Origin of the sequence: Sorangium sp. So ce375 (assembly GCF_051473855.1) — a bacterium.
Taxonomy (GTDB): Bacteria; Myxococcota_A; Polyangia; order Polyangiales; family Polyangiaceae; genus Sorangium.
This window is the reverse complement of record NZ_CP150335.1, coordinates 8,081,636-8,196,978: the sequence shown is the minus strand read 5'-3', so window position 1 is coordinate 8,196,978 and position 115,343 is coordinate 8,081,636. Positions and strand designations below refer to the sequence as shown.

The 115,343-nt window shown below is 70.4% G+C and carries 93 protein-coding genes (2 of these 93 running past the window's edge); 52 read left to right on the top strand and 41 right to left on the bottom strand.

Features of this window, described 5'->3' with window-relative positions:
* Positions 1 to 1,315 carry the 3' portion of a M20/M25/M40 family metallo-hydrolase gene (locus tag WME90_RS30315; protein WP_437275502.1) on the top strand. The gene continues 977 nt to the left of window position 1, outside the view, so the window shows 1,315 of its 2,292 coding nt (coding positions 978-2,292); its start codon lies off the left edge, out of view; its stop codon occupies positions 1,313 to 1,315.
* Positions 1,316 to 1,414: 99 nt separating this feature from the next.
* Here WME90_RS30315 and WME90_RS30310 read toward each other — a convergent pair whose 3' ends face one another.
* From WME90_RS30310 to WME90_RS30295, 4 genes are all read right to left on the bottom strand, one after another.
* Complete coding sequence (locus WME90_RS30310) at positions 1,415 to 2,272, bottom strand: fibro-slime domain-containing protein (RefSeq protein WP_437275501.1); 858 nt, start codon at positions 2,270 to 2,272, stop codon at positions 1,415 to 1,417.
* 297 nt (positions 2,273 to 2,569) lie between these two features.
* On the bottom strand, positions 2,570 to 3,610 hold the full coding sequence (locus WME90_RS30305; RefSeq protein ID WP_437275500.1) for a 1-aminocyclopropane-1-carboxylate deaminase/D-cysteine desulfhydrase: 1,041 nt from the start codon (positions 3,608 to 3,610) through the stop codon (positions 2,570 to 2,572).
* Between the two features lie 139 nt (positions 3,611 to 3,749).
* Positions 3,750 to 4,211 carry a PaaI family thioesterase gene (locus WME90_RS30300; protein WP_437275499.1) on the bottom strand — a complete coding sequence of 154 codons (462 nt, stop codon included), beginning with the start codon at positions 4,209 to 4,211 and terminating at the stop codon, positions 3,750 to 3,752.
* Between the two features lie 64 nt (positions 4,212 to 4,275).
* The gene (locus WME90_RS30295; protein ID WP_437275498.1) at positions 4,276 to 5,922 is read right to left on the bottom strand and encodes a long-chain fatty acid--CoA ligase; all 1,647 of its coding nucleotides are present in this window, start codon (positions 5,920 to 5,922) and stop codon (positions 4,276 to 4,278) included.
* Between the two features lie 330 nt (positions 5,923 to 6,252).
* Between WME90_RS30295 and WME90_RS30290 the strand changes: the two genes are divergently transcribed.
* The gene (locus WME90_RS30290; RefSeq protein WP_437275497.1) at positions 6,253 to 7,164 is read left to right on the top strand and encodes a glutathione S-transferase family protein; all 912 of its coding nucleotides are present in this window, start codon (positions 6,253 to 6,255) and stop codon (positions 7,162 to 7,164) included.
* Between the two features lie 66 nt (positions 7,165 to 7,230).
* Here the strand turns inward: WME90_RS30290 and WME90_RS30285 are convergent, their stop codons facing one another.
* Positions 7,231 to 7,920 (bottom strand): hypothetical protein, encoded by a 690-nt coding sequence (locus WME90_RS30285; protein ID WP_437275496.1) that lies wholly within the window; start codon positions 7,918 to 7,920, stop codon positions 7,231 to 7,233.
* A 342-nt stretch (positions 7,921 to 8,262) separates the two neighbouring features.
* Here WME90_RS30285 and WME90_RS30280 point away from each other — a divergent pair, with 342 nt between their 5' ends.
* From WME90_RS30280 to WME90_RS30245, 8 genes are all read left to right on the top strand, one after another.
* Positions 8,263 to 9,057, top strand: coding sequence for a hypothetical protein (locus WME90_RS30280; protein WP_437275495.1), 795 nt, complete (start codon positions 8,263 to 8,265; stop codon positions 9,055 to 9,057).
* A 1,162-nt stretch (positions 9,058 to 10,219) separates the two neighbouring features.
* The gene (locus WME90_RS30275; RefSeq protein ID WP_437275494.1) at positions 10,220 to 11,062 is read left to right on the top strand and encodes a hypothetical protein; all 843 of its coding nucleotides are present in this window, start codon (positions 10,220 to 10,222) and stop codon (positions 11,060 to 11,062) included.
* Positions 11,059 to 13,278: a hypothetical protein gene (locus WME90_RS30270; protein WP_437275493.1), complete on the top strand. Its 2,220-nt coding sequence runs from the start codon at positions 11,059 to 11,061 to the stop codon at positions 13,276 to 13,278. Before WME90_RS30275 ends, WME90_RS30270 begins: the two co-directional genes overlap by 4 nt.
* Positions 13,279 to 13,418: 140 nt before the next feature.
* Positions 13,419 to 14,327, top strand: a complete 909-nt coding sequence (locus tag WME90_RS30265) for a hypothetical protein (RefSeq protein WP_437275492.1) — start codon at positions 13,419 to 13,421, stop codon at positions 14,325 to 14,327.
* A 688-nt stretch (positions 14,328 to 15,015) separates the two neighbouring features.
* Positions 15,016 to 15,705, top strand: coding sequence for a RibD family protein (locus tag WME90_RS30260; RefSeq protein ID WP_437275491.1), 690 nt, complete (start codon positions 15,016 to 15,018; stop codon positions 15,703 to 15,705).
* Positions 15,706 to 15,904: 199 nt separating this feature from the next.
* The gene (locus WME90_RS30255) at positions 15,905 to 16,864 is read left to right on the top strand and encodes a zinc-dependent alcohol dehydrogenase (protein ID WP_437275490.1); all 960 of its coding nucleotides are present in this window, start codon (positions 15,905 to 15,907) and stop codon (positions 16,862 to 16,864) included.
* 15 nt (positions 16,865 to 16,879) lie between these two features.
* The gene (locus tag WME90_RS30250; protein WP_437275489.1) at positions 16,880 to 17,278 is read left to right on the top strand and encodes a 6-pyruvoyl trahydropterin synthase family protein; all 399 of its coding nucleotides are present in this window, start codon (positions 16,880 to 16,882) and stop codon (positions 17,276 to 17,278) included.
* A gap of 154 nt (positions 17,279 to 17,432) precedes the next feature.
* Positions 17,433 to 18,488, top strand: coding sequence for a glycosyltransferase family 4 protein (locus tag WME90_RS30245; protein WP_437275488.1), 1,056 nt, complete (start codon positions 17,433 to 17,435; stop codon positions 18,486 to 18,488).
* Positions 18,489 to 18,557: 69 nt separating this feature from the next.
* Here WME90_RS30245 and WME90_RS30240 read toward each other — a convergent pair whose 3' ends face one another.
* Complete coding sequence (locus tag WME90_RS30240) at positions 18,558 to 19,439, bottom strand: 1-acyl-sn-glycerol-3-phosphate acyltransferase (protein WP_437275487.1); 882 nt, start codon at positions 19,437 to 19,439, stop codon at positions 18,558 to 18,560.
* A gap of 237 nt (positions 19,440 to 19,676) precedes the next feature.
* Between WME90_RS30240 and WME90_RS30235 the strand changes: the two genes are divergently transcribed.
* A complete protein-coding gene (locus WME90_RS30235; protein ID WP_437275486.1) occupies positions 19,677 to 21,146 on the top strand; it encodes a cytochrome P450 in 1,470 nt (489 codons plus the stop codon).
* Positions 21,147 to 21,213: 67 nt separating this feature from the next.
* Here WME90_RS30235 and tpx read toward each other — a convergent pair whose 3' ends face one another.
* From tpx to WME90_RS30205, 6 genes are all read right to left on the bottom strand, one after another.
* A complete protein-coding gene (gene tpx / locus WME90_RS30230) occupies positions 21,214 to 21,708 on the bottom strand; it encodes a thiol peroxidase (RefSeq protein WP_437275485.1) in 495 nt (164 codons plus the stop codon).
* 220 nt (positions 21,709 to 21,928) lie between these two features.
* Entirely contained in the window at positions 21,929 to 22,300 is a 372-nt protein-coding gene (locus WME90_RS30225) for a hypothetical protein (RefSeq protein WP_437275484.1), read from the bottom strand.
* A gap of 245 nt (positions 22,301 to 22,545) precedes the next feature.
* The gene (locus WME90_RS30220; protein WP_437275483.1) at positions 22,546 to 23,841 is read right to left on the bottom strand and encodes an SGNH/GDSL hydrolase family protein; all 1,296 of its coding nucleotides are present in this window, start codon (positions 23,839 to 23,841) and stop codon (positions 22,546 to 22,548) included.
* A 106-nt stretch (positions 23,842 to 23,947) separates the two neighbouring features.
* Positions 23,948 to 25,171 carry a hypothetical protein gene (locus WME90_RS30215; protein WP_437275482.1) on the bottom strand — a complete coding sequence of 408 codons (1,224 nt, stop codon included), beginning with the start codon at positions 25,169 to 25,171 and terminating at the stop codon, positions 23,948 to 23,950.
* A 352-nt stretch (positions 25,172 to 25,523) separates the two neighbouring features.
* A complete protein-coding gene (locus WME90_RS30210) occupies positions 25,524 to 26,888 on the bottom strand; it encodes an endo-1,4-beta-glucanase (protein WP_437275481.1) in 1,365 nt (454 codons plus the stop codon).
* A 156-nt stretch (positions 26,889 to 27,044) separates the two neighbouring features.
* Positions 27,045 to 27,584, bottom strand: a complete 540-nt coding sequence (locus WME90_RS30205) for a tetratricopeptide repeat protein (RefSeq protein ID WP_437275480.1) — start codon at positions 27,582 to 27,584, stop codon at positions 27,045 to 27,047.
* A 160-nt stretch (positions 27,585 to 27,744) separates the two neighbouring features.
* Here WME90_RS30205 and WME90_RS30200 point away from each other — a divergent pair, with 160 nt between their 5' ends.
* Together WME90_RS30200 and WME90_RS30195 are read left to right on the top strand one after the other, a co-directional pair.
* Entirely contained in the window at positions 27,745 to 28,143 is a 399-nt protein-coding gene (locus tag WME90_RS30200) for a hypothetical protein (RefSeq protein ID WP_437275479.1), read from the top strand.
* Positions 28,144 to 28,162: 19 nt separating this feature from the next.
* Complete coding sequence (locus tag WME90_RS30195; RefSeq protein ID WP_437275478.1) at positions 28,163 to 28,558, top strand: hypothetical protein; 396 nt, start codon at positions 28,163 to 28,165, stop codon at positions 28,556 to 28,558.
* A gap of 218 nt (positions 28,559 to 28,776) precedes the next feature.
* On the opposite strand, the gene WME90_RS30190 is transcribed toward WME90_RS30195, so the two are convergent.
* Entirely contained in the window at positions 28,777 to 29,550 is a 774-nt protein-coding gene (locus tag WME90_RS30190) for an SRPBCC domain-containing protein (RefSeq protein ID WP_437275477.1), read from the bottom strand.
* Positions 29,547 to 29,867, bottom strand: a complete 321-nt coding sequence (locus WME90_RS30185) for an ArsR/SmtB family transcription factor (RefSeq protein ID WP_437275476.1) — start codon at positions 29,865 to 29,867, stop codon at positions 29,547 to 29,549. The genes WME90_RS30190 and WME90_RS30185 overlap by 4 nt, the downstream gene beginning before the upstream one ends.
* A gap of 348 nt (positions 29,868 to 30,215) precedes the next feature.
* Between WME90_RS30185 and WME90_RS30180 the strand changes: the two genes are divergently transcribed.
* From WME90_RS30180 to WME90_RS30145, 8 genes are all read left to right on the top strand, one after another.
* On the top strand, positions 30,216 to 30,752 hold the full coding sequence (locus WME90_RS30180) for a hypothetical protein (protein WP_437275475.1): 537 nt from the start codon (positions 30,216 to 30,218) through the stop codon (positions 30,750 to 30,752).
* Between the two features lie 78 nt (positions 30,753 to 30,830).
* Positions 30,831 to 31,415 carry a hypothetical protein gene (locus tag WME90_RS30175; RefSeq protein ID WP_437275474.1) on the top strand — a complete coding sequence of 195 codons (585 nt, stop codon included), beginning with the start codon at positions 30,831 to 30,833 and terminating at the stop codon, positions 31,413 to 31,415.
* A gap of 155 nt (positions 31,416 to 31,570) precedes the next feature.
* Positions 31,571 to 31,963: a hypothetical protein gene (locus tag WME90_RS30170; protein ID WP_437275473.1), complete on the top strand. Its 393-nt coding sequence runs from the start codon at positions 31,571 to 31,573 to the stop codon at positions 31,961 to 31,963.
* 231 nt (positions 31,964 to 32,194) lie between these two features.
* Positions 32,195 to 32,965, top strand: a complete 771-nt coding sequence (locus WME90_RS30165; protein ID WP_437275472.1) for a hypothetical protein — start codon at positions 32,195 to 32,197, stop codon at positions 32,963 to 32,965.
* Between the two features lie 113 nt (positions 32,966 to 33,078).
* Positions 33,079 to 33,603, top strand: coding sequence for an alpha-ketoglutarate-dependent dioxygenase AlkB (locus WME90_RS30160; RefSeq protein ID WP_437275471.1), 525 nt, complete (start codon positions 33,079 to 33,081; stop codon positions 33,601 to 33,603).
* A 282-nt stretch (positions 33,604 to 33,885) separates the two neighbouring features.
* Positions 33,886 to 34,497, top strand: a complete 612-nt coding sequence (locus WME90_RS30155) for a hypothetical protein (RefSeq protein WP_437275470.1) — start codon at positions 33,886 to 33,888, stop codon at positions 34,495 to 34,497.
* 195 nt (positions 34,498 to 34,692) lie between these two features.
* A complete protein-coding gene (locus WME90_RS30150; RefSeq protein WP_437275469.1) occupies positions 34,693 to 35,550 on the top strand; it encodes a class I SAM-dependent methyltransferase in 858 nt (285 codons plus the stop codon).
* A 541-nt stretch (positions 35,551 to 36,091) separates the two neighbouring features.
* Positions 36,092 to 37,834 (top strand): CotH kinase family protein, encoded by a 1,743-nt coding sequence (locus WME90_RS30145; protein ID WP_437275468.1) that lies wholly within the window; start codon positions 36,092 to 36,094, stop codon positions 37,832 to 37,834.
* 46 nt (positions 37,835 to 37,880) lie between these two features.
* Here the strand turns inward: WME90_RS30145 and WME90_RS30140 are convergent, their stop codons facing one another.
* Together WME90_RS30140 and WME90_RS30135 are read right to left on the bottom strand one after the other, a co-directional pair.
* Positions 37,881 to 39,176 carry a proteinase inhibitor gene (locus tag WME90_RS30140; RefSeq protein ID WP_437275467.1) on the bottom strand — a complete coding sequence of 432 codons (1,296 nt, stop codon included), beginning with the start codon at positions 39,174 to 39,176 and terminating at the stop codon, positions 37,881 to 37,883.
* Between the two features lie 479 nt (positions 39,177 to 39,655).
* Complete coding sequence (locus WME90_RS30135) at positions 39,656 to 40,744, bottom strand: hypothetical protein (protein WP_437275466.1); 1,089 nt, start codon at positions 40,742 to 40,744, stop codon at positions 39,656 to 39,658.
* 529 nt (positions 40,745 to 41,273) lie between these two features.
* Between WME90_RS30135 and WME90_RS30130 the strand changes: the two genes are divergently transcribed.
* Positions 41,274 to 42,698, top strand: coding sequence for a peptide MFS transporter (locus WME90_RS30130; RefSeq protein WP_437275465.1), 1,425 nt, complete (start codon positions 41,274 to 41,276; stop codon positions 42,696 to 42,698).
* A 55-nt stretch (positions 42,699 to 42,753) separates the two neighbouring features.
* On the opposite strand, the gene WME90_RS30125 is transcribed toward WME90_RS30130, so the two are convergent.
* The 4 genes from WME90_RS30125 to WME90_RS30110 all read right to left on the bottom strand — a co-directional run bounded on the left by WME90_RS30125 (position 42,754) and on the right by WME90_RS30110 (position 47,944).
* The gene (locus WME90_RS30125) at positions 42,754 to 43,113 is read right to left on the bottom strand and encodes an S-adenosylmethionine decarboxylase family protein (RefSeq protein ID WP_437275464.1); all 360 of its coding nucleotides are present in this window, start codon (positions 43,111 to 43,113) and stop codon (positions 42,754 to 42,756) included.
* A gap of 502 nt (positions 43,114 to 43,615) precedes the next feature.
* A complete protein-coding gene (locus tag WME90_RS30120) occupies positions 43,616 to 44,338 on the bottom strand; it encodes a hypothetical protein (RefSeq protein ID WP_437275463.1) in 723 nt (240 codons plus the stop codon).
* Positions 44,339 to 44,549: 211 nt separating this feature from the next.
* Entirely contained in the window at positions 44,550 to 45,020 is a 471-nt protein-coding gene (locus tag WME90_RS30115; RefSeq protein WP_437275462.1) for a PaaI family thioesterase, read from the bottom strand.
* The gene (locus WME90_RS30110) at positions 45,017 to 47,944 is read right to left on the bottom strand and encodes a 2-oxoglutarate dehydrogenase E1 component (protein ID WP_437275461.1); all 2,928 of its coding nucleotides are present in this window, start codon (positions 47,942 to 47,944) and stop codon (positions 45,017 to 45,019) included. Before WME90_RS30110 ends, WME90_RS30115 begins: the two co-directional genes overlap by 4 nt.
* Before the next feature lie 144 nt (positions 47,945 to 48,088).
* On the opposite strand from WME90_RS30110, the gene WME90_RS30105 reads away from it, so the two are divergent.
* Positions 48,089 to 49,726: a glucose-6-phosphate isomerase gene (locus tag WME90_RS30105; protein ID WP_437275460.1), complete on the top strand. Its 1,638-nt coding sequence runs from the start codon at positions 48,089 to 48,091 to the stop codon at positions 49,724 to 49,726.
* A gap of 709 nt (positions 49,727 to 50,435) precedes the next feature.
* Positions 50,436 to 50,993 carry a sigma-70 family RNA polymerase sigma factor gene (locus tag WME90_RS30100; protein WP_437275459.1) on the top strand — a complete coding sequence of 186 codons (558 nt, stop codon included), beginning with the start codon at positions 50,436 to 50,438 and terminating at the stop codon, positions 50,991 to 50,993.
* Positions 50,994 to 51,024: 31 nt separating this feature from the next.
* Here the strand turns inward: WME90_RS30100 and WME90_RS30095 are convergent, their stop codons facing one another.
* Both WME90_RS30095 and WME90_RS30090 read right to left on the bottom strand, forming a co-directional pair.
* Positions 51,025 to 51,552, bottom strand: coding sequence for a hypothetical protein (locus WME90_RS30095; protein WP_437275458.1), 528 nt, complete (start codon positions 51,550 to 51,552; stop codon positions 51,025 to 51,027).
* On the bottom strand, positions 51,542 to 52,384 hold the full coding sequence (locus WME90_RS30090) for a tetratricopeptide repeat protein (RefSeq protein WP_437275457.1): 843 nt from the start codon (positions 52,382 to 52,384) through the stop codon (positions 51,542 to 51,544). Before WME90_RS30090 ends, WME90_RS30095 begins: the two co-directional genes overlap by 11 nt.
* A 506-nt stretch (positions 52,385 to 52,890) precedes the next feature.
* Between WME90_RS30090 and WME90_RS30085 the strand changes: the two genes are divergently transcribed.
* The 4 genes from WME90_RS30085 (at position 52,891) to WME90_RS30070 (ending at position 56,782) form a co-directional block, all read left to right on the top strand.
* On the top strand, positions 52,891 to 53,976 hold the full coding sequence (locus tag WME90_RS30085; protein WP_437275456.1) for a transposase: 1,086 nt from the start codon (positions 52,891 to 52,893) through the stop codon (positions 53,974 to 53,976).
* A gap of 343 nt (positions 53,977 to 54,319) precedes the next feature.
* Complete coding sequence (locus WME90_RS30080) at positions 54,320 to 54,943, top strand: hypothetical protein (protein WP_437275455.1); 624 nt, start codon at positions 54,320 to 54,322, stop codon at positions 54,941 to 54,943.
* A 184-nt stretch (positions 54,944 to 55,127) separates the two neighbouring features.
* Entirely contained in the window at positions 55,128 to 56,357 is a 1,230-nt protein-coding gene (locus WME90_RS30075) for a hypothetical protein (protein WP_437275454.1), read from the top strand.
* Positions 56,354 to 56,782, top strand: a complete 429-nt coding sequence (locus WME90_RS30070) for a hypothetical protein (protein WP_437275453.1) — start codon at positions 56,354 to 56,356, stop codon at positions 56,780 to 56,782. The genes WME90_RS30075 and WME90_RS30070 overlap by 4 nt, the downstream gene beginning before the upstream one ends.
* Before the next feature lie 51 nt (positions 56,783 to 56,833).
* Here the strand turns inward: WME90_RS30070 and WME90_RS30065 are convergent, their stop codons facing one another.
* Entirely contained in the window at positions 56,834 to 57,763 is a 930-nt protein-coding gene (locus WME90_RS30065; RefSeq protein ID WP_437275452.1) for an IS1 family transposase, read from the bottom strand.
* A 91-nt stretch (positions 57,764 to 57,854) separates the two neighbouring features.
* Here WME90_RS30065 and tnpA point away from each other — a divergent pair, with 91 nt between their 5' ends.
* Genes tnpA through tnpC form a run of 3 tightly spaced genes read left to right on the top strand, consistent with a single transcriptional unit; the run spans position 57,855 to position 60,270 of the window.
* Positions 57,855 to 58,193: an IS66 family insertion sequence element accessory protein TnpA gene (gene tnpA, locus WME90_RS30060; RefSeq protein ID WP_437275451.1), complete on the top strand. Its 339-nt coding sequence runs from the start codon at positions 57,855 to 57,857 to the stop codon at positions 58,191 to 58,193.
* Entirely contained in the window at positions 58,187 to 58,609 is a 423-nt protein-coding gene (tnpB, locus tag WME90_RS30055; RefSeq protein ID WP_437275450.1) for an IS66 family insertion sequence element accessory protein TnpB, read from the top strand. The genes tnpA and tnpB overlap by 7 nt, the downstream gene beginning before the upstream one ends.
* Positions 58,606 to 60,270, top strand: coding sequence for an IS66 family transposase (tnpC, locus tag WME90_RS30050; RefSeq protein ID WP_437275449.1), 1,665 nt, complete (start codon positions 58,606 to 58,608; stop codon positions 60,268 to 60,270). The genes tnpB and tnpC overlap by 4 nt, the downstream gene beginning before the upstream one ends.
* Before the next feature lie 738 nt (positions 60,271 to 61,008).
* Here tnpC and WME90_RS30045 read toward each other — a convergent pair.
* Entirely contained in the window at positions 61,009 to 62,271 is a 1,263-nt protein-coding gene (locus WME90_RS30045; RefSeq protein ID WP_437275448.1) for a formylglycine-generating enzyme family protein, read from the bottom strand.
* 1,086 nt (positions 62,272 to 63,357) lie between these two features.
* On the opposite strand from WME90_RS30045, the gene WME90_RS30040 reads away from it, so the two are divergent.
* A complete protein-coding gene (locus tag WME90_RS30040) occupies positions 63,358 to 63,741 on the top strand; it encodes a DUF6968 family protein (protein WP_437275447.1) in 384 nt (127 codons plus the stop codon).
* Positions 63,742 to 64,224: 483 nt separating this feature from the next.
* Here the strand turns inward: WME90_RS30040 and WME90_RS30035 are convergent, their stop codons facing one another.
* Both WME90_RS30035 and WME90_RS30030 read right to left on the bottom strand, forming a co-directional pair.
* Entirely contained in the window at positions 64,225 to 64,995 is a 771-nt protein-coding gene (locus WME90_RS30035) for a hypothetical protein (RefSeq protein WP_437275446.1), read from the bottom strand.
* Between the two features lie 46 nt (positions 64,996 to 65,041).
* On the bottom strand, positions 65,042 to 65,932 hold the full coding sequence (locus WME90_RS30030; protein WP_437275445.1) for a hypothetical protein: 891 nt from the start codon (positions 65,930 to 65,932) through the stop codon (positions 65,042 to 65,044).
* Between the two features lie 570 nt (positions 65,933 to 66,502).
* On the opposite strand from WME90_RS30030, the gene WME90_RS30025 reads away from it, so the two are divergent.
* Complete coding sequence (locus WME90_RS30025; protein WP_437275444.1) at positions 66,503 to 68,050, top strand: DUF5050 domain-containing protein; 1,548 nt, start codon at positions 66,503 to 66,505, stop codon at positions 68,048 to 68,050.
* Between the two features lie 118 nt (positions 68,051 to 68,168).
* On the opposite strand, the gene WME90_RS30020 is transcribed toward WME90_RS30025, so the two are convergent.
* The gene (locus WME90_RS30020) at positions 68,169 to 68,816 is read right to left on the bottom strand and encodes a hypothetical protein (protein WP_437275443.1); all 648 of its coding nucleotides are present in this window, start codon (positions 68,814 to 68,816) and stop codon (positions 68,169 to 68,171) included.
* A gap of 352 nt (positions 68,817 to 69,168) precedes the next feature.
* Here WME90_RS30020 and WME90_RS30015 point away from each other — a divergent pair, with 352 nt between their 5' ends.
* A complete protein-coding gene (locus WME90_RS30015; RefSeq protein ID WP_437275442.1) occupies positions 69,169 to 69,819 on the top strand; it encodes a hypothetical protein in 651 nt (216 codons plus the stop codon).
* Positions 69,820 to 69,829: 10 nt separating this feature from the next.
* On the opposite strand, the gene WME90_RS30010 is transcribed toward WME90_RS30015, so the two are convergent.
* The 6 genes from WME90_RS30010 to WME90_RS29985 form a co-directional block, all read right to left on the bottom strand.
* Positions 69,830 to 71,500 carry a hypothetical protein gene (locus tag WME90_RS30010; RefSeq protein ID WP_437275441.1) on the bottom strand — a complete coding sequence of 557 codons (1,671 nt, stop codon included), beginning with the start codon at positions 71,498 to 71,500 and terminating at the stop codon, positions 69,830 to 69,832.
* 55 nt (positions 71,501 to 71,555) lie between these two features.
* Positions 71,556 to 72,308: a hypothetical protein gene (locus tag WME90_RS30005; protein ID WP_437275440.1), complete on the bottom strand. Its 753-nt coding sequence runs from the start codon at positions 72,306 to 72,308 to the stop codon at positions 71,556 to 71,558.
* 140 nt (positions 72,309 to 72,448) lie between these two features.
* Positions 72,449 to 74,053, bottom strand: a complete 1,605-nt coding sequence (locus WME90_RS30000) for a hypothetical protein (protein WP_437275439.1) — start codon at positions 74,051 to 74,053, stop codon at positions 72,449 to 72,451.
* A gap of 280 nt (positions 74,054 to 74,333) precedes the next feature.
* Entirely contained in the window at positions 74,334 to 75,971 is a 1,638-nt protein-coding gene (locus tag WME90_RS29995) for a hypothetical protein (protein WP_437275438.1), read from the bottom strand.
* Positions 75,972 to 76,009: 38 nt separating this feature from the next.
* Complete coding sequence (locus WME90_RS29990; protein ID WP_437275437.1) at positions 76,010 to 77,008, bottom strand: tetratricopeptide repeat protein; 999 nt, start codon at positions 77,006 to 77,008, stop codon at positions 76,010 to 76,012.
* A 10-nt stretch (positions 77,009 to 77,018) separates the two neighbouring features.
* Positions 77,019 to 78,590 carry a protein kinase domain-containing protein gene (locus WME90_RS29985; protein WP_437275436.1) on the bottom strand — a complete coding sequence of 524 codons (1,572 nt, stop codon included), beginning with the start codon at positions 78,588 to 78,590 and terminating at the stop codon, positions 77,019 to 77,021.
* 312 nt (positions 78,591 to 78,902) lie between these two features.
* On the opposite strand from WME90_RS29985, the gene WME90_RS29980 reads away from it, so the two are divergent.
* Positions 78,903 to 79,631 (top strand): FmdE family protein, encoded by a 729-nt coding sequence (locus WME90_RS29980; RefSeq protein WP_437275435.1) that lies wholly within the window; start codon positions 78,903 to 78,905, stop codon positions 79,629 to 79,631.
* Between the two features lie 81 nt (positions 79,632 to 79,712).
* Entirely contained in the window at positions 79,713 to 81,332 is a 1,620-nt protein-coding gene (locus WME90_RS29975) for an ABC-F family ATP-binding cassette domain-containing protein (protein ID WP_437275434.1), read from the top strand.
* A 190-nt stretch (positions 81,333 to 81,522) separates the two neighbouring features.
* On the opposite strand, the gene WME90_RS29970 is transcribed toward WME90_RS29975, so the two are convergent.
* The 3 genes from WME90_RS29970 to WME90_RS29960 form a co-directional block, all read right to left on the bottom strand.
* Positions 81,523 to 82,515 (bottom strand): N-acetyltransferase family protein, encoded by a 993-nt coding sequence (locus WME90_RS29970; protein ID WP_437275433.1) that lies wholly within the window; start codon positions 82,513 to 82,515, stop codon positions 81,523 to 81,525.
* Positions 82,512 to 83,042 carry an Lrp/AsnC family transcriptional regulator gene (locus WME90_RS29965; RefSeq protein ID WP_437275432.1) on the bottom strand — a complete coding sequence of 177 codons (531 nt, stop codon included), beginning with the start codon at positions 83,040 to 83,042 and terminating at the stop codon, positions 82,512 to 82,514. The genes WME90_RS29970 and WME90_RS29965 overlap by 4 nt, the downstream gene beginning before the upstream one ends.
* Before the next feature lie 258 nt (positions 83,043 to 83,300).
* Entirely contained in the window at positions 83,301 to 84,500 is a 1,200-nt protein-coding gene (locus WME90_RS29960; protein ID WP_437275431.1) for a hypothetical protein, read from the bottom strand.
* 430 nt (positions 84,501 to 84,930) lie between these two features.
* On the opposite strand from WME90_RS29960, the gene WME90_RS29955 reads away from it, so the two are divergent.
* The 16 genes from WME90_RS29955 to WME90_RS29880 all read left to right on the top strand — a co-directional run bounded on the left by WME90_RS29955 (position 84,931) and on the right by WME90_RS29880 (position 108,182).
* Positions 84,931 to 88,671 carry an RHS repeat-associated core domain-containing protein gene (locus WME90_RS29955; protein WP_437275430.1) on the top strand — a complete coding sequence of 1,247 codons (3,741 nt, stop codon included), beginning with the start codon at positions 84,931 to 84,933 and terminating at the stop codon, positions 88,669 to 88,671.
* Complete coding sequence (locus tag WME90_RS29950) at positions 88,637 to 89,299, top strand: hypothetical protein (RefSeq protein WP_437275429.1); 663 nt, start codon at positions 88,637 to 88,639, stop codon at positions 89,297 to 89,299. Before WME90_RS29955 ends, WME90_RS29950 begins: the two co-directional genes overlap by 35 nt.
* Entirely contained in the window at positions 89,286 to 89,579 is a 294-nt protein-coding gene (locus tag WME90_RS29945; protein WP_437275428.1) for a hypothetical protein, read from the top strand. Before WME90_RS29950 ends, WME90_RS29945 begins: the two co-directional genes overlap by 14 nt.
* Positions 89,576 to 90,184, top strand: coding sequence for a hypothetical protein (locus WME90_RS29940; protein ID WP_437275427.1), 609 nt, complete (start codon positions 89,576 to 89,578; stop codon positions 90,182 to 90,184). Before WME90_RS29945 ends, WME90_RS29940 begins: the two co-directional genes overlap by 4 nt.
* Positions 90,185 to 90,261: 77 nt before the next feature.
* Positions 90,262 to 90,717, top strand: a complete 456-nt coding sequence (locus tag WME90_RS29935) for a hypothetical protein (RefSeq protein ID WP_437275426.1) — start codon at positions 90,262 to 90,264, stop codon at positions 90,715 to 90,717.
* A gap of 3 nt (positions 90,718 to 90,720) precedes the next feature.
* Positions 90,721 to 94,608, top strand: coding sequence for an RHS repeat-associated core domain-containing protein (locus tag WME90_RS29930; protein ID WP_437275425.1), 3,888 nt, complete (start codon positions 90,721 to 90,723; stop codon positions 94,606 to 94,608).
* Between the two features lie 17 nt (positions 94,609 to 94,625).
* Complete coding sequence (locus tag WME90_RS29925; protein WP_437275424.1) at positions 94,626 to 95,090, top strand: hypothetical protein; 465 nt, start codon at positions 94,626 to 94,628, stop codon at positions 95,088 to 95,090.
* A gap of 56 nt (positions 95,091 to 95,146) precedes the next feature.
* Positions 95,147 to 95,602, top strand: a complete 456-nt coding sequence (locus tag WME90_RS29920; RefSeq protein WP_437275423.1) for a hypothetical protein — start codon at positions 95,147 to 95,149, stop codon at positions 95,600 to 95,602.
* Positions 95,603 to 95,779: 177 nt separating this feature from the next.
* On the top strand, positions 95,780 to 96,346 hold the full coding sequence (locus tag WME90_RS29915; protein ID WP_437275422.1) for a hypothetical protein: 567 nt from the start codon (positions 95,780 to 95,782) through the stop codon (positions 96,344 to 96,346).
* Positions 96,347 to 96,464: 118 nt separating this feature from the next.
* Positions 96,465 to 98,669, top strand: coding sequence for a type VI secretion system Vgr family protein (locus WME90_RS29910; RefSeq protein ID WP_437275421.1), 2,205 nt, complete (start codon positions 96,465 to 96,467; stop codon positions 98,667 to 98,669).
* Positions 98,670 to 98,681: 12 nt separating this feature from the next.
* A complete protein-coding gene (locus WME90_RS29905; RefSeq protein WP_437275420.1) occupies positions 98,682 to 100,922 on the top strand; it encodes a type VI secretion system Vgr family protein in 2,241 nt (746 codons plus the stop codon).
* A 3-nt stretch (positions 100,923 to 100,925) separates the two neighbouring features.
* Positions 100,926 to 103,607: a type VI secretion system Vgr family protein gene (locus WME90_RS29900; protein ID WP_437275419.1), complete on the top strand. Its 2,682-nt coding sequence runs from the start codon at positions 100,926 to 100,928 to the stop codon at positions 103,605 to 103,607.
* 22 nt (positions 103,608 to 103,629) lie between these two features.
* Positions 103,630 to 104,643 (top strand): DUF2169 family type VI secretion system accessory protein, encoded by a 1,014-nt coding sequence (locus WME90_RS29895; RefSeq protein ID WP_437275418.1) that lies wholly within the window; start codon positions 103,630 to 103,632, stop codon positions 104,641 to 104,643.
* Positions 104,640 to 105,674: a beta-ketoacyl synthase N-terminal-like domain-containing protein gene (locus WME90_RS29890; protein ID WP_437275417.1), complete on the top strand. Its 1,035-nt coding sequence runs from the start codon at positions 104,640 to 104,642 to the stop codon at positions 105,672 to 105,674. Before WME90_RS29895 ends, WME90_RS29890 begins: the two co-directional genes overlap by 4 nt.
* A 2-nt stretch (positions 105,675 to 105,676) precedes the next feature.
* A complete protein-coding gene (locus WME90_RS29885) occupies positions 105,677 to 106,051 on the top strand; it encodes a PAAR-like domain-containing protein (RefSeq protein WP_437275416.1) in 375 nt (124 codons plus the stop codon).
* Between the two features lie 76 nt (positions 106,052 to 106,127).
* Positions 106,128 to 108,182 (top strand): hypothetical protein, encoded by a 2,055-nt coding sequence (locus WME90_RS29880; RefSeq protein WP_437275415.1) that lies wholly within the window; start codon positions 106,128 to 106,130, stop codon positions 108,180 to 108,182.
* 163 nt (positions 108,183 to 108,345) lie between these two features.
* Here the strand turns inward: WME90_RS29880 and WME90_RS29875 are convergent, their stop codons facing one another.
* From WME90_RS29875 to WME90_RS29855, 5 genes are all read right to left on the bottom strand, one after another.
* Positions 108,346 to 108,888 carry a DUF6691 family protein gene (locus WME90_RS29875; RefSeq protein ID WP_437275414.1) on the bottom strand — a complete coding sequence of 181 codons (543 nt, stop codon included), beginning with the start codon at positions 108,886 to 108,888 and terminating at the stop codon, positions 108,346 to 108,348.
* Positions 108,888 to 109,409, bottom strand: a complete 522-nt coding sequence (locus WME90_RS29870; RefSeq protein ID WP_437275413.1) for a YeeE/YedE thiosulfate transporter family protein — start codon at positions 109,407 to 109,409, stop codon at positions 108,888 to 108,890. Before WME90_RS29870 ends, WME90_RS29875 begins: the two co-directional genes overlap by 1 nt.
* Positions 109,406 to 110,815 carry an MBL fold metallo-hydrolase gene (locus tag WME90_RS29865; RefSeq protein WP_437275412.1) on the bottom strand — a complete coding sequence of 470 codons (1,410 nt, stop codon included), beginning with the start codon at positions 110,813 to 110,815 and terminating at the stop codon, positions 109,406 to 109,408. The genes WME90_RS29870 and WME90_RS29865 overlap by 4 nt, the downstream gene beginning before the upstream one ends.
* Positions 110,816 to 111,031: 216 nt before the next feature.
* The gene (locus WME90_RS29860; protein ID WP_437275411.1) at positions 111,032 to 113,098 is read right to left on the bottom strand and encodes a toxin-antitoxin system YwqK family antitoxin; all 2,067 of its coding nucleotides are present in this window, start codon (positions 113,096 to 113,098) and stop codon (positions 111,032 to 111,034) included.
* Between the two features lie 171 nt (positions 113,099 to 113,269).
* On the bottom strand, positions 113,270 to 115,343 hold the 3' portion of the coding sequence (locus tag WME90_RS29855; protein WP_437275410.1) for a hypothetical protein. The gene runs 272 nt beyond the window's last position; the window shows 2,074 of its 2,346 coding nt (coding positions 273-2,346); its start codon lies beyond the right edge, outside the window; its stop codon occupies positions 113,270 to 113,272.

Below are 115,343 nucleotides of genomic sequence, written 5' to 3'. Positions count from 1 at the left end.
GGCGCTCCCGATCGCCGCGCTCGTCACCTGCCTGTTCGCCGGCGTGGTCGTCCACGCGGGGCGGCGGCGGGCCGCTTCCCCGGGCCGGATCGCCGCGGGGCTCCTCGCCTTCGTGGCGCTGCTCCTCGGCGCCGCCGCGGCCGTGGGCGGGCTCGCGTGGATCCTCCGCGCCCTGCACCCGGTCCTGCGGGTGATGCCGTTCGAGCCGTACAACGCGCCCGTGTACCGGCTCGCGCTCGCGCTCGCCGCGCTCGCGGCCTCGTCGGCGGGCTACCGGTACTTCCGGCGGCGCCTCGGCGCCTGCGAGCTCGCGCTCGGCGCGCTGCTCCTGTGGCTGCTGCTCCTCCTCGCGGCGAGCCTCCTCATGCCGGGCGCGAGCTTCTATTTCGCCTGGCCGCTCGCGTTCGCCCTGCTCGGGCTCGCGGCGGTGACGATCCGGCGCGGCGACGCCCCGCCCACGCTCGCGGACGCCGCGCTCCTCGTCGCGACCGCGGTGCCGGCGGTCGCGCTGGCGGTGCCCGGCCCGTACCTGTTCTTCGTCGCGCTGGGCCTGCCGAAGGCGGCGGTGCCTGCCCTCGCCGTCGCGCTCGTCTTCGGTCTCTTCCTGCCGCACGCCGAGCTGCTCGGCGGCGGCCGCTCGCGGCGGCTCGCGCTCGCGTTCGCCGTCCCGGGCCTGGCGTCGCTCCTCGTGGCCTGCGCCGCCGCGGGCTTCACCGAGGCGCGGCCCCGGCCGGCGAGCCTCGCCTACGCGCTCGACGCCGCCGCCGGGGAGGCCCACTGGCTCTCGGCCGACCGCGACCTCGACCCCTGGACCGCCGCGTACTTCCCGGACGATCGCGGGCAGGCGCCGTCGTTCGCCGTGCCGTTCGTGCGCGTGACGCGCCAGGGCGAGGCGCCGGCCCTCGCGCTCCCGACGCCGTCGCTCACGGTGCTCGGCGATGTCCGGCGCGACGGCGTGCGGGCGCTCCGGCTCCGCGTCGCCTCGCCCCGGGGAGCCCCCTGGCTGTTCGCCGAGCTGACGTCGCCGAACCGGGTGGTCCGCGCCGAGGTGGACGGCAAGGGCGTGGAGGAGCCGGTCCGCGGCGCGGACGCGAAGGCGGGTGTCCGCTGGGGGTTCACTTACATGGGTTTGCCGCCGGGAGGTATCGAGTGGTCGCTGGAGGTCGAGGACTCCGGGCCGATCGAGATCCGGTTGATGGACCAGACCTACGAGCTCCCGCGCGAGCTCCTGCGCGGCCCGAAGCCCAGGGAGATCATGGGCGTGCCGTACCGCCTCGCCGATTCGACGTTCGTCAGCGGATCGTTCAGGCCCTAGAGCGCCGGACAAGACCTGACCGAGCCAGGCGGCCGGGCCGGGAGCGGGCCCGCCGCCTTCGCGGCGCGGGATCAGTCGAGCGGGATCAGTCGAGCGGGATCAGTCGACGAAGATGGGCTCGCAGTTCGTGAACGCGAGCGTCGACTGGATGGTGAAGTTCGACTCCGACGTGTGCCGCTCGGCGTGGAAGAAGTCGAGCGGGTACTCCTGGCCGGGCGTGATCCCGAGCTCGTTTGCCATCGCGTCGAGAACGAGCCTGTCGTCCTGCGGGCCGTGGAGGCCGCCCAGATCGATGGCGAGCCGGTTGTTGATGAACACCCAGAGATCGTCGTCGCCGGAGAACCTGAACTCCTCGCCGCCTTTGTACACGAACTTCATGTGGAGCTCGAACGTGAAGTGGAAGTTGTGATTCCTCCCCTCGTTCCCGAAGCCCTGTTTGTCGATGGGGAAGAAGGCCCGGTTCTCGTACGTGGCAATGCCGTTCGCGCCGACCTCGGGCGTGATCGTGAACTGGATCGGCATGTTCACGCCGTCGACGTCGCGGTACCACTGATTGAACTCGTCCGGACCGGTCGTGTGCTCGGTGCCCCCCTCGTGCGCGTAGACGGGCTTCTGATCCGGGCCCAGCTCGCGCTCGACGATGCCTTTCAGGCCCTGGCCCGTGAACGTCTCGAAGTCGGGGTGCCCCTCGCCGCCCTCGTAGGCGCGGAAGTCGCGCACGATGCCCGTGAGGTTCGCGTCGCACCCGCTGCCGCTGCCGCTGCTGCCGCTCCCGTTGCCCGCGCCCGCCGATACGCCGGACCCGAAGTCGTCGCCGCCCGTGCTCGAGCCGTACCCGGCGCCGGCGCTGTCGCTGGAGCCGTCTGCTCCGTCGGTGCCACCCCCGCACGCGACCCCGGCCAACACCAGCATCGTCGCGAGCGGAGCACACCAGTTCGAATGTAGCGGTCTAAGCATGTGAAGACTCCTTCTGTAGGGGGATATCGTGCGCGGTCTGCGCGTCGGTTCTACGTGGTTCGCGCGTGGTCTGCGCGTCGTTTGCGCATAGTTTGCGCGCGGGTCGCGGCGTGACGGGCGCCAGGATGGGCGGTCGCCGAGGGCGCGAGCAATCCCGCAATTCTATCTCGCCTCAATGGCTGTGCGATCCAGAAAATTGGCGCCGTGCCCTGGCAGCGCAGCTCGAGGCCGAAGCGCAGAAAAGTGCAGCAGCGCGCCGGCCGCGGAGCGCCGGAGAGGCGCCGGGATGTAGGTCGTTTATCGAGATCCGCCGCCGCAGTGGGCGCCGAGGCGCCGCGACAGCGCGGCCGGGAGCCGCTCGCAGAAACCGTCGCTCCGGGGCAGGGGCTCGCGCCGCGCGGTCTGCCAGAACAGCACCGGGCCGAGCGGGCGCTCCCGCGCGTGCGCCATGAGCGCGGCCATGGCCTTGCCGGTGTAGACCGGCTCCAGCGAGATGCCCTCGGCGGCGAGGGCGTCGCAGGCGGCGAGCGACGCGGGCGTGGGCGATCCGTACCCGCGGCCCAGGTAGCCGTGGACGACGTCGATCGGCGCCGCGGGGGGCACGGGCGCGACGCCCTTCTGCGCGAGCGCGGCGCGGAGCTCGGCGGTGAGGGCGCGGAGCCGGAAGCGCGAGGCGAGGAGGCGCTCGACCACGGCGACGGCCACGACCCGCGATCGCAGGCCGCCGAGCGCGAGCCCGACGGCGAGCCCGGCGGCGGTGCCGCCGGAGCCGAACGGCACGTAGACGCGCGCGGGCTCGGGGAGCTCGCCGGCCCGGATCTGCGCGCAGAGCTCGAGCGCCGCGCGCGCGGCGCCCACCATGCCGAGCGCCGACGTGGCGCCGAGCGGCACGATCGCCGCGCCGTCGTCGTCCCGCGCGCGGAGCGGCAGGAAGAGCGACGGGCGCGCGAGGGCGAGCGCGATCCGCGACGGATAGAAGCGGATCGACGTCGGCCCCGAGGCGGTGAACGCGAGGTTGTCGATCACGCCCTTGGAGAGGTCGGTCCAGAAGAGGTGCGCGTGGACCCGCCGGCCGAGCCGCTGCGCCGCGGCGACGAGCGCCGCCACGTTGCCCGAGCCGATGCCGCCCCCCGCGGACCACGCCGCCGCGGTCGAGAAGGGGGGCGCGGCGAGCACGTAGTCGAGCTTCCGCATCTTCATCCCGCCGTGGAGGGGCTCGCAGAGGTCGTCGCGCTTGACGCCGAGGAACTCGAGGCCCAGCGCGGAGGCGAGCCGCGGCAGCGCCGTGACCGGCGAGGGCGCGCCGATCCAGCCGAGCCTGGGAATGCGGTCGATCATCCGAAGGGCGGCTTCGTCGCGCAACGGGGGCACCTCGCGGAGGGTGTAAGGCGGTCAGGCGATCGGGCAATCGGGCGATCGATCCATCAAAGCGTCAGGCGGCCAGGCGGTTCGCCGGTCAGGCGCGCGCGGTCGGCGGTCACCCTGGCGCGCCGGCGCGCTGCCCTGCGAGCGTCGCGTCCGGCTCCAGGACGAGCAGGCGCACGCGCCCGGAGGCGCAGAGCCGGCCTTCCTCGTCGTAGACCGAGCCCTCCCAGACCTGGGTGCGCCGCCCGCGGTCGAGCGGACGCGCGGTGGCGCGGAGCCGCCCCGACCGGACCGCGCGCAGGAAGCTCGTGTGGTTCTCGAGCCCGACGACCGAGCGGCCGTCCGGCAGGGCGTGGAGCGCGGCGCCGATCGACGCCAGCGTCTCGACGATGCCCGCGTGGACGCCGCCGTGGACGATGCCGTAGGCCTGCCGGTGCTGCGGCCCGATGTCGAGCTCGGCCTCCACCTCGTCGCCCGTCGCGCGGATCAGCCGGAGCCCCATGGCGCTCATCCAGCCGTCGATGGCCGCGGCGTTCAGCGCGGCGGCGAAGTCGTCGGATTCCCCCTTAGGCATGGCGGCAGCGTAGTACACGCGCCCCTGGGGCCTCGGGCGATTTCTCTCCGGGCGCGCGGGCGCGTCAGCCCGAGGCCTTCTTTTCCAGGAGATCGGCGAACTCCTCGCGCAGCTTCGACTTGAGGAACTTGCCGGTCGATGTGCGCGGGATCCGCTCGACGAAGAGGTACTCGTCAGGGAGCCAGAACCTCGCGAAGCGCGGCTCGAGGAGGGCGTGGAGCTGTTCCTTCGAGGCGCTCTGGCCCTGCCGCAGGACGATCGCGGCGAGCGGGCGCTCGCCCCAGTGCGGGTGGCGCGCCGCGAACACCGCGGCCTCCAGGACGGCCGGGTGGCTCATGAGCGCGTTCTCGAGCGCGACCGAGCTGATCCACTCGCCGCCCGATTTGATCACGTCCTTGGAGCGATCCGTGATGCGCATGTACCCGTCGCCGTCGATCGTCACGACGTCGCCGGTCTTGAACCAGCCGTCCTTCGTGAAGCGGTCCTCGCCCTCGCCGCCGAAGTACGACGAGGCGACCCAGGGGCCCCGCACCTCGAGCTCGCCCATCGTCCTGCCGTCCCAGGGCAGCGGCCGGTCATCGGGCCCGACGTGGCGCTGATCGACGAACGGGACCGCGTAGCCCTGCGACGCGCGCGTCTCGAGCGAGGCGGCCGGGTCCTCGGCGAGGCCGCCAAGGCTGCTCCGGACGTGGGCCACGGTGCCGAGCGGGTTGGTCTCGGTCATCCCCCAGGCGTGGAGGACCACGAGCCCGTGGCGCGCGCGGAAGCCGTCGATGAGCGCGGGGGGCGCCGCCGAGCCGCCGATCACCATGGAGCGCATCGACGAGAGATCCCAGCGCTTCGGGTGCTCGTCGAGGAGCGCGAGGATGCCGAGCCAGATCGTGGGGACGCCCGCGGCGAACGTGACGCGCTCCCTGGCCATGAGGTCGAGCAGCGACGCGGGGTCGAGGTGCGGGCCGGGGAGGACGATCCTCGCGCCGGCCGCGACCGCCGCGTACGGCAGCCCCCAGGCCATCGCGTGGAACATCGGCACCACCGGCAGGACGACGTCGCGATCGCGGAAGCCGAGCGTGTCGTGCATGCAGGCGACAAGCGTGTGGAGCACGATCGAGCGGTGGCTGTAGGCGACGCCCTTCGGGTTGCCGGTCGTCCCCGACGTGTAACAGAGCATGGCGGCGGTGCGCTCATCCAGCGCCGGGAACTCGAAGTGATCCGGCTCGGGCGCGAGCAGCGCCTCGTAATCGAGCCCGTCGCCGCTCGCGGGCTCCACGGGCCCGTCGTCGTCGAGGATCAGGACACGCTGGATGCTGCGGACCTCCGGCGCGAACTTGCGGAAGAGGGGGAGGAGCGAGCGGTCGACGACGACGACCTTGTCCTCGGCGTGCGCCGCGATGTACCCGAGCTCGGTCGGGTGGAGGCGCAGGTTCAGGGTGTGGAGGACCGCGCCCATGGCCGGGACGCCGAGGTAGAGCTCGAGGTGCCGGGCGTGGTTCCAGCAGAGCGTCGCGACGCGGTCACCCGCGCGGACGCCGAGCCGCGTGAGCGCGTGCGCGAGCTTGGACGCGCGGCGGTGGAGATCGGCGTAGGTCGAGCGGGAGACCGTCCTGTCCGGGCTCTGGGTCACGATCTCGCAGCGCGCGTGGTACGTCCGCGCCCGGTCGAGGAAGTGGGTCAGCGTGAGCGGGTAATCCATCATGCGGCCGGCGAGCATGGTCGGTACCTCCTCGTCCCGCGCGAGGCGCGGGGATCCATCGCGTCAGGAGGGCGCTTCGAGGGCGCCGTGAGACGGCGGCGCCGCCCCCCGAGCGCAGGCTAGCGGCTCGCGGGCGGCGCGGCGCAGCGAATGATGCGTGTGCGGAGATGCGGGGGAGCGCGGCGCCCTGGGCTGCTCGCCCGGGCGCCGCGCCGGCGGCCTGATCCGGCGACTCGAGGCGCGCGAGGGTGGGCGGATCGCAAGATCTCCCAAGAACGGCGCGCGGCACCCTCATTAGATTCGCGAAGAATCGCCGACCCGAGAGGTCGCCAGCGTACGAGGTAGTCTATGTCTGAGCTCATCCTGCACCATTATCCGTTATCGCTCTTCGCGGAGAAGATCCGCCGGATCCTCGCGTACAAGAAGATCGCGTGGAGATCGGTCGAGCAGCCGATGATGGCGCCGAAGCCGGAGCTGACGCCGCTCACGGGGGGGTATCGGCGGATCCCGGTCTTGCAGATCGGCGCGGACATCTACTGTGACACGGCGTGCATCGCGCGGCGCCTGGAGCGGATACGGCCTGAGCCTCGCTGCATCCCGCCGGGCCAGGCCGGGCTGGCCGAGCTGATCGAGGACTGGGCGGATCGTCGATTGAGGACGCAAGCCGTACCTCCGGTGATCGTGGAGATGTTCTCGGTCCTGCCGCCCGGCATCCTTGTCGATCGCGCGGCGATGTCGCCGGGATTCAGCAAGGACGCGATCTTCCAGGCGGCACCGCACGCGCTGAGCCAAGCGCTGCTCTCGCTCGATCGGCTGGAGGGCCAGCTCCGCGGCCGGCCTTTCCTGCTGGGCGACGCGTTCTCCATCGCGGACGCGGCGTGCTTCCACCCGATCTGGTTCCTGAAGCAGAGCGCCAGGCTGTCCGCCGCGGTCGACGCGCGGCCGGCGCTCGCGGCGTGGTTCGCGCGCATCGAGGCGTTCGGCCCGGGCGACGTCCGACCGATGAAAGCCGCCGAGGCGCTCGCGGTGGCCCGCGCGTCCGAGCCGGCCGACGTCGCCGGCGGGGAGAGCGCGACCGGAGAGGGGCTGTCGCCGGGAGACACGGTGTCGATCGTGGCCGACGATTACGGTCCAGAGGAGAGCCGGGGCGTGGTCGTGCGGCTCTCGGCCGCCGAGATCACGATCCGGCGCCGCGATCCGGAGGTGGGGGAGATCGCGGTGCACTTCCCGCGCGCGGGATATCGCATCAAGAAACAGTGAGCCGGGCGGGGGACAGCGCGCCCTGCCTTGCGCCGCGGCGCGCCCCGCCGGCCGCCGTGGTCCTCGCTATCTCCCCGAGCCCGGCGTCGCGCGCCGGAACGCGAGCATGTGGAACTGGCGCTGTTCGTCGGGATAGATGTGCTCCTGCCCGATTGGGCAGGCGCGGCGCGACAGGCACCCTCCGGTCATGCACGTTGCGCCGGGCCCGGCGTCGAGGTGGCCGACGCACGCGGCGACATCGTAGCTGCCGGGGGAGAACGCAGATACGGGACAAGCGCTCAGGCAGGGCTGGTCGGCGCACGAGGCGCAGGGGCTCTGCAAGTCCTCGCGCGGCGGGAGCGACAGCCGCTCCGCGAAGACGAGCGCCGCGCGGTAGCCGTGCCAGAGGCCGAAACGCGGGTGGATGAGGATGGCGAGGGGCGACGGGGACAGCGCCTCGGCCCGCTGCGCCCAGCGCTGGAACGGCCAGTAGGGAGGGCCGGTGAAGGGGAACAAGGCGGTCGCGCCGAGCTCGGCCGCGAGCGGGGACACCACCGCGACGGTCCAGTCGTCGAGCGCGAGATCGGGGGCGTCCTTGCGGGCGCGCGAGAAGGCGCGCCACATCGACGGACCGGCGTTGCCGAGCAGGACGAGCGTCCCCGCGGGGAGAGCGCCTGCCGCCGGGACGCCGTCGCCCTCGCAGGGGTGGAACCCGCCGCGCAGCGTGAGGCCAGCGCGCTCGCAACGCGAGGAGAGATCCGGCCAGCGGGTGGGCATCGCGGCGCGCTTAGGGCGCCTGGACCGGCGCGGCAAGCGAGGCGGCGCCTGGACCGGCGCGAAGGGCCTGAATCGCCGGACGGAAGGCGTCGGGCGCCGGTAGGAAGGCCTCTGTCGCCGGAAGGAGGGCTCCCTGCTCGCCGAGCGGAGGGCTGCGCGCGCTGCGCCCGCACGGCGGGGGTGCGCGCGCCAGCGTCGAGCGCGAGCGCGGCGCCGACGGCCCACGGCGAACGGGCCGCCTCTTGGCGGACGGGCTGGCTCTTGCGGTGCGCTCGCGGATCGACGAGCCTGTCGGGTCATGTCGCGGCCGTTCCGGCCGCGTTCCCCGAGAAGGAGGGATACATGGCGTCGAAATTGGTGACCGACAGGGACAAGTCCAGCCGCGCCGTGACCGCGTCGGCAGAGACGCACGCCGACGAGATCGCGAAGGGGATTGCGGCCGAGCTCGCGCCCTGCCTGAGGTCCGGCGAGAAGATGCCCGACGTGGCGTTGCTCGTGCGCCTCGTCGCGCGCCGGCTCGCCGCGGATACGGCCGCGCTCGTGGCGGCCGACGACGCGCACGAGCGCGAGCTCGCCGACGACGCCGCGCCCCGCGAGGCGCGCGACGAGGCGGCCGCCCGGTTGCGCTCGGTGCTCGTCGATGGCCGCGCCGCCGTCGACGCGGCGTTCGGGCCGGCGGGCCTGCGCAAGCTGCTGCTGGACGGGGCCGTCGCCGAGGACCCTTCCGTGCTCGTCACAGCCGGCGAGCGCGTCGCGAGCGCCCTGCGGGACGCGGAGATCAAGCTCCCGAAGCCGAGGCGCGCGTCGATGAAGCTCGATCGCGCCGCGCTCGCCGACGAGATCGCGGCCGAGCTGCCGGCGCTCAAGAAGGCGCTCGCGAAGGTCGCGACCGAGGAGCGCGAGAAGGAGGCGACGCTGCGCGCGAAGCAGAACGCCATGCGCAAGAGCGACAAGAGCTTCGGCCAGGGCGCCGCGCTGCTCGCCGCGAGCTTCACGTTCGCCGGCCTCGAGGATCTCGCCGCCAAGGTGCGCCCGTCCGGCCGCAGGCCCGGCCGGACCGCGGCCGAGGAGGACGACGCGCTGCCTGCTGAGGAGCCCGCCTCGCCCGAATCGGCTCTTCCCGTCGAAGGCGACTGACCGCCGGCCGCGCCTGAAAGCGGCCCCCACGCTCCCCAAATCGCGCTGCCACGGCCGGGAAACGCGATGATCCCGCGGCAAAGCGCGTTCTGAGCCGTTCCCCTCCGGCGTCGCCGCGGGCGCAGCCCTTCCGAAGCGATCGGCAGCTCCGGCGCCGCCGGACATCGCCTTTCTGACGACTCCAGGGCCGTCTCGCCCTGGGCTCGCCGCCCGCGGAGCGGCTCCAGGGTCGTCTTTCCCCTGGCTCGCCGCCTCCAGAGCGGGTGCTGCGTCGAGCGCCCCACTTCCCTGTCTCCCCTGCGCTCCGGTGGACGACGACCCCCGGGCGTCATCGAGGACTCCCGTCGGACGCGCCAGAGGACTCGTCCCCTCTCCAGGCAACGACCTCCCAGTCCGGCGACGGTCCATGCGTTGAGGACGGATGAATGGCGCGCAAGGGGTGCTGCGCGGTTGAGCAATGTCCCACCGCTTTCGTGGGGACGCTTGCGTCTGGAGAACGTGCGGGCGAGCGTGCGCGGGCGAGAAAATTCGCGGGGTGGAGGCAATGAGATGAGAACCGTGCGATTGGCGACGATCGTTGCGGCGGCCCTTGCCGCCCTGGCGCTCGGCGCGACGGCGTCCGGGTGCTTGTGGGAGGATCGCGAGGAACCGCTGAGCGGGAGGATCTGCGCGATACCGAATACCGGTGTTGTCGAGCATTGCGTCGATGCGAGCGAGGGCCCGGCCAGCGCGTGGAGCAAGGCCGAGGCGGACGGCGAGCTGCCGATATTCATGTGGGCGTGGTGGTCGGGTCGCGTGACGCCACAGGAGCTCATCGCGAGCGAGGCGGAGCTCAGGGCGTGGTTCGACACCATCGATCGGGTCGTGTCCTACGTGCGCGACGAGCAGAAGCACGCCGAGTCGCTCCGGGCGACGCTGAGCGGCGAGCTCCGTCATTTGCTCGGGCTGATCAGGGATCGCCAGGAGGAGGCCCTCCACGCAGAGCCGATCCGCGCGGCCGACAACTTCAACGAGGCGATGACCGGCAAAGCGAGCGCCGAGCGGGAGCCGCTCATCGCGACGATCGCGGCGGACAAGCAGGCAATGGCCGCCGTGCAGGCCATCTTCGATCGAGCCAGGGACGAGGCCGCGCCGCTGCAATCCAGGTACGCCGGGCGCGGCGGTGCGCTTCGCTGCCTACCGAGCGACCGAGGCGGCGGAGACGGCGGCGTACGCGGCGCTCTCGGCACAGGCGTCGCGATCGGCGATCGACGCGCTCGACGGCGTGGAGCAGGCGGTGCTCGCGGCGGCGCGGGAGGCGAGCCGCGCGCCGACCGAGCTCGCCGCGGAGGTGATGACGCTGTCGGCAGAGCTCCAGGCGTTCGCGGTCTCGTCGGAGGAGGTGCTCGCGCCGCACAGGGAGTTCCTTGCGACGCACGGCGCGGCGCCGCCGGACATGACGTCGGGGGCGCTGCGATCGCTGGCTGTGATGCTCGGGTATGTGCAGCGGCGGGTCGGCCGGAGCGACGCGACAGCGACGGCACTTCTCGGCGGGATCGCGCTGCGCCGGCAGGCGCTCGTCGCGCTAGAGGCAGACGAGGTGACGCGCGAGGCGAGCGCGCGGTCGCGGATCCGCCGGGCCTCGGAGGCGTTCAGCGAGGGAGCGAGCGCGCGGGCGGCGGCGCTGTCGGCGGCGCCGCCGATGAGCGAGAAGCTCAGGCTGCCGCTCTTGGCCGAGCGGTGCGGGGAGCTTTTGGCGCTGGTGCAGATGCGGCCGCTCTGCGAGGCGGCGTCGTCCTCGTGGCGAGAGGCGGGGTGTGCGGCGCTCCGAGGGCGGTTCGACTCCGCGGAGGACGAGCTCAGGACGGGCTTGCCGCAGAAGATCGCGGCGGGCCTGGTGGCGCTGCGGGAGAAGGGGATGGCCGCGGCGGAGCTCGACACAGCGCAGGCGAGGCTCGACGCGGGCGACGTGAAGGGCGCCGCGATCGCGTATGACGCCGCTGTGCGCGGCGCGGAGGGGACATGAACCGCTCGAAGGATCCCCTCACGCTGCGCGGGCGGATGGCCGCGGGCTTCCAGAAGGTCGTCGCGCTGGTGACGGTGCTGGCGGCGCTGGCGCCGTCGCCGGCGTGGGCGCGCACCCGCACGCCGTACACGGTGCTCTGGCAGAGCCACCATGACGCCAACTCGTGCGGGATCCCCGAGCTGGAGACCGAGGGCGACGCCATCTTCGAGGTGAACCAGACGCCGCTGCCCACCTATGGGGTCCCGGGCGCGCTGCAGACCTACGGCGACGGCTCCCAGAGCAACACGCGCGAGGCGGAGTTCGACTCGGTGCTGCTCCGCACGGCCACCAACGCGTTCCACTTCGGGGTCCACACCGTGAACGGCCTAGACTGGTGTACCCACGCGCATGACGTGGTGCACCTCGTCTCGGAGCCGCTCGGGCTCAACAAGCCGCTCTTCAACGTTCGCCGCGATGGGACCGGATTCGAGGGCGACACCGACGTGGACCTGAGCCTCGCGGAGGTCAACCCGGCGCTGGCGCGCGACATCGCGGAGCTGGAGGTCGCGCTCGGCAAGCTGATGGACGCGATCCTCCGGAACGCCGCCAGGGTCGCCGACCTCCGGGCGAGGATGGACGTCTTGCGGCAGCTCGATCTGGAGCTGCACGACCTGGTGAACCGGCCGCTGGACGAGATCTCGCGGACCGACCTCGACGCGATCCTCGACCGATACAAGGACGTGGTCGACCCGGCGACGCGGGCGGCGATGGATCAGCTCGTCGACGACCTGAAGAAGAGCGTCAGCGACCTGGAGGACGAGCTCGGGCGGCTCATTGACGAGTTCGGCGCACAGGCGGACGAGGTGGCGGACCTCGCGACGCAGGACGCGCGCGCCGAGGGGTGGAACCCGGACGATCCGTGGGCGTACGCGCTCGGCGAGAGCGAGGTGCCGTGGGTCGAGGTGCCGGACATCGCGGAGGTGGACGGGGCGTTCGACGAGGGGAGGGACCCGTACGCGGCGTATGCGGACGGCGTGATCGTGGCGCTGGAGAAGGACGTGAGCGGCGACGTGGTGGTCGCGCGGGCGGACTTCGTGGCGAGCGTGCGAGCGTGGCGGGCGAACAGCGCGGCGCTGGAGATCGCGCTGCGCGACCGGATGGGCGTGTCGGTGGCGGAGACGAACGCGTTCCTCAAGGCGCAGAACCGGATCACCGGGTACGTGCGGCAGTTCATGGATGCGTCGGACTGGTTCGAGGACTCGCCGGTGCCGCCGGATCTGCGGGCGCAGGTCGACACGGTGCTCAAACCGCGGTTCGACGCGCTCGCGGACCAGATGAAGGACAGCCTGAACCAGTGGACGGGCGACGGGCTCGACCTCGAGCAGACGCAGCTCTACCAGACGATCAGCGCGTTCGCTGGGGCGATGTCGACCGTCGGCGAGGGCTTCGAGGCGTACGCGGAGATGATGCAGACGCTCGTCCACGCGACGACGCGCATCGGGGTGGGGTTCGTGCCGGTGGTGGGGCCGGCGCTCGATCTGTGCGAGGCGGTGACCGGCAAGGCGTGGTGCCTGCCGTCGGGACAGGAGCTGAGCGACGAGGAGCGGATGTTCTCGGGGCTGGGCTTCGGGCTCGCGGCGGTCGGACCTGGTTGGCGCGCGGTCAAGGGCGTCGGCGGGATGACACCGGATGCGATCCGGATCGCTGGGGAGATCGCGGAGGTCGATGAGGTCGTTGTCAAGGGGTTTCAGATACGCAAGCTCCGCGGGTACAAGAACCTGACGGGGCACGTCACGAAAAACGGATTCAACCCCTTCGAGAAAACGGCGATCAAGTTCATGACCGGTGACGGGCGGGCGCTCCTCGGCGTCGGCGACGACGCCGTACGAGATATGCTTAAGATTCCAGACAACTCACTCCCCGGTATGTCGGGCGGGAGAGCTCCTGACTTCGTGACGGTATCCCGCGGGCAGAAACTGATCGTCAGCGAGGTAAAAGGAGGCGATACCGTCAGGGCCAAGGACGTAATCGAGCAGCTGTCGAACGGGATGGAGGGGCTACGGAAGAAGGGAGTCGCCGGAGATGTTGAGCAGGTTGAGCTCATCATGTCGCGTGGCGGGAAATTCAAGCCTGAAAAGACCTATATCGTCAAAGACGGGTACCTCTTCGACCTGAAAACGGGCAAGAACGTCGCCCTGCAGGGTTTCAATAAATTCATCCGGGTGATCCAGCTATGAGCGACTCAGGACCATTCTTCTTCGCTTGGTGTGATGGGGAACAGAGGCTCGACACGTTTCTCGCGGCGCTGTCGGCTCTCGTATGCCCAGGGACTCGTATCGGCGTGTCGCACGACGCTACCCTCATCCATACGACATCCATGGACGAGGCGGTCGCGATGATCCGAACCGAGTTTGCCGAAGGTCCTTCCGGTGGAGCAATCTTCGACGTCATGCTGGGCGGCTCCAAACGTCTCTTCCGTTGCAGCTGCGACTGCTACACGGAAGAGGCTGGCCGCGGCATCTCAGCCGGCCCCATCGACATGTCCACGTGCGACCAGGAAGACTTCCTTTGCTCTTACCTCGAGCTCGCCTGGGGCAGGGGCCCGCGCTCGATCGAGGTCGAGGCCGCGGTCGCGTGGCACCTGCTCCGGGACGATCTCGAGGACCTCCTGCTCCGCCTCTGCGCGCCGGACGCGAGCGGGCGCATCCGGACCGGCGCATGCGCGAACGCAGGGGACTGGATCGCGCCGGTGCGCATGTGCGCGACGTACAACGCGGACGCCCGAGACATCGCGCGCGACCTCTCCCTCTCGTGGCTGCAGCGCTACGGCAAGGAGATGGTATCGCGCAACGCGGGCCTGTCGCTGGAAGCGCTCCACGCGCGCGTCGACGCCGCGCCGGCCGGGGCGCGCGTCCCGCTCAAGGGAGGCAGCGAGCGCGCGCACTCGCTCTCCCGCGAGACCGTCCTCAAGGCGCTGGCAACGCCGCCCTCCGCCCTGCTGGAGGCGCTCGAGGCCGCGGCGGCGCCCAACGACGCGTGGCGCGCCGCCGAGCCTCGCGCGCGAGAGATCTTGGAGCAGACGAGCCATATCGCGGAAACCGGCGAAGGCCCGCCTACATGGGAGGTACATACGGCCACGCGTGCTCACGTCCGCTTCCTGCGAAAGCACGCGCCATTCCACGTGCGCCGCCTCCCCAGCGGAGGCGTGATCCTGGCGACGCACCCGCTCCGCTCGCTCTGGCCGCTCTGGGTTGACGCGCTCTTCATGCTCGGTCTGATGTCGTGACGCATCTCGTGCACTCTCTCTCCTCCGAACCTCGCACCCCGGTCGCAGGTACCAGATGGCGTCCCCCTCCCTGAGCGCGCGGAGCGCGCGATTGGGGAGGGGCGGACCGCGCGCAGGCACGGAGCGCCGAGCACGGGCCGGGGGTGGGCATCCGCTTTCTTGAAGCTGTCCGCCGCCGTTTCAGAGCGGTCCGCATCGACGACCAACACCGAGGGGTGGAACCCGGACGATCCGTGGGCACATGCGCTCGGCGAGAGCGAGGTGCCGTGGGTCGGGGTGCCGGACATCTTCGCGGCGGACGCGGCGTTCGACGAGGGAGGGACCCCGCGCGGCGCACGCGGACGCGGACGCGGACGCGGTGAGCATGGCGCCTTCGGCGGGGTGAGCGGCGGACGGTGCTCGCGAGGGGCTTTTGCGGCGAGCGCACCGCGCGGCAGCTGAAGAGGTCGCTCGAGATCGCGCTGCGCGATCAGGACGGGGTGACGATCGCGGAGATGAACGCGTTCCCTGAGAGCGTGGAGCTGCGTGACCAGGGACGTGCGCTCCTCCCCGGTTCCCGCGTTCTGGTCTAGAGTGGCGCCGTGCTCCGGAGGCCCCACTGCCGGCTCGGGACAGAGGCAAAGTCCCCCCTCGCCCGCGCCGCGCGCGCGTTCGCCTGCGCCGCGCGCGCGGCGCAGGCGAACGCGCCATGAGCCTGCCGCGTCCGCGGGTCACGCTCCACTTCGCCCAGACGCTCGACGGCCGCATCGCAGCCCCGGACCGGCGCGTCGAGCTCAGCACGCCCGCAGGGATCGTGCACGCCCACCGGGCGCGCGCGGAGCACGACGCGGTGCTCGTCGGGATCCGCACCGTCGTGATCGACGACCCGCTGCTCACCCTGCGCGCGTGCGAGGGCCGCCAGCCGATGCGCGTGGTGCTGGCGAGCGCCCTCGGCGTACCGGAAGGGGCGCGCCTGCTGCAGTCGCACGGCAGCGGGCAGCCGGCCGGCGGGCGCGTGCTCGTCTTCGGCGCTGCCGGGCGCGCGTCGCGCGAGGCGCGGGCGCGGCTCGAGGAGCGCGGCGCGGAGGTGGTCGTCGTGCCCGCGGACGACCACGGCCGCGTCTCGCTGCGGCACGCGCTGGCCGAGCTCCACGCGCGCGGCGTGCGGCGGCTGCTCGTCGAGGGGGGCGGCGCCGTGCTCACCTCGTTCCTGCGCGCGCGCCTCGCCGACCGCGCAGAGGTCGAGATCGCGCCGCGCATCCTCGGCGACACGGCGATCCCCGCGGTCGGCGCGCTGGGAGAGGCGCCGCTCGCGTCGGCGATCGATCTGCGCGAGCCGGCGGTCGAGCTCCTCGGAGGCAACGTGCTCGTGCGAGGGGAGGTGAGTTATCCCGACTGACACACCCGCGCCGCCGGAAGCCCCTGCGCCGGGCGATGCAGCCGCGCCTGGCGATGCGGCCGCGCCGGGCGATGCGGCCGCGCCGGGCGATGCCACCGCGCCGGGCGATGCGGCCGCGCCGCCGGAGGCCCCTGCGCCGGGCGATGCGGCCGCGCCGCTCGCCCGGGAGCTCTGGTTCGTCCGGCCAGGGCTCGTCGAGGTGCGTCCGGGCGCCCCGCCGCGCGCGCCCGGAGCCGGCGAGGTCGTGGCGCGCGCGCTCGCCTCGGGCGTGAGCCAGGGGACGGAGCTCCTCCTCTTCCGCGGCGAGGGGCCGACGCCGTTCGACCCGTCGCTCGACGCGGAAGGCGCGCCGACCTACCCGCGCCGCTACGGCTATGCGTGGGTCGGCGAGGTCGTCGCCCGCGGCGAGGGCGCGGCGCTCGCGCTGGGCGACCGCGTCTTCGCGCTCGCGCCCCACGGCGATCTGCACCTGCTCGGGCCAGGCGCGGCGCGCGGCCTGCCACGCTCGATCCCGGCCGAGCGCGCGGTGCTGGCCGCGAACCTCGAGACGGCGATCACGTGCGTGTGGGACGCGGGGGTGGGGCTCGGCGACGCCGTGGTGGTGCTCGGCGGCGGGGTCGTCGGCCTGCTCATCGCGGCGCTCGCGCGGCGCGCCGGGGCCGTGGTCCGGCTCGTCGAGCCGAGCGAGCGGCGCCGCCGCGCCGGCCTCGCGCTCGGCGCCGCGGCGGCGATCCGGCCCGAGGAGGACCGGCCGCGCGGCGACGCGGACATCGTGATCGCCGCGACCGGCCACCCGGAGGAGCTCGACCGCGCGATCGCCCACGCCGGGCGCGAGGCGACGGTGACGATCGCGTCGTTCTACGGGGCGCGCGCGAGCCCGGTCGCGCTCGGCGCGGAGTTCCACCGCCGGCGCCTGCGCCTGCGCGCGAGCCAGGTCTCGACCATCCCGCCGGAGCGCGCGCCCCGCTGGGACCACGCCCGGCGCTTCGCGCTGGTCCGCGCCGTCCTCGACGACCCGGCGCTCGACGCGCTGCTGGACCCGCCCGTCCCGCTCGACGCGGCGCCGTCGGTGTACGCGGAGCTCGCGGCTGAGCCCGGAGCGCGGTTGCAGACGGTCTTCCGGTACGGCGCGCGATCGGCTACGCGAGAGGCAACCTAGAGGTCCGTCACCGTCATGTTCCTCCTCGGCGTCAGCGATCACGCGATGATCGCGCACAGCTTCTCCGATCCGTTCTTCGGCCCGGCGACCCAGATGCACGGCGCGACGTACTCCGTCGAGATCGAGATCCGCGCGAAGGCGCTCGGCCCGCACCACGTGATCATGGACATCGGCGCGCTGCGGGCGGCGCTGCGCCGGGCGCTCGATACGCTCGATTACACGAACCTCGACGAGCACCCGGCCTTCCCCGGGCGCACCTCCACGACCGAGCGCGTGGCCGAGCACGTGGCCGGGCTCCTCGCCGAGGACATCGCGAGGCTGCCCGCGGCGGAGGCGCCGCTCCCGGGGGCGACGCTGAGGGTGCTCGTCCGAGAGTCGCCGTCGGCGTACGCGGGCTTCGAGCGCGACCTGTAGCGCCGTGGCGCGCCGCGAGCGGGCGCCGCGGGGGCAGCGGCGTGCAGCGCGTGCGCGCGGCGGGCGACGCGGGGCGGCGGCGTGCAGCACGCGCGGCGCGGCTCGTTGCCGCGCGCCGCGAGGGCGACTATCAGGCCGGACCGCTCCCTGAGCCATGCGCATCGCCTGGATCGTCTACGGCGCCCTCGACCAGACCACGGGCGGGTACATCTACGATCGGCTCGTCGTCGAGCGGCTGCGCGCCCGGGGCGACGCCGTGGAGGTCGTGTCCCTCGATCCGGCGCCGCGGTCGCGGGCGCTCGCCGGGCTCGCGCTCGCGCGGCGCCTCGCCCGGCTCGACCCCGCCGTCGTGGTCGGCGACGAGCTCTGCTTCCCGGAGCTCGCGGCGGCGTTCGCGGCGCTGCCGCGGCGGATCGCGCGCGTGCTCCTCGTGCACCACCTGAGCGCGTGGGAGCTCCCGCGCGGCGCGCGCCGCGCGGCGCTCTCGCTCGCGGAGGCGGCGGTGATCCACCTGTGCGACGCCCACTTGGCGACGAGCGCGACGACCGCGGCGCGGCTGCGGCGCGAGCTCGGGCTCGCCTGGGTCGACGTGGCGACGCCGGGCGCGGACCGGCTCCCCTTGCTCGCCCGCGTCCGGCGGGACGACGGCCAGCTGCGGATCCTGTTCGTGGGGAGCTTCATCCCACGCAAGCGGCTGCTGGAGCTCCTCGCGGCGTTCGAGCGGGTCGGGAGCGCGCATGCCACGCTCGTGCTCATCGGGGACGCGGCGCGCGACCCGGCCTACGCCGGGCGGGTGCGCCGCGCGATCGCCGCGTCCGCGTTCCTGCGGGCGCGCGTCTCGGCGCCCGGCGTGCTCGGGGACGAAGCCCTCGCGGCCGAGCTCTCGGCGGCGGACGCGCTCGTCCTGCCGTCGTCGCTCGAGGGCTACGGCATGGTGCTCACCGAGGCGGTCCGCGCCGGTGTTCCGGTGCTCGCCGCCCGCGCCGGCGCGATCGCGGAGGCGGTCCAGGACGGCGCGGAGGCGCTGCTCTGGGACGACGTCGAGGGCCCCGCGCCGGCGCTCGCCCGCTTCCTCGAGGATGGCGCTCTCCGGGCGAGCATGAGCCGCGCGGCGGCCGTGAGGGCCGCGACGCTGCCCACCTGGGACGGCACCGCGGCCGCGGTCCGCGCGGCGCTCGCGCACGCCGCGCGCGCGCCGCGACGAAGATGACGGGCTCGGCGGCGACCGGGAAGGTGCATGCGCGCGGCGCCCTCGCGCGCGGCGCCAGGGGGCTGCCCGTCACTCCCCCGCGAGAAGCGCCGCCGCCTCGTCCTTCAGCCGCTGCGTGAGCGCCGCGTCGTCGTCCGCCCCGCGCGCCCTCTCTGCCGCCTCCCGCGCCTCGCCAAGGCGCACCCGCACGTCGACGTCGTCGAAGCCCGGCAGCGCCGCCTGCAGGAGCGGCGCGAGCGTGGTGATCCCGCGGCGCTCGGCCCACCGCGTGATGGCCAGCCGCTTCACCCGCGGCGAGTGCACCCCCGAGACGACCGCCACGGCGGCGCGCCCCCCCGCCGCCGCGGCCGCGCGAAGCAGCGTGCCGGCGCTGGGTTGCCACTCCTCGAGCAGCGCCTCGCCCTCGCTCGAGAACGCCGGATCCGGCTCGATCCGCCCCGCGGGGAAGTGCAGCAGCGCCCCCCCGCCCCGCAGGTGCCGCAGCGCGCGGCGCACGCCCGCCGTCCGCGCCGCGAGCGCGCGCGCGCCGCCGCCCTCGTCGATCGGCACGAAGAGCAGCCGCCGGCTCACGTGGGGCAGCGCCCGCAGGAACCGCCGCTCGGCGGCGACGATCATGAGGTCTTCCCGCCCGAGCGCCGCCATCAGCGCGAGCGCGTCGTACGCGCCAGGGTGGTTGGACACGACGAGCAGCGCCCCGCGCGACGGCGGCGCCGCGTCCGCCGTCCAGCGCGCCCCGAAGCCAGCGAGCGCCTCCCGCGCCGCGACGTGGAGCCCCGCCTCGCCGGTGCGCCGATCGAAGCGCGCGAGCACGCGCCCGAGCGGCCACGAAGGGACGGCGAACGCCGCGCGCCCGGCGCGGCGCACCCACGCCGGCGCACCGCCGAGGCCGAGCGCGGCCACCATCTCCGCGCCGGACAGGTTCGCGAGCTCTCTCTCCAGCGGCTCCGTCATGGCCGCGTCTTACTCCGTGCCGACACCGCCCCGCCAGCGCCGGCGCACCGCGCCCCCGATCGCGCGGGCCCCGCGCGCCGCGCGCGCTCCACACGCCGGCGTCGACTCGCCGCCGCGGCGCCGGTGTCGGACGGGGACGCAGGGCATGTCTCTGCCGAAGGTGCCAGCGCGCTGTGACGAGCCTGGCGTCGCCTGTCGGGTTTGCGTCGGAGCGCGCCGGCTCTGTATGAAGGGGGAATGAAGGCCACGCCCCCTGGCATGGAGGACCCGATCCACCGCGGCGATGCGGCTGCGCGTCCGCGGCGGACGCTCGCGGATCTCCCGGGGCCGAGGGGATTGCCTGTGATCGGCAACCTCCTCGCGCTCGATCCCGACCGCTGGCACCTCGAGTTCGAGCGATGGTGGCGCGCCCATGGAGATCTGTTCGTCGTGCGGATGGGGCGAAAGCCGGTCCTCGTCGTGGTCGACGGCGATCTCGTGCGCGACGTGCTCCAGCGCCGCCCCGCGGTGTTCCGCCGGGTGCACGCCATCGAGGCCGTGTCGCGCGAGGCGGACATGGTCGGGCTGTTCTCGGCGGACGGCGACGTGTGGCGGAAGCAGCGGCAGCTCATCAACCCGACCTTCCACCCGAGGCACGTCGAGGGCTTCTTCCCGAGCATCCAGGACATCACGGGCCGGCTGCGCGACATCTGGGCGCGGGCGGCCGACGAGCGCGCCGCGCGCGACGTCCTCGACGATCTCATGCGCTACTCGGTCGACGTGACCTCGACGGTCGCCTTCGGCCGCGATCTCAACACGCTCGAGCGCGGGCCGGACGCGCTCCAGGAGCACCTCCAGCGCGTGTTCCTCGGGCTGAACCGGCGGATGCTCGCGCCGCTGCCCTACTGGCGCTACCTGGGCCTCCCCGCCGACCGCGCCTACGACCGCGCCCTCGTCGCGGTGAAGCGGCTCATCCTCGATCTCGTGACCGCCGCGCGGCGCGAGCTCGAGGGCGGCGCGGACCGGCCCGCGCGCCCGCGGACGCTGCTGGAGCTCATGATCGCCGCGCGGGACGGCGAGGACCCGAGGGCGCGGCTCTCGGACGCCGAGGTCTACGCGAACGTCCTCACGATGCTGCTCGCGGGCGAGGACACCACCGCGAACACCCTCGCGTGGATCCTCTATTACCTGGGCTCGCGCCCCGACGTGCAGGCGCGCGCCCGCGAGGAGGTCGATCGCGTGCTCGGCGGCGCGCTGATCCCGACGCTGGAGCAGTGCAAGCGCCTCGAGTACACGGGCGCCGTCACGCAGGAGACGCTGCGCCTGCGCTCCGCGGCGCCGCTGCTCTTCCTCGAGGCGAACCACGACACGGCGGTGGGCGACGTGGCCGTGCCCGCCGGCGCCGGCGTCGTGGTGCTCACGCGAGCGACGGGGCGGAAGCCCGAGTATTTCGGCGATCCTGAGTCGTTCCGCCCCGAGCGCTGGCTCGGCGGCGCGCCCTCGATGCTGCCCCACGAGCCGAGGATGGCGCTCTCGTTCGGCGGCGGGCCGCGCGTCTGCCCGGGCCGCGCGATGGCGCTCCTGGAGTGCGCCGTGACGGTCGGCATGGTGCTCCGCAGCTTCACGGTGCACCTCGCGGATCACACGGCGCCGGTGCGGGAGCGCATGGCGTTCGCGATGCAGCCGGAGGGGCTGCGCGTCCGGTTCACGAGGCGCCCGTGCGCGTGAGCCCGCGCGGCGCGCGTGCGCTCATGCGCCGCGCGGGCGCGTCAGAGGCGGGCGCCGGCGCTCCGGCTCACTGCACCTTGGCGAGGGCCGCGTCGTAATCGGGCTCCTGCGCGATCTCCGGCACGAGCTCGACGTGGACGATCTTGTTCTGCTCGTCGAGCACGAGGACCGAGCGCGCGAGCAGGCCGGCGAGCGGCCCGTCCACAAGCTTGACCCCGTACTTCTCGCCGAAATCGCCGCGGAAGGTCGAGAGGCCCTCCGCGTTCGAGATGCCCTCGGACGCGCAGAAGCGGGTGTGCGCGAACGGCAGGTCCGCCGAGATGTTGAGCACCGTCACGCCCGGGAGCTTCTCGGCGCGCTCGTGGAACGTGCGCACGGATCTCGCGCAGACCGGGGTGTCGACGCTGGGGAAGATGTTGAGGATCTTCTTGCCCGGATACGATGAGAGCTTGCGCTCGGAGAGGTCGGTCTTCACGAGCGTGAAGTCGGGGGCGGTCGCGCCGACGGACGGCAGCTCGCCGGCGGTGTGGATGGGGCTTCCCTTGAACTTTGTCTCAGCCATGGTCGCGTCCTCCTCTGTGCTGTGTGCAGCTGTGCGGCGGCGTCTCTCGTAGGCGCGCCGAGGGCGGACGCCAAGCAGAACCAGCCGTGCCGCCGCGCCCGGATCTCCGCCCGTCTGACGGCGCGCGCCGCTCGTGGCGCGCGGGCGCCGCGCTGGTCGGGAGGTCTTGCGGGCGCGAGGTGTCGCGCGCCGACGCGCGGGCGATCGGGCGATGGGGCGATCAGCGGAGCGGCGAGCGATGGACCAGAGGAAACGGCTCGACCTCGGCGTCATCGGGGTTCGTCGAGTCCCTGCTGTACCCGATCTCCTGCTCTTCCGTCGTGATGATGAAGGGGCCCCCGATCTCCTCCGGCTCCACCCTGTCTTCGTAATCTTCGGTGGTGTCGCCCCTGCCTGATGTCGCCGAGGCGACGTACTGCTCGGCGATCTGCTCGGCGAGCTCGTCCATCACCTCAGGGGGGCCGTCGCCCGGGTCAGGGATGAATGCATCGCGGCTGTCCGCGCGAGCGGCGCTCCAGCGCGCCGCCTCCACGAAATTCTGGCCGTGGCTCCTGCTCGTGGTTCGACGGGACCCGTCTCGCTTGATCTGCATGGATGATCTCCTCGCTCGGCGGCGCGCTCTCACGCGCTCTCCGCGCCGCCGCCCTTCCGCTGTTTGATGGCGAGAGATGCACCGCGTGTACCATGACCCTGGATGGCCGATCCGCGCGCGCTGCAGCGGGCGGATGGGACCGGTGCTGGCTTTCTGCGAGGCGTGCGCAGCGCTGGCGGGGAGTGGGTGGTGCGTTGTGCCCCAGCGGTCGCGATGGGCCGGTGGCACGATGCCTCGGACCGGTCTTACCAGCCGAGCTCTTCGCGGATGGCCTCTGCGAGCTGCTGGGCCATGAGCGCGCTTGTCTTGACGCTCGGGTGATAATCGCAACCGAGCCCGTTCGCCGCGCCGTCCTGCGGCGGGAACTCGAGGAGGCGCACCCGGTCGTCGCCGTCGTCGTTCCGGTCCTCGACCACCTGGCCGATGTAGGCGCGCGCCCTTGTGAGCGCCATGGCGTCCGGCGGGTACGAGTCGCTGAGCATCGGCCCGATGGTGCAGAAGATGAACGCTTCCGGATAGTTCGCTCTGACGGTCTCGACGAGCCCCGCGTAAGCCTCCGTGAACGGCCCACGGAACTGGGCGTCGCCCGGGACATCGGGGCTGAAGTCGTTGGTGCCCAGGTTGATCACCACGACCTGCGGCACCCAGGACGAGAAGTTCCAGGCGGGCTCTGCCTCGTCGGCGATCGTCCGGCCGTACATCTCCGGCATGGTGTCGGCCGGGTCATCCTTGTAGTTCCGGTACACGCCTCTGCCGGACCAGGCGACGATCGTGCTGTCGGCCCCGACCAGCCGGCCTGTCAGGGAGCTGTAGGCGAGGTAGTTGTTCTCCGTATCGCTCGTGAACGGGCAGGTCTCGTTGGCTCCGTCGACGCCGTAGCCGGCGGAGATCGAGTCGCCGATCACCTCGATCCGGCGCTCGGGCGCCGCCGGGACCGGAAGGAGCGTTTCGCCCTGCGCCGGGACGAACTCGAGGAACTGCGACACGCCGACGAGCGGCTCGGTCCGGCGGTGGAGCACGAGGTCGTGCTCGCCGTCGGGCAGCCCTTCTGCGACCGTGTAGAGATCCTCCTGGCTGTTGACCTTGAGGACGCCCTTCGACTGACCGTCGACGACCACCTGGAAGAAGTTCGATTGATCCGCGGTCGATTCGTCGTTGAAGCGGACGCTGATCGACGTCCCCGAGAACCGCGTGACGATCGCGCTGCCTGCCCAGGAGAAGCGGGGGCCCTCGGCCTGCGTCGTATCGAAGCGCCCGATGAAGCGGATGGTGTCGCCGGAGGGGATTCCGCCGCCCGCGCCGCCGGCGCCGCTCGTGCTCGACGAGGTCGCGCCCGGATCTGCGCCTCCGCCGCCTTCGCCCGCGTCGTCGCCGCCCGTGCCGGCGGCGCTGCTCGAGGTGGAGGTGGACGTGCCACCGCCGGAGCCCGTCGTTCCATTCGAGCCAGTCGAGTCGTCGTCACCGCACCCGGTGAGCGCCGACCAGGCGATGCAGAGGGCGGAAGCGAGCTTCGGGAGGGTGGAGTAAGCTTGTCGTTTCATGCGCGCGAGGATGCTCTAGCTCCGTGGCGCGGACAACTCCAAATTCCTCCTGCGCGCCGCGGCGAGCGCCGCAGCGCGGGCGCAGAGCTGCGGAGATCGGTTGATCTCAGTTCCAGGTCCGGTCCTGGCTCTTGTATCTGGCGGGGCCGCTGTCCTCGGCGGGGGCGCGCTCGCGATCGTGGCCTTGCGAGGCGCGCAGGTCATCGTGCTCGTGCACGCGGGTCGAGTACCCCTGCGGGAGCTCGTCGCCCATGAAGCGGCCGAACCCGGGGCGACGCTCCGGACGATTGTAGATGTCGCCGTGTCCGCCGCGTTCCTGGCTGCGACCGTGGCCTTCGCGCTCCTCGCCGCGGCCCTGGTATCCGCGATCGTCGTCGCCTCGGCCGTCGTGGCGGCCAGGGGCCTTCCGCTCGTCGCCGCCTCGATATCGATCCTGATCTTCGCCGCGCCCGTAGGCGTGGCTGCGGTACTGGCCCTCGCGGCCTTCGCGTTCGCGTCCCTGGTAGTCGCTCCGCGTGTAGCCGCGTCCCTGATACGTGTCGTCTCGCCCGTGGTCACGGCCCCGGTAGTCGTCTCGCGTGGTGCCGCGTCCCTGGTAGGCGTCGTTTCGCCCGTAATCGCGGCCTTCGCGTTCGCGTCCCTGGTAGTCGTCTCGCGTGGTGCCGCGTCCCTGATAATAGTCGTCGCGCCCGTAGTCGCGGCCTTCGACGCGCTCGCGTCCCTGGTAGTCGTCTCGCGTGGTGCCGCGTCCCTGGTAGGTATCGTCGCGCCCGTAGTCGCGGCCCTGGTAGCGCCGGCTCTGGCCCTCCTCGTCGCGGCCGTAATAGCCCCGGTTCTCCTCGTGCCCTCGATGCGCCGCGCCGAACCCTCTGCGCTCGTCCTCGGCGCCCCGCCCGCTGAAGTGATCGTCGCGCCCGCCGATCCGCTCCCACGAGGGGCTGTCCTGCCCGTAGGCGCGGTGCTCCTCGGCCTCGCGGTAGCCGCGCGCGCCGCCCCCTCCTTGCTCGTGCCAGCGCCTGTCGTGGCCGCCGCGGTCGTCCTGTGCGTGCTGGCCGCCGGACCGCCACCGGTCCCTGCCGTCTCGGCGCCCGTCTTGGCCGTACGGCCGCGACAGCTGCCCCAGCTCGCCTTGGCGGCTGCCGCCGCTCTGGTTCGCGTAGTTGCCGCGGCTGTACGACCCTCGCTCGAACGCGTCGCGCTCCCCCTCGTGGCCGCGGAATCCGCGCTGATCGTCCTCCCGCGGCGCGCGCCACCGCTCGTCCCGGTGACGCGAGTCGTCGTGCGCCCCCTCGTCACGGAAGTGCCGGCCCTCGTAGCGATCTCGTGTCATCTCGCTCTCCCTCTGGGTGCTGGTGAACAACTCTCGCGGCTCACGCAGGCGGTCACCACCGTGAGCCGCGGGCCCACCCCCTACTCGATCAGCCACCGTCAGCAACCGACGTGCCCAGTTGAAACCCGGTTGAAACCCGGTTGGGAGGAGAGGGAGCGCCGGCGCCCGACAGACGCCCTCGCGGGACGGATCGCGCCGCCGCGCGACAATACGCCACACGCTGGGGCAAGCTGTCACGCGTGCGCGGCTCGTCCCGATCGGGATGAGCTCGCCAGATCGGCAACGCGGCCTGGCTCGGAGGTGTGGGGGGCGGTGCAGGGGAGCGCCGCGGGCAGCGGCGCTCACGCGGCGCTCAGTAGCGCGTCTCGCAGGGGTGCTGGTCGGCGAACGCCTTCACGGCGGTCTTGTTGGACGACCACGGGAAGTTCGTATCGGTGATCGACCACGAGAGCGCGCCCGCATACCCCATGTTGTAGAGGTCGCCGACGAACTTGTCGTAGCGCACGTTCATCTCCGCCATGTTGATGGGGAACTCGCCCATGACGACCGGCTTGTCGGTGAGGCCGTAGTCGGAGAGGGACTTTGTGTACGGGAAGTACTCGTTGACCCAGCCGTACATGTGGACCTGATAGAAGTCGACGTCCGAGCGCGTCCACGCCTGACCCCACTTGATCGCGGCGCTGCCGACGCTCACGGGCGCGCCGGTCTCTCCCCTCAGCACGGCGGCGGACTCCTTGGCGAGCGCCTCCATCTGCTTGTGTGTGACGAGATCGAACTTGCTGGAGTCCCCCTCGAACGCCGGGTCGTCTCCGTAGAGGCTCGGCCCGGTCATCGCCCACTCGGGCTCGTTGATGACGTCCCAGGCCAGCATTCGGTCGCGGTGCGGGCTCGACGCCACCGTCCGCGCGATGGGACGGACGACGTTCTCGATGAGCTTGGCGCGCCGGCCCGCGTCCGCGACGATGGGCCCCATGCTCTTGACCGACAGGCCGTTCGGCGGGTTGTACGATGTCTTGTAGAAGCCGTCGAAGGAGAACAGCGTGAACATCACGTTGACCTGCGCCTGGTCCGCGAGCTCGAGCGCCGCCAGGATGTCCTGCGTCGACGTGCCGCCGAGCCCTGTCGGGTTGTCCTGCGCGTCGAAGTTGATCTGGTCCCCGTAGAAGCGGGGGTAGATCCACCAGCGGACAACGTCCACGCCGTTGGCGCGCATGTCCTGCAGATCGGCGAGCACCTTGCTCTTCTTGCCCGAGATGCCCGCCTGGCTCCACTTGGACTGACCGCCGAAATCGGCGCCGAAGTCGCGCCAGGCGTAGTTCACGCCGTACATGAAGCGAAGGCGGCAGGCGATCTCGACCCCTGCCTCGAACGGACATTCGTCCTCGTCGGCGCCGGCGCAGGCGCTGGGCTCTCCCCCGCTGCTGGTGCTGCTGCCGGCCAGGGGATCGCCGCTGCCCGTGCTCGCGGGCCCGCCCGTGGGCTCGCCGGCGCCCGCGCCCGTGCTGGTGGTGGTGGGCGTGCCGGCGCCTGTGCTGGTGGGCGTGCCGGCGCCTGTGCTGGTGGGCGTGCCGGCGCCCGAGGAGCCGGTGCTGGTAGGACCGCTGTCTCCTGCTTCGCCGCCGGCGCCGCCCTCGCCGCCGCCTCCCGAGCCGTCGCCACAGCCGAATCCAGCCACGGTGAGCTGGAGAACCCCGACAAGAAGAAGCCAGTTGCGCATGCCCGATTATCATCAGAAACGCGCGCCGGACCAGCCCGAACTCTTAATCGGTTCAGTGACTCACTGCGCAATGTTCTGCTCTTGCTACAAGATCATGGTCGCAGCGGTCCTGGCGCAGATCACCTGCTCTTGCCAGGGTACGTGCGGTATTGCCGCTTACCTGCCCGGCCCGCGCGGCCTCGGGTGGATGCCCATGTATGCGGCCGCGCTCTTCGCCGAGGAATCGTCCGGGTAGCGCTCGATGAGGTCTTCCGCGAGGCTGCGGGCCTGGCCGATCCGGTCCAGGCGCACGAGCGCCCGCACGCGGAGAAAGCCGCGCTCGGCGGCGCGGGGGCTGTCGCCGAAGTCGCGCGCTGCCGCGTCGTCGAGCCGGAGCACCTCCTCGGGGTTGCTCGTCAGGGCGGCGCGCATGCGGTCGATGAGGCTGGCCTCGGGGTCGGTGTCCGGCGCCGGCTCCGACTCCGGTGCTGCTGCGCTCATGGTGGCAGCTGCCGGCGGGGGAGCCGGGGGGACGACGGGCGCCTCGTCGCGTCGCTGCGGCCGGGGGGCTGCGCTGGGCGCCGCGCTCGACGGCCGCGCGTTCGGTACGGGGCGCTCGTCGCGGCTCATGGCGAAGAAGGCCGCCGCGGCGAGCGCGGCGACGGGGAGGCCGATGAGCAGCGCGCGACGAGCGCCGGACGGTCGGGGGGCGTCCACGGCGGCGAACGTAGCGCGGAGCAGCGGCCGGCGGTAGCGGCCGCTGCTCCGCGCCCCCTCCAGGCGCTACGGCCCCCTGGAGAGTGATAACCTACCGGCCGGCCCCGGCCCCGTGCCGCCTGAACGTCGAGGGGAGCCCTCGCCAGGTAGGAGAACGTCGATGGCAGACTCACTCGACCCGTACCAGGATTTTGCCGCCTGCCACCCGAAGTTGCGGGAAGCGGTGTCTGTGGTCGTCGCCTACTGGGAGCCCGATGCGGTCCCTATCACGGTCGGCTTCGGCCACATCGGCCGTGCTCTCGTCCAGCTTGAATCCGACCTCGATGACGCCACGCTCGATGAGGTCTCGCGCCTCGTGGAGCATTCGTTGTCAGGAAGCGGCCCGGAGGCGGATGCGGTGGCCACGGGGCTCCTGGAGGCAATCTGTGCCCAGAGTGTTCATGCGCCTGCCGCCGTTGCGCGCGTCGTCTCACGTCTGGGAGCCGATGCGCGAGCCTACATTCGGGCCTGGGATGCCTTCACTGGAACGACGACCCCTGGCGTCACGTTGTCGTGCTAGCCGTCACGAAGGAGCGCCAATGAGTGTCGGTTATATTCTGGTCAACTTTTCCGCCCGCGAGATGGTCGGTTTTGTGCACGTGGACGCGAGTTCCCTGCGCGAGCTCGCGGGGTCTCCGGCTGCCGCCGCGATCACCACCTGGTACCTGCTCCACCACCTCGGCGACCAAATTGCGTTTGTCTCGGACACCTACGATGACTGGCCCTTCCCGGGCTCGAAGTCAGATCTCGCGTCCTTTCGGGACGCGACGGACCGAACGATCTCAGAGCTGATCCTGGCCGGGATCCTGGCCGATCGGGGGCGCGTGTTCGAGGACGAGCACGACCCCGAGCATGTCTATGTGCGAGACTTGAGGAACGTTTGGTTCGAAGCACCGGCGGAGGCCGCGCGCATGACCCGGCGCCCGCAGGAGTGACAGCTCGTGCAGCCCGACGAGCCGCTGAACCTGACACCGGGGCCGTTGTGAGGTCGTCTCGACCGGTGAGCCTACGGCACATCGGTCTGCCGGCGTCTGTCCTCTGCAGTGAGCCCCGATCGAACAGCGAACTCTCGTGGTCTGTGTGATGGGCCCGTTGCCCTGTCGGCGGCTCGGATGGCGAAGCGCGCGGCCGGAGCCCGCCATCGCATGAGCCGTCAGTACACGGCCGTGAGCATGGGCAGCGCCTCGTACCGCAGCCCAATGTTTGACTTGATCGCGGGATCCTCGCTCTGGAATGTACGGAGCTCGGCCTCGTCGCGGACAGCAACGATGCCGACGCCCCATCCGCCCGCTGGGTCGGCGACGGGTCCGAAGGCGATCACGTGGCCCTCGGCGAGCTTGCCGCGCCAGTATTTGCCGTGCGCCGCCATGACCGCGCGCTCATCCGCCGTCATGTCCTGCATGAAGGTCGCGCGCGACGGCAGCAGCCGACAGAGGAAGAAGCGCAGCTCCGGTCGCGGCGCGACGTGGTTCGTGAGCCAACCCAGGACACGCTCCCAACCTGTCGCATGGCTCTCGCACGAGGCCACACGAGCGCCGAATCCAGCGTGTCGGACCGTGAGGCGCGTACCCGTCTCGATGGCGTCGAGGAGATAGGAGACCGTCGTCGGGGGCGCGTCCGCGTCCCATGACGGTTCCCATGTCTGGACGAGCCTTCGCGGCGGATCGAGCTCGAGAACTCTGCCGCCGACATGGAATGGCTTCCCGTCCGCCCCCACGCCGTCGGTTCGCCAGGCCCCCCCGACGTGAAGGTCGATCGTGAAGGCCGTCGTGCGATACATCTCCGCAGACCCCCACCACTTCGTCAGCTCGTCGGTCGTCAGCGCGCGGAAAACGCGCTCTGGTGGCGCGGCGATCTCGATGCGAGCGAGGATCGTCCCTTGCGCGACATCGGCGATCGAACGGGCGTGGGTGCTCTTGGCTGTCATGTATCCTCCAGGTAACGCTTCAGCGACTCGAGATTGCGACCCCAGAACGCGCGGTAGCCCTCGAGCCATGCCATCGCCTTCTGAAGCGGCGCGGGTCGCAGCGTGTACAACCGCTCGCGCCCGACCTTCTCCTCGGTTACCAGCCGTGATGCCTTGAGCACGCGCAGGTGCTTCGAGATCGCGGGGCGGCTCTGGGAGAAGTCGGCCGCGATCTCGTTCACAGGGGCAGGACCCGCGCGCAAACGATCGAGGATCGCGCGACGGGTTGGATCGGCGATGACAAAAAACACATCGATGTCGGCTTTCGCGGGCGCCATATAGGTAACCTATTGGTTACCAGTATCGCGGTGGCCTGAGCTTGTCAAGCGCGTCGAGGCGCCCTCCGCACGCAGGTCGTGCGCCGCGCGACGTCGGCAGAGCTGACCCCTGCGTCCGCGCCAGCTCGCCTGGCGAGCTGTCTTGTGTCGATTGCCCAACAGGTGGCGTGTGCTGGCCGCGCCTCGCGCCGCGGCGGACCGCGACCGCCGGCAGGTCGAGGAGCAAGCCCTCGCCCTTTGGGCCTTGTGGCGCAGACCGTTCCGTGAGACATTTTGTGGGGGAGGCCACAGAGAAATTTGACTGGTCGACGAGCACTCGCTGCAGGCCTCGCGGTCGGATGCCTCTGCTTGGCCGGACTCGTGTTCCTGGCCCGCTCCGGCCGCCTGCCCTCACTCGCGCCTGGCTCGGGCACGTACCGCCCGGTGTCGGAGCAAGAAGCCGCGGTCTTCGCTCGAGCAACGAGGGATATTCATCCGGACGACGTCCGCGGCAATCCTGGTCGATACGGCAAGACACTGGTTGCCTGGGCGGGCGTCTTGCGATCGTACAAGGTGTCGAAGGAGGACGACGCCACGGTGCTGCGGTTCGACATCGAGCATCGGTACTTCGACTGGATCGAAGACTCTGGCCTCCAGCGGGCTCGCTACTTCCTCTCCCCGAAAGGGGAGGGGGCCATCAGGGCAGCATGGGCCATGCCCCTTGAAGCGTTTGAGTCCGTTCCCGAGAAGATCCATGATGGTGACATGTTCGTCGTGTACGGCTATCCTGCCGACGTGCGGGGACAGATCGTGGGAATATATCCCACGGAATACGTGCGGTTGATTCAGGCGGATCTCTACACTGATCGGCAACTCGACTACGGCCGACCGGACGCGGCGCCATGAGGGGTCACCAGGCGCCCGCACCCGTAGACGGCCTGGGCAACGCCGCCGCGCGCCGCGAGCTGTTCGTCAACCGGGGCAATGCGACCTGACAATCCGTTCGAACCGAACCCGCTTTCATGGGCTGAAGTGAAGCGGCTGATCTCGCGGATCGTCGGCCCGCGACTTGCCGACCTCGGTTTCAACAACCCAGGCCGGGCCATGTGGCGATTTCGTCCGTACTTCGTTGACGTCGTCTGGTTTCGTTGCCATCGCGCCGGCATCTTCCATGTCGAGTTTGGCTGTGGGCTGCGTCGAGCCGTCCGAAACAATCCGGCTCCGCGGGATTGCCAATTCCGCACACAGCCGGGGCATTCGTTCGGTTGGGAGGAGACGTTCTGGTCGTTTCGCCCGTCGGAATCGGAGCAGGTAGAGGTCCTTCGGCTGCTCGCCCCTCGGGTCGCTGCGGCCGCAGCGCGGTGGTTCTCTCACTTTGATACGATCGACAGCGCCATCAGCGCACTGGAGAACAATCAGTGGTCGGGGCCGCGAAATGTAGCGGACTGCGCCCCAGGTAGTCCCGCGTACCGCGAAGTGATGTCCGAGCTGCGCGACGCGGCGGCCCGTGTGGTTCAACAACCCGCAGCGGCGGACGAGGCCGGCGCTGCGCACCGCCGTCGCTGCTGAGCGCGAACGTTGGGCGGGCGGCCATCCGGGCGGATCGCCCCCGTGTGCTGCGAAGTCGACCATCGTTGCCCTCGTGTCTTGCCAGCTGACGGGAGCACAGCGGCCAGGTAGACTGATGTACATATGCCTCTTGAGCAGGCGAGGAAAGGAACGCCATGGCATTGAACCGAGCCTCGGTTCAGCAGTCGAAGAGCCTGGAGGAGTTCTACGGCGAGCTGAAGTCTTCGACCGACAGCACCACCGCCTCGATTGGCGACGGAATGCTCGAGCTGTTGCCGCTCTTGAGGGACGCCTGCTCGGACCGTGACGCCTGGGCGCTCACATCGCTGATGCGCCTCTGGTTGCTGGCAGCCGACGATCCATCGGCGCCCTGGCTGGTGTCCGTGATGGCGGTGCCTGGTAACGGATTCCAGGTCACGTACCGGATGTCGGCCGCCGAGTCGCCATGGCCAGATGCATTGGTCCAGGGCATGGCGATTGATGAGGCAGACGCGTGCCGAATGGTGAGGATCGCGATGGAGAGGTGCCGAGGTTGGAGCTCGCTGTGAGCCGCCGCCCCCGCTGCGCGCGGCGGCGCGGTAGCACGCTCACGTCGCGTCGGGCCGCGCAGGTCCAAGGTGGTCCCACCTATGGGCAGGCGCGGGCGGCGCACGAGGACCCGACCCAGGCCGAGGTGTTGAACCTGCGACAGGACGAACGTTGTCCGTGGTAAGAGAGTGACATGTCTGCGAGGGATGCTCGTGGTCACGTCGGGGAAGATGCCGGGCGGAGGTGGCCAGATGACCGAGACGGAATGGCTGGTGTGTACGCGAACCACCCCCATGCTCCGTTTCCTGCTCGGACTGGGGCCGAAAGAACTTCGGGTTATCGACATCAAGACGTTTCCGGCGTGCAGGGGGAGCGACCGCAAGCTGCGCCTGTTCGCCTGTGAGTGTCATCGCCGTGTGCGCGCCCTGCTCCCAGATGAGCTTGCAGAAGCCACGGTGGAAACAGCGAGCCGTTACGCCGATGGACGCTCCACCCTGGAAGAGCTCCAGGCAGCCGAGACGCTGGTCCGGCAGGCGCTTGACGCTCTGGAGGGTAGGTGGCGGGCGTCTCATGGCGCCGAACGTATCTCGCTCCAACCGACGCACGACGCGCTGGCCCTGAGCTTTCAGATCGTTCGGCCACAAGCTCCGAAGGCCGCGTACTACGCCTCGTCCAATGCTTATCTGGCGGCTGCTGGGATTGCCAATCCTGGTGCCGGATCCGGGGATGCTTCATACCATGCCAGCAGTGCCGCGGAGGAGCGCGCCCAGGCCGACCTGCTCCGCGACATCTTTGGTAACCCGTTCCGCGCGGTGGCATTCGACCCGGGTTGGCGGGCCCAGACGGCCGTCGGGCTGGCCCGGCACATGTACGAAAGCCGCGTTTTCGGGCTGATGCCGATCCTGGGTGACGCCCTGGCAGAGGCCGGGTGCGAGGACGCCGACGTGCTGGCCCACTGCCGCGGCCACGCGCCCCACGTCCGCGGGTGCTGGGTGATCGACTTGCTGCTCGGGAAGGAGTAGGCTCAGCCGTGACTCACGGCTGCTGCCGACGGCCGGGCTCCGCCCGTCGGCCGCAGACCCGCACGTTGGGCGGGCGGGGGACCATTCCTGCACCGGTTCGATCGCAGCGACTCATGCCGGAAGACCTGGACGTTCAGTACCTGGAGGGATTTGTCGCGGATCCAGCCTCCATGTTCGACGTGGCGGAGCGGAGTCTCGCGTGGGACGACCGGATGCATTCACGCCGGACCGCCTCGTGCGGGGTGGCGTACAACTACTCAGGCATCTCTTACCCGGACTGCGAGATGCCGCCCTTCGTGCAGGAGCTCGCGACCCGCATCGCCGGCGTGGTGGGGCACCGGATCAACAACTGCCTCGCCAACTTCTATGTCGATGGGACGGCGAAGATGGGCTTTCACTCGGATTCCAGCGCCGGCGTCGTCGCTGGAACGACGACCTCGATCCTGTCGCTGGGCGCCCCTCGCGTCCTCACCTTCCGCCGGTGCCTTCGAAGGGACGAAAGGCACGACGTGGCCCTGGCACCCGGCTCGCTCCTGATCATGCGCGCCAGCGTTCAGGAGGGGTGGCAGCACGCGGTCCTCGCCGTCGAAGCCGCGGGCCCGCGGATCAGCCTCACATTCCGGCTCCTTTCTCGTTGAAATGCGGAGTGGCGCGTGGATCAGCTGCTCTGGGGCGATATCCGGGTGCTGTACGCGATGCTGCTGGTCGCGGGCGACGGCAGGGCAGATATAGGCGTGCGTTGGACTCGTACATGAAGAGGACCGAAAATGGATCCAAGCGGTGGAGAGACGTTTCAAATGATTGATCACAGCGCCGCATGGCCGCACGGCGAGGTTCAAGACGCCTTCCCAGAGGTCTTTTACGTCGTGGGTACGAATAGGACTCGCCACGCTGGGATCGATCTCCAGACGAGCCGCACGATGACCGTGCTCCGGCAGGACCGAGACCTGACGCTCGTGAACACCGTGCGCATGAACGAGGAAGGGCTGCGCCAGCTCGACGCCTTGGGCCAGGTCCGCCACATCGTGCGGCTCGGTGCATTTCACGGTCGAGATGATCCATTCTATCGTGACCGTTACGGCGCCGCCCTGTGGGCCCTTCCCGAGGCGGTGGCGGCCGACGGCCCACCTGCCGATCGAGCGCTCGCAGCAGGGGGCCCGTTTCCGGCTCACGGAGGAATCGTGTTTGTCTTCACAACGGCGCGGTTCCCTGAAGCCGCTGTGTTACTTCCGCGGGAGGGCGGAATCCTCGTTACATGTGACGCCGTCCAGAACTGGTCACACGTCGATCCCTTCTTCTCCGATGAAACGGGCGCGCTGTTCGTCGCTCAAGGGTTGATCGGTACGGCGAACATCCCCGCGACTTGGCGAGAGGCGTGCGCTCCCGACGTCTCAGATTTTCGCCGCCTCGCCGACCTGCCGTTTCGCCATCTTATCAGCGCTCATGGCGAGCCGCTTCGTGACGACGCCAAAAGGCTGCTCCAAGCCCGCATAGACGAAGTCTTTCGCCCGCAAGACCATGAGCCGATGTGATGCTGGTGACGCCGAGGCGTGGGTCGACGCAGGCTACCCGCCGAACGATCGCATCGCCGAGCTGCTGCCGCGAAATTCCCGCATCCAGGAGTGGGCGGAGTCTCGAATCGACGCCATTTTACGAGGAACATAGAGACCTCGCCCAGCTCCGTCGCGTTGGACCAACAACAGCCAGAAGCCAAGAGAGAGAACGCCATGCATGAACAACAAGGAGCGGAACCAGACGACACGGCGGTGCGGGTCGCCTTGTGGCGGGCGCTGCACGTGGAGGCCGATGCGCCACCGCACGTGTTCGTAGATGAAATCGGCTTGAAGCTGGCGGCTCCAGACGACGGCTGGCGCGGCCGTCCGGACATGAGCCCGTTCACGCGGCCCTTCCGGGCCTCCATCGTGGCTCGCGCCCGCTTCGTCGAAGATCTCGTCGCGGAGCGCGCCGCCCGTGGTGTCGAGCAGTACGTCATCCTCGGAGCGGGCCTGGACACCTTCGCCCAGCGTCGGCCGGAGCTCGCCTCCGGCCTGCTCGTGTTCGAGATCGATCGGCCCAGCCCTCAGGCGTGGAAGCGCCAGCGCCTCGTCGACCTCGGCCTCGGCGTCCCATCGTTCCTGCGGCTCGTGCCGGTCGACTTCGAGGCGGGCGATGCGTGGTGGGAGCGGCTGGCAGCGTCGGGCTTCGACGCGGGGCGGCCGACGGTCGTGGCGTCCACCGGGGTCAGCATGTACCTCACCAGGGACGCCATCACGGCGACGCTGCGCCAGGTCGCCGCGCTCGCGCCGGGCTCCACGCTCGCCATGTCGTTCATGCTCCCGATCGAGCTGGCGGACCCCGAGGTGCGCCCCGGGATCGAGCGAGCTGCAGCGGGGGCCAGAGCGAACGGCACGCCCTTCATCAGCTTCTTCACGCCGGCAGAGATGCTGGCCCTGGCCCGAGATGCCGGCTTCAGCGAGGTCCAGCACGTATCGGCCGCTGCGCTCGCCGAGCGCTACTTCGCGGGTAGGACGGATGGCCTTCGTCCGCCGAATAATTCAGAGGAGCTCCTGGTCGCGACGACCTGAGTCGAGCGGTCCGGCTCGGACATGGAAGCTGGCGTGGCCCTCGCTGCGCTTGAGGCCTCGGGCGAGCGCTGCGTCGAGGTGGGCGCTTCCGCCTGGCCGTGCGACATGGTCGGGCCGAGCGCACCGTGACCCTCCTCAAGGTGTCCGTGTTCCGAGGGGTGCTCGATGGAAGCGATCCCGGCCGCCATCGTCGGCGCGCTCCCGCAGCTCGCGGAGCCTGCCATCAGGGACGCGTACGACGCGCTGAAGGTGCTGCTGCGACCCAAGGCTGCGAGCCGCGGTCAGGCGGATCGACGCCGCGTTGCGGCGTTGGCACAGACGCGCGTAGCTCGTGGAGAGTGTGCCAGGCTCTGATCCTCGTGTCATGAGCGGGACGCTGGCGGCGCGCCCGCACATCGCACGACGGGCGGCCCGGGCTCCTCGGCGATCTCACCCGACCCGCAGGGCCGCCCCGTCTCGAGAACACGAACACCGAGACGTTACTATTTCGCCGTGAACGGTACATTCTTTGCATTGGGCGTGACGCGAAAGGTTGCGCTTCATGTCCAATCAGCTGTCGTCGTCTTCCTCTGCTCGAACACGATCTTCTCGCCCGGGGGCGATCGCCCTGCTCGCCCTGCTCGCCCTCCCGTCTGCCGTCTTCTCGGCGGGGTGTGCTGACAAGCCGGACAACATCTACAACTACTATTACACGAACGGGGAGGGGGGGGCCGGCGGCGCCGGCGGCGGCGCGGGCCCCGGAGGCGGGCCCGAGGCGTACCCGGGGGCGCCTGTCGCGGACACCGAGGTGGCCGAGCTCGCGCTCGACGTCTTCGGCACCATCGGCAACCGCTACTGGCTCGCCGTCTCGGAAGAGCAGCTCGAGATCATGAACGAAGGGATCGGCGGCATCGGGGGCCCCATCAAGAGGGATGCTGCGTTCGGGGACATCTACTCACCGACCGGGGAGGACGCGACCTTCGTGGATCACCTGTGGGTGACGACGGCCGGCGACGAGGGCAAGACGGCCGACTACGGCAAGGTCCAGGTAGGGATCGCCGGCCAGTCGACGCAGCGGCCCTGGACGAAGCGAACCATCCCCAACCTCAACATCGACGCCGACGAGTTCGTCGAGCAGCAACGGCTCGGCGGCTTCGAGCACGTGCGCTTCAACAACGGCCAGGTCGGCAGCATCTTCCGCGAGCGCCTCGCGCTCGAGCTCTATACACGCCTCGGTTATCCGGCCCCCCTGACCAACTACGCTTGGATATCGAGCAACGTCTGGGGCGCGGATGTGGCCATCCCCTACATCGTGGTCGAGCGCTACAAGAAGTCGTTCTGCACGCGCCTCGGGGACCGGCTCGGCGGCGGCTGCACCAACATGTGGGAGTTCGCTGGAGACTTCGCCGTCGACGTCCCGGGGGGCGGCCCGATCCCGATCGACATCGTGGCACCCGGCATGAGCGTCTTCGACGATCCAGCGAGCTGCCAGCTCAAGGAGTGTGACAACAGCCGCGTGAGGGAGCTCGAGGAGGCGGTCGCCGCGGCACCGCCTGGCGAGGGCTTCAAGGCCTCGCTCGAGGGCTGGATCGACTGGCCGGCTTTCCACCGCTTCCAGTGCCTGTCGTGGGTGCTCGCCACCGGCGACGACGCGATCCACAACAGCAACAACGTCGTGCTGGTCGAGCGGGCCGACGGCCTGTTCCAGTACCTGCCGTACTCGGTCGACATCAGCCTGGGGCAGAGCTGGTATGCGCTGGTCCCCCTGGCCGGCACGAACTCGCTGGCGCGCGGGTGCCAGGGCGAGCCGGCCTGCTGGGCCGACACGATCGCGACGTGCGAGGACGTGATCGAGGAGTTCGCGGCGCTGAACCCGAACGCGGTGCTGAAGGGGATCTACGAGCAGCTGTCGGACGAGGGCATGCTCCGCTCGGGCGACGAGGCGCGATACGAGGCGCTGGATGCCTGGATCACCCAGCAGCTCGAGGTCCTGCCGGTGGAGCTGGAGAGGAATCGCGAGGAGCCGCAGCCCTGCGTGTCTCCCCAGATCGATTGCGGCGGCTGGTGCGGCTCTCCCAAGGACTGCGGCCTCTGCGCTCCTCCCCAGATCGATTGCGGCGGCTGGTGCGGCTTTCCCAAGGACTGCGGCGTCGGAGCGGGCGGCGGCGACGCCGGCGCTGGAGGCGCGGGCGGTTCCGGAGCGGGCGGCGGAGCGGTGGGCGGCGGCGGAGACCCGAGTGACGGAACCGCGGGGGCAGGCGGCGCCGGCGGCGCTGGCGGCGCTGGCGGTAAAGGAGCGGACTGACGCCGGCTGAACCCCGAGGGAGGGAGCCCCGCCGTGGGGCTCCCTCTCAGGGCGAGACCTCGAACAGGCACCGCGTGATCGGGACGGCGACGTCTTTCCAGACATACAGGTAGTATTTCGTGCCCGGGACGAGCGCCTCGGGGATCCCCTCGGCGGGATAACCCTGCTCCGTGTTCGGCGGGACCTTACCGTAGGTGATACCGCTCTTGACGGGCTCGGCGCTCGAGGGCACGTCGAGCCGCCAGATCGTCCCCTCGGGCAGGTCGAGGTTGGGCGGAGCGCCCGGGTTCGCGGCGTTCGCCGACAAGACGTAAACATAGCGGGCGTCGCCGCCGGTCCAGGTGATCTTGCCTGCGGCGTCCACGCCTTCCCCCGCCGCGCAGTCGCCTGGCACGTAGAGGCTCTGTTCATGGAGCGGCCCGCCGAACGGGGTCTCGTTCGCGAAGTCCTCCTTGCTGAATCCGCGGCGCTGGAGCTCGCCCTCGAAGAACGCGACCATGCGCGCCGGGTCCGTGGAGGGCAGGCCGCTGACGTCGCGGGAGAAGCCGTTGTTCTGGTCCGGCGGATACGCGCCGAGCGCCGCCGAGGAGACCCAGCCGGCGGCCAGCGCGAGGCCCGTTGGATAGAAGCTGTCGGTCCAGACCGGTCCGGCCTCGATGTACCAGTTCGACGGCCCCGCGGCCGGCGCGGCCTTCTCCGAGTGGCAGCACACGCACCCGCACGCCTCGGTCTGCTCCGTGACCCAGGCGAGCTCGCCGAGCCATTGTGGATCGGAGAGGCGTGGATCGTCGCTCGGGGTCTTGTAATCGGAGGGAGGCGCCGGCCAGTACGGCCGCTGCGTGAGGACCGGCTCGCACGACGCATAGTCGGTGAACTGGCGGCCGGGCTCGGTGCAGCCGGAGATCGCGCCGAACGTGCAGACCTTCCCGCCGCTCTGCCCTGCCGGCTCGCCAGCCTTCGGGTCGACGCAGACCTGCTCTGGCCACTGGAAGACGGCGCCGCCCGTGCCCACGCCGCCGCCAGGCTCCTCGGCCGCGCCCTCGCAGGCGTCGGGCTCGAACCGGCCGCCGCCGAAGGTCTCGCAGCCGCGCTGGGTCGAGGCGCACTGGCTCGTGTCGCCGCCGGGGAAGATGAGGGTGTAAGCGTCGTCGGTCCCGCCGCCGAGCACGCATCGGCCGAGCGTCTGCGGATACGCGCAGCTCTCGCCCCTGGTGAAGGTGGAGCCCTGGAGCGCGTCGCAGTCGGCCTCCACGGCCTCTGCGGTCCAGCCTGCGCCGGTGTACTCACGGCACTCCTCGGCCTGGCTGAAGGGGCTCGTATAGACGCAACGATCCGGCGTCACGGAGGCCTCTGGAGCCCCCGAAGCGGCGTTTTCCGAGGCCCGTTGACAGGCGCCCAGCCCTCCAGGGGCCGAGACGAGGAGCGCTGCGCCCAGCATCACGCGCGGTGAACGGAGGAGCTCTTGCTTCACGGTCGAATCTCCTGAACGTCGCCTTCGGGCGAAGTTGGTTGTGATTTTTCTCACTTTTCTTCCCGGTGAGCGTCCGCTGGTATATCGTTTGTTCATAGTTGTTCAACTGTCGTCCAATCTTATTGTGAAAAAATGTGATCTGGATCACGTATGTGACGTGGTGCGCCTGGAAGGGGGCGGTGGCGTGTCCGGGGGTGTCAGGGCGCCGAACACGACCCTCCGTCGCCAGGCAGTCGAGGGCTCGGGGCGCAAAGCCCGCTCCCGCCCTCGGTCCCAACGGGGTCGTGGTCGTCGACGACACGGCGCTTTGGGCCCGCGCCCTGCGTGGGATCAGGCGGCGACGAAGCTCCTCACCGGAGCGCGCCGACGCCGAGCGATATGCACGGCTCCCCGTCGCGCAGCGAGATCCCCGCCACCTGCTTCGGCGGAGGGTACATGTACCCGAACAGCATGCACATCTCGTTGTCCCCGAAGCCGAAGGTGAGATCGTGGTCCGACGTGTTCCGGAACCTGCACGCGTACCGGAGGGAGTCGCCTTCGCCGAGCGCGAGCGCCGGCCGGTAGAGCTCGATGTCGCTCTCCAGATCGAACGCCCCGCCCTCGTAGACGCGCTCCTCGCCGCCGTCCGCGCGGACGACATCGACGTCGAAGGCGTCGGCGTAACGGTGCGTGTGCGGCATGAGAGAGACGATGTTCCCGCCGAACGTCGAGCACGTCGCGCCGACGGTGTGGGTGGCGTGAGGAGGGACGAGGAAGTCGTTGACGCTCATGACGAACGGCACGAGCTCTTCCGCGCGCTCCGAGAGAGGCATGGTGAAGAAGTCGTAGGCGATCTCGACGAGCTCGGGCTCGGGCGACGTGTTGAGCAGGTGGACGCTCGTCGCGATCTCGCGGGACGTGTCGAGGGTGAAGCCCATCCCCTCGGGGAAGACGAGCGTCTCTTCGCCGACGACCTGCGTGGAGCTCGCGAAGAGGACGTCCGGGATGGCCGCCGGCAGCGTCCCGAAGGGGTCGTCGGCGCCTGGGTGGCAGCCCGGGTAGGGGTTCGGCCCGAACGATGGATTGACCGGCTTGGCGATGACGTTGCTGTGGTGCAGCCCAGCCGTCGTGTAGACGCGCGCCGCGTGAACGGTCCTGCTCTGGATCGCGGGGAAAGGCCATGACACGCAGAAGGTCGCCTCCTCGCCGGGCGCCATGATCCGCGGCGGCACGACGATCCTGAAGCCGCTGCGCGGCGGCTCCGGCAGCGCGAGCCGGGTGAGCTCGGCGCCGAAGGCGACGACGTTGTCCTGGTCAATGCGCTCTTCAGGCTCGTACCTGGCGGCGGGATGGACGCACCGCCCGCGAAAGAGCTCCTCGCCAGGAGAGCACGCCGCCGGCGGCGACGGCTCGACCCCCGCGCAGGAAGAGAGAAGCAGAATCCACGGAAGACCCGTCAAACGTGCTCTGTCCCCCGGGACAGAGCGGGTTTTGGGATGTTGCATCACAGAGCATCTGCGGCTGACAGCTGCTCACCGGAAGCCTCGACTATGGATCTCCCCTTCGGATGGAGGGGGCCCTCGCGTGGCCAGGGCGGAGTCCGCGGCGCGGGGGACGCTCCCGGCACAACCGAGGACGGCGTGGGCCGACGCGCTCCAGCCGCGGCGGCCGTCGTGCGCCGACGCCGGGCGGCGAGCGGCGACGACGCCCGCCAGCGGCAGCGTCCGCCCGCCGGACCGCGGCGGCCGCTCGCCGGATCGAGGTCGCTTCCGCCAGCGCAGCGCCAGCCGGCGCGCCCCGCCCACCTGATCGCCGGGGGGTCGCCCACGTGGACACCCCGTTCACCCGGGTCGACGCTGTGCGCAACAAGGGCGTGACGTGGGCGTCGCGGATCGTCTAGCATCCGCCTGCCGAGGGGCAGCGCGCCCCACGATCCCCCGCATCGCCCGACCACCACGCAGCGTGGTCCCAGCTCGTGGAGAGACAGCATTGAGCGAGCAAGCAATCGAGCCGGCCCTCCCCGTCACCGCTTTCGAGAGGCGCTTCAAGCACCCGCCGGGGCTCGTGATCCTCTTCTTCGCGGAGATGTGGGAGCGCTTTTCCTATTACGGCATGCGCGGCCTCCTCAAGCTGTATATGGCGAACTTCCTGTTCGTCACCGCGCGAGAGGCCTACCAGGGGTGCCGGCAGCACACGCCGCCATGCGATCTCGTCGCTGGCGATCCGACCACGGTGTTCGCGTGGCAGTTCATCAAGGGACTCCTCCCCGACGCGCCCGGCGAGCAGGCGTCCATGCTCTACGGGCTGTACACGGGCCTCGTGTACCTCACGCCGTTCTTCGGCGGCATCCTCGCCGACAAGGTGTGGGGGCAGCGCAAGACGGTGGTGGTCGGTGGCGTCTTGATGGCCGCCGGACACTTCGTGATGGCGTTCGAGAACTCGTTCTTTATCGCGCTGCTCCTGCTCATCCTCGGCAATGGCGCGTTCAAGCCCAACATCTCGACCCAGGTCGGGAGCCTGTACCCGGAGGGTGATCCGCGCCGCGACGGCGCCTTCACCATCTTCTACATGGGCATCAACCTCGGCGCCTTCATCTGCAACTTCGTGTGCGGCACCCTGGCCGCCGTCTACGGCTGGCACTACGGCTTCGCCGCCGCGGGCGTGGGGATGTGCCTTGGGCTCGTCGTCTACCTGGCGGGGCAGAAGTACCTCGCCAAGGACAACCTGATGAAGACGGCGGAGGGGGCGGGCGAGCAGAAGCAGCCGCTCTCCAGCGACGAGTGGAAGCGCGTCAGCGCGCTCGTGGCGCTCTGCGCCCTCAACATCGTCTTCTGGGCGGTCTATGAGCAGCAGGGCAACACGATGCAGAGCTGGGCCGACGAGAAGACGATGTGGCCCACCGTCCTCGGCTTCCAGATCCCCTCGACGTGGTTCCAGTCGGTGAACCCGCTCTGCATCATCCTGTTCGCCCCCCTGCTCGACATCTTCTGGCGCTGGCAGGCGAAGCGCGGCACCGAGCCGACGAGCGTCTCGAAGATGGCGATCGGCTGCATCATCCTCGGGCTGTCGTTCATCGTGATGATCGTCGGCGCGCAGGCCGTCGGCGGCGGCAAGGGCAGCCTGTTCTGGCCTGTCTTCTGCACGCTCCTCCTCACGATCGGCGAGCTCTACCTGTCGCCCATCGGCCTGTCGCTCGTGACGAAGGTCTCGCCGGTGCGGATCGTGTCGATGATGATGGGCATGTGGTTCGTCTCGAGCTTCCTCGGCAACACGCTGAGCGGCTACATCGGCATCTTCTACACGCGCTGGTCGAAGGACATGTTCTTCCTGTTGCTCACCGTGCTCGGCATGGGCGCGGGCGTCGCGATGTTCGCGTTCAACAAGCCGCTCCGCCGCGTGCTCGGCCACCACTGATCCACGCCGCGCCCGGCGCGGCCGCGCGCCCTCTCCGCGAGGGCGCGGCGCCGCGTCAGGGCGCCCGCGCGCCGCTGGGGTCGACGATCCGCTCGTCGAGGGTCGCGAGCCGCCCCTCGGGCAGCGCGCTCCCGATGGCGGCCACGGCGCGGCGGACGCTCTCCAGCGTGCTGCACGAGGCGACGTCGACGAAGAGCCGCCCCGACTCGGGCCACGAGTGCAGCGCCACGTGCGACTCGCCGACGACGGCGCACGCGGTGATCCCTTGCGGAGAGAACGGGACGACCGCCATCTCGAGCAGCGTGAACGGCCCGGCGGCGACGGCTGCTTCCAGCGCGGCGCGGAGCGCGGCCGGGCTGTTCAGGAAGTCGAAGGGGCAGCCCTCGAAGAGTGCGAGCGCGATGAACAGCTGCATCGATCGGGCAAGCGCGCGCCGCGGTCCGCGCAGCGCAGGGGGCGTAGGGTAGCCGAGGCCGGGCGGCGCGGAGCCGGAATCGAGAGGGGCGGGGCGGGAGGGGCGTGATCCCGAGCCGAGCGCGCCGGCGGGTGGTTCCGCGCGGCGCGGGCGGGCGGGCGCTCGGCCATCCGCCAAGACGGGGACCGAGGCGCTTGCGCTGAGAACACCGCCCGGCATGTCTCCCTTCGGGCCCTGCCACCTGGGACGTCTCGTCGCGCGCCACACAAGGCGCGCCTGAGACGCAGAGCCCCCTGGGACCTTATGGCACCTCGGTCGGTGCTCGCCGCGCCCGCCCGCCCGCGCCGCGCGGAACCACCCGCCGGCGCTTGCGTGGTCTGGAAGGCGCGCGACCTATGCCCTCCACGATGATGTCCCTTTTGCGACGACGTGAGGCCCCCGGAGAGGGGGGCCGGGCAGTCTCCTCGGGCCGGGCAGCTCGGCACGCCCTTTCCCCGCCGCGCTAGCGCCGCCGCGCGACCTGGATGACCTCCCGCACGCGCTGCCCACCCAGGTCGAAGCGCCCCTCGAGCCCCGCGAACACGAAGCTGTTCACGCGCCTGCCCGGGACCTCCCAGCCGCGGATCGACCCCTCGGGATTCTCCCAGAGGAACAGGTTGAGCCCGCCGCCGATCGTGGGCCCCAGCGCGACGCTCTCGGACATGCGGACGTCAATCACCGCCTGGAGTCGCCCGAGCTCGATCCCGTGGGTCACCGTGTCGCCCCTCACCCCCGGCGGCGCCGCGGTCCACAGCGCCCGGTAGCCGCTGCCCAGCGAGATCACCGGATCGACGCGCTCGAACGGCGCCAGGTGAAAGCTCGCCTCCGCGCCCAGCGTCACGCCGCGCACGTCGGCCACGCCCTGCTCCGCGCCCTGCGCCATGTACTGCTCGTAGCTCGACGTCAGCCCGAGGCCGACCCCCGGCACCCCGCGGTAGACGAGCTTCACGCCCACGCCCGCCCCCGGCCCCGCCACGTCGCGCAGGCGCCGCTCGCTCCCGATGTCGCCGAACCCCTGCGCGTACCCGAGGTTGAGGCCGAGCTCGAGCGCGTTGGCCGGCGCCCTCAGCGGAGAGCGCAGGTAGCTCGGCGGGACGGTGCCCTCGAAGTCCTGCGCAGCGGCGACGCTCCCGCAGAGCACGGCGACCGCACCCGCGGCGATCGCGACCCCCGTGTTTGCCTTCATTGCGGATCCTCCTCGCTGCGCGGTGCCGCGAGGACGGCGGATCCGATCCGCGCGCCACGCCGGGAACGCCGCGCGCCGGGGCGCGAGCATCGCGTGTGCCACGGAGGCGGCGAGCAACGCCTTCCCGGTCGCGGACGGGCCGCCCGCGCCGCGCGTCAGCCGGCGTGTCAACGAGCGGCGGCAGCCGCCCGCGCCGTGCGTCAGCCGGCGCCTACCAGCGGTGGAAGGCGGGGTGGCCTTCCTTCACCGCCACGAACGTCCCGCGGCACGTCGCCGTGACCCGGCCCCCCGCCTCCAGGGTCGCCTCGATCACGACGCGATCGCCCTCCGCCTCGGCGACCTGCGCCCGCAGGTGCACCGGGCCGCCGAGCGGCGTCGGCTTCTTCAGCTTCACGTGGAAGTCCGCCGTCACCGTGCACGGCGGCGCGTCGGCCCCCCGCGCCTTCATCAGGTGGTAGGCCGCGGTCCAGTTCGAGTGGCAGTCGAGCAGCGCCCCGATGATGCCCCCGTTGAGCATCCCGGGGAACGCCTCGTGGTGCGGCTCCGGCGTGAAGTCGCAGACCACCGCGTCGCCCTCGACGCGGCTCTTCAGCCGGAGCCCCTTGTCGTTCGCTGGACCGCAACCGAAGCAGCGGCCCTGCGGCGAGTACCTGTCCTGCAGGCTCGCCGCGTCGCCGCTCACCGGCTGCCCCCGACGAACGCCTCGTCCATCAGCATCTTCTGCTCGAGGAGGTGGCTCGCGCGCGAGCCGGTCGCCGGGCTCGCGCTCGGCGCGCGGCTCACGCACGAGAGCGGGAGACGGTCGCCGATGCGCTGCCGGAGCACCGCGAGGATGTAGTACCAGGCGCCGTAGTTGCGCGGCTCCTCCTGCACCCACACGAGCGGCGTGCCGTCCTTGTAGGGCGCGAGCGCGTTCACGATCTCGTCGTTCAGCGGGAACAGCTGCTCCAGCCGCAGGATCGCCACGTCCTTGAGCCCGCGCGTCTCCCGCGCGAGCGCGAGGTCGTAGTAGACCTTGCCCGAGCAGAGCAGGACCCGCTTCACGTCGGCCGGATCGACCCCGCTCGTGTCGGGCAGCACGCGGTGGAACTTGCCCTCGGAGAGATCCTTGATCGTCGACACCGGCCGGTGCGGGCCCTTCGACGTCGCCGGGACGCGCAGCAGGCTCTTCGGCGTCGCGATGATGAGCGGCTTGCGCCACGGCCGGTGCACCTGCCGCCGCAGCACGTGGAACAGCTGCGCCGGCGTCGTCAGGTTGCACACCTGGATGTTGTCCTCGGCGCTGTTCTGCAGGCAGCGCTCGATGCGCGCGCTCGAGTGCTCCGGCCCCTGACCCTCGTAGCCGTGCGGCAGGAAGAGCACGATGCCGCTCAGCCGGTGCCACTTGTCCTCGCTCGACGTGAGGAACTGATCGACGATGACCTGCGCGCCGTTCAGGAAGTCGCCGAACTGCGCCTCCCAGATGACCAGCCCGTCCGGGTAGTCGAGGCTGTAGCCGAAGTCGAAGCCGAGCACGCCCGCCTCGCTGAGCGGGCTGTTGTACGCCTCGAAGCGCGCCGGCCCCTCGGCCACGCGCGACAGCGGCGCGAAGCGCGCGCTCGTCTCGACGTCGCGCAGCACCGCGTGCCGGTGGCTGAAGGTGCCGCGCTGCACGTCCTGACCGGAGAGGCGCACCGGCGTCTTCTCGGCGAGCAGCGACGCGTACGCGAGCATCTCGCCCGTGCCCCAGTCGAACGGCTCGCCGGCGACGAGCTTGTCGTGCCGCTGCTGGAGCGTCGGCAGCACCTTCGGGTGCGCCTTGAAGCCCTCGGGCAGCTCGAGGAGCTTCTCCGACAGCGCGATGAGCTTGTCGGCCGGCACGCTCGTCGGCACCTCCGGCGTCGCGCTATCGGCGCCGCCGCGGTAGTGCGACCACACGCCGCCCATCGAGTACAGCACCGGCGCGAAGCCCTTCTGCTTCACCTCGTCGAGCGCGGCGGCGAGCGCCTCGCGGCGCCGCACGACGATCTCGTCGGCCTTCTCCTCGGTGACCTGCCCGAGCTCCATCAGGCGCCGGACGTACACCTGTCGGACCGTCGGCTTCTTGTCGATCGCGGCGTACATCCGCGGCTGCGTGTAGCGCGGCTCGTCGCCCTCGTTGTGGCCGTACCGCCGGTAGCAGTACATGTCGATGATCACGTCGGAGCCGAAGCGCGTGCGGTAGTCGATCGCGAGCTGCGCGACGTGGGCGACCGCCTCCGGGTCCTCGCCGTTCACGTGGAACACCGGGACCTTCAGCATCCGCGTGATGTCGGACGCGTAGCGGGTCGAGCGGCCCTCCATCGGGTCGGTCGTGAACCCGACCTGGTTGTTCACGATGACGTGGACCGTGCCGGCCGTCGTGTAGCCGGGCAGCTTCATCATGTTGAGCGTCTCGGCGACGACGCCCTGCCCGATGAACGCCGCGTCGCCATGGATGAGCAGCGGCATCACGCGGCGGCGCGCGTCTTCGGCGCCGTCGGCGAGCCGCCGGTCCTGCTTCGCGCGGACGCGCCCCTCCACGACGGGGTTCACGAACTCGAGGTGGCTCGGGTTGAACGTGAGCGTGAGGTGGACGTTGCGCCCGTTCTCGAGCGTGCGATCGGTCGAGTAGCCGAGGTGGTACTTGACGTCGCCGCTGCCGAGGTGCCGCTCCGCGTTCTTGTCCTCGAACGCCGCGAAGATCTCGCGCAGGCTCTTGTCCATGATGTTCGCGAGGACGTTCAGCCGGCCGCGGTGCGCCATGCCGACCACGATCTCGTCGACCTCGTGCGCCCCCGCGCGCTCGATGATGAGGTCGAGCAGCGGGATGAGGCTCTCGGCGCCCTCGAGCGAGAAGCGCTTCGTCCCCGCCTCGTAGGACTTGTGGATGAACTGCTCGAAGATCTCGGCGTCGGAGAGCTTCGTGAGGATCCGGAGCTGCTTCTGGCGGTCGAGCGTGAGCCGGTTGCGCGTCGACTCCATCTGCTGCTGGAGCCACTGGCGCGCCTCGGGCTCCTCGATGAACGTGAACTCGACGCCGATCGAGCGACAGTACGTCTCCTCGAGCCGGCGGATGATCTCGCGCAGCGTGAGGACGGGCGGCACGCCGGCGAGGTCGGTCGTCGGGAAGGGCAGCTCGAGGTCCTCGACCCGGAGCCCGAAGTTCGTGAGGTCGAGCTCGGGCGGCGTGGCCGGCGGCAGGCCGAGCGGGTCGACGTGCGCGAAGAGGTGGCCGCGCACGCGGTAGGCGTTCACGAGGGCGTAGACGCGCGCCTTGATCGCGGCCTCCGCGAGCACCTTGAGATCGCGCGAGGACTCGGGCGAGCTCGGGTGCTCGCTCAGCGTCCGTGCGAACGCGGCCTCCAGCGTCTTCGCGGCCTCGCCGTTCGTCTTGCCGTTTCCGTTCCCGTACCCGTTCCCGGGCCGCAGCACGTGGTGCTGGACGGACGGCGCCGCCGCCGGAGCGGGCAGCCTGTTCGGCGTCGCTCCGCCGTTCTTTCCCTCGAAGAACGAGCGCCAGCCGGGGTCTACCGACTCCGGGTTCTCGAGGTACTGGGCATAGAGCTCCTCGACGAGCCCTGCATTGATTCCGAAATCAAGCTGCATCGTGGTCGGGCTGCAAATAACGCGTGTCGGGCCGGCACGCTAGAGTCGTTTTCCGATGACTTCGCCTCGTGGGGCGGAACATCGTCCGGGCAAGGGGTTCGAGCGCCTGGAGAAACGGTAGGGAGAAGCGGTAGAAGGGGGGCCATGGATCAAGACCGCAGAACCCAGGGTCGAGGAGCGGCGCCCGCCGTCCTCCCCTTCGATCGCTTCCGGGACCACCTGTTCCACGATCCCAGCCTCGGTCTCTGGCTGGACGTGAGCCGGATCCGTTTCGGAAGCGACTTTTTTACCACGATGGAACCGCGGATTCAGGCGGCGCTCGCCGAGATGGCGGCGCTCGAGGGCGGGAGCATCGCGAATCCTGACGAGGGCCGCCGGGTCGGCCACTACTGGCTGCGCGCGCCGGAGCTCGCGCCCGAGGCGGCGCTCCGCGCGGCGATCGAGCAGACGAACGCGCGGATCCTGAGCTTCGCGGCGGACGTGCACGCGGCGCGGGTCCGGCCGGAGCGGGCGGCGCGCTTCTGCAGGGTGCTCGTCGTCGGGATCGGCGGCTCGGCGCTCGGGCCTCAGTTCGTCGCCTCGGCGCTGGGGACGCCGGCCGATCGGATGCAGATTCACTTCTTCGACAACACGGATCCCGACGGGATCGATCGCACGCTGGACGCCATCGGGGACGATCTCGGCGCGACGCTCGCGGTGATCATCTCGAAATCGGGCGGGACGAAGGAGACGCGCAACGGGATGCTCGAGCTCGAGGCGGCGTACCGTCGGCTCGGCCTCTCGCTCGGCGCGCACGCAGTCGCGGTGACGGGGGAGGGCAGCGAGCTCGACCGCTACGCGACGAAGCACGGCTTCCTGGCCCGCTTCCCGATGTGGGACTGGGTCGGCGGGCGCACGAGCGAGCTGTCGGCGGTCGGCCTCTTGCCGGCGGCGCTCCAGGGGCTGTCGATCGTCGAGATGCTGCAGGGGGCGCGCGAGACGGACGAGGTCACGCGCTCGAAGGAGGTGCTCCGGAATCCGGCGGCGCTCCTCGCGCTCGCCTGGTACGCGGCGACGGGCGGCGTGGGCCGGAAGGACATGGTGCTGCTGCCGTACAAGGACAGGCTGGAGCTCTTCTCGCGCTACCTCCAGCAGCTCGTGATGGAGTCGCTCGGCAAGCGGCTCGATCGGCAGGGCAAGGAGGTCTTCCAGGGCATCGCCGTGTACGGCAACAAGGGCTCGACCGATCAGCACGCGTACGTGCAGCAGCTGCGTGACGGGCTCGACAATTTCTTCGTCACGTTCATCGAGGTGCTCCGTGATCGCGCGCCGTCGCGCGGCGTGCTCGAGGTCGACCCCGGCGTGACGACCGGCGACTACCTCGACGGCTTCCTGCAGGGGACGCGCAAGGCGCTGACCGAGAGCGGGCGCGAGTCGATCACGATCACGATCGACACGGTCGACGCGCGCGCCGTCGGCATGTTGATCGCGCTCTACGAGCGCGCCGTCGGCCTGTACGCGTCGCTCGTGGGCATCAACGCGTACCACCAGCCCGGCGTCGAGGCCGGCAAGAAGGCCGCGCAGGAGGTGCTCGACCTGCAGGCCAAGGTGCTCGCGGCGCTCGGCGCGGGCGCGGGGCGCGCGTTGTCGCTCGCCGAGGTCGCGAAGGCGGCGGGCGCGGACGACGTCGAGACGGTCTTCTGGATCCTGCGCCACCTCGCGGCGAACCCGGAGCGCGGCGTCGTGCGGGAGGTGCCGCAGGGCGGCTCGCCGTTCGACGCGACGTACCGGCTTTCGCGCTGACGGGGCGCCCGCGTGGCGCGGAGCGACGCCGGCCTGGCCCGGCGGCGCGCGCGCCGCGCGGAGCGGGGACGCCGTCGAGGCCGGCAGCTCGGCAAGGGAGGGGGCGCGCGTCCTGGTGCGCGCCGTCGAAGGCCTGCACCGAGAGGACGACGAGCATATCGCGACATGGGCGGGTGCCTGGCGGAGCAGGCGGCGGGCATGTCGCGACATGGGCGGGTGCCTCGCGGAGGGTAGTGCGGCCCTTTGCCTTTGGGTGCAGCACTTTGACTCCGGCCCCGTGCTTACGGGCTAAGTTCGGCCGGAAGTAGTGCAGCCCGCGTCGGCGCCAACCGACCGGGCTGCGTGGCCGAACCCCGCAAGCACGAGGTCCGACAGTGCAGCTATACCTGATCCCACCCGACGGTGGGCAAGGCGAGGGTGCGCACGCGCGCCGACGTCGCCGAACCGCCTCCTGTCTCTCACTCACCCCTACGCAGCGCAAGCGCCTCCGGGCGGCGCTGAAGAACCTACGCGCCGCGTACGGGTCGTGGTCCTGCCTCGCCGAGGTCATGGGCGTCTCCGTCGCGTGCCTTGAAGGCATCGCCCGCGGGCGTGACCACGGCTCGCCAGGGACCGCGCAGCGCGCCGCGAAGGCAGCGGGCATCACCGTGGAGCAACTGCTCGGCGGGCTCGCTGCGGCGGACCGCTGCCCAACCTGCGGGAGGAGCGGGTGAAGCGCCCGCGGAAGGGGGCCGGACGCCCGCCTGCCGCACGACATCCCAGGAAGAAGCCGACGATGGAGGCGATCCTTGCCGAGCGCGGCATCGTCATGGCGACGCTCGCCGGCATCCCGAAGCGCGACCGTCGCGACGTGGAGGCCGAGGTGTTGCTCAACGCGTGGAACGCCGTCCGCCGGGGGATGTACCGGCCAGACCCGAAGGACAAGCCGCGCGACGCGCTCCGGAAGTGGCTCCACGGCATCGCGTGGCGCCTCGCTTCGCACTACGTGCATAGCGCGTACGTGCGCCGCGTCGTTCCCCACCCGTCGCCGCTCGGGCTGCTCCGCGAGCCCGTCGGCATCGACATGCACGCGCAGATCGAAGCGAGGGAGGTGCTGGAGGCGATGACGGAGCTCCCGGACTGGCAGGTCGATGCGCTGCTCTCCGTCGATGACCCGGAGAGCCTTGCCGCCTACGCCCGACGGCGCCGCATGAACCCGCACACGGCGGCGTCCAGGCTCCGCATCGCCCGCGAGGCGCTGGCGCTGAAGCTGCGGAGGTGGCGATGACTTCCAGGCCCGCCAAGAGCGGCAGGCCGGCCTACCCCGTCGGCGCCTGAGCGGCTGGAGCCGCATCATCCTCGGGCTTGGATATGCCATCTCGCGCTGGAAGCTGCACTTGATCCGTTTGCACTAGGCCAAGGTTCATGAGGACGAGGCGCTGCAATTCGATGAGGGTGTCGTCTTGCAGTTGACCAACGTACCTTTCCAAGTCTGACTTAAGAAACGGCTGAACGAGGCTGGCGTACGCTATGACGCCGGTGCAGTCGAATCCTTCCTCGCCATTCGGAAGCAGCATATCCCAAGGCCCTGCGAGCTTTGCGGATGCAGAACACGGCACCGCCAAAATCGTACTCGGGATGCCTGCCCTGCTCATTTGCTGCGACTGCACAATGATCACACGACGGCCATCGTGCCATGTACGCTTGACACCTGGCTTTCGTGAATCAGGCAACACAACAAGCTTGTCATCTACAATGAACACCGCGCCGGGCCGCGCCTTGGCAATTAAGCTAGCCGGCGCCAGGCCATTAGCCTTAGCCGCTATCGCCTTGTAGTCAGGAGGCATAATCATCCTCCGTCAAGACTGCCGAATTGGCTCTCATTCTAGCCAATCGAGTTTCCTCGAACACGGCCGCTGACTCATCATCAGCAGCCTCGCCGCGATCTGGCCACGCGCATCGTGCGATGTTACGTCCGACCACTTTTTTGAGGTCACCGAATGCCTTCGCGCGCGATATAGCCTGCGAGAGCGGGGCGGCGTACGGGGTCCTCAGCACAGATCTAAGGTCCTCAGGGGCGGCTTCGATGAACTCGAGCGCAGGGGTGTCGCCGAGATTCTTCCCCTGCTTTGCCGACAAGAAGCGCGCAAAAAGTTCAATCGCCTCATCGTCGAGGCCGATCTCTGCCGCTTGATTTGCGAGCATATACACCGATAGAGGAGACGAAAAATCAGCAACGCGCACGGCTTCTAGAAACACCTCACGCGCGTCGTCAATCTGACCGAGGTCGGAAAGTGCCTCCGCCATATTTCCGAGCATCACAATCTTGTTGAGTCCGTCGACGCGGTCGACGGCCGCCACGAAGACGTTGAGCGCCTCCAAAGGGCGATCAAGAGACAGTAAGCTCGCGCCAGTGCACATGATATACTGTGGATTGCTAGGATCGAGTCGAGCGGCGTTCGTGTAGCTACTGAGAGAATCTTCGTCGCGCCCCATACGGGCATACGCGTGCCCCATGACCTGGTAGGCCTCGGCAATGTCGGCCGTTGATGCAGAAGAAGCCCGGACGAGTCGCTTGCAGTCGGCGAGGATCCACTCTATGCGCTCACGCGATACCTCGACAGACCAGTCCTGGAGTTCATCCAGGTACGACGCGGACTTGCGTACTTGAACCGCCATAGGTGAAACCTCGCCGCCGTTGTGGCAGGATGATGGATCCTACCACCGGTTGCTTCGGCAAGCTACCTGCCCGCTGGTTCAGTGCCGCGGGTAGGTGCTGCAAATGCTGGAATTACGCTACGCGTCGGATGTCTGCCGTGAAACGCCCGTAGCGAGGATCGTTCCGCAGCATGGATCGGATGACGTTGGGTGGGCGACAGGCGGCGCAGAGGATGATGCGGCTCGTCCGGCTGCTATTGTTGCCGGATCGGGGCGAAGCGGACCACGCGTCGGCCACCCGGCTGCGGTAGAGCCGCTATGACACCTGCTGTCCTAGCGCCCTCTCTACCGCGCCTTTCCCAGCGGCTTTTGCCTGGAAAATCGCTATAATCAGAGGACCTTAGACGAAAGCGCCCCGCCTCCGGTTGCGACCCGAAGGCAGGGCGGCAGAAGCCGAGCGGTGCGACCCGTCCGACGTCCTAGCAGACCGGATCGTGGGCCCTCCGCCGGGGAAAGGCAAGGGTCCCGTGGCGAACGTGCTCCCGGCGGAGAAGCGCCTGCGTGTGCTCGCGGCGCTCGTAGACGGCAACAGCGTGCGCGCGACCGAGCGCATGACCGGCGTCCACCAGCGGACGATCCGCCGCTTCGCGCTGGCCCTCGGGCAGGGCGCAGAGCGGCTCCACAACCGCATGGTGCGCGACCTCCGGTGCATCCTCGTCCAGGTCGACGAGATCTGGGGCTACGTCCAGAAGAAGCAGGCGAGGGTCACGCCCGCTGACCCGCCCGACGTGGGCGAGGCGTACACGTTCGTTGCGGTGGACTCGCTGTCCAGGCTGGTGATCGCCTACCGCGTCGGCAAGCGCGACCAGGAGACGACAGACGCCTTCATCAAGGACCTTCGCGCCCGCATGCTGGTGATGCCCCAGCTGACCAGCGACGGCTTCGCGCCGTACATCCCCGCCGTGGGCGCCTCGTTCGGCACGTCGATTGACTACATGCAGACGGTGAAGAACTACCGCTCTGGCAGCCGTGGACGCCGAGACGACCACCGGTACGAGCCGCCTCGTGACCCCTTCATCACGAAGTCTGTGGTCTACGGCGCGCCCGACCCGGCCAAGGCGTCCACGTCCTACGTGGAGCGTCTGAACGGCACCACGCGGCACCAGAACGGGCGCATGCGGCGTCTGTGCTTGGCCTTCTCCAAGCGCATCGAGCACCACCGCGCGGCGGTCGCGCTCACATACGCCTACTACAACCTCTGCCACGTCGTGAAGACGCTGAGGGTCACCCCGGCGGTACAGGCCGGCATCACCGACCACGTGTGGTCGCTGGACGAGCTCCTGGAGACGCTCCTGGTCGAGGAGGAGGCCGCAGCCCCCGAGGCGCAGCCGCTCACTCATCGCGAGCCCTCCGCGCCAGCGAGGGCGCTCCCGAACAACCGGGGCTTCCTGCGCCTCGTGACCGAGCCGACGCCCGCCTTGAAGCAGCGCCGCAAGAGCGAGCCGCCGCCTCCGCCGGCATCCCCGGTCCAGGTCGTTCCGCCCCCTCCTCCCGAGCCGACGCGCGGCCCGGTCCAGTTGTCCCTGTTCGACGAGCCGCCCACCGAGGGCTGAGCCTGCGATCGGGTGCGGCACTTTGCCTGCTGAGGTGCAGCAGTTTGGGCAAAAGGCCGCACCACCTCGCGGAGCAGGCGGCGGGCATGTCGCGACATGGGCGGGTGCCTCGCGGAGCAAGCGGCGGGCATGTCGAGACATGGGCGGGTGCCTCGCGGAGCGGTGATGGCCCAGATACCACATCTCATCACCGCTAGTGGCCCAGACCGAACAATGTAGTGGACCAGATATCGATATCTGTTGTGACTCGATAGTTGGCTCGTAGACTTGCAGGCAAGTGCGGCCCGCGGTGTTACCAGCACCCGGGCCGCGTGGCCGACACCGCTTGCACGGAGCCGACAGCATGCAGCCTACCGATCCGCGCGGATCGGGCCAAGGGACCGGTGCGCCCAAGCGCCCGCCGAGGAACCCCGGGACCCGTCCGACCACCGCCCCGCCGCACCTCGATCGCCACACCAAGGACGCCATCGGGCGCGCCCTCATGCACGGGGTTGCCCGTGTCGAGGCGTACCTGCGCCGCCGCGGTCTGCCCTCCGGAGACGTCGAGGACTTCGCCTTCGAGTGCGCCTGCCTCACGTACCGCAACATCGCTGATGGTTCCCTCGCCCTCTGCGCGGACCCTGCCGAGCGCGAAGGGCAGATCGGCGGGTACATGCGGACGATGGCGTGGCGCATGGTGAGCAACCGCAAGCGCTTCAAGGACGTCTTTCGGCGCCACAGCCGCGAGGGCGGGGAGACGCTACTGGAGGCGCGCACGTACGAGGTGGAGCCCGCGCTCGAACTTGCCTCGGAGATCCGCGCGGAACCCCCGCAGGCCCAGCGCTTCCTGCTCGCGATGCTCGGGGTCGGCGGCGCGCTCCGCTTCGCCCACGAGGCAGCCGTCGCCGCAGGCATGCGCAAGCGCGCCGGCAAGTGGGCCTTGCAGCGCTGCCGGGCGCGCGCCGCGAAGCGCATCGCCGCCGTCTGACCCACCCCGGGGCGAGGTCTTGCGCGAGATCGCCCTCATGGCGCTGATAGCTGAAGATGGCGGCGGCATGGCCTGAGCCAGCCCGTGCCGACTGAACGCCCGGCTCCGCACTGAACGCATGCTTCGCGGCGCGCGAGCGAATCGATGTTGCCCCTGTCACACGGCACCGATGTAGCATGCCGTCATGACGAGCTCCGATCCTACTGCGGCTTCTCGCCCACTCGAAGCGCACTCTCGCGCCGTACAACGAGCTCTATCAGTTGGTCTGCACGATAGCCCACGACGAATCGACATCAGCGTTCTGGAGCAGATTCTCAGCCAGTTGCGCTCTACGGTTGAGGCCGTCGCGGCCGACCTAGGCGTATCAGACCGAGACGTAGGCGGCGTAGACCTGGTAGATTTTACAAGTGGCTCGTGCAGACTGACCTTTGAGCAGGTCGCCGCGGATGCTGCCGACGCGCCGCACATGCCATTGGCGGTCGCCATAGATAGCGCAAAGCGGCATCTTACAGGCAAACCGTTCCCGCCGATGTTAACAGACAGCGCCAAGAAAGCTGTTATGGCGCTGCTGTCGCGCTGCGCCGAACTCTCTACGCCGGAACGTCCAATCGCGTTCGTTGAGCGAAACACGGTCTACTCGCTCGATCCGCGCGCGCCAGTATCGGAGCTTGAAGAATTAATTGAGGTCAAGCCGCGCCAGATCGCCTCACAGCCGCCACCAGAGCAAACGTCGCCGGAGCCACCGAATAAAACCGAAGAGCCATTGCCTGCGCCGGAAGAGTGGCTATTGACATTTACTGGGAGGCTTCGACGTCTTGATGCCCGCGAACGCAAAATGTGGGTCGATACCAGCAGAGGTACTGCCGTCGCTCCCTTGAGCGCCGCGCTATTCGCCGCCGCGGATGCCGACCGCAGCCGATGGCAGATTGTGTCTGTAGTTGCACTTGGCAAGAAACCAGAGGTGAAGGACATCGTCGATGTTCTTCACGTCACGCCAGCCGACGATGGTGCACCGGAGTTTTCGGCCATGCCCATGAACGAAGCAGCAAAAGGCCTCACAGGTATAATCGAACGAATTGATTCGTTCGGCAAGCTCAAGCGTAATTGGAATACACACGACGGGTTGCCAACAAGCGCGGCGGCTCGTCGGCATGCGCGCGGGTTCCTTCTGCTCGCCGCGTCCGCTGCACGGGCCAGAGACACTGCCTTTGTTCTGCCGTTCGCGACTCCGCTTCCCAGCGGGAACGTGCAGCTGGAGTGGGAAGTCGGTCCTGTCTATTTGGAGTTGGAGTTCTCCGATAGTAGCGCGATCGGGCACCTCCGAATGCATGGTAGCGAAACCGCGGAAGGCGCTGTCTCTCGCGAGCGAGCTCTAGAGTTGGTGGCATGGTTTCATGATGGGGTGGCGTCATGAGTAAGGGACTCGACGGCGAAAGCGTTGGCACGGTCATGCTCATCACTAACGATGAGCTCCTCAGTCGAAGGTTTCATATTTATCAGCTGAAGGAAGATGGCACGGCGTCATCTGGCGCATTTACGGACCCAGACATGTCAGTAGATCGAGCGTCTATGCGCACCATAGACGAGTCCCTGTCTGAGTATCCGTATATGGGCGTGGCGCAGATCGTTGCGGGAGAGGCGCGCTCGCTAGAGCAAGAGGTGGTTCCCGTGCCTCAGCTACTAAACCTCGCACATGCGGAAGTGCGAGGTAAGAAAACTAAGGCCATCGCAAAGAAGCTCGCTCGATCGAGCGTTGTAGTGCGCGCACCGAAGGCTGTCGCCGACGCGGAAACTACCAAAACAGAGGCTACGCAAGCCGGTCCCAGGACGACGGAGTGATAGAACTGACGCCGGCACAGCGGCTGCTTCCACATTCGCTGCCGTGGTTCCCTACAGCTCTCCAAACAAGCCCAGCTGCACCATCCGCCCCGGCCCCGGCGCGGGAGGCGGCTCTGACGGCGGGGGCGCCGGTTCCGGTGGAGCCGCAACAGACGCCACAGGCGGCGGCGTTGTGGGTCCTGTTGGCGACGACCCGCCCGGCACCAGCCTGAGCCATCCCCGGCCGCCAGGGAGCTCGCGAGCGGGCGCAGGCGCCTCCCCGTGGCGCGGCTGGAGCTTGAGCGGTTGCGGCGCAGGCGGCGGCATCTCCTCCTCCTCGCCCAGAGCCGCGGTGACGAGCTCGGCGAGGGTCCAGGGGCGCTCAGCGAGGCCCGCTGCGACGGCCGGGGTGGTGCCGAGCGTGCCGTGCACGCGGACCCAGTTGTAGGAGGCGATCCCCAGGCCGATCGCTGCGCGGTGCCCACGCAGCGTCTTCGAGAACGCGAGGCACAAGCGGCGCGTCCGGCCGACCGTGTGGCGCGTCTGGAGATTGAAGCGTTCCACGTACGAGGTCGACATCAGCTCTTCATTGGGCACACCGAAGACTGGCGTCTTGGTGACGAAGACTTCCCGGCTCGGTTCGTAGCGGTGATCGGGGGAGCGCTGCGGCCCGCCGCGGTAATTTTTGACGCATTGTGCGTAGTCGGCCGACCCGCGGAAGTTTGCGAACATCGCTTCAATGTACGGCTGCCAGCCGTCGCTCGTGATGTGCGGAACGACCGTGAGCCGAGCGCGCAGATCCTTTATGAACGTCTCGGTGTTCTCCCCGTCGCGCTTGCCGACGTGGAAGGAGATCGCCAGCTTCGTGTTCGCGTCCAGCGCGACATAGAGGTAGGCGTCCCCGTGCTCGGCGGGGTCCTTCTCCGTCACGCGGGCCTGCTTCTTCTGCACAAAGCTCCACATTTCGTCCATCTGGATCACATGCGCCGCCAGGCAGCGCACCTTCCGGCTGTGGGTAAGCGCCCGACCAACGCCATCGTGACCACCCCGTCGGGGCCGGTTACCAGTCCCCATCGCGACGAAGGAGGAAGCGATGGCGACGAAGGCGGAGTGGGCCGAGCGGGTGGGGCGGTGGGAGCGCAGCGGGCTGAGCGCCGAGAAGTTCGCGCGGCGCGAAGGGTACCAGCCGAAACAGCTGTACTGGTGGCGCTGGAAGCTGCGCGCTGACCGGCCCTCGCAACCCTCGCCGTCGTCGTTGACCGAGGCACCACGCTTTCTGCCGGTCCACGTGGTGACGGACGCATCGGTCGTCGCGCCGGAGCCGATCGAGATCGCGCTGCCCAACGGGCGGGTGGTGCGGGTCCGGCCGGGCTTCGACCCGGCCACGCTCGAGCGGGTCCTGGCGCTCGCCGCCGAGGAGACGCCGTGCTGACGCTGCCGCCGTCGGTGCGCGTGTACGTCGCCGCCGAGCCCACGGACCTGCGCAAGAGCTTTGATGGGCTGTCGGCCTTGGTCTCTCAGCGCTTCGGAGCCGACCCGCTCTGCGGGCATCTGTTCGTGTTCAGGAATCGGCGAGGTGACCAGGTGCGCGTCTTGTTCTGGGACCGCACTGGCTACATGATCGTGGCGAAAAAATTGGCCCGCGGGCGATTCCATCTCGCCCGCGACCTGCCCAAGGGGACCACCCACGTCGAGGTCGAGGCGGCCGAGCTGTCGCTGATGCTCGAAGGGTTCGACCTGTCCCAGGCCGTGCGGCGCAAGCGCTGGAGACCCGGCGTGAGAAAAGTTGCTCCGTCGAAGCAAAGCTTGATGGATGCGCGCGGGGTAGCTATCTCGCGCGCCACGTGACCAGTCCTCTTCAATCCCAGGCACAACTGCCCGCCGATCTGGCGGACGTGCGGCGCAAGCTCGAGCAGCTGGCGGCCGCCGGGCAGATCCCGGAGCTCATCGAGCTGGTGCTCGGGCTGCTGGTCCAGCTGCGCGACAAGAATACCGCGCTCTCGGCGAGGCTCGCGAGCGCGCTGCGCGACCTGTACGGCCGCAAGAGCCAGCAGGTCTCCACCGAGCAGCTGATGCTGATGTTCGCCGAGCTCGGGGCGGAAGCGCCGCCGGGGGCGGCGGGCTCGGAGCTCGGCGCGGACGCTCCGCCGCAGCCGGAGCAGGGGCTGGTGCCGCAGCCCCCTGAGCCGCCGAAGCCGCCGCGAGGACGGGGCGGGCGCGCGCCGCTTCCCGAGCACCTGCCGCGTGAGACGCGCGTGGTGCCCGTTCCTGAGGCGGAGCGGACGTGCCCGCAGTGCGGCGCAGAGAAGAAGTGCATTGGCCATCGTACGAGCGAAGTGCTCGAGTTTATTCCTGCGCAGTTCAAGATCATCGAGGAGCAGCGGGAGAAGCTCGCCTGCCCGCGCTGCCCGGAGCAGGGCGTCACGACGGCCGATAGCGAGAAGGTGATGGACCGAGGCCGTCCGGGACCGGGGCTGCTCGCCAGCATCCTTGTCGAGAAGTTCGAGGACGCGATGCCGCTATATAGGCAGTCGCAGCAATACGCTCGCTTCGGCGTGTCGCTGTCCCCGTCGACCCTGGGCGACTGGTCGGCCTTTGCGCTCGACGTGCTCGCTCCGGTGGCTGAGAGGATCGAGGAGCGGGTGCTGGGCTCGTTCTACCTGTGCGCCGACGACACCGGGATGCGGGTGCTAGATCGCGATCATCCGGCGGGGGTGAAGCGAGGCCACATCTGGGCCTTCGTCGGAACGGGTCTCGTGGCGTTCCTGTACGCACCGGACTGGAAGGCGAAGCATCCAGCCGCGCTGCTCCAGGGCTTCACCGGCTACTTGCAGGGTGATGGGTACGCGGGCTATGGCGCGATGCTGCGCGGAGGCGAAGGCGGCGAGATGATCGTGCCCGAGGAGCGTCGGCTCGGTTGCGGGATGCACATCCGCGCCAAGTTCGAGAAGGCGGCCAAGGGCGGCGACACGCGGGCCGCGGTGGCGCTCTCGTACTTCAAGGCCATCTACCGAATCGAGGCAGCCTGCAAGGAGGAGGCGCTGTCCACGGAGGCGCGCCTGACGCGCCGGCAGGAGCGGTCGCTCCCCGCTGTGGACGAGCTGTATCAGTGGATTCACGAGCTGCACCTTCGGCTCGTACCAGGCACGCCGCTCTGCATCGCTACCCAGTACGCCATCAACCAGGAAGCTGCGTGGCGGCGCTGCTTCACGGATGGACGCTTCGAGATAGATAACGGCGAGGTCGAGCGGCAGCTAAGACGTGTAGCACTCGGAAGAAAGAACTATTTGTTCGCGGGCTCGGACAAGGGGGCTGAGCGCCTGGCCATTGGCTATACGATCTTCGGCTCGTGTCGGATGCACGGAGTCAACCCGCTCGCCTGGGCGACGGACGTGATCGGCAAGTTGCAGGCGGGCTGGCCACGCGGTCGGCTGGACGAACTGCTGCCCGACGCATGGGCGAAATCGCCGCGCGCCGCCCCGGTCGCCGGCGACGCCGACGCGACCTGAACAACGCAAGCCTCGGTCGGCGACGCAGGCGGAGACCACCTCGCCGGGCCGTCTTTCAGGACCGCCTGTGCCCGGGCCGAGTCGTGGGCCGACGCCGCCCCGCGCCCAGCATCGTCGACCCCGGCGAGAGCCGCAAGGGGCCGTGCCCATGGCGATGGCCGGGTGCTTACGGCTGTGGAGCCGGATGCATCCCTCTCCGAGGCGCAGGGCGAAGTCGAGCACGGTCCCCCGCGCCACCTCGACCATGCGGGCAGTGGCGCGCAGGGAGTTGCCTTCTACGAGAGCGGACGCGATGCGGACGCGCATCTCCAGCGGGAGCGGAGCGGGCATGACGGGCCTTGCCTCTCTCCCCGGGCCGGCCCATGATGCGGCTGCGATGCGCGCTCTGTGGGCCTCCACAGGGTGTGTTTGCAGCCCCGCTCTCAGGTGCGAACTGAGGGCGGGGCGCTTTCGCTAAGGCCCTTAGTGTACCACTTGAGAGATCGCCGGCTCGCTCTTGATGAGCCCGGTCGGACAGTGGATGTCATAGCCAACGTGCGCGTTTACAGCCTGTTTGACGGCGTTTTCGCGCGATGGACGGAGACCGCCGACAGACGACGTGGTATCGGTGGTAGAGCTGCCGCCACGCCATCCCCAAGTTCGTAGAACTGCCCGAGATGCCTGCCGCGGAGTCGCTGCTCCAGCGCTGCGTCGCCAATGTCGAGTTCGACGCCGAGCGCGGCGAGGCTCCGCCACTGGCTACGGGCTCCTCGCGCACCGGGCCCCGCCGCTGTCGTTGCGGTACGACGGGTCCACGGTGCTGCTGCGAGCGGACGAGAGCAGGTACGGTAACGACGCATCGTCGTCGAAGCTCCCGCCTCGGACCACCCGGCTCGATGCACTGGTCGTATTAGCACAATTGCTGCAATCGCTGTTATAATCTGCATACCAATCCAGAGCCCATTCCCACAGGCTACCAGACAAGTCCGACTGCCCCCACCTTCCATCTCCTGTCGGCGATCTCGACCCGACCGGACGGATATCGCTGAACGCACACCCGCCGGATGCAGTCCCATCCCCTGTGCAGCCGTACACCGCGTACGTGTCATCGATCGTGGTCGAACTCGCCGGATTCGACCACGGATATGCTCGCTGCTCGTCTCCACCCGCAGCCGCGTAGTTCCACTCCGCCTCCGTCGCCAGACGGCCCCCATCCCACGCGCAAAACGCGAACGCTACATACCAGTTCAGGCAGTTCATCGGCAGATGCTCATGGCCACCGGCTGCATCCGTCCACGTCGAGAAGTTCGGGTTGCACATTGCCAATGCTGTCAGCTCCGACAGGCCATCAGGTAGCTGACTCGCCCAATCCGCATTCCATCCGCTCCCCTCGATGAGCGGATGCGCCCCTGCTCCCGCCGCCGGCTTGCTCCCGGGATACGCCTCCACGAACCTCCGGAATCGCCCCACCGTTACCTCGAACCGATCCAGGAAGAACCGGCTCACCGTCGCTGGATACCTCTCGTCATTGCTCCGGTTAAAGCGCCCTCCAGGGATCGCGGTGGTCGCGCAGCAGCTCTCATTGCCATCCGGCCCGCATGTCTCGGCCAGTCCGACACAGCTCGGCGGCACGCACTTCCCCGCGTCGCACGCGGGCGCTGCGGCAGGGCACGGCTCCGCGTCCTCCCACCGCCCGTCGACACAGCGCTGCGGCGTGTTCTGCGTGTTCTCCGAGCACTTCGCTTGGTCAGCAAAGCACTCTACGCCGCCTACGCCGCCCCCTTCTCCACCCGCGCCGCCGCTGCCCTGCGCGGAACTATCGCTGCCCCCACCAGCCCCGGCTCCGTGCCCACCGCTGCCGCCAGTTGCGCCGCCAGCGTCGCCGGTGCCCGTGCGCCGGAAGTCGCGATCCTTGGGCGAGCAGCCCCCAAGCGCTACGAAGAGGCCGAACTGCACGGCAGTCGTCCTCAGAACGCTGGCGCAGAGGAAGGGAAGAGCTCTGGAGACGAGCGAGTGCGACATGCGCCGCATGGTAAGGCAGGCGCCGCGCGCGAGTAAAATTTGTGACCGGCCTCACCTGTTGCGGCAGTGGGGAGCGCGTCAGCTCAACGTGATCCGGGATATATGGCCCATCTGAGTGGTCCGGATGCTGGTTTCGAGTGGCCCAGATGCGGGATTCGCGGGCCTATTTAGGCCACCACCCGCGGAGCAAGCGGCGGGCATGTCGTGACATGGGCGGGTGCCTCGCGGAGCAAGCGGCGGGCATGTCGCGACATGGGCGGGTGCCTCGCGGCGCGGTAGTGCCCTAGAGCGCCGAACAGATTGAAAGCTGTCTAAATTCATTAAGTTGCGATGCCCAACCGTCCTTCCGGGAAGCAAGCTCCAAGGGCAAGGAATGCGGGAAGGAGAGCAACCGCAAGGGCGCGAGGGGCGCAAGGGACGAGAGACGAGATATTTTCTTGCCTTCCCCTTGCGCCCCTCGCGCCCTTGCGGTTGCTCTTCCCTTCTGTTGATTTCCTCGCGACTCCGACGTGATCGGTCCTCTAGGGCAGACGGCCATTCAAATTGGTCGAGCCAGCTGCACCCGCGCCGGAGCCCTTCCCGTCAGCTCGACCTGTTCGCGTGGCGGCCGAAGCCGCGGACGCCCGTGCAGTTGAGCCTGTTCGGCGACCTGCCGGACGGCGCGGAGTAGGACGCCGGCCGCCTAGCGCCCGGGCGATCGGCTCGCCCCAGACGTCCATTCCTGTCACGATTCGGCGCTTCATCGCCGATGATTCCAGGCTTGAATACGCAGTGAATGGTCGTGGTGGCGGGCGCGCTCATGTCACCCGAGCGCTCACGGCCGCGTGGCCCGCGGCTCGCTTTCGCGGAGGGCCATGAGGATCGCGACGATCATCGCCGCCGTGTTCATGTCGTCCTGCGTGGTCCAGCCAGTGGCCGAGATCACGGAACCGGAAGAGACGCTAATGCGGCAGCCGAGCCGCGCCTCAAGCAGGTGTGCTTGCTCGCCCGCAAGCGACAGCGTTCTCGCGAGATGTTTTGTCGTTTCGCGTGCCCAAGTTGGCTCAAGAGGCAGTGCTGGTCCGCCGCGAATCAGGGCGGGCGGGAATGGACGAACTTCTGCATCAACAACTTCCACTGACGCCAGCGCTGCCCTATCTACCGGGCATGCACGACGGAAACGTGGTAGCCTCAAGGCATCTGGACTTCACGCCGAATGATGGGAGCTTCACGCGCAAGGTTCGCATCCTGCTCAGCAGGCCACACAGTCCCGTTCATCGAGAGAACGAATGGATCGTTGACATCGAGATTGAGGAGTCGTTCAAGGCTCCGGTTCTCGACTACGCGATTGGCTCCGATCCGTTCCAGGCGCTGTTCTTGGCGATGTGCAAGGTGGGCGACCTGCTCAAGCCGTGGCGCGACGCGGGTGAGCTCAAATGGGGCGACAGCGCCGACCTTGGTCTGCCGTCACTGATCCACCCGACGGCGTAATCCTGCTTACCCGTTCAGCAATCCGCCCACTGAACGCCCAACGGGCGCTGCCGAACGGGCGTGGGTTCCTCCGGCTGGTCGGCGGCGCGCCATCTGCGCCTGTAGCGCCTGCGCCCGCTCCGGAGCCGCCTCCGTCAGAGCCGCCTGCTCCGAAGCCTAGGCCGATGAGGCAACTAAGTTTTTCGACTTGGAACAATGATGTAGCGCAATAAGACCAGCGGCCTACGCGCCGTCAGCGGCCGCGGTCTCTTCAGGGAAGTCCGGATTGCGGTGCAGACACCCACGCAGATCGGCCATTCGAGACAGGATGGCAGCATGGGTGCTAACTTGATTCTTTGAGGAAAGTTCTCGGAAATCTATAAGACTGTGTGGTTGGCGGTTCAAAAGACCCCACCTTCGGCCGAAGTACACCACCATCCGGCAGGAGGCGTCGCGAAGGGCCGTGCAGAGAGCCCGCTGCGCTGGCCCAGGCGAGTCCGATCTTCAGAAGCTGACGCGCAGGGTCGCGCTCGTCGGGCCGACGAGGAGCTCGGGGGCGTGGACCGACACCTTGTGCGGGATGTCGTCGCGCACCCAGACGCGCTGGTTGGAGACGAGGCCCGCGACGAGCAGCGTGAAGCCGGTCACCTGCGTGAGCCCGTCGAGGAGGAGAATAGCGGCGGCGGCCTGGCCGTCGTCGTCATCGAAATCGACGTCCTCGCCCGTGCCGAGCGTGATGAACGGGCCGCCCACGGGCAAGAGGAGCGGCGCATAGCCGGCGCTCCCGCTCTCTCCCTCGCTGAGGATGGTCCCGGCCGTCAGCGCCGTGAGCGCCCACGCGCTGCCGAGGACGATCGCCCCCGCGACCACGAGCCGGCGGTTCATCTGCGTCTCGAGGCGATAGCCCGCCGGCCGGAGCCCGCCTTCCGTGAAGGTCAGCGTCCGCGGCGTGCCGTAGATGGCGGACGGCGCGTACGGCGCGTACGGCGCGTATCCGGGCGGCGCCGCATAGCCCGGGGGTAGCGCGTATCCGGGCGGCGCTTCGCCAGGCGGCAACGGATGTCCGGGCACCGACAGTGCGTATCCCGGGGGCGGCGCATAGCCCGGGGGCGGCGCGGATCCCGGAGCTGGCGCGTAGCCCGGAGCTGGCGCGTATCCGGGCGGCGGCGCGCTCTGCGCGGACGGGGGGGCGTCGCTCTCCGCCGTAGCCGGCGCTGAGAGCGCGAGCGCGCCGAACAGCGCGGCCATCGAGAGGACGGTGCGGATCGCGGTCACGTGCGTCTCCCTTCGGGGTGAGGGCTGTCGGCGCAGGGGCGCCGGCTCAGAATCGCCATCGGAGGCCAGCGGACGACCCGCCGATCGAGACCGAAGGCCAGCGGGACGCGGCGCGCCCGGGGTCGCGCGAGCTCACCGTGAACTGGCGCTCGAGGTAGACGTCCTCGTGCGCGAGGCCGGCGGCGTACAGGAGGAGCCCGCCCATCTGGGTCACGGCGTCCATCGTGAGCCAGAAGAGGCCCGCGCCCTCCGCCTCCATGGTTGCGGCGGCGATCATCGGGCCGGCGAACGGGATGAACAGCGGCCCGAACTCGTCGAAATTGTCGTTATCGAACGCCGCGACGCCTGCGACCGTGAACGTGAGCGCGTACGGGATGCCGAACGTCAGCAGCCCCGCCGCGACGAGCTTGCGGTCCGACCTGGTCCGCAGCGCGTAGCCGCGCGGGATCGGGTCCCCGTCTTCGTACGCGATGGTCCGCGGGTTGGCCCACGGCGGGAGCGACGGCGGCGGCAGGTAGTAGCCCTGCGGGAGGGCCACCAGCGCGCCGCCCACCGGAGCGATCGGGGCGGGCGCGGGAGCGATCGGGGCGGGCGCGGGAGCGATCGGGGTGGGCGCGGGAGCGATCGGGGCGGGCGCGGGAGCGATCGGGGTGGGCGCGGGAGCGATCGGGGCGGGCGCGGGAGCGATCGGGGCGGGCGCGGGAGCGACAGCGGCGGGCGACACACCCGGCGCGGCGGGCCTCGCCGCCGCGTCGCCGCGCGCCGGCTTCTGCGGCGCGGCCTGCGCCTGCGCGGCCGCTGGCGTAGCGAGCCCGAGCAGCGCCGCGAGCACCGCAGCGGCCTGCGCGCCCCAGCGGCGCGGCGCGCGGAGGCGGCGCAGCGGTACGATACTCCCTTTCGTTTGCCCGATCGGCATGCTGGCTCCCGTCGCGCTCACGCGACGACTCCAAGGAACTGCGGGTGGCTTCGGTGCAGCGAGGCCAGGATACGCGGACTGTCCACGAACTCAATCCGCCCCGACACCGCGGGGGGCGCCGCGCTGGAAGCCCCGACACTTGCCAGCGGGTCGCCGCTCCGGCCGCACGGTGGGCCGCATCTCGGCCACGGGCTGCACGCCGGACGGGGCGCGCGTCGCCGCGAAGGCCGCGATGGCCCGCCCCTCGGCGCATGCTGGGCTGCCGCTCCCCAGGTCCCGACGGTGCCGGCGCGCTCCTCGCCGGCCAGCGCGACACAAGCCGTCGTCGCGCGTGGCCTGCGCGGCGCCGTTGCCCCACAGCGACGATTCATGAGCCGCCCGCGACTCGTGGTCCAACTGCGCACCTGGGACAACCCTGACGGGTAAACGCTGTATGCTCTCATGTGCTCCGGCTCAGCTCGCCACCGTCGCATTGGGCGCTACGATGTTGCCTGATCAATGGTGATGCCGCAGCCGCGCCCATGGCGAGCTCGGCAGAACCCTGGCCTTCCATGACATGGCGGCAACGACCGCCCGCGGAGGAGCGAAGCGATGACAAGAACCTTATTCGTGGTGTTGGCGTGCGCGGCTGCCGCGTTGAGCAGCGCGTCGTGCGGAGGGACGGACAAGGGCAATCGGGCTACGGGCAGCGGAGATACGGGCAGCGGAGATACGGGCAGCGGAGATACGGGCAGCGGAGATACGGGCAGCGGAGATACGGGCAGCGGAGATACGGGCAGCGGAGATACGGGCGGCGGAGATACGGGCGGCGGAGATACGGGCGGCGGCGCCTCCTCGGGGACCGGCGCGCAGCCAGGGCCCGGCCAGCAGTTCTCCGTCGACGCGCAGGGCGGCACCTTCACCGCGGACGACGGATTCACGATCGACGTGCCGCCGGGCGCGGTGAGCGAGGACACGGTGATCACCATCGAGCGCGTCGAGGGGGCCCCCGAGGGCGCGGTGGGGCCCATGTACATCCTCGGTCCGGAGGGCCACTCGTTCGACAGGCCGATCACGCTCACGCTGCCCATCACCGTCGAGCTCAGAGCGGAGCTGGGCGAAAACACCGTCCTCGGCGCCTATGGCTTCACCGCTCAGAAGGGCTCGGACGATTTCGCGCCGCTCGCGCGACACGACGTCTCCAGGGACCGCGTCGTCACGGAGACGGACCGCCTCTCCAGGATCTATCCCGGGATGATCCTGGCGACCCCGATGGCGAGCCTGCACCGCTACCCGAGCGCGCTGGCCGCCGACGAGTCCTTCCTTTACTTCGCGAGCGGCGGCACCGAGGACGTCGCGACCGGGGACAACAACGACGGGTTCATCTACCGCGTGAGGCCGGGCACCACCGAGGCAGAGGCGATGATCCCCGCGGATCCCGATCCCAAGGCGCTGTGGGTCAACGGCTCCCACGTGTACTGGGCGAGCGGCGGCGACGATGATCCGGTGATCCCGTCGGCGATCCGGCGCGTCGACAAGGCGAGCCTGGAGGTGGAGACGCTGGCCCAGGTCGGCTACGTCGTGAGCGTCATCGGCGACGCGTCGGCCATCTACTTCGGCGACGGCGACGGCGAGAGCATCTACACGATGCCGCTCGACGGCGGCGAGCCGGTCGTCCTCGCGTCCGACGCCGGCAGGCCCGCGTACCTCGCGCAGGACGCCGAGAACCTCTACTGGACCGGCGGCGCGGCGACAAACAAGGTCTACAAGGTGGCGAAGTCGGGCGGGGAGGTGACCGTCATCGCCGACAACGAGGCCGAGCCGGCCGGGATCGCGGTGGACGCGGCGTTCGTGTACTGGGCCAACGCCGGCGACGGCGGCGTGTTCAAGGCGCCCATCGCCGGAGGGCAGAAGACCTTGGTCCATCAGGGGAGCTCGATGTCGGGGCTGGCCCTGCGGGGCTCTACGCTGTTCTCGACGGACACGCGCGGGAACCGCAGCGTCAACGCGCACGATCTCGAGAACCATAGGACCGTGCTGCTGGCGTTCGGACAGCCCGTCGCCTGGCGCGTCATCGCCCCGGAGGGGCAGGGCGTGTTCTGGTCCAACGCCGGCGATTACCGCTACCAGGGTCAAGTCCTGTCCTACCACGCTCCTTGAACGTCCGTGTCCGGGCGCGCGAGCGGCCTGCGCTCCTCCTGCGCGGTCGCTCCGGGGCCCTGTGTCAGGAGCGCGAGGCTCCTGCGCAGCCCCGCGCGTGTCCTGCGCGTCCGACCTCTCAGGGCACGCGCTTCATCGTGATGAAGTCGGTCGCCATGCCGTCGACGATGGGCTTGAGCTTGAGCACGTCGCCTTCGCAGCGGTACTCGAAGATGGTTCCAGGGCGGTCCATGCCAGAGAAGGCGTTTGTCGCGGGCACGGGCATGTCGCGGCCGGCGAGCGTGGCCTTCGTCTCGACGCGCAGGCCGCTCATGTCGGCGCGCGTCGTCTTCCAGCGGCCAGGGCCCGCAGGCTCGAATTCCGCGCTCGAGCGGCCGTTCATCTTGACCGTGATCTTCAGCGCCATCCCGGCCGTGGGCGCCTCGAACACGTTCTCGACGCCGCCCTCGCTCGTCTCGCACACGTAGCTGCCGCGCTCGTTGCCGCTGATCGTGCAGATGTACTTCCCGCGCTCGCTGACGACGCGCGCACCCGAGGAGTTGCGCGCCAGCGTCTCGAGGAACAGATCGGCGTAGTCGTATTCCCACTTGCCCGCCGGACAGCTCCCTGCCGGCGCCACGGCGGCTGCGCCGATCGGGGCAGGCGCAGCCGGGGCGGTCGCGGTCGCGCTCGCGGACGGAGCCGCGCTCGTGGACTCGGAGCGGTCGCAGGCTGCGAGCGAAGCCAGCGACACCAAGGTGAACGGGATCACGTGCGGACGTGCCATGCGGCGAGGGTACGCGCCCAGGCGCGCAGTTGCACGCATCAAGGCGCGGAAGCGGGAACCGCGCCGGAATCCATCGGCGCCGTCGGCTCGGGATCCACCATGCGAAGCATTTCACACCATCGGCCGAGCGTTTGGCGTTGATTTCGCTCGAACCGGGATCAGCGCGCGGCCGGCCCGATCGAGCGTAAACCCACAGGGTTTCTGAATCATTGCTGGTGAGGTCGTCGAGGGCGTGGCGCTCAGGCTTGGGTGAACATCAGGCAGGGGAGGATGCCAGCTCGTGCCGCGCAGGAGGCGGCCAAACCTTGGATGGAGCTTGACAGCCCCGGGCGGTTCCGTCTGTCGTGGGGCAATGCGTATCCTTGCCGCCCTCCTTGCCACATTCGTCCTCGCCGCGTGCACCACCGCGGCCACCCCGCCGGTCACGGCGCCGCAGCCCTCGGCGTCCGCGCCCGCGACGTCGCCCGTCCCCGCGGCCGAGCCGCCGGCGAGCGCGCCTGTCCCCGCCGCGCCCGAGCCGGTCACACAGACCCCGGCGTGCGCCGGCAGGGTCGACAGCCCGCCCGCTGGCGCCGAGCCGGTGAACGAGCCGGCCCCCTCGTTCGCCATCCAGCCGGCAGGGAAGGGCGCCCTCTGCGATGGACGGGTCTTCACGGTGAAACAGCCTTTCACGGTCTACCGTGTCTTCACAGCCCGATACGAGAACACGGAGAAGGCCGGGCCGACCGGCGCGTACTGGACCTTCCAGAGGCCCGGCGGTGCGCTGGAGGCTTATCGGAGCGCCTACAACATCTGCGTCGAGTGGAACGACCTCGACGCCCTCAACGAGTGCCAGGTCGATGTCGGCGCCAGGATCGTGCTGGGCCCCGGTCAGAGCGCGGAGTGCCCGGGCGGCACGAAGTACGCAGCGTCCGCGGCCAATCAAGTGCTCATCATCAGAGGGCAAGACGGCAAGGTGCCTGTGAGCGCCTGCAAGCAATCGACGATCGCCTGGGGCAAGTGACCGGCCAGGATCAGCGCGCGCCGGAGAGCCTCGCGATGAACCCGCGCGACTCGGGATCGCTCTCGCTCCCGAGCGGCCCGTTGAGCCCGTCGAGGGTGAGCGTGCCCGTCATGGCGCCTGCGACGTAGACGGGCCCGCCGAGCGCCCCGTCCACCGCGACGACCCGGAGGGCGACGGCGCCGGCTCCTTCGACCTTCGCCGCCGAGATCAGGTTGCCCTGGGCATCGAGCCGCATCAGAAACCCCGCCCGCTTCTGGGACGTCGTGAGGCTCCCGGTGCTCCCCAGCGCGAGGGTGCCCGTGAACTCCCCGGTGACGTAGATGGCGCCGGCGGCGTCCACCGCCACGCCGGCCGCGACCTGGCTCTCCTTGTCGTCGCCGAACCCGCGGCTCCACACAGCGCCCTTCCTCGAGACGCGCGCGACGAAGAAGTTCTCCGTGTCCCCCGCGTCGGGCAACGCCGGGCAGCCGTCGCCGAAGTCGACCGACCCGCGGTACGAGCCGGCGATCACGACGTCGCCGCCCGGGAGCAGCGCGGCGCCATGCTGAGACACAAGCTGATCCCCCGCGAGGTTCAGCGGGGTGACGTCCACGAGAGCGCCGCTGATCGCCGCGTAGCGCGCGACGAAGACGTCGCGCTGCTCCGCGGCGAAGGGGGTGTCCCCACCGAAGGTGACCGCTCCGTCGAGCGACTCGTAGTCGCCCACGACCGTCACGACGTTGCCGCCTGCCCTCGGGTTGACGGGGAGCGCCTTGACGGCCACGGCGGCCCGCGGTCCGAGGCGGTGTTGCCACTTGCACGCGCCGTCCGTCGGGTAGAGCGCGGCGAGCAGCGCCGACTCCGCCGGGACGCTCTTCAGCTCGCACGGGCCGAAGCTCCGGCCGGCGTCCGTCACGTCGACGGCGAAGACGACCGCCTCGGAGCTCGCCGCCATGGCGCGCGCCGTGGTGCCGTGCTGCGCGTCGAGGCTGAACGCCCACCCGCACCGGCCATTGGCGTCGAGCGCCGCGAGGAAGCTCGTCGTGGTGTTGGTGGCGACCAGCGCAGGGCCGACGCGGCACCCGTCGAGGAGCCCCCCTGGCAGCGTGGTGGACCCTGCGGCCTCCCCGGCCACATAGGTGGTGCCGCCGCCCGTGGCCAGGTGCAAGCCCCAGATATCGTTCGCCGAGAGCCCGTACCGGGAATCGTTCTCCCCGGCGGAGCTCCACTTCCCGACGCTGAAGCGAAAGGCCCCGCTGTCGAGGACGTCGGTGACGACCGCGGTCAACGCGCCGTCCGACGCTGCGAGATCGCCGACATCGAAGCCGATCGTCTGTCCCCAGCTGGCCGATGGCTCGACGATGCTCCCCTCGGCGTCGCTGCACGTCGGACCCCCGCCTCCGCTGCCGCCGTTGCCCCCACCGCCGCTGTCGCCGCCGCCGTTGCCCCCACCGCCGCTGTCGCTGCCGCCGTTGCCCCCACCGCCGCTGCTGCCGCTGCCGCCCGCGCCCCCTTCGCCCGCGCCCCCTTCGCCCGAGCCTCCGGTGCCGGGGCCTCCCGAGGAGGCCGCGCCCGCGCCGGACTGCGACGGAGCCAGATCGCCGACCTCCAGCCCGATGAGCGCGTTGCAGCCCCCCGCCACCACGGCGAGCAGGCAGGCGCAGGACACGACGGATCGGATCGCTCCAGGTTCGGGTCTCATCGGTCGGCTCTCCGTTGCGTGGCACCCTCGACGCCGCCATCGAGGCAGCGCGGGCTCAATGGCATGCCCTGATGTAGTCATTAAAGGTGTATTTGGACATGCAGAGCGCGCTGCAGGAGCCGAACGGGCCCCGGTTCCCGCAGGCGACCTCCGTCAGAAACACGCTGTTCCCTGCGGTGCAAACGAGGCCGCTGCAGGTGATCGAGCGGAACTCCGCCTCCTCCTCACCGCTGCAGTCGTAATCGAAGCTGCGTCCCGGAGGGATCGGCGTGTCATAGAAGGTGCTGGGCTGGTTGGGGTGGACCAAGGGGTTGCCGTCGTTGCAATCGTCGCCGCCCTCGCACGCGATCGACAGATAGCCGTCCTTGTCGGCGTCGCAGTCGACGGTGCCGCCGCCGGAGCCGGAGGTCGCCGAGCTGGAGGTCGCCGAGCCGCCGCCGGAGCCGGACGTCGCCGAGCCGCCGCCGGAGCCGGAGGTCGCCGGGCCGGCGCTCGCGCTGGAGGTCGCCGAGCCGCCGCCGTAGCCCGTCGAGCCGCCGCCGTAGCCCGTCGAGCCGCCGCCGGAGCCCGCCCAAGCGCCGCCGGAGCTCGCCGAGCCGCCGCCGTTCCCGCCGTCGCCGGAGGTCACCGCGCCACCCGAGCCCGCCGCGTCCGAGGGCGCAGCACCGGTGCTCCCCGACTCCGTGGTGCCGCTCCCGCCGGCCACGCCGGTGCTGGAGCGCTCCGTGAAGGTGGCGTCGGGGAATCCACAGCTGAGCCCGGCGGGGAGGGCTAGGCAGAACCAGAAGAGGCGGTGAAGCGAGCGCATCCTCTCATGGAAGCTTCCGGTCCCCCATTCGTCAACCCGGGCTGGAATGCGCGCGGCTGCGGTCCGGTCGCAGGCTCCGTAACGTCGTGCGGAAATGTCATGAGCTGCTCGCGTGGTGCGCTGACGTCCGCGCGCGGCGCTCACGGCAACCCCTTCACCCGGGCGATGAACCCTTCGCCCGGCGCCGCGCTGGCATGATCGCTGGGGACGAGAGGGAACGTCCCCGTCTGCTCACCGGCGATATAGAAGGGATCGCCGAGCTTCGCGCCCGGCGCGACCGACCACACGCCCACGGTGCCGGTGCCCGCGAACGCGGTCGCCGAGAGCACGTTGCCGCCGGGACTGAGCACGATCAGAAAGCTTGAGAGCTCATCCGTCCCGGCCGTGAGACGCTCGCCGTTCTCCAGGGCGATCTCGCCCTCGAGCGTCCCCGCCATGTAGATCGCGCCTGCGCCGCCCACCGTCAGGTTGACGGCCATCTGATCTCGCTTCTCGTCGCCGAATCCACGGCTCCAGACGACTCCCTCCTTCGAGACGCGCGCGACGAACGAGTTCTCCGTATCTCCTGTGGGGGGCAGGAGCGGGCAGTCGTCCTGGAAGCCGAAGGACAGCCCGGTGTAGGTGCCAGCGACCACGACGTCGCCGCCCGGGAGCATCGCGGCGCCGTGCCGCGCCGCCGCCTGGGTCCCAGCGGCCGTGAGCGGGGTGAGGCCCGTCAGGACGCCGTCCTCGAGCCGGAAGCGCGCCACGAACAGGTCGCGATCCGGCGCGAGGGGGAGCGTTCTCCCCTGGATTTCGAGCGGCCCGTCCAGCGCATCGTAGTCGCCGACGACGAGCACCTCGCCGGTCTCCGGCGCGGCGAGGACCTCCGCGACGTGTACGGCCGCGGAGGATCCGAGCGCGCGGCTCCACCGGCACTTGCCGCCAGCGTTGAACATCACGAGGTCTGTGACGCCGCGCTGGTCGGCGGCCCCGAGGACGCACCCGTCGGTGGTCGCGCTCGTCGCCCCCGATCGCGAGACGGCGACGACGACGCGGTCGGCCGTCGCCGCGAGCCCGAGCGGGCGGGTGCTGAACTCGGCGTCCACGCTCCAGGCCCACCTGCACTTGCCCAGCGCGTCGAGCGCTATCAGGAAGCTCGGCTTGCGGCCGGTGTCCGCGCTCGCGCTGGCGGTGCACCTGCCGCCCGACGCGAGCAAGGTGAGGGGTGCCTCCGACCACCCGGCCACGTAGGCGAGGTCCGAGGCGATGGCCAGGTGCTCGGCCGAGACGCTGCCCAGCATGTCGCCGGTCGCCATCCCGTACGCGCTCTCGCGGATCCCGGATGAGCCCCACCTCGCCACGGAGAACCCAGTCCTGTTCTTGCTGGGGTCGCTGGCGAGCCCCCGGCTCTCCTTGATGAGCGCCGTCACCTCGCCGTCTCGCTCCGCGATGCCGACGACCGCGAGGCCGGACTGCGTGCCCCACTCTCCCGAAGGTGGCTGGACCGCTCCCTCGCGGGCGTAGCTGCAAAACGCCTCGTCCTCGCCGCCGGCGCCGCCCTCGCCGGCGCCGCCCTCGCCGGTGCCGCCCTCGCCGGCGCCGCCCTCGCCGCGGCCGCCTTCGCCTCCTGCGCCGCCGGCGGACGCGCTCGCCGCGGTCGCGCCCGCGCCGCCCGCCGAGGTGTCGAGCTCGCCGACCTGGAGCCCGATGATCGCGTTGCAGCCCCCCGCGGCCGCGGCGATGAGCAGCCCAGCGCCGAACATGGGTCGAGTGCTCCTGAGATAGCGCTTCATCTCCCGTCTCCCGGTGGCGCGGCGCCGCCGCGGCCGCCAGCGAGAGCTCTCGCCTCGCTCGCCACCATGGACTTCATGCCGAGCGCGGCTCCAGGAGTCGAGGGGCTTCCAGCGCGCCCCCCACCGAAAGGCGCTCGCTCTCCGCCGTCAGCCCTGGGCCGGAGCGCGCGCCGCGGTGATCCGGTCGCGTCGCCCGATGCGGGGGGCGGGGCGTCGAGCGCTCAGGGCCCGGGGCGCCGGACAGCGGGGATCACCGCACGCCCGGGAGCTCGGCGACGAACCCGCTCCCCATGGCATTGGTGAGCGGCGGGTCGCGCCCGATATCGAGGGTGCTGCCCAGCTCCCCGCCGAGATAGAGGGCGTCTCCAGGGGCCGGGCCGGGCGCGGCGGCCCACACGTAAGCGTCGCCCGTCCCCTTCAGCTCGGAGGCGGAGACGACGTTGCCGCGGGCGTCGAGCACGATCAGAAACCCGACCATCGGATCGGCGTCCGCCGCGGGAGCGATGAGCTTCCCGCCGTTCCCGAGGTCGATCTCGCCCTGGTAGTTCCCCGTCACGTAGATCAGGCCCTCGTGGTCCACCGCCACGCTGGCGACCCACTGCCGATGGCCCGCGTCGCCGAACCCGCGGCCCCAGACCACGGAGGGCCCGGAGACGCGCATGACGAAGAAGTTCTCCATGTTTGGCGCGTCCTCGTCGGGCGCCGGCGGGCAGCCCTCGCCGAAATCGAGCGAGCCGGAGTAGGAACCGACGATCACGACGTCGCCGCCCGGGAGCAGCGCGGCCCCGCGCTGGTCCACGTCCTGACGTCCCGGCAGGGGGAACTCGTCGACGCCCTTGAACGCCCGCTCGGTCAGCGCGAAGCGCGCCACGAACACATCGCGATCCTGCGAGGGGGGGAGCAGCGCTCCCGCGAAGACGAGCCCCTGCGCCGCCTCGTAGCGGCCGATCGCCAGCACCTCGTCGCGCGCCTCGTCGACGACGAGCTCTCCCACGGTAATGGCCGGCGTCGGGCCGAGCGGCATGGCCCACAGGCAACCGCCTGCCGCCGGATCGAGCGCGGCCAGCCCCACCGAAGCCCCCGTGCTCGTGCTGCCCGTCGCGAAGGTGCAAGGGCCCTCGCTCGCGACAGGCCCCTTCACCGAGGCGGCGATGACCACCGCGCCCGGCGCCGCCGCGAGGCCGAGCGGGGTGGAGGTGGCGCCGCCGTCCGGCGACCACGTCCACCGGCACTGGCCCTTTTCGTCGAGCGCGGCGACGAAGCTCGGGTGAGCGAGCGCGCGCCCGCTGACGAGGCACCCGGAGGACGCGCCGGGCAGCTGGGTGCCGTTGTCCGACCACCCGGCCAGATACGCGAGCCCCTGGCTCATGGAGAGGTGCGTGGCCTTGATGGTGCCGGTCAGCAGATCTTTCGCCGTCAGCCCGTACCCGTCGTCGCGGGTGCCGCCGCGGGCCCACCGCGCGACGGAGATCGCGTCCTTCTCGTTGACGATGGCCGTCACTCCATCGCTGTGCGCCGCGACGTCGGTGACGTCGAGCCCGACCGTCGCGCCCCAGCGCGCCTGCGGCCCGCGGACGGCGCCCTCGCGATCCCCGCTGCAGAACGGCAGCTCGCCGCCGCCCCCGGCGCTGCCGCCCGTGCCGGCGCCGCCGCCGCCGCCAGAGCCGCTGCCGTCGCTGCCACCGCCGCCCTCGGCCCCACCGCCCGTGCCCGCGCCGCCCGTGCCCGCGCCGCCCGTGCCCGCGCCGCCCGTGCCCGCGCCGCCCGTGGAAGGGTCCAGCTGGCCGACCTCGAGGCCGATGAGCGCGTTGCAGCCGCCCACGGCCGCGGCCACGAGCAAGGCGGCGGAGGACAGGGCTCGGATGCTCCTCTGATCGCGCTTCTCCACCTGGGCCCCTCCCTCGCGGCGACGCCGCGCAGCTGCCGTCAAAAGACCACGGTCGCCACGGCGCCTCCCGGCACCACGCCGATCGTGGCCCGGGGCGCCGCCGACGCCTGTCCCGAGGACGCCTGTCCCGAGGAGGGCGCCGTGAAGACGAGCACCGCGCCGGTGCCCAGCGCCGCCGCCCCGACGAGGAACGCGACCGTCGAGATCGTCCCCGCGGTCACGCCCTGCTTCTGCAGCTTGATCCCCTCGCCCTGGCAGACGTTGTCGCGGTCGCAGTACGCCTCCGCGTCGCCCTTCTTCCCGATCGCGCGCGCGCCGAACACGGCGCCGACGCCGATCCCGACCGCGCCGACGCCGGCGCTGATCCAGCCGACCGTGCGCCAGGGCGATCTCCCCGCCCCCTGCGGCCCTGTCTTCGGGGGGAGCGCGGGCCCCGCGTCCGCGGCGGCCGCGGGCTCCTCCGGCGCCACGAGCAGCTCGATCTGCGCGCCCTCGGCGAGCTGCACCGTGAAGGTCTTCTGCTTCCGGCCCGGCGCCGCCGCCGTCACCTGGACCTCGCCCGGGTCCACGGGCAACGGCGAGCCCAGCGAGCCGGCGCCGACCGGGACCCCCGCGCGCTGCACCGCCGTGTCCGCGGGCGCGCCCGGCGCGAGCCGGATGGTGAGCCTCGGCACGCGGGCCTCGAGCGCCGCGGCGCGCGACTGGGCGATGGGGCGACGGTCGTCGTTCGCGGGCAGATCGCGCGCGAGCTCGCGGAAGATCGACCACGCGGTCGCGACCTTGCCGCGCCTCTCCTCGCAGTCGCCGAGGTTGAGCAGCGCGCCGGGCGCCGGATCGAGCTCGTAGCTCTCCCGGAATTTCGGGCACGCGGCGTCGTAGTCCTTCGCCTGGAGCGCGGCCCTGCCGGCGTCGAACAGCGCCTCGGCGGCCGCGGGATCGCGCGGCTGCGCGGAGGCGTCGGGGCAGGCGAGGAGCACGGCTCCTCCCAGGGCGAGCACCTCGGCCGGGAATCGTCTACGCGAGCTCGATCTACGCATCCGTGCGACCTCAACGTCTCCGGTTGTACGGGTCCTCCGCGGGCGTCGGCGCGGCGGCCGGCGTCGGCGCGGCAGGCGCCTTCGTCACGGTCGCGGGCGGTCGCGCCCTGCCCCCGGCGGCGGGCCTCGGCGCGGTCGCGGTCGCGCTCGCCATCGCCGCGCTCGCGTCCGTCGTGGCCTCGGGCGCCGGCGTGGTCGCGGGCGCGGACGGCGCTATCGCGGGGACCGCATCGCCGGACGGCGCCGGCTGCGCGCTGGCCCCGGGCGAGCCTGGGCTGTCGGGCTGCGCCGTCGTCGCTCCGCCCGCGGCGGGGCGCGGCTCGGCCTCCACCGTCGAGCCGTGCGACGGAGCCTCCGCGCTGCCCGCGGCGCTCGCGCGCTGCCACCAGACGAGCGCGACGAGGACACCCACGGCGAGCACGCCGGCGCCGGCGAGGAGCGCGCCCGTGGCCGCCGCGCGCGGCGCGGCGCGCTCCCCGCTGGCCGAGCGCTCCACGACCGGCGAGACCGTGCCGGCGCCGGCCGCGCCGCCGGCCGCCGCGCCGCCGGCCGCGACGCCGCTCGCCGTGTCCGCCGCGGCGAACTCCGTGCCGCGCGGCCCGCTCCCGGGGCCTCGCACGTGCGCCGATTGGCGCCCGGGATCCGAGTGCAGGAGCGCGCGCCCGGGATCCGGGGGCGCGCTCGAGGCCGGCTCGAGCGCCGCGCCGCCCCGCGCCTGGCGGAGCGCGCGCTGCATCGCGCGGGCGTTCGGCCAGCGCCGGTCGGGGTCGAACGCGAGCGCCACGTCCATGACGCCGGCGATCGGCGTGGGCAGGGCCGGCAGGGCGCGGCCCATGGCCGGCGCCGGGTGCGTCATCGCCGCGAGGAGCAGCAGCGGGAGCGTCTCGGCCTCGTGGACGTACCGCCCCGAGAGGAGCTGGTACATCGTGCTCGCGACGGCCCACAGATCGCTGCGCGGGTCGACCTTGTCCCACTGCCCCCTCGCCTGCTCGGGCGGCATGAACTGCGGCGTCCCCATCAGGGTGCCGGCGCGCGTCGAGGCGTTCGTCGGGGACGAGAGCTCGCGCAGCCGCGCGATGCCGAAATCGAGCACCTTCAGCTGCCCCTGGCGCGTGAGGAACAGGTTGTCCGGCTTGAGGTCGCGGTGCACGATCCCCCGCTCGTGCGCGACGGCCAGCACGTCGAGCAGGTCGTCGGCGATGGCGAGCACCTCGTTCACGCCGAGCACGCCGCCCGGCTCGCGCGCGCGGCGCGCCTCGACGGTCTCGCCCTCGAGCAGCTCCATGACGAGGAACACGGAGCCGTCCTCGGTGACGTCGTCGTCGAGCACCCGGACGATGCCCGGGTGCTCCACGCGGTTCGCGACGTAGCCCTCGCGCAGGAACCGCGAGCGCGCCTCCTCGTCCTCGGACAGCTCGCGGCGGAGGATCTTCACCGCGCCGCGCATCCCGTTGCGGTGCGTCGCGGCGTAGACCATGGCCATCCCACCGAAGCCCAGCAGGCGCTCCAGCCGCCATTTGCCGCGCAGGACCTGGCCTACCAGCGCTTCGGGCCGGAAGCCTTCCGGGTGGATCCGGGTCATCGGTAAGGACCATCCCCGGCCCGGACCACGCGGGCCGCCGCCTCGCCAGCGAGGCCAGCGACGCCGGCGCGAAGGGAGCGACCGGGACGGCTGACGTGCGCGCGAGGCATGACGGGCGCATGTTACCCTGGTCTGGCGCCGCGGTGCGTGAAACCGTCCAAGGTACGCCCGCGCGCTCGCCGGATCGGGCGGATCCCCCGCGGCGCGGGCAGTGACGCGGCTCGCGTGTGCGGCTCGCGCGCGCGGCTGGGCGCCCTTGACGTCGCGCGCGAACGGGGACACTTCGCCGGCCTCACAGGGGTTCGAGCGAGCATGCGCAAGACGATGAGCCACGCGGCGTTGATCCTCCTCGCCGCCGTTTCCTCGATCGGGTGCGGCGGCGCGGGCGCTCATCCCGCCCATCCCCCTCCGCGCCCCGCGCAGGAGCCCGCCGGCCTGTCGCGGGCGCCTGCTGGCGAGGGCCGCGGGCCGAGCCACGCGGCCCATCACCACGGCGAGCCGCGCGCGGCGGGACACGCGCCGCACCACGGCCACCCGCCCGCGCCGCACCACGGCCACCCGCCCGCGCCGGGCCGGCCGCCCGCGGAGGCCCCGGAGGACGAGCTGCGCGCCGTCGCCGCGATCCACGGCGGGGCGGGGCCGTGGGCCGTCGCCGGCTACCGCATGGGGCGCTTTGCGCTCGCGAGGCTCGGGCTGCCCGCGAGGAGCTTCGACCTCGAGGTGATCCACCACAGCCCGCGGAACGTGCAGTTCTCCTGCATCGCGGACGGCGCCGCCGCGGCGACGGGCGCGAGCCTCGGGAGGCTCAACCTCAGCCTTGTCGAGGCGAGCGAGGCCGGCGTGGAGACCACGTACCGGCGCAGATCGACCGGACAGGCCGTCACCCTCCGCCCGTCGGCGGCATTCCGCGCGCGGTTCCGCGACGTGCCGAGAGAGAAGCTGGAATCGGCCGGCAGAGAGGTCCTCTCCTTGCCTGACGCCGAGGTGTTCGAGGAAGCGCCCGCGCGCGTCGCCAGCCCGCCGCCCGGCGCGCCGAGGTGATGCGCCTGGCCGGGGCGGCGCTCCGCCTCCGGAATTCACCGGAACCGCAGGCGCACACGTGCTACGCCCCGCGCCGCTGAGATGATCACGCTCGAAAAGCTCACCAAGCGGTACGGTCCTAAAATTCTCTTCGAGAACGTCACGATGCGCTTCGACCCCGGCAAGCGCTACGTGCTCGTCGGCGCGAACGGAGCGGGGAAATCGACGCTCCTCAAGGTCATCTCCGGCGAGGAGGAGTCGGATCAGGGCTCGGTCGAGATCCCGAGGCAGCTCCGCGTCGGCGTGCTCAAGCAGGACCATTTCGCCTACGAGTCCAGCCGCATCCTCGACACGGTCCTGATGGGGAACCGGGCGCTCTGGGACGCGATGCAGGAGCGCGATCGGCTGTACGAGGTCGAGATGACGGACGAGGTCGGCATGCGGCTGGCCGAGCTCGAGGGGACGATCGGCGAGGAGGACGGCTACACCGCCGAGGCGCGCGCCGCCGAGATCCTCGAGGGGCTCGGGATCGCGACCGCCCGGCACACGAGCACGGTGAGCACGCTCGCGGGCGGGTACAAACTCCGCGTCCTCATCGCCCAGACGCTCTTCGGGGGCGCGGACGTCCTGCTGCTCGACGAGCCGACGAACCACCTCGACCTCGACTCGATCCGCTGGCTCGAGTCGTACCTGACCGACACCTTCCGCGGCACGCTCCTCGTCGTCAGCCACGACCGGCACTTCATGAACGCGATCGCGACGCACGTCGCCGACGTCGATTACCAGACGGTCACGCTCTACACGGGCGACTACGACGACTTCATCGAGCAGAAGACGACCGGCAAGCGCCAGTCGGACGCCGACGCCGCGCAGAAGAAGAAGAAGATCGCCGAGCTCAAGGACTTCGTGGCCCGCTTCGGCGCGAGCGCGAGCCGGTCGAGCCAGGCGCAGTCGCGCGTGAAGGAGATCGAGAAGCTCGAGGCGGGCATCCAGGTGCGGCGCTCGAGCGTCGTGCGCCCGTACATCAAGTTCGAGATCGAGAAGCCCTCCGGCCGCGACGTGCTGCGCGCCGAGTCCCTCTCCAAGAGCTTCGGCGATCGGCGCGTGATCCAGAAGCTCGATTTCAACCTGAACCGCGGCGACAAGCTCGCGGTGATCGGGCCGAGCGGCATCGGCAAGTCGACGCTGCTCAAGCTCCTCGTCGGCGAGTACACGCCGGACGCCGGGTCCGTCACGTGGGGCCACGACACGAACGTCGGTTACTTCGCGCAGGATCACCACGAGGCGATCGAGGCGGGGTTCACGGCCTACGAGTGGCTGTACCGCTTCGACCCGACCGCGCCGAAGGAGCACGTCCGCTCGGTGCTCGGGAAGCTGCTCTTCAGCGGCGAGGCCGGGCTCAAGAAGACGGAGAACCTCTCCGGCGGCGAGGCGGCGCGCCTGTTCCTCGCGAAGCTCATCCTGGTGAAGAACAACGTCGTCGTGCTCGACGAGCCGACGAACCACCTCGACGTCGAGAGCATCGACGCGCTCCTCCAGGCCCTCGTCGAGTACAAGGGGACGGTCATCGTGACGAGCCACGACCGGCACTTCGTGGGCAAGCTCGGCACCCGCGTGCTCGATCTGTCGTCGAAGGAGCCGCGCATCTTCAACGGCACGTACGACGAGTACCTCGAGGGTCCGGGGAACCCGGAGGCGCTGAAGGACGCCAGGGCCTCGTAGCGCGCCCGCCGGAGCGCTGGGGCGCGCTCCAGGGGGCTCTCCCGGGCGCCCGCCGGGCCGATCGTCCGCTCGGGGCGCGGCCACGGTGGCTCCCCACGTGGCCCGAGCTCCCGCTCAACCGAGCTCCGACCGGTGCAGTCGCGACGATCGCTGACAGACGTTCACGTACCGGTGCGGCGCCCGAGCCATCTCACGGCTGCGGGCCATCGCTCGCAGGGTAGGGGATCGCCCGCTGCATCAGGATCACGTCGAGCCAGCGGTCGAACTTGTACCCCACGTCCCGGAGCACCCCGGCGTCCTCGAACCCGAGCGCGCGGTGGAGCGCGACGCTCCCCGGCTGATCCCCGGCGATCTGCGCGATGATCGTGCGGCGGCCGAGCGAGATCGCGCGGCTCACGAGGTCGGCGAGGATGCGGCGCCCGAGCCCGCGCCGGTGGAGGCCGTCGCGCACGTACACCGAGTCCTCGACGGAGCGGGCGTAGGCCTCGCGCGGGTTCCACGTGGAGAGCGAGCCCCAGCCGACCACGGCCCCGTCGCCCTCGACGGCGACGGTGGCGGGGTGTTGGGGCCCGTGCGCGGCGAGCCAGGCGCGCCGCTCGGCCCGGGTCGGGACGGTGGTGGCGAAGGTGCAGGTCGAGCGCTCGACGTAGAGCGCATAGATCTCCTCGATCGCCGCGAGATCGTCCTCGGTCGCCAGCCGGATGCGCACGCCGTCGCCTGGAGCCGGCAGCGGCGCGAGGTCGGGCGCGACGAACGCGGCGCGGGCGTCGTCCGAGAGCAGCCGCGCGCGGGAGTAGTGGGCGAAGAGCGCCTTGCTGCTGCGGTAACGGCCGAGGAGGCCCTCCGCCAGGTCGTGGACGGCGGCGCCTCCGTTGTCGGCGGCGTGGCGGGCGACGAGGGCGAGCCACGCGGCCGTGATCGTCTCGTGGTAACCGTTGCTCGGCGGGTGCCGGGCGTTGAAGGCCTGCAGGGCGGAGCGCATACGCGCGAGCGCCCCCTCGGGCCCGTGGGCGCGCACGTAGTGGAGGCCGAGGAGCAGGTGGCGCGCGTGCGAGAAGTCGCGCTGCGTGATCGCGGCGTCCTCGACGGCGGCCGCGAGCGCCGCGAGGTCGCGCTCGTCGATCGGTCGATCGCGGCGATCGTCGCGATCGCCGAAGGGCGGAAGTCCGGCGCCGGCGCTCACGGCGCCTCCTTCCGGGGGGCCCCTCGGCCGGGCGCCTTGCGGGGGCGCGCGCCGCCGTCGCGCGCCTCTTCGGACGGCGGCGGCAAGGGCGGGAGCGCCGTCTCCTTGGCGGTGGACAGGACGACCGTCGTGCGCGTGCGCACCACGCCGTCGTGGGCCTTGAGCTCCTGCGTGAGCAGCCGCTCGAGCGCCTCGGTGTCGCGGCAGCGCACCTTGAGGAGGTAGTCCTCGTCGCCGGCGACGTGGTGGCACTCCTGGATCTCGGGCGAGCGCTCGACGGCGCGAAGGAACTCGCCGCGTCCCCGCCGGTTCGCGATCGAGACGGAGATGAAGGCCGTGAGCCCGGCGCCCACGGCCCGGGCGTCGAAGCGCGCCTCCCACCCCGTGATGACGCCGCGCTCCTCGAGCCGCCGCACCCGCTCGGCCGCTGCGGGCGCGGAGAGGCCGACCGCCTCGCCGAGCTCCGCCCACGACCGGCGCGCGTCGTGGGCAAGGAGGTGGATCGCTTTCAGATCGATGGAATCCATCGGTGTGTTCATTGGAAGTGAATGTAGAATTGCCTGAGCTATTTCGATTTGCAAGTCAGGCGCGACGAGGCGTTGCCTCGCCGAGGAGGGCGATGCCCCATGGGACGCCGCTGCCCGGGGCGGTGAGACACGCCTTGCTGGGCCTCGCGTCCTCGGCCGGGGGTGGAGCCGGTCTCGACGTGTGGGGTGGCGCGGCAGGTCGACAGCAGGGCAGGAGCGCTCCGCGGTCGCCGCGCGTGGGCTCGGCGAGAGGTTGGTTCAGCGTGCCCTGTAGTGGGCTCTGTAATGGGCGATGAGCTGCTGCCAGCGCGCCTCGAGGGCGGAGTCGCTGCGCATCCGGGCCTGCCACGAGCTGTCGACGGCGTGCCACGCGGCCATGTCGTGGAGGCCGTAGCGCGGGTAGATCGCCGCGGCGCTCCTCGGCTGCAGCGAGAGCTCCGCGCAGAGCGCGGCGTACTGCTCCAGCGAGAGGGCGGGCGCCATGTGGGCCGCGGCGGGCGGCGATGCGGCTGGCGCTCGACCGGGCGGCGCGCCCGGCGCGAAGGGCAGGGCGGCGACGAGCGCGGCCATGTCACGGAGCGGAGACGTGCCCATGAGCCCGGGCGGCGCCGGGCGCCGCGGCGTTGGCGCGGCGGGCGGCGATGCGGCTGGCGCTCGACCGGGCGGCGCGCCCGGCGCGAAGGGCAGGGCGGCGACGAGCGCAGCCATGTCAGGGAGCGGGGCCGTGCCGGCGGGCGTGGCCGGCGCGGCGGGCGGGGTGGGCGCCGCTGGCGGGGCGGGCCGCGGTGCGGCCGGCGCTCGACCGGGCGGCGTGCTCGGCGCGAAGGGCAGGGCGGCGACGAGCGCAGCCATGTCAGGGAGCGGGGCCGTGCCGGCGGGCGTGGCTGGCACCGCTGGCGCGGCCGGCACCGCTGGCGCGGCCGGCACCGCTGGCGCGGCCGGCACCGCTGGCGCGGCCGGTGCCGCTGGCGCGGCCGGTGCCGCTGGTCGCGGTGTGGCCGGCGCTCGACCGGGCGGTGTGCTCGGCACGAAGGGCAGGGCGGCGACGAGCGCAGCCATGTCAGGGAGCGGGGCCGTGCCGACGGGCGTGGCTGGCACCGCTGGCGCGGCCGGCGCCGCTGACACCGCTGGCGCGGGCGGCATCGCTGGCGCGGCCGGCACCGCTGGCGCGGCCGGCACCGCTGGCACGGCCGGCGCTCGACCGAGCGGCGCGTTCACCCGCGGCGAGGCCGCGACGAACGCCCGCTGGTGCTCGAGGAAGGCTCGCGTGTAGCGGTTGGTCAGCTCGAAGCAGCCGCGCTGGAGCTCCGCGCCCATCCGCTCGAGCCATTCGCGCTGCGCGGCCGTCCACTCATCCGCCGTGAGCCCGGCGTGCGCGAGCACCTCGTCGCGGAGCCTCCCGGCCTCCATCTGCGCGCGCATCTCCGCGTAGCGCTCCACCGTCAGCGCCGTACCCATCGCGCGCATCCTAGCCTGAAGCATCGCTCTTGCGCTGCGCCGCATCGAGCCTGCCTGCTCGCTTCGCGTTCAAGTCCTGTCAACCGCTCCGGCATGCACAGGTCAACAGGCGCTTTCGGCGGCGGGTGGTGGTCAACCTTGCCCGAGAAAGATCACAGGGAGACGCAGAAACAGGGAGATTTACTAAGTTTTTTCTCCCTGCCTCTCCGCCTCCCTGTTCAAATTCGACCAGTACCCGCGGCGCATCAACGAGCGGTCATCCTCCTGGCGGGCGGGGTTGCTCCGCGCTGCGCGGAGGCGATATGTTCGCGTGGTTCTGCGCCGCGAGCACGCGAGTCACGCGACCGAAACACCCGCCTGGAGGGCACGCTGAGCCATGTCGACCGCACCGGCGCCCGATGCCGCTGCTCCCCCGGGGATGTGTCCTGGCGTGGCCGTGCTGGGAGGCGGCGGTGGATCCGACGGCAGCGGCGGCGGCGGCAGCGGCGGCGGCGGCAGCAACGGCGGTGGGGGGAGCGGGAGCGGCGAGGGCGGGGGCGGCGATCAGAAGCACGCGCCCTCCGGGCAAGGGAGGCAGAGGTCCGAAGGCGAGCCGGTCGATGTGGTCACCGGACGCGTGTACTCCGTGCCGCGGATCGATCTCTCGCTGCCCGGCCCGCTCCCGTTCTCCTTCGTCCGCCGCTACTCCTCGGCCATGGCCGACCGCGACGTCGGCCTCGGTTACGGCTGGACACACAGCCTCGGCTGGCGTGTCACAATCACCCGGCGCGCGATCCGCGTCTGGACCGACGAGGGCATCTCGGTCGACTTCCCCGTGCTGCCCGAGGGGGCCGAGGCGCTCGGGCCCTGGGGCTGGCTGCTGCGGCGCGAGAGCGGCGGCTACCGTCTCGACAAGGGCGATGGCCTCTACCACGCGTTCGCGCTGCCGCTCGACGGTGAGCGGGAGTGGCTGCTCACGGCGATCGAGGACCGCTCCGGGAACCGGATCTCGATCTCCTACGAAGGGTCGAGGATCGCGGAGGTGCTGGACAGCGCCGGCCGGCGCGTCCGCTTCGGGTCGAGCCCCGAGCGGCGGATCGACTCCATCAGCGTCTACAACGCGACCTCCCAGGGGCGCTGGATCACGTTCGCGCGCTACGAGCACGACGACCTCGGCCGCCTCGTCGCCGCGGTCGACGCCGAGGGCTTCACCTCGCGTTACGCCTACGACGAGCGCAACCTCCTGACCGAGCACACAGATCGCGCGGGGCTCACGTTCCACTACCGCTACGACGACGAGCGGCGCTGCGTCGAGACCTGGGGAGATCGCGACGGCCGGCCTGATCCGGGCCTCGCCGATGGGCTGCCGCCGCTGCTCGCCGACGGCACGACGCGCGCCAGGGGCATCTACCATTGCAGCTTCGCCTATCTGCCGGACGGCTACCGGGAGGTCGCCAATTCCCGGCAGGTGAAGCGCTTCTTCGGCAATCGCCACGGCCTGCTCGATCTCGAGGTGGACGGCGGGCACGCGGTGTCGGCGACCTACGACGACGCCGGGCACCTGCTCTCGGAGGCGGATCAGCTCCAGGCCGTCACGCGTTACGAGCGTGATGTGCGCGGCCGGCTGCTGGCCCGGACCGATCCCCTCGGCCGCATCGTGCGCTACGAGCGCGACGCGCGGGGCGACGTCGTGCGCGTGATCGATCCCGCGGGGCTCGCGACGACGATCGAGCGCGACGCCGCCGGCCTGCCGGTGAGGACGACGGATCCCACCGGCGCGGTGCGGCGCTTCGGGTACGACCGGCGGGGCCAGATGGTCGAGGCCGAGGACGCGACCGGCGGCGTCGTGCGCATCAGGTACGACGCGCACGGCAACGTGGTCTCCCTGGTCGATCGGCGCGGCGGAAGGTGGCAGTGGACCTACGATTTCTTCGGCCGGACGCTGTCGATGACAGATCCGACGGGCGCGGTCAGCCGCTTCCATTACTCGCCGCGCGGGGACCTCGTGGCGACCACGGATCCTGCGGGCGCCACGGCGCGCACCACCTACGATGGCGAGGGCAGGCTGGTCTCTGTCGCCGACCGCGCAGGGCGCGTGTCGCGCGTCGCGTGGTGCGGCTACCACTGGATTCACGAGGTCACCGACGCGACCGGCCGATCCGCGCGGATGCGCTACGGGCGCGAGGGGGAGGTGCTGGAGGTCGAGAACGCGCGCGGCGAAAAGCACGTGTTCGAGTACGACGCCGCCCTGCGTCGGGTGAAGGAGCGCACGTTCGACGGGCGCGTGCTGCGCTACCGGTACGATCCGGCCGGGCAGCAGACACGGATCGAGCCAGGGATCGGCGCGCCCACCAGCTTCGTCTATGACCTCGCCGGCCAGCTCGTGGCCCGCGAGGTGGAGGGCAAGCGCGAGGCGTACGCGTACGACGCGCGCGGTTTCCTGGCCTCGGTGTCGGGCCCGGACGGGACGGTCGCGTTCGAGCGCGACGCGATGGGTCGGATCGTGCGCGAGACGCAGCAGGCTCCGGGCGGCCCGGCGTTCACCGTCGAGGTGAGCCACGACGCCGAGGGGCGCCCGATCGGGCGGAGGACGTCGCTCGGCCACACGCTGTCGTGGGAGCGCGCGCCGGACGGCCGCGCGGCTCGGGTGACGCTCGACGACCGGCAGGTGGTGCGCCGGCATTTCGATCCGCTCGGCCGGGAGATCGCGCGCGTGCTGCCCGGGGGCGGCGAGGTGCACAGCGCCTTCGACGCTGCTGGACGCCTCTCGCGCCGCGTCGTGCGCCGCGCCACGAAAGGCCCGGCGATCGGCGCTGGCGAGCCCGACTGGGTGGGCTCGCGCCCGGCGGGCACGGTCGTGGACGCGCGCTACAGCTACGATCCCACGGGGCGGCTCGAGGCCGTCGAGGATCTCACCCGCGGTCGCACGGTCTACCACCGCGATCCGGCCGGGCGGCTGCTGGAGGTGCTCGCCGAGGCGGGCCTGTCCGAGGTCTTCGCCTTCGATCCGACGGGGAACCTTGTCGATGCGGGCCCCGGAGCGCCGGCGCGTGAGCACGGGCCGGGCGACCGGCTGATCCGGCGCGGCGACTTGGCGTACCGCTACGACGAGCTGGGCCGGCTCGTGGAGAAGCGCGAGGGCGCTGCGCGGGTCACGCGCTACGCGTGGGACGGGCGCGGGCTCCTGCGCCGGGTGGAGACGCCGGAGGGGCGCCGGGTGGAGTTCTCGTACGACGCCTTCGCGCGGCGGATCGAGAAGCGCGTCTCGACGCTGGACGGCGCGGGGGCGCGGCTCGTGTCGCGCACGCGCTTCTACTGGGATCGGCACGTGCCGGTGCACGAGGTGCGCACGCGCGAGGGCGATGCGGTCGTCGAGGAGCGGACCTACGTCTTCGACGGCGGGAGCGCTGTGCCGCTCGCTCATGGCGAGACGCGCCGGGTGGGCGGCGACGTGGCGTCGCGCTGGTACCATTACGTGAACGATCCCCTGGGGACGCCGGAGCGGCTCCTGGACGAGCACGGCGACGTGGCGGGGGAGCTGCGGCTCTCGGCCTGGGGCAAGAGGATCGAGGGGAGCGGGGAGGGGGGCGTCACGACGCCGCTCCGCTTCCTGGGGCAGTACGCGGACGAGGAGACGGGGCTCGTCTATAATCGGCACCGGTACTACGACCCGGAGGTGGGGAGGTTCATCAGCCCGGATCCGATCGGGCTGGAGGGGGGGAACAATCTTTATGCGAGGGGCGTGGATCCGACGGCGGAGGCCGATGTTTATGGGAAACGCATCATCCAGCCCGAGCCGATCAGCGACGCCGAGCGGAAGGCAATGCGCGACGCGGCCCGGGCGAGGTTCGACGCGGATCCAGTGCTCAAGGCGCGTCAGGCCGCCATCAAGACGCCGAAGAACGCCATGTTGTGCGAGAAGGTGGCCACCGATGCGAAGTACCTCGGCGGAGGGTTTCCTACGCAGGTCATCGGACCGGAGATGGGAGACGAAAACAACGAGTTTCTTACTTCGTGGGATGACAGCACGGGCAAACCCAAGAAATGGGTTGATCACTGGGTGAACAAGGACCCCGACGGCAGGATCGTCGACTACGATCAAGGGATGGTCTTCGACAGTTACCAGCAGCATGCGACGGCGATGTTCGAGAACCGCCATGTCAGCTATCATATCGATGTCGATTTCAGGTGAGGAACTGGTGACGTCCCATCCGCCTCACCCGCGCTTGGATGTGCTCTATTACAAGACCACGATGAGCGCCCCCGAAGCGCTTCTCCGGCACCTCTGCACACTGGGCGATGACGGCGTGGTGGCAGACGAGTTAGTCCCGAGCGAGGGCCGCGTCCTGTGGCCGTGCGGCGACGTCGTGTACTCCCTCCACCTGCTCTTCGTCTGGTTGCGCGGCACCTGGCCAGCCCCTACCCTGGCGGATTTTGCAGCCTTGGAGGCCGCCGAGAATCGCGGAAGCACCAGCTTCGCCGAGAGCCTCGCGGCGCTGAAACGTGCCCATGCCATCGTCTTTGTGACCGACAATCAGGCGTCCCGGTTCAAGCGCAACCGGCAGTTTCTCCTGAGGCTCCGCGCCGACCTCATCTCCGCAGGGCGGGACCCAGACACTGTTCCGGTGGTATTTCAGATCAACTGCTATTGCCGGGAAGACGTCATAAAGACGCCGACGTCCGATATCATTCAGGTGCTCACCTGGCCGCGCTGCGATCATATCGAGGTTTTCCCGCAAGGACTGCGCGGCGCGAAGGAAGCGCTCGACCGCGCCATCGCGCTCTACGAAGAGATGAAGGCCGAACATGAAGCCAGGTAACCTCCTCTGCCGTCAGCTCGCCGCCCGCGCGGCCGCCGAGGGCGGCGCGCCGCTCGTCATCGCGGCCTGCGGACCTGACGGAGCGCCCGAGCCGCTTCGCACCTGCGACGACGCCACGGGCGAGCCGGTGCTCTGGGGCGTCCACTGCGTCAACGAGGAGTCCGGCGGCCGCATCGTGGACTACGCCCAGGGCCTCGTCTTCGACGATCGTCGGCAGCTCGTCGCAGCGCTGTTCGACAACGCGCGCGTGGTCGTCGAGCAAGAGGATCTCGACTGGTGAGCACCCCCGCCTCGCCGCAGCCGCTTCACGTCGTCTACTACGCAGGCCCCACCGGGAGCCCGTACCGGCTCTTGCGGCACCTGGCCGGCCTCGCCCGCTCGTCATCGATCGACGCCGGCCCCACGCCGGCGAGAGCCCAGCTGCTCTGGCCGCGCGGCGCCGCCGCCGTCCCGCTGCGCGTATCGCTGGTCGTGACGCGCGGGGTCGCCTGGCACGAGCCCATCGAGGGCCTCGCGGCCGAGAGCGACGAGGTGCGCGCCGAGCTCGAGGCCCTGAAGCACGCAGATGTCGTCGTATTGCCGGTGGACGGCCGAACGCGCTGGCTCGCCCTCGGCGTGCACCGCGCGAGGACGCTGCGCGCCGACCTGATCGCCGCGGGGCGGCAGCCGGCGCAAATACCGGTGCTCTTTCAGGTGCACCGCTACGCCGACCCGAACGAGCCGGCGGCGGCACTGTCGGACATCACACGCGCGCTGGCGTGGCCTCGTTGCGATCACGTGGAGGCCTTCCCCCGGGAGAAGCGAGGGGCGAAGGAGGCGCTCGATCGCGCTGTCGCCCTCTACGAACAGAGCCGGAGCGCCTCGGGCCGCGACCCCGCTCCTTGAGCACCTTTGCGTCGGAATGCGTCGCTCTTCGTTCTGGAACAGCACATCCGCATCGCCTACGCTCGACCCGATCAACCATGGTGCTCGATCTGGAGACGTACGTCACGGTCATGGCTCAGCTTGCAGCATCCGGGGGAGCGCGGGCGGAGGTGCTCGCTCGACACGGGCTCGACGAGGCGCGATGGGACGCCGCAGACGCGCACTGGCAGGCGCTCCTCTCGGACGCTCTGGCGAACGAACATGAAGGCATCCCGGCGCTGCTCGCGACGTGTACTGCGGCCTACCAGGCGGTATCGCGCGCGGCGGCACCGCCGATCTCGCTCGAGCAGTTCGCTCAAGTGACATCGCTGCTGCACGAGACGGGGGACGTGCAGGCGGCGCTCGCCAAAGTGGGCGTCACCCTGGCCGACTATGTCCGCGGGAGCGAGCACTGGAGCCCTCGGATGGCCGAGGATCCCGGCGCGGAGCGGCGGTTTCACGCCGCGCTCCGCGGCGAGCGAGGAGGGAGCCCGGGCCGTCAAGGAGAGGGCTGAGCGATGTCGACGGCACCTGCGCCGGACGCAGCGGCTCCGCCGGGCATGTGCCCGGGAATCGCCGTGATGGGCGGAGGAGGGGGCGCGGGCGGAAGCGACGGCGGCGGCAGCGGCGGTGGCGACGGTGGCGGGGACGGCCGTGGCGGTGAAGGCACGGGCGCGAGCGGTGACCAGAAGTGCGCGCCGAGCGGTACATCCGATACCGAGAGCGCCAGCGACCCGGTCGATGTCGTCACCGGACGAGTCTTCACTCCCCCGGTCACCGATCTGCGACTCCCTGGGCCCATTCCGCTCGAGTTCACGCGTTCCTACAGCTCGCACGCGGCCGCGCGCGACTTCGGGCTCGGGTGGGGGTGGGGGCACAGCTGGGGGTGGGCGATCGAGGTGCGACGCCGCTCCATCGTGGTGTGGACCGAGGAAGGTATCTCCGTCGATTTCGAGCAGCCCCTCGCCGTCGGGGAGGAGACGATCGGGCCTTGGGGCTACCTGTTGCGTCGCGATGCCAGAGGCTTCGTGCTCGACATCGGCGACGGGCTCGATCGCGTCTTTGCGAGCGCTGGCCCCGATGAGCGCCTGCTCCGGTTGAGCTCGATCGAGGATGGAAACGGAAACCGGATCGAGCTCACGTATCACGACGGCGCGCTCGTTCGCGTCGTCGACAGCGCGGGGAGGGTCGTGCGCGTCACGCCGGACGCCGGCGGCAGGATCGCCGCGATCGACGTGCTGACCTCACCCACGCACGATCGTTCCTTGCGGATCGCGAGCTACACCCGCGGCGAGGATGGTGACCTCGTCCGCGTGACGGACGCCGAGGGCCACGCGTCTCGCTACGCTTACGACGGGGGTCATCTCCTCGTGTCGTCCACCGATCGCGTCGGGCTCACGTCGCACTACGTCTATGATTCTCAGCGCCGCTGCGTGGAGGTCTGGCTCGACTACGCCGGCAAGGCGGATCCTTGCCTCGCCAAGGGGTTGCCCCCGCGGCTCCGTGACGGGACCACGGTGGCCAAGGGCATCTATCATTGCAAGCTCGTGTACGGCGCCGGCGGCTACAGCGAGGTGACCGACTCCACCACGAGCCGCCGGTTCTTCGGCAACCCGATGGGGACGCTCGACAGGAGCGTCGACGGGCGCGGTGTCGTCACGCGGACGTACGATGAGCACGGACATCTCCTGTCGCGGACCGACGGCCTGGGGGCGACGACCACGTTCGAGCGCGACGAGCGCGGCCGCATCCTCGCGATCACCGACCCGCTGGGCCGCGTCACGCGAATCGAGCGGGACGCTCTTGGCAATCCGGTGCGCATCACCGACAGGCGGGGAGACACGGTCGAGCTCGATCGAGACGGGCGCGGTAACGTGATCGCTCACCGCGACGGTGGTGGCGCGGCGACGCTCTACCGGCGCGACAACCGAGGTCAGGTCGTGGAGGTGGCGTCTCCGGGAGGAGGCTTATGGCGCATCGAGCGGGACGTGCATGGCAATCAGGTCGGTGCTGTCGCCCCTGACGGCGCACGCTGGTCGTGGCGTTATGACGTTCTCGGGCGCATGATCGCAAGGACCGACCCGATGGGGCGGACCGTCCGCCACGAGTACTCGTCTCTCGGGAACTTGCTCGCGACGCAAGCTCCTGAGGGTGTCACGCGGTATGCGTACGACGCGGAGGGTTATCTCGTGCGGGTCGAGGATCCGGCCGGCAACGTGCGTGAGCTCGCCTGGGGTGGCTACAGGCAGCTCTGCGCGGCGAAGGACCAGAACGGCAACATCGTGCGGCTCGCGTACGATCGCGACGGCGAGCTCGTCGAGGTGCTCAACGAGGTGGGCGAGGTACACCGACTGGACTACGACGCATGGCACCGCCTCGTGAAGGAGACGACGTTCGACGGGCGGACGTTCAGGTACCGCTTCGACGAGGCTGGCAGACTCCAGTCGATCGAGAACGGGGAGCGCGGGCGAATGCACCTCTCCTACGACGCCGCCGGCAACCTGGTCACCATCACCCGGCCGGGCGGCGGGACCGAGACGTACGAGCACGACGCGAACGGGGCGGTAATCGCGGCCTCGAGCGGGGCGGGGCGTTTCACGTTCGAGCGCGACGCGCGCGGGAGGATCACGCGCGAGGAGCAGACGGTCGGGGGTGTATCGTACGCGATCGAGACGTCGTGGGGCGCGATTGGGGGCGCGGTCGCGCGTCGGACATCGTGGGGCCACGATGAGGCCATCGTCCGGGATGCTCGCGGCCTGCGGAGGCGCACGAGCGCGGCGGCAGGGCTCCTGATCGACCACGCGAACGATCCCTTGGGCCGCGAGGTGCGGCGCGTGTTCTCGCCTGACGGCGGCGCTGTCGCGACCACGTACACACCTGCCGGTCAGATCGCGGCGCGGTGGCTCACGTCCCCTGCGCGTGCGCCGAGGATCGGGCCAGGAGAGCCCGACTGGGTCGGGCCGCTGCCCGACGCGGTGTGGGGCCGGGCATACCGGTACGACGCGCGGCAGGAGCTCCTCGAGGTCTGGGATCGCGACGGCGGGGTGACGAGGTACGATCACGACGCGCGTGGCCAGGTCATCGCGGCGCTGGGCGGGGCGGGGCGGGAGGAGCGCTTCCGTTACGATGGCGCTGGCAACATCGCCGAGGCGAGCGGCAGCGGCGCCTGGTCCTACGGGGCGGGTGGCCGGCTGGTTCGCCGCGGAGATATCGAATATACGTGGGATGCCCTGGGGCGGCTGAGCGAGCGGCGCGTCCGTGCGCCATCCGGCGGGGAGCTCGTGACGCGCTTCCAGTGGAGCGATCGGGATCTGCTCGAATGCGTCCTGACGCCCGATGGCCTTCGCGTGGAGTTCACGTACGATCCGCTGGCGAGGCGGATCGGCAAACGTGTATCGAGGAGAGGCCAGGGCGGGCGGTGGATCGAGGTAACGGCGACGCGGTACGTCTGGGATCGGCACAGGCTCATCCACGAGGTGACGCGCGCGGGCGATTCCGAGCGAGCCCGGACCTACGTGTACGAGGATGACGCGTTCGTCCCGATGGCGCAGTATCAGCACGACGGCGATGGACGCTGGCGCTGCTACCTGACCGACCCGGCGGGCGCGCCGGACGCGCTCGTGAACCTGGATGGGACGATCGCGGGGAGCATCGAGCGGAGCGTCTGGGGTCGCGTGAGGCCGCGCGGCAGCGCGGAGGCGGAGACACCGCTCCGTTTTCAGGGGCAGTACGAAGACCCGGAGACGGGGCTCTTCTACAACCGGTTCCGGTATTACGATCCGGACACGGGGCGCTACATCAGCCCCGACCCGACGGGGCTCCTCGGCGGGTTGAACGCGTATCGGTATGCGCGCAACCCCTTTCGATGGGCGGATCCATTCGGGCTGGTCATTATCTTGGCTGGTGAACGCGAGAACGCTTTTCCGGATCACCCCGACGAGTTCATTATGCGCGGGCACGGAAACGCGACTGGTCTCAATCGGCCGTTCGACAACAGTGCCCGTCAGGATAGTCGGTATTACATGCTTTCTGACGAAATTGAACTCGCCGACTACATCCGGAACCACCCGGATTACAGACCTGGAATGACGATCCGGCTGGCGAGCTGCAAGACGGCCAAAGGGGAGAATAGTATTGCTGACCGCCTCGCCAGGGAGATGGCGAAAGATGGAAGCAAGGTCTATGCTCCGACGGAGAACTTGCACGTCGGGACGGACTATAGCACGATATACACTCAGAACGCACGGAATGACTGGCGCTATGAGCCTGGCTTCTGGCGTGAGGGGGGGACGTCGAACGTGGCCCCGAGTCCGGCGGGCTACCGTCCCTCGACCCCAGAGCTGGATGATAAATTTTTTGAAGTCAAGCGCCGCGGTGGACCGAAGAAGCGCAAGGCCCCGAAATAGAATAGGAGTCATTCGATATGTCGTACTACCGTGATGGAGGGCACTGGTGGGAGAGCTACGAGCACCCCAAGCTGATCACGATCGGCTGGATGGATGCGCCCCACCCGATTCCTCAGGGAACCGTGGATCCGGAGGATTTCGCCAGGCTGGAGCAGCTCATCGTCCACGGCTGGACGCCCGAGGAGATGGAGGGCGCCCACGCGTGCACTTTCTGCTTCGGCGATCCGGATGTGGAACCTCCCGAGCGTATTGTCGCTGGGCGGTACACGCGCCTGGGTGGAGCGCAAGTATGCGTGCCCGGTAAATCTCGCATTTACATATTTCCGGATGCGATTCTTCACTACATCGATACGCACGGCTACAAGCCGCCGGACAATTTCCTTCGCGCCATGCGCAAGATCGATCCCAAGGATCCGGCCTATCGCAAGAGGTGCAAAGAAATCTGGACGCAGGTCGACTGGAGGCGCGCGGCTTCAAAGTAGTTGGCCGTCCCGATGCTGTCGCGCTCATCGCTCAAATAAAACAGGAGTGTTGTGCCATGTCATACTTCCGTGATGGAGGGCACTGGTGGGGAAGTTGCGAGCACCCCAAGCTGGTCACGATCGGCTGGATGGGCAAGCCTCATCCAATCCCTCAAGGGGCCGTGGATCCGGAGGACGTGGCGAGGCTGGAGCAGCTCATCAGACACGGCTGGACGCCTGAGGAAATCGAGAGCACGGAGGCGTGCAGCTTCTGTTTCGACGATCCGGACACTGAGCCCCCCTGGCGCATCGTTGCTGGGCAAGAGACATATCTGGGTTGGAGAAACATCTGCGTCCCTGGAAAAACTTGCATTTATATATTCCCGGACCAGATTCTTCATTACATCGATACACACGGTTACAAGCCGCCGGTCAAGTTCCTCCGCGCCATGCGCAAGGTCGACCCCAAAGATCCGGCCTACGAGAAGCGATGCGACGAGCTCTGGAGGCTGGTCGCTCCTCATTTTTATTAGCGTGCCGAGTAGCCTTACAGAACCTATGCGTACGCTCTCGTCAGGACTACCGACCGGCGCGGCGAGGAGGCACCGCTCGACGCGTGCGTCGTTTGCCGCACCGACGACCTGGAGGAGCATGCGCGCAGCGCGAGCTCGTCGCGGTGGAGTGCTACCATCGCGTGCGATACCGGAGGCATGATGAGGGCTCACGACAAGGATTTCGACGGGCTTGGCAGCGTGACCGTGGAGCCGGAGGAGGACGCCGCGCCGGCCTCGCGCCTCTCCATCGACGATCTCCTCCCGCAATCCACCTCCCCAGTGCCAGCGCCCCGCGCCGCGCCCGGCGCGCCGGCTACCGCACCGTCGGCCGGCACCCGCACCGCCCGCGTCCTCGACGTGGCTGGCCGCAGCGCGACGATCGTGCTCCGGGGCGCGACCGCGCCGGTCGAGGCGGAGCTCGCGCCCGAGGTGGATCCCGAGGTGATCGCCGACGCTCAGGCCAACGGCGATCTGGTGCTTGTGGAGTGTTGCGAGGGGGAAGCGCCTCTCGTCGTCGCGGCGCTCATGACGCGCAAGCCCCGCGAGATCCGGCTGCAGGCGACCACGGTGAGCATCGAGGCGGAGGAGGAAGTGCTCCTGCGCTCGGGGCACGGCGCGGTCCGCATCCGTCAGGACGGGGACATCGAGGTCATCGGCAGCCGCATCAGCGCCGCCTCTCGTGGGCTGTTCCGCCTCGTCGGGCGCATCTTGAGGCTGAATTGAGCCCGCGCCGTCACCCCCTGCGCCTCCGGGGAGCCCAGCTGACCCCGCGTGAGGTGCGTTGCCAGGGGCCGCGAGTCACGATACACATGAGGGTTCCGGAGACTGGAGGGTGCGTTTGATGGAGGGTACGCTCGGCCACATCACTCTCACGGGCGGCGGTCTGCCCAGCGACGTCCGGGTCCTTTCCTACGAAGCGCACGAGGCGATCTCGCTGCCGTACGCCGTCCACGTCGAGATCTCGACCAGCGACCCATCGTTTCGTGTCGATGGGTGCCTCCAGCGCCGGATGCTGCTCGAGGTCGATGATGGTCACGGGAGCGTCCGGTATTACGACGGTCTGCCGGACCAGGTCGGCTTCCTCCAGTACCAGGCTGGCGAGTACCACTTTCACTTCCGGCTCCGGCCGGCTCTCGCCGCGCTCGAGCACCGCGAGGGCTCGCGCATCTTCCAGGACATGAGCCCGATGGATGTCGTCAAGAGCGTCCTGGCCGACGCCGGCGTCGACGGCGGCGTCGAATGGCGGCTCCGGCAGAGCTACGCGCCTCGCGAGTTCCTGTGCCAGTACCGCGAGACAGAGCTGGACTTCGTTCACCGGCTGCTCGAAGAGGAGGGGGTATTCTACTTCTTCCTCCACGGCCCAGACGGGCACAGGCTCGTCCTGGGTGACGACCCGGCGGCCTTCGCGCCGCAGGAGGGGACGCCCGAGGTGCTGCTCTCCGTCCGGCAGGGCGCGCGCGCGTCCGCACGGCCGGTGCTCGATCTGCGCCGGAGAAAGACCCTGAGGACCACGGGCCTCGCGCTGCGCGACTACGATTTCGAGAAGCCTGACGTGTTCCCCGCTGCCTCGGCAGCGGCGCCCGGCAACCGAGCCATTCACCACTTCGAGTACCCCGGCGGGTTCACCGCGGGCACCGAGGGCACACGGAAGGCGGCGCGGCGGCTGAGCTCCCTCCGGGGCGACGTCGACGTCTGCCGCGGCAAGACGAACGCAGCGGGGCTCCTGTGCGGTACACCGATGACGATCGAGGGGGCGACGGAGCCGTTCCTGGAGGGAGAGTTCGTCGTCGTCGAGCTCCGATCGCGAGGCCGGCTGGGCAGAGAGGCGTGCGAGAACGAGTTCGCCGCCATACCGAAGGATGCGCCGTTCGCCCCGGCCCGCCGCACCAGGAAGCCGCGAGTCGGCGGCGTCCAGACAGCGATCGTCACCGGACCGTCGAGCGAGCCCCAGGCCGTCCACGTCGACACGTACGGCCGCGTCAAGGTGCGCTTCCTGTGGGATCGTTCGGGAAAGCAGGACGACACGTCGAGCGCTTGGCTGCGCGTATCGCAGCTCGGCCTCGGCGGATCGATGATCCTGCCCCGCGTCGGCTGGGAGGTCTCGGTCGCCTTTCTCGACGGCGACCCCGATCGCCCCCTCGTGCTCGGGCGCACGTTCAACGCGGAGGACACGCCGCCCTACGCCCTGCCCGGCGCGGCCGCCAGGAGCGCGCTGAAGAGCATGTCCACGCCTGGCGGCGCCGGGCACAACGAGATCACGATGAGCGACACGGCCGCGAGCCAGGGGCTCTCCATCTCCGCAAAGAAGGATCTCACGATCACCACTGGCCACGACAAGGACGAGACCGTGGGCGGCGACGAGGAGCACGGCATCGGGAGCAACTACGCGGTATCCATCGGCGCGAACGAGTCGGTCGCGGTGGGCGCGAACCAGTCGATCGACGTCGGCAATGCGCTCCAAACCAAGGTGGCCGGCGTGCAGACGATCTCCGTGAGCGGCGACGACGAGGTTCACGCGAGCGCCGATCTCGTCGAGAAGGTCGGCGGGGCGCGCGACTACGCCGTGGGCGGGGACCACATCACCATCTCGTGCGGCGTCCGCCAGCAGATCACCGGCGCCTTCACGCGCGACGTCGGCTCGGTCCAGACCAGCGTTTCGCTCGCCTCGATCGATGACAACATGCTCTCGACCTACGATGAGACGGCTGGGGCGCTCATCGCTCAGCTCGTCGCCGGCACCAGCGTCGAGAGCGTCGCGGCGAGCAAGGATCAGACGTCGTCCGCGGGAGAGATACACAGCGTTGGCGCGCTCTCCACGCAGGCCGGCGCCGTGGAGCAGCTGATCGGAGGGCTCCATCTGCGCGAGGCGGGCGGCGATTACATCGTCGAGGCACCGCAGATCGTCCTCGCGGGCGGCGTGGGGAGGTTCCACGGCGGCGGGAGCGCGATCAAGCTCGACGGGGGCCCGATGACGCTCCAGGGCGCGAAGATAGCCATCAACGCGGCGCTCATCGTCCGGCAGGCGGCGAGCCTCAAGATCGGGTGAGGGACGGACAGCGTGGCAGACACAATCGACATCGAGCACGAGCTCACCATAGACGGCGTTCCGTTCGCCCTCCTCTGGCTCGAAGCGCACGAGGCGCTCGATGACGTCGGCTCGCTCCGGTGCGAGATCACCGACCGCGCCGGGGGGCCGGACCCGGCCACCTTGCTGGGGAAGCCGCTCCTGCTCACGCTATCGCGCCGCGAGGGCCGGGAGGAGCGCAAGCTGGCCGGCTATGTCGTCGAGGCAGAGCGCGCCACGGCGCGGGGCACGGAGGAGACCGGGACGCGGCTCGTCGCGCGTCCCCGGCTGTTCCGGCTCACCCAGCGCGCGGACTGCCGCATCTTCCCGCACATGTCGACTCCCGACATCGTGAAGGAGGTCCTCGCGGGCGCGGGCATCCCCGCGTCGGCGCAGCGCTGGCAGCTCACGCAGAGCTACCCGGAGCGACAGACGACGGCGCAGTACCGCGAGACGGATCTCGACTTTGTCATGCGGCTGCTCGCGGAAGACGGCATCTCCTTCCTCGTCGATTCGAGCGCCGGGACCGACACGGTCACCTTCGTCGACACCGAACCCGAGGACATCGATGGTGGGAATCAGCTGATGTTCCGTCCGGCAGACGGGCTCGAAGCAACGCGCGATGCGATAACCACCATCTCCTACGACAGGACGATCGCGCCGGGGCGCGTACACCTGCGAGACCATGATTTCGAGCGACCCAGGGTCAAGCTGGACGCCACGGCTCAACGGGACGACGACCAGGAGAGAGCGCTGGAAGTGTACGTGCACCCTGGCCGGTTCACCGACCCGGCCGTGGGCGACCATCGTGCCAGGGTGCTCCTGGAGTCGCTCGGCGCCCGGCGCGCACTCGCGAGCGGCACGACGAACACGCTCCGGGTGCGCCCCGGGCGCAGGTTCTCGCTGACGGATCACCCCTACGAGCCGCTCAATCAGGAGTACCTGCTCGTGGAGGTCGAGCTCGCCCTGGAGGCGCGCCCGAGACCCCACGCGCGCGAAGACGCGAGCACGCGCGGGGGGCGCATCACCTTCCGCGCGATCCCCTCCTCGAAGAGCACCTATCGTCCCCCGCGAGCCCCGCGGGCGGCGAAGGCTCTTGGCGCGCAGTCGGCCGTCACGACGGGGCCGCCGGGCAGGGAGATCCACCCCGATCAGCACGGTCGCGTGAAGGTTTTGTTTCCGTGGGATCGGCGTGATAAGGCCGATGATTCATCGAGCGCGTGGATCCGGACGAGCCAGCTCCCGCTCGGTGGTGGCATGCTGACGCCGCGTGTTGGCTGGGAGGTGTGCCTCGATTTCCTCGACGGCGACCCTGATCGGCCGCTCGTGGGAGGGCGGCTGTACAATGCTGCGTCTCCGCCCCCGTATCCGCTGCCGGCTCACAAGACCCGGATGGCGCTGCAGACCGCCACCACCCCGGGCGGCGGGTCGACGAACGAGATCCGCATGGACGATCGGGCGGGCGCCGAGGAGGTGTTCATGAACGCGTCCCGGGACGGCTCGGTCCGTGCGGGAAACAACGTGACGGATAACATCGGGAACAGCGAGTCGCGTTCCATCGGGGCCAATCACTCGCTGGCGGTGACCGACAGCATGTCCGCCGCCGTCGGGGCGAACCAGGATATCGCGATCGGCGGTGATCAGAGGGTGCGCGCCTCCACGTTCATGGTGGATGACGTCGGCAGCCATTCGCTCACCGTCGGTGGCAGCCGTGATCTCAAGGCGGGCGGGGATCACAAGCGAACCGTCGCCGGGAGCTCGACGCTCGCCATCGACGGGGCGCAGGTCGATCTCGCGGCTGGCTCGGTCGACGAGGCGACCATGGCCACGATGGAGGACACGGTCGGCGCGGCGCTGATCGAGATGACCGCCTCGGACCGGACCGTGACGGTGAAGGGGAGCCGGACCGAGGTCGCGGGAGCGGCCAAGGTGATCCTCGCCGGCGGCGGCCGCGCGGTCGAGATCGGGACGAGCTTGAGCCAGAAGGCCGGAGGCGCGATCCTGAACGTCGTCGCCGGGGACCGTCAGGACGTGAGCGAGGCAGATTTCCTCGAAGTCGCGGGGGGCGCGCAGATCGTCAAGGCGGCAAACGTCGTGTTCGAGGCCCAAACCTCGCTCAGCGTCGTCATGGGGGCATCCACGATCACCCTGACCCCAGCGTCGGTGTCGCTCGCCGGTGTCTCGATCACGTTCGACGGCGACTGCGACGAGCTGGGCGTCATCAAGGAGAACTGAGCCATGACACCGCTGCTCACGCTCTTCCGGGCCCAGGCGATCGAGTCGAGGGATGTCGTCGGTTTCCGGATCGAGCGCCAGCTCGGCCTCGTCACCACGGCGGAGGTCGAGCTTCGCTCCGCGATCTACGTCGATCCGGACGAGCTGCTCGGCAGCCCCGCCTACCTGGCCTTCGGCCGGGGAGAGCCAGAGCACGAGATGCACGGGGTGGTGACGGATGTCGAGATCGCCGCGACGCCGGCGAACGACGGCGTTCGGAGCACCGCGTACCGGATCCACCTCACCTCGTGGATGGGGCTGCTTGAGCGCGAGGTGGACTGCCGCATCTTCCAGGACCAGGACGTGAAGGAGATCGTCTCCGCCGTGCTGCGCGGCGCTGGTATCGACGAACAGCGCCAGTCGTGGCGCCTCGTGAGCAGCTATCCGAAGCGCGTGTACTGCGTGCAGTACAACGAGAGCTCGCTGGCGTTCGTGTCGCGGCTCCTCGAGGAGGAGGGCATCTACTTTCACGCTGAAGCCGGCGACGCTGGCGAGATCATCGTCTTCGAGGACGACAGCACCGCGAGCGACCCTATCGACGGGAACAAGGAGGTCCCCTACCGCTTCGGCGCTGGGCTCACCGGCGGCGAGGACGCGATCCACGTCCTCGTGCGGCGATGCCGCACGGCGACGGGGAAGGTGGTCCTGCGGGACTACGACTTCGAGGCGCCGGAGAGCGATCAGACGGTGACCGCAGCGGCGGATATGGACGTGGATCTCGAGGTGTACGATTACCCGGGGCGGTACACCGAGCGACGCGAGGGGGAGCGGCTCGCCCGGGTGCGGCTGGAAGCGCTTCAGGCCGAGCGCGCACGCCTCGCGCTGGATTCCGGCTGCGCGCGGCTCACCGCGGGCCGGTGGTTCACGCTCGTCGATGCCCCCGATGATCTCGATGGCGACCATTTCATCACCGCCGTCGTGCACGAGCTGCGCGACGGGATGTACCTCGTCCGCGCCACGACCATTCCGAGGGGCGTCCATTACCGTTGCCCGCAGCGGACGCCGGCGCCGATCATCGATGGCCCGCAGACGGCCGTGGTCGTCGCGCCGAGAGGCGCGCCTGTCGAGGACATCCATACGGATGCGCACGGCCGGTGCAAGGTCAAGTTTCACTGGGATCGCCACGGCAAGAGCGACGATACGGCCTCGTGCTGGGTCCGCGTGGCGCAGCCGCAGGCGAGCGGGGCTATCCTCCTGCCACGCGTGGGATGGGAGGTCATCGTCGAGTTTCTGGAAGGAAACCCCGACAGACCCGTCGTGACGGGGCGTGTCTTCAACGGCCGATTCAGGCCGCCCTACGCGCTGCCCGACGGGAAGTCGCGCAGCGCGCTGCGGACGAGCTCGTCGCCGGGCGGCTCGGGCGCGAACGAGATCCGCCTGGAGGACAAGGCCGGACACGAGGAGATCAGCATCAGGTCCCAGCGGAACACGACGCTTGCGACGGCGAACGACAAGACGCGCTCCACCGGCGTCAACGAGTCGAAGAGCGTCAAGGTCGACTCGCGGCTCACCGTGGGCGCCGATCAGAAGATCCAGGTGACCAACGGCTACCTTGCCACCGTCGACGGCGCGCAGACCGCGAGCGTGGGCGGCAATCGGTCGGTGCAGGTGAACGCCGTCTACGGGCTCACCGCCAAGGGGGCGAGCGCGACGACGGTGGGCGGCACGCAGAAGGAGATGACCGGCAATCCGGCGAGCGCGCTCTTGTCCCTCGCCGCGAAGGCGCCGACAGAGGCGGCGAAGGCGGAGGCGCGCCGCGCACTGGAGGCGCTCGAGCGGGCCGCCGTGGTGAAGGTCAACCAGATGATGGCGCCGGTACACGCGCTGGAGAGCCAGCTCGGGGACCTGGGAGCTGCTATGGACGCCATGAGCCTCGGGGACCTGGGCGCCACCACGAAGGCGCTCGACGCGGTGGCGAGCCTGCCATCGCCGGCTGCTCTCGGCGCGTCCGTCGGGGCAGCTGCCGGCGGGCCAGCGGCTTCGGGCGATGGATCCGGCTGGTTCGACGCGCTGTTCGGAGGGGGGGTGAACGCCGGTTCGGCGCGTCCCGGCGATGCGTCGGTCCCCGGCGCGGACGGCGGCGCTGGCCCCTCGGGCACCTCCGGGGCGACGCCAGAGGGCGCATCGGCGAGCAGCTCGGCGTCGGACAGCGCCACCGGACCAGGGCACTCCGTGAACGTGTGCGCATCGACGCACGACGAGACCATCGGGGGCATGAAGGCGACGATCGCGGCAGCCGGCATTCACACGACGGTTGGGGGCGCGCGGTCGCAGCGGATCGGCGCTGCGCGGATCGAGCTCGTCGCCGGTACGCGGGCCGAGACGTGCCTGGCCGACAAGACGGAGCAGGCGGCCGGCCTCGTCGTCGTGAGCGGCGCGGCGGAGGCGGAGATGGTCGGCGGCAGTCGGACGACGATGGTGGGCGGCGCCGTTGTCGACAGGATCGGCGGCTCGCACTCCGTGATCGCGGGTGGTAAGGGCATGTTCATCGGGGCTTTTCACAAGGTGGACGCCGCGGGGGCCGTCGTGTTGAAGTGCGGCTCGAGCGAGGTGGTCATCGACGGCGGAGGGGTGACCATCAAGGCCGGGCTCGTCACGATCACCGCGCCGAACGTCAGGTTGAAGCGCAACGTATCGTTGCTGTGAGGCAGCCATGGATCCGCCGCGCATGGACAACAGGACCGATTTCGTCGCTGCGCCGTTCCTGCTCGTCGGCAAGGACGGCGAGCGCCTCGTCGTCGTGGTGAAGGCGACGTTCGTCTCGGTCGAGGGGCAGAGCGAGCTCGAGATCTCGGACCGCGCGGAGCAGCGCCGGATCCGCAGCGCGGACGTGCCGTGGGGTGATCCGGAGAAGAGCAGCATCAAGTATCCTTCAGATCTGTGCGTCGCCAAGCCTGGCACGGACGTGATCGTGGTGGCGGCGGCGCACGCGCCCGGCGGAACGGCCGTTCCCTTCTTCGATGCCGGCGTGCGGCTCGGCAGCCTGGAGAAGGTCGTCCGGATCTTCGGATTGCGTGTCTGGGAGGCGAATGGCGCCGGGCTCTCAAGGCCGCGCGCTACGACCGGTATCGAGGTGCGGTACGATTACGCGTGGGGCGGGCTCGATCGGGGCGATCCGTCGCACCCCGTGGAGGAGGCCAGGAACCCGGTGGGGATGGGGATCGCGCGCGACCCGGAAGCGCTCACCCACAAGCCCGCGCCCTTCATCGAGGATCCGGCGGATCTCATCCGCTCGGTGAGCACGCGCCCGGCGCCTGCAGGGCTCGGCGCGATTGGCCGCCACTGGGAGCCACGGCGGCGTCATCTGGGGACCTATGATGCTGCCTGGCAAAGGCAGCGCGCACCTCTCTTGCCCCTGGACCACGACGATCGCGCCAATTCGTGCGCCTCACCGGGGCTCGTCGCGACGCCGGCGGTGCGTGGTGGAGAAGAGGTGGTCCTGCTCAACCTTACGCCGGGTCAGGGAACGATGGTATTTCGACTGCCCAGGGCCGCCGTGGCGGTCGCCATGAAGGCCAGGGGGCGCGCGCCCGAGATCCTCAACCCTGAGCTCGACACGGTCCTCATCGACGCGCTCGCTCCTCTCGGCGTTGTCGTCGAGCTCGTATGGCGAGCGTCGTTTCAGGCGCCGCGGCGCATGAAGGACGTCGAGATCGTCGTGACCGAGACGGAGGCCGCGTGAGCGCAATCGGGGTCGTCGAGGTCGGGGCACACACGCCGATCGGGCTGAACGCCAGGCAGACGGGGTTCTTGCTGCGCGCGGGCTTCCCGGCCGTCGCCGAGGCGCCGCTCGCGAGCTCGGCGGGCGAGGCGATCACGATGGGATTCGTACCGGCGCTCGATCCACGCATCGTGGGGCCGGAGCGGCTCGTCCTGCTCGCGGCGCCCGCGTTCGAGGAGGCCGTCTCGCGGATCCGCGACGGCAAGATCATCGTGCAGCTCGCGCTGGATGAAGGAGTTCCGGACGCGTCTACGGCGACGAAGCTCCTCGCGGCGGCGGTGAAGCGTTCGACGCCGGCGACCGTGGAAATCGTTGCAGGCGGCGAGGCGGCGCTGGGGCCGCTCCTGCTCGAGGCTCTGAACGCGCTCTCGTCGATGCGGGTCGACGCGGTGATCCTGGGCGGCGTCCACAGCGATTACGACCCGCGTGCGATTGCGGCGCTCGAGGAGAGCGGGCGGCTCTTCTCTCCCGACAACCTCGACGCGCGCATCCCGGGGGAGGGGGCGGCGTTCTTCGCGCTGATGCGCGACGCGGACGCGGAGCGACGGGGGCTCCGCGCCGTCGCGCGTGTGCTCGGCGTGGGAACCGGGCATGAACGCGCTGGGCCTAACGACGACGCGCCCGCCTACGAGGCGTTCGGGCTGACCAGCGCGACGCGGCAGGCGGCCGAGCCGCTGACGCGGGCTGGGCAGACGGCGGGGTGGATGTTGACGGATCTCACGGGCGAGATGCGGCGGCTCCGCGAGTGGCAGGCGGCGTTCGTCAGGCTGCAGGATGTGCTCGGCCGCCCGTACGTCATCGAGTCTCCAGCGCAGCGGATCGGCTATCTGGGCGCCGCGGCGATGCCGCTGTTCGTCGCGATGGCGGCGACAGCTTGGGAGCACTTGTATGCGCCGTCGCCTGTGGCGATCGCGACTGCCGGGAACGACGGCGGGGCGCGGGCGGCGGTGGCGCTCGCGAGCGCGGCGGGAACATCGGATAGAGAGGAGTGAGCATGGGCATCACGGCTTGCATGATGGATTGCATCACGGCCAAATCAGGGCACCAGATGGTCCCGCTGGCGGTCAGCGTGTGCACGACGCCGGCCGCGCCGAGCCCGATCCCGGTGCCCTATCCGGTGTTCGCGAGCTCGGCCGAAGGTATCAAGAACGCGCCGGTGCGGACGAAGATGGGCGGCGCGAAGATCCTGACGGTGGGGGCGAGCTTCAAGGCATGTCACGGCAACGAGCCAGGGACGATGAAGGAGGTGGTCAGCCTCAACACGGGCGGTCCGTCGTTCATCGTGATGGGCGCGCCGATCGTGTTCGTGGAGCTCGGCATGGTGGGGATCACCGGCAGCCCGGGGTTCTTGAACAAGGGAGGGCTTTGAACCATGGCGATCACCGGAAGACGCGTCGCCCTCGCAGGGGACGCGCGCAGGGAAGGGTTCAGGTAAGGCGCCGCGCATGTCCGACGACCTCGTCTCCTGCGGTGCAGGCGCGCCCTGGGTCATGCACTGGGAGCGCGCGCATTCACTGATTCACGCGGTCGCGCGCTTCATCGAAGGACAGCGCGAGCCGAGCGCCCACCTTGCGCCTGCTGCGCGCGAGCTCGAGAGCGGCCTTGGCGCGCTGTACGATGCTTTTGATGGCCGTGCCGATCGTGGCACGGCCGTTGGGCGCGCGCACGGGCATGTGTGGGCGGCGGCTGTTCTCCTGGCGCGAGCGGGTCTGCCTCGGATGCTCGCTTCGCTCAGGGACGCATGCGCAGAGCTCGTCGCCGCCGAGGAGCGGCTCTCCGCTGCGTCGCTCGCAGGAGCTAGCCCTCCCTCCCTTCGCGCGGGCGTCGATCTTCCGCGGCTGCACTTCGTCGAGCGGGCTTCGCTCGTACCCTCGTTCCGCGCGCCGAAGGTGCCTAAGCCCGCGCCTGAAGAACCTAAGCCCGCCCCTGAAGCGCCTGAGCCCGCGTCGGCGGAGCCGAGGACCTTCGATGAGCTCGCGGCCATGGCTGAGGCGATGCGCCGCCTGGCAGCGGAGCGGAGGATGGCTCTCGTTCGTCCTGCCAGGCCGGCACCGAGGCCGGTCGAGCCGGTCTCGGCCGGAGAAGCGGCTCCTCCCGGGTTCGCGTTCGCTCCGTCGGCCGCGATCTCGGAGGGGGACTTCGTGCGTCGCTGGGCGCGCGCGTGCTTCGAGGAGATCGGGATGTTGGGAGTCCAGCGGGCGCCGCTCCCGGGTGACGATTGGCGTTCATGTCGAGCGCTGGAGCTACGCATGGTCGCTGTCATCGACGCGCTGGCCGCGCTCGGTCCGACGGCGATCGCGCACATCGAGACGCTGGCGCTGGATGCGCCGACCGCCGATCCCATGCGCGTCTTTGCAGCCGCGATGATCGGAGGGTGCATCGAGGGGCGTGACACGCTCGCCTGCGCCGAGCGGGTGCTGCTTCGTTTCGGCCCAGGCGATCCGGTCGTGGCTGAGGCGTTCTTATCGGCCATGAAGCTCGCGCCGAGCCCGTGTTTGCCGAGCAGCCTTCGGGCCTTGTCCACGTCGTCCGAGCGCGGCTGCCGGGCGATCGCCGTGGAGCTGCTGGCATACCGCGGCTGGCTCACGCCCGCGGAGCTGGAAGAGCTGAGCGACGAGGAAGATGCGCGGGTCTTCGCGTGCGGGCTGCTCGCGCTCGCCGCGGCGAAGCACCCGTCCTGCGACTGGGCGCTGGAGCGGGCGCTTGCACACGAGAGCCTCGACGTCCAGGCGGCGGGGCTCGATGCCATGTTGATCGCGGCGCACGGGCGCGCGGCCGAGGCCGCGCGCAGGGCGGCCCAGGGAGCGCTCGGGGACCAGGCGCTGGTGCGGCTGGCGCTGGTCGCCGGCGAGGAGGACGCCCGGTGGCTGCTCGAGCGAATGCAGCGCTCTCCGACGCCTCCGGCCGTTGAGGCGGTCGGGTGGGCTGGGCTCGTGGAGGCGATCCCGAGCTTGCTGGATCTGCTGGAGCGCGCAGAGAAGGAGGTCGCGCTTGCCGCCGGCGCCGCGCTCGATCGGCTGCTCGGCGCGAGCCTCGTCGAGGAGATGGAGATCGACTCGGCGGCGCTGCAGGATGTGGTGGTGATCGATCCGAATCCGGAGGCGCTTCGCGGACGGCGGCCGCTCGCAGAGATGGTGGGTGATCCGCGCGATGGCGCGCCTGTCGGGTCGAAGGAGACGCTGGGGGTGCCGTCGACCGATCCTGCGCGCTGGCGGGCGTACTGGTCGGAGCACCGAGCACGCTTTGACCCGAAACATCGGTTGCGGCGCGGGCAGAGATACTCGCCGTCGGTGTCGCTTCAGGAGCTGTCGACGCTCGCGCTCCCGGTCGAGGACCGGAGGCGGTTGTCGAGGGAGCTGGCGGTGCAGACAGGGAGATGGTCACACTTCGATCCGCACGATTTCGTGGCGGAGCAGGAGCGGTGCATAGGGGCGTGGCGAGTGATACTCCAGGCTGCGAAAGAAGCTCCGGGGACTTGGGGGCAGCAGCACAGAAGATAGATACGAGGTCAGCCCGACGCTCCGAGGATCGAGCGCAACCTCATCTTCGCGATCGCCCACACGGCAGGCAACTAGCGCCGAGCGCCCCCACGACCGTCTGGCACGGGGTCATCGTCGCGCGGCAATGCAGGCGCGCGAGGGCTGGGTATGCAGCGGCTCCGCCTCATCGCGTCGCCCGCGCGTGCCTGACGAGCGTGGCTGTGGCGACGAGCCCGGCGAGGCCAGCCACCCAGGGCCAAGGGGACGTCCTTGTCGCCGAAGGGAGGGTGACCTTGCCCAGGTCCGTCGCTTCGACCACCTCCTTGATGCGCGGGTACACGCGGATGAAGGCGAGCGCTCCCGCTACCATCCCCAGCAGCCCGAACATCGCGTCGCGTCGGCCCTCGCCGACGGCGGCGAGGGTCGTGCCGGGGCAATAACCGAGGATCGCCATCCCCGCGCCGAAGGCCACACCGCCCAGGATCACCGAACGTACCTGGAACGGCTTCACGTCGAGCTCGGTCGCGCCGGCTTCTCGCAACCCGTGCGTCCCGAACGAGCCGGCAGCCGCCGCCGTCCCCATGATCCGCGCAATCGCGCTGTCGCGCAGCAGAAGCTGCTCGAGGATGAGGTCGGCGTCCGAGGCCCCTCCTCGCTGGAGAAAGGCGCCGAACGCCGTCCCGGTCGCGAGGCCGAGCGCCAGCTTTCCGAGCGGATCCCGCTTCATCACACACCTCCTCGAAACAGGAGCTTCGCCGTCACGACGGAGCTCACGCCCATCGCGACGTCGAACGCGAGGCTCGCCGCGGCGAGCTGCATCGTGCCGCTGATGCCGTGTCCGCTCGTGCATCCCTTGGCGAGCCGCGCTCCGAACATCATCAGGGCGCCACCGCAAAACGCGGCAGCGTAGCGCCGTCCGCGGCTCTCACCGAACCGCGCCCGCCACGCGTCCGGCAGGGAGGATCCCCGGGCGCCCGACGCGCGCGACGCGAGGAAGGCGCCAAGAACGATGCCCGGGGCGAGCAGCATCTCCCAGTCGACCTTCGGCGTCGTCTCACGCTCGGCCACGAACTCGTTCACTCGGCTGGCCTCGGGCGCGATCCGGCGGGCCAGCGTGCTCGCGACCGTCTCGAACGCGGACGTCACCCCGAGAGGCCGCTTCGCGGTCCCCATCGCGAACGTCTCCAGCGCTCCGATCGCAAGCCCGGCGATCTCCGGCGCCCAGCGCGTACCTCCCTGCGGGCTCATCGTCGCGCTCCTTCGATATCCACGGTGGTCACCGTGTGTTCGGGGCCCTGCTGCTTCGGCAAGCCGAGCTTCTCCCACGCCGTCATCCCGCCGAGGACGTTGGCGACCTCGGTGAAGCCGCGGCGACGGAGGATGCTCGTCGCGAGGCCAGCGCGGTGCCCGACGCTGCAGACGAGCGCGATGCGGCCACGACGCGGCAGCGCGGGCTGGATCTTCTCGAAGTGCTCGTCGAGATATCCCACGTACATGTGCCGCGCGCCCTCGACGTGCCCCTCCTTCTCGAACTCCTGATCATCGCGGACGTCGAGCACGGTAACCGCGTCGCCCGCGTCGCGGAGCTCTCGCGGCGTCATCGTTCCCGTCTTCTCGATGGGCATGCCGGCGTCTCGCCAAGCGTCGAACCCGCCGGCGAGCACGCCGGAGACATGATCGACACCGACGCGCGCGAGGTGCAGGACCGCCGCCTCCACGTCCTCGGCGCGCGGGAGGACGAGGTACACGCGCGTCGTCTCGTCCGCGATCCACCCGCCGAGCACCGGGAGCCCAGCGAGCCAGAGGTTGAGCGAGCCGGGCAGGTGGCCCGACGCGAACGCCTCGGGGTCGCGCGCGTCGAGCACCAGCCCCTGCTTCGAGTCCGACGCGAACTTCTTCGGCGGCAGGGCCGGGACTTCGCCGGGCTTCGCGGCGAGCGGCTTGCCCCCTTCGAGGTTCAGCTTCTCCATCAAGCTGAAATAGGGCGGGCGCGGGATGCGCTCCTCGACCTTGGCGCGGACGAAGTCGTCGACCGACTTCACGAAGACGGGATTGTAGGCGCGCTCGATGCCAATCGTGGAATCGTCGCGCTCCGCGATGTTGCCCCCGCAGACCGAGCCGGAGCCGTGGGCGGGCCAGAGGAGCGCCTGATCCCCGAGCGGGAGGAGCTTCTCGTGAACCGAGGCGAAGAGGAGGCGCGCGTTGTCGCTTGTCTTCTCGCGGTCGGGCAGGTCTGTGCGGCCCGTCTCCCCGATGAACAGCGTATCACCGGTGAAGACGCCCCAGGCCCGCCCGGGCGCGTCCGGGATGAACACGGCGTAGCAGGTGCTCTCCGGCGTGTGTCCCGGCGTATGGAGCGCGCGGATGCGCAGCCCGATCAAATCGAGCTCCTCGCCGTCCCGCATCCGGATGTCGCTCTGTCCGAAGAGCGGATGATCGCCGCTCACGATCTTTGCGCCCGTCGCCTTCGCCAGGGCGCCGGATCCGATGATGAAGTCCTCGTGGCGGTGGGTCTCGAGGATGAACTTGATCACGAGATCCCTCTCCCTCGCCGCCGCGAGGACCGCATCGATGTCCCTCCTCGGGTCCACCACGATCGCCTCGCCCTTGTTGCCGAGCAGGTAGGCGATGTGGGCGATACCTGGAGTCTTCATCCGCAGCAGGTGCATGCGCGGACGCGGATGCAATCGAGGCGCCAGACCGGCGGCTGCATGAGATCGGCTCGACGCGCGAGCTCCGGTGCTCACCCGTGGCGTGCAGGACCGCCACACCTCGACCCGAGCCCTGTGGCGGTATGGTGCGTCACGATGGACGAGCACGAGCGCCGGCGTTTTGCCCGCCTTCTCCGCGAGGGCAGGTGTCGCATCGGCTCACGCCGCGCGGATGTCGCTCTGGAACGGGGAGATGTTCTCCGGAAACATGAGCCACACGAAGAGGCAGCGCATCTCGAAGTATTCGTCGGCCGCGATGGCCGCGAGCGTGGGGTCGAGAGCGCCGATGTCGTGCCCTTCCCAGCGGAAGTCCGGCACGCCGCGCGCCCGGCTGATGAGCCCGCCGCTCTGCAGCTGGTCGCGCGCGCGGAAGCAACGGCTGAGCGACATGTTGACCGCCGCCGTGAAGTCGGGCCGGTGCTCGATGCGCTCCGGCAACGCAATGTGGTCGAGGCCGGCCGACCAGCAAAGCCAGCAGAGCGCGGTCCACTCGGCTCGGGCCCTTCGCATCAGGAGAGAGACCGGCAGAGTCCCTGTGTCGAGCGTCTCGTCCACGGTGAGCTCGACGGTCTCGACGCCGTTCTCGGTCTCCTCGGTCAAGGTCGCCTCCGTCCGCACGAGCTCCACCGGCCCGTCCGGCAAGAGGCGCGACAGGTCGGGCGGCAGCCACGGACAGGGCTCCGTGCCCGGCAGGCCTCGCTGCACGGCCTCGCGCAGGCGCAGCAGGCGGGTGGCGTAGAGCTGGATCTTCTGCCGAACCTGCGCGATCGGCTGGCCGAGCTCGACCGTCTCCGATGCGTCGCCGGGCATCGGATCGATGGCCTGGCGCGCCGGCCAGAAGGCAAACTCCGGGTACAGCAGCCGCACGAAGGTCCTGAGGTGCTCGGCCACGGCGGGGGCGTCGGGCTCGACGCGGTCGGCGTCCTCGAGCACCCCGCGCGTCTCGCCGAGCTCGAGCCGCAGCAGCGCGCGCGTGACGCAGGTCGAGCGGCGCTCGGGCACGAGCAGCAGCGCCGCCTCGACGAGCGAGAGCGCGACGCGGCGCGAGCCCCGGAAGACGGCGGCGAGCGTGCGGTAAGCTGCGCTCGGCTCGGCGCCGAGCACCAGCTCGTCCAGGACGCCGAGCGCGGTCGCGTCGGACGCCTCGAGCAGCGCTCGCCCGCGTCGCTCCGCGTCCTCGGGTCTTGGCTGCAGCGTCGCGGCGCGCAGGAACTCGGCGAGCCGTTCGCGCTCGCCCCCACGGACCGCCGCGCGGGCTGCGGCGCAGCATGCCTCGCGCGCGCGGCCGTCCTGCAAGAGCTCTCGCGCGAGGGTCCAGACGCGCTCGGCGTCCCGCGCCTCGAGGTCTTCGGCGAGCGCGGGCGACGCCCCGAGGCCGGCCTCGTCGAGGGCCGCGCCGAGCTCGCGTCGAATCACCACCGCCCCGTCCGCGTCGAGCCCCGTGAACGCCCCGACGGGGTGACCGTGCGCGTACTGACCGCGCTCCTCGCGCACGCGCGGATCGAGGTAAGGGCTCGCGTCCGGATCGGGGAACCAGCGGACGGACGGGCCGTGGAAGCGTCCCTGGGGATCGAAGTGCCGCTGCTCGGAGGGGCGGCCCAGCGCGTCGTACCGGAGCTCGCGATGACGCGTTCCAGCGCGGATCTCGATCTCCTGAGAGGGCTTGCCCTCGCGCGTGAAGTAGCGATCGATGAGCGAGGCGGAGGCGTCGTCCTCCTCGCGGACCAGCCATCGTTGCGAGCCCTGGTCGTAGTCGGCCTCTTCGGCGATGCAGGCGGGTTTGTCGGGCCAGCGGGAGCCGTCCGCGGAGATCGGGTACCCGGCGCGGTCGTGAAAGACCTGGCGCATGATGAGCCCCTGCCGATACTGCGTTCGCAGCTCCCAGGCGCCAGGCGGCACGCAGCACGATCGCAGCCTGAGCTCCGTCGGGGCGTCGCTGCCGCAGGCCACCACCTCGCCGTCGAGCTGGCCGCCCCGGTAGCGCCCGCGCTGCGCGGGCTCACCGCTCGGATGGAACAGGGTGAACGGCCCATCCTTCACCCCGCCCGCGTAGCAGCACCGCGAGAGCAACGAGCCGTCGCTCCCGCGGTACACGTGGCACTCGCCGGAAGGACGGCCGTCGGCGTCGGTCTCCACGAGCTCGAACGTGCCTTGCTCGGGGTTGTACCTGGCCGAAGGCGGAATCGACGGAGGCCGCTCCGCGCCGTGGTGTGTCGTGGAGTCCACGCATCGCAGTCTATCGGGTTTCGCGCCGAGGAGGCGGCCATCCATGCAGATTGCAAAGATCCATGAGGTGCAGGTGCGGGGCGAGCGGCGCCCGCTCGAGCGCCGCTCCGAAGGGCGGGAAGATCTCAAATCCATCGGCCGGCGCAGCGGATCGCCGCAGCCCGCGCCGCGCTACTGTTTGGCGGTGTCGCCGGAGCAGATGACGAACTGCGTCGCGCCGTCCAGGGCTGCGCCGTCACCGGTGAACCGGACCTGGCGTCGCTCCGTGGACGGGCACTTGGCGACGACCTCTTCTCGGCCGAGGCCGAGCCGCGGGTCGACATAACACCACCCGTGCACCTTCTCGCCTCCGACCTCGACCGGCGCCGGAGGCACCGTGTTCTGGCAAGCCGCGAGCTCCTCCGGCTTGTCGAGCTGCTCGACCTCGCAGACGCAGTTCCAGCCGTTCGCTGCCGCCACCGGATCGTCGAGCACCATCCGCTTCGCGGCGAGGTTCTCGTGGAGCACCTCCCGCCGCGCCGTGAGCTCGTCGCACCCGCACTTCCCCTCGGCCGTGCTCCGCGCCTCGAGGACAAGGCAGCTGACCTTCCCGTCGTCGTCGGGCTGGAGCGCGCGGGGCAGGCACTGCCCGCCGAGCTTCGTCTTCAGGCGATCGACGATCGCGCCGATCGCCGGCCGATAGCCGTAGTCGAGCCGGCCCTCTGCCGCGTCGTCGAGCTGCGCCGGGCACACCGAGCCGACGATGCCCTGCTCCCCGAGGTCCCGGATGAGCTGGAGCTGCCGCAGGCCCGGATACGCCTTCGCGCTGACCTGGAGGTCGCTGTCGGTGCCGTCGGGGTTGTCCTTGCACAGGGGGCTGTTTCGGTCATCGACGCCCGCGCAGTCATCACCCGCTACGGGCTCGAGCAACGGAAACGTGCAAGCGTACTGGAGGTCACCGAAAACCGGGTTGGGGTTCCATTCATGGCCGTTGATGGTGTTGGCGTTGTCAGGCGAGTCCGGGCCGGCGATGCGCGTCTTGGTGATCGGGTTCTCGCCCTCGCGGGGGACCGGCGACTCCATCATGTGGGGATCACTGGGGCTCCGGCGCGACTTGGGATCTCCGAGGATGATGTCCCAGGTGCTCGCGAAGCCCGCGTTCGGGGCGCTCAGCTCCTTGGCGCTCTTGAAGCCGCCGACCGGGTTGCCGTCCTTGTCCACGCCTTTCCGGAGATCGGGCTCGCCCGCGTCGTTCTGGCGCGCGATGTCCTGCCAGGGGACGCCGACGAGCCCGGCGAAGAACACGAGCTCCGAAGGCCGGACGGTCTTGAGCTCGTCGGTCGGGTCCAGATCCGAGAAGATCGGGTTGTCGACGAGGTTGCCCTCGTGATCGTGGATCCTCGGCTCCGTGAGCGCCTTCGTGTAGCGGTCGATCGGGTAGAGCAGGTCGGCTCCGAACCGCCGCTTCTGGTCCCAGCAGCGCAGGTTGGGCGGGTCCTCCTCCTTCGTGAGCAGCGCGGTCGCGTCCGTACCGCACGTCTCGTCGACCGGGCACTCGCCCCGGTCCACCGAGCACGACTTGCAGCACGGATCGTCCGGGCCCTTCTCCGAGCACTCCTTGCGCGGCCGGGGGAGCCGGCCCGACTGCGCCAGCAGGTAGGTTCGCCCGCCCTCGCGGATGGAACAGTCGTTCTCGTCCGACAGCATGATGATCGCAAGGAGCGAGTCCGGCCGCAGGAACGCCTTTCGCTGCTGCAGCAGCCTCGTGTCGATGTCTTTCCGGACGGCGTTGCCGCCCACCACCTCGATGGTCTCGTACGGCGCGGGGTCCACGAGGAACCGGTACCAGCTCTCGAGCTGCGACTCGAAGCCGCACCCGACGTCTCCCACGCCCTTCACCATGTTCGTCAGCGTCGGCACGAGGCCGCCACCCGCCCTGTCGTCGAGGATCGCCTCGCCGGCGGGGCTCAGCTTTTGCTCCGGATCCCAGGCGAGGAACCCCAGATTCTGATAGGTCGGCGGGTTGTTGTCGTCGTTGTTTTTGTCGTCCCTGTCGCTCCGGGCGATGAGGTGCCCCTTGTCGTTGTTGGAGAAGTGGAACTCTTCCACGTTGCAGGAGCCCGCTGCGCCGTGGTCGCCGAGGCTCGTGCTGACGATGCCGATGTGGATGTCGACGACCGGATCGAACTCGCGCTCCTTGCCGCTCGGGCAGCTGCCGCCCACCGGCGGGGACGAATCCGCGGGGTTCAGCGGATCGATGCACTGG

Coding starts and splice junctions, on each gene's coding strand:
- WME90_RS29980 (WP_437275435.1), top strand. CDS start 78,903: ATGCGCAAGACGATGAGCCACGCGGCGTTGATCCTCCTCGCCGCCGTT.
- WME90_RS30095 (WP_437275458.1), bottom strand. CDS start 51,552: ATGCCTCCTGACTACAAGGCGATAGCGGCTAAGGCTAATGGCCTGGCG.
- WME90_RS29950 (WP_437275429.1), top strand. CDS start 88,637: ATGTCAGCTATCATATCGATGTCGATTTCAGGTGAGGAACTGGTGACG.
- WME90_RS30110 (WP_437275461.1), bottom strand. CDS start 47,944: ATGCAGCTTGATTTCGGAATCAATGCAGGGCTCGTCGAGGAGCTCTAT.
- WME90_RS30175 (WP_437275474.1), top strand. CDS start 30,831: ATGCGACCTGACAATCCGTTCGAACCGAACCCGCTTTCATGGGCTGAA.
- tnpA (WP_437275451.1), top strand. CDS start 57,855: ATGGCGACGAAGGCGGAGTGGGCCGAGCGGGTGGGGCGGTGGGAGCGC.
- WME90_RS30245 (WP_437275488.1), top strand. CDS start 17,433: ATGCGCATCGCCTGGATCGTCTACGGCGCCCTCGACCAGACCACGGGC.
- WME90_RS30025 (WP_437275444.1), top strand. CDS start 66,503: ATGACAAGAACCTTATTCGTGGTGTTGGCGTGCGCGGCTGCCGCGTTG.
- WME90_RS29880 (WP_437275415.1), top strand. CDS start 106,128: ATGTCCGACGACCTCGTCTCCTGCGGTGCAGGCGCGCCCTGGGTCATG.
- WME90_RS29895 (WP_437275418.1), top strand. CDS start 103,630: ATGGACAACAGGACCGATTTCGTCGCTGCGCCGTTCCTGCTCGTCGGC.
- WME90_RS29975 (WP_437275434.1), top strand. CDS start 79,713: ATGATCACGCTCGAAAAGCTCACCAAGCGGTACGGTCCTAAAATTCTC.
- WME90_RS30105 (WP_437275460.1), top strand. CDS start 48,089: ATGGATCAAGACCGCAGAACCCAGGGTCGAGGAGCGGCGCCCGCCGTC.
- WME90_RS30160 (WP_437275471.1), top strand. CDS start 33,079: ATGCCGGAAGACCTGGACGTTCAGTACCTGGAGGGATTTGTCGCGGAT.
- WME90_RS30200 (WP_437275479.1), top strand. CDS start 27,745: ATGGCAGACTCACTCGACCCGTACCAGGATTTTGCCGCCTGCCACCCG.
- WME90_RS29960 (WP_437275431.1), bottom strand. CDS start 84,500: ATGGGTACGGCGCTGACGGTGGAGCGCTACGCGGAGATGCGCGCGCAG.
- WME90_RS30210 (WP_437275481.1), bottom strand. CDS start 26,888: ATGCGCAACTGGCTTCTTCTTGTCGGGGTTCTCCAGCTCACCGTGGCT.
- WME90_RS30120 (WP_437275463.1), bottom strand. CDS start 44,338: ATGAAGGCAAACACGGGGGTCGCGATCGCCGCGGGTGCGGTCGCCGTG.
- WME90_RS30225 (WP_437275484.1), bottom strand. CDS start 22,300: ATGCAGATCAAGCGAGACGGGTCCCGTCGAACCACGAGCAGGAGCCAC.
- WME90_RS29945 (WP_437275428.1), top strand. CDS start 89,286: ATGAAGCCAGGTAACCTCCTCTGCCGTCAGCTCGCCGCCCGCGCGGCC.
- WME90_RS29920 (WP_437275423.1), top strand. CDS start 95,147: ATGTCATACTTCCGTGATGGAGGGCACTGGTGGGGAAGTTGCGAGCAC.
- WME90_RS29865 (WP_437275412.1), bottom strand. CDS start 110,815: ATGAAGACTCCAGGTATCGCCCACATCGCCTACCTGCTCGGCAACAAG.
- WME90_RS30150 (WP_437275469.1), top strand. CDS start 34,693: ATGCATGAACAACAAGGAGCGGAACCAGACGACACGGCGGTGCGGGTC.
- WME90_RS30285 (WP_437275496.1), bottom strand. CDS start 7,920: ATGCCCACCCGCTGGCCGGATCTCTCCTCGCGTTGCGAGCGCGCTGGC.
- WME90_RS30310 (WP_437275501.1), bottom strand. CDS start 2,272: ATGCTTAGACCGCTACATTCGAACTGGTGTGCTCCGCTCGCGACGATG.
- WME90_RS30300 (WP_437275499.1), bottom strand. CDS start 4,211: ATGCCTAAGGGGGAATCCGACGACTTCGCCGCCGCGCTGAACGCCGCG.
- WME90_RS30215 (WP_437275482.1), bottom strand. CDS start 25,171: ATGACACGAGATCGCTACGAGGGCCGGCACTTCCGTGACGAGGGGGCG.
- WME90_RS29965 (WP_437275432.1), bottom strand. CDS start 83,042: ATGGATTCCATCGATCTGAAAGCGATCCACCTCCTTGCCCACGACGCG.
- WME90_RS30305 (WP_437275500.1), bottom strand. CDS start 3,610: ATGATCGACCGCATTCCCAGGCTCGGCTGGATCGGCGCGCCCTCGCCG.
- WME90_RS29935 (WP_437275426.1), top strand. CDS start 90,262: ATGGTGCTCGATCTGGAGACGTACGTCACGGTCATGGCTCAGCTTGCA.
- WME90_RS30290 (WP_437275497.1), top strand. CDS start 6,253: ATGTCTGAGCTCATCCTGCACCATTATCCGTTATCGCTCTTCGCGGAG.
- WME90_RS30240 (WP_437275487.1), bottom strand. CDS start 19,439: ATGACGGAGCCGCTGGAGAGAGAGCTCGCGAACCTGTCCGGCGCGGAG.
- WME90_RS30185 (WP_437275476.1), bottom strand. CDS start 29,867: ATGGCGCCCGCGAAAGCCGACATCGATGTGTTTTTTGTCATCGCCGAT.
- WME90_RS30010 (WP_437275441.1), bottom strand. CDS start 71,500: ATGAGACCCGAACCTGGAGCGATCCGATCCGTCGTGTCCTGCGCCTGC.
- WME90_RS29915 (WP_437275422.1), top strand. CDS start 95,780: ATGATGAGGGCTCACGACAAGGATTTCGACGGGCTTGGCAGCGTGACC.
- WME90_RS29900 (WP_437275419.1), top strand. CDS start 100,926: ATGACACCGCTGCTCACGCTCTTCCGGGCCCAGGCGATCGAGTCGAGG.
- WME90_RS30020 (WP_437275443.1), bottom strand. CDS start 68,816: ATGGCACGTCCGCACGTGATCCCGTTCACCTTGGTGTCGCTGGCTTCG.
- WME90_RS29870 (WP_437275413.1), bottom strand. CDS start 109,409: ATGAGCCCGCAGGGAGGTACGCGCTGGGCGCCGGAGATCGCCGGGCTT.
- WME90_RS30265 (WP_437275492.1), top strand. CDS start 13,419: ATGGACGAGGCGGTCGCGATGATCCGAACCGAGTTTGCCGAAGGTCCT.
- WME90_RS29885 (WP_437275416.1), top strand. CDS start 105,677: ATGGGCATCACGGCTTGCATGATGGATTGCATCACGGCCAAATCAGGG.
- WME90_RS30165 (WP_437275472.1), top strand. CDS start 32,195: ATGACCGAGACGGAATGGCTGGTGTGTACGCGAACCACCCCCATGCTC.
- WME90_RS29930 (WP_437275425.1), top strand. CDS start 90,721: ATGTCGACGGCACCTGCGCCGGACGCAGCGGCTCCGCCGGGCATGTGC.
- WME90_RS29875 (WP_437275414.1), bottom strand. CDS start 108,888: ATGAAGCGGGATCCGCTCGGAAAGCTGGCGCTCGGCCTCGCGACCGGG.
- WME90_RS30170 (WP_437275473.1), top strand. CDS start 31,571: ATGGCATTGAACCGAGCCTCGGTTCAGCAGTCGAAGAGCCTGGAGGAG.
- tpx (WP_437275485.1), bottom strand. CDS start 21,708: ATGGCTGAGACAAAGTTCAAGGGAAGCCCCATCCACACCGCCGGCGAG.
- WME90_RS30270 (WP_437275493.1), top strand. CDS start 11,059: ATGAACCGCTCGAAGGATCCCCTCACGCTGCGCGGGCGGATGGCCGCG.
- WME90_RS30280 (WP_437275495.1), top strand. CDS start 8,263: ATGGCGTCGAAATTGGTGACCGACAGGGACAAGTCCAGCCGCGCCGTG.
- WME90_RS29990 (WP_437275437.1), bottom strand. CDS start 77,008: ATGCGTAGATCGAGCTCGCGTAGACGATTCCCGGCCGAGGTGCTCGCC.
- WME90_RS30075 (WP_437275454.1), top strand. CDS start 55,128: ATGACGAGCTCCGATCCTACTGCGGCTTCTCGCCCACTCGAAGCGCAC.
- WME90_RS30220 (WP_437275483.1), bottom strand. CDS start 23,841: ATGAAACGACAAGCTTACTCCACCCTCCCGAAGCTCGCTTCCGCCCTC.
- WME90_RS30070 (WP_437275453.1), top strand. CDS start 56,354: ATGAGTAAGGGACTCGACGGCGAAAGCGTTGGCACGGTCATGCTCATC.
- WME90_RS29985 (WP_437275436.1), bottom strand. CDS start 78,590: ATGACCCGGATCCACCCGGAAGGCTTCCGGCCCGAAGCGCTGGTAGGC.
- WME90_RS30295 (WP_437275498.1), bottom strand. CDS start 5,922: ATGCTCGCCGGCCGCATGATGGATTACCCGCTCACGCTGACCCACTTC.
- WME90_RS30090 (WP_437275457.1), bottom strand. CDS start 52,384: ATGGCGGTTCAAGTACGCAAGTCCGCGTCGTACCTGGATGAACTCCAG.
- WME90_RS30190 (WP_437275477.1), bottom strand. CDS start 29,550: ATGACAGCCAAGAGCACCCACGCCCGTTCGATCGCCGATGTCGCGCAA.
- WME90_RS30005 (WP_437275440.1), bottom strand. CDS start 72,308: ATGCGCTCGCTTCACCGCCTCTTCTGGTTCTGCCTAGCCCTCCCCGCC.
- WME90_RS30250 (WP_437275489.1), top strand. CDS start 16,880: ATGTTCCTCCTCGGCGTCAGCGATCACGCGATGATCGCGCACAGCTTC.
- WME90_RS30040 (WP_437275447.1), top strand. CDS start 63,358: ATGGACGAACTTCTGCATCAACAACTTCCACTGACGCCAGCGCTGCCC.
- WME90_RS30015 (WP_437275442.1), top strand. CDS start 69,169: ATGCGTATCCTTGCCGCCCTCCTTGCCACATTCGTCCTCGCCGCGTGC.
- WME90_RS30145 (WP_437275468.1), top strand. CDS start 36,092: ATGTCCAATCAGCTGTCGTCGTCTTCCTCTGCTCGAACACGATCTTCT.
- WME90_RS30260 (WP_437275491.1), top strand. CDS start 15,016: ATGAGCCTGCCGCGTCCGCGGGTCACGCTCCACTTCGCCCAGACGCTC.
- WME90_RS30125 (WP_437275464.1), bottom strand. CDS start 43,113: ATGCAGCTGTTCATCGCGCTCGCACTCTTCGAGGGCTGCCCCTTCGAC.
- WME90_RS30235 (WP_437275486.1), top strand. CDS start 19,677: ATGAAGGCCACGCCCCCTGGCATGGAGGACCCGATCCACCGCGGCGAT.
- WME90_RS30080 (WP_437275455.1), top strand. CDS start 54,320: ATGCAGCCTACCGATCCGCGCGGATCGGGCCAAGGGACCGGTGCGCCC.
- WME90_RS29910 (WP_437275421.1), top strand. CDS start 96,465: ATGGAGGGTACGCTCGGCCACATCACTCTCACGGGCGGCGGTCTGCCC.
- WME90_RS29925 (WP_437275424.1), top strand. CDS start 94,626: ATGTCGTACTACCGTGATGGAGGGCACTGGTGGGAGAGCTACGAGCAC.
- WME90_RS30045 (WP_437275448.1), bottom strand. CDS start 62,271: ATGTCGCACTCGCTCGTCTCCAGAGCTCTTCCCTTCCTCTGCGCCAGC.
- WME90_RS30155 (WP_437275470.1), top strand. CDS start 33,886: ATGACCGTGCTCCGGCAGGACCGAGACCTGACGCTCGTGAACACCGTG.
- WME90_RS30195 (WP_437275478.1), top strand. CDS start 28,163: ATGAGTGTCGGTTATATTCTGGTCAACTTTTCCGCCCGCGAGATGGTC.
- WME90_RS30000 (WP_437275439.1), bottom strand. CDS start 74,053: ATGTTCGGCGCTGGGCTGCTCATCGCCGCGGCCGCGGGGGGCTGCAAC.